A 115,343-nucleotide genomic window follows, 5' to 3' on the forward strand; every position below is an offset into this window, starting at 1 on the left:
TGAATGCGCAATATCCTGAATTCTAAGATCTAAGGTCGTGTAAACATCTTGCCCATCAACAGGTTCATTCACTTTCCAGAAATCAATCGGTTTCCATTGGGAAGAGTTGACTCTTTGTTCATATCTGCTTCCGTCGATTCCTGTTAAATATTTTGAGAAAGCACCTTCCAGACCTGCTTTTGCAACTCCATTATCAATTCCTATCGTACCAGAACCAATTTCTGTTGTCGCCAATTCTCTCTTGTAATTTCTATCGATAATAAAACCGCCTTTATTTTTACCTCTTCTAAAGATTGGGAACTGTCGTATTCTGTCGTATTGATCAAAATCTAAACCTCTTACTAAAGAATAATATTGGTTTTTTTTCTTCCGCTGCTCGTCAAATCTTTTTCTGAATTCTGCTCTTGGCTTTCCGAACATTTTACTTAAAGAATCTGTAAGAGCACCAATATTGTTGGTATATACCGTATCTTTTATCGTTTTAAAATCAAGAAATACGTCGTATCTCATTACGGTTGTTGCCAAAATAGATCCGTCTGAAGCATACAAATTTCCTCTGGCCGCTTTTAAGGTTGCATTTCTATAATTATTATTAATATAATCATCTTTTATCTCCTGAACATTGGTGTTCTGAAGAACAATTATCCTTCCTATGAAAAGCACAAAAACGCACAAAGCACCTACTGCGAAGAGATAACCCCATCGCAATGTCTTTTTTCGTTTGTTGTCATATTCACTTGGCTTTTGCATCTGTACTATCTAGTTTTATTAAGAGTTTATGAGGGTGACTTTCTAAGGTCATCAACGAGTCTGCTGCGACTTGTTTCCCCAGTTCAGATTCCATTTTTACTTTAATGAGTTTACTTTGTGCGTACGCATTTCTGGATTTATATTCTTCCGTTTCTTCTTTTAAAGCGTTTACAATTTTTATTTTTTTGTTCACCAAATGGTTAGAATATATCATTCCCATCATCAGAACAAAAATCAGTAAGAAAAACTTATAATGATCTTTCAACTCGTCACGATTCAAGAAATTCCCTTTTATAATATCTATAAAAGTGAGTCTTTTTTGGGGACGATATGTTGGTTTTTTTGCCACAGACTTTGTCTGATTTTATTTTGATTTATAATTTTATTCCTGTTCTCATTTTAGCACTTCTGGCTCTTGAGTTTTCCTCAATTTCTTTGTCATCCGGAATAATTGCTTTGCTTTTAACCAATTCAAAGGCTTTTGCATAATTTCCGTAAATATCGCGCTGCGGTTCTCCTTCGAACATTCCGTTTTTCAGGAACCTTTTCACCAATCGGTCTTCCAAAGAATGATAAGAAATCACAACCAATCTTCCACCGGGTTTCAAAACATTGTAAGCCTGAACCAACATTTCTTTTAAAACTTCCAATTCCTGATTCACTTCAATTCTTATTGCCTGAAAAAGCTGCGCGTAAAATTTATTTACTTTATGCGGTGGAAGAAAGCTGAATAGTTTTTTCAAATCTTCCGTTGTATTGATAGCTTTTATTTTTCTGTGATGTACGATATCTCTTGCCAGCTTTCTCGCTTCTCTTAATTCGCCATAGTAGTAGAAAATATCAGCTAAAGCATCTTCTTCATAATCATTGATCACTTTCTTAGCATCAAGACTTTGCATTACATTCATTCTCATGTCAAGCGGAGCATTGTTTCTGGTCGAAAAACCTCTTTCTGCTTCATCAAACTGATGAGAAGACACTCCGAGATCAGCCAAAACACCGTCAACTTTTGCAACTCCGTACATCAAAAGAGAATTCTCTAAAAACCTGAAATTCTGATTAATTAATGTAAACTTCGGGTCATCCAAAGTGTTTTTAAGTGCATCTAAATCCTGATCAAACGCGTACAGCTTTCCGTTTTCAGAAAGTCTTTCTAAAATTTCCTGCGAATGACCTCCACCTCCAAATGTGCAGTCCACATATATTCCGTCCGGATTCGTCACCAGATCATCCACACTTTGCTTCAATAAAACGGGGTTATGATATATGCTCATTTGTGTACTTTATTTATTCTTCACCAAAAGCGCCCATTACATCTTCTGCCAGACTTGCAAAATCTTCCTCATTGGTTGCAATTACCTTTTCATAGGCATCTTTATCCCAAATTTCGAAGAGTTCACCTGCGCTTGTGATTACGATATCTTTCGTAAAATCAGCAAAATGCGTAAGATCTTTTGAAATCTGCAATCTTCCGACACTGTCTAGTTCTACGGTTTTCACACCTGCAGTAAACATTCTGATGAAATCAGCATTCTTTTTAATGAATCTGTTTAGTTTATTAATCTTTTCCATAAGCTTATCCCATGCTTTCATAGGATAAACTTCGAGACAAGGTTGAAACACAGAACGCTTTACCACAAAGGTTTTATCCTCAAAATCCTCCATCTGCCTAATCAGCGATGAAGGTACTTTCAGGCGACCCTTGTCGTCTATTTTGCACTCATATGTTCCAATGAAATTTCTCATTTGGGACAAAATTATACAAATTTTTCCAAAAGCTCCCACTTTTTCCCACTTTTTGACTCAATGTTAATAAGTTTTACAACAACCGTAGGATTTAATATTTAATTATTTGATATAAAAACAGTTACAGCACTTGTTATTTGGTGAATAATAAAAAGAATTTTAAAAAAATTGGGCGGTTATCAGTTATTATATTATTTTTATTTTAAATTAGAGATATCAAAAATTTTTTGGTGTATAATTTGTATTTTTGCAATGCTTTATTAAAGCGACTTTATGATATTTAGTACAAAAAAAGATAAGAAATATACCTTCATTGAAGCTGGAGAAGGACATCCATTGGTGCTTTTGCACGGTTTGATGGGTGGGTTGAGCAATTTTGATAAGATGGTGAATTTTTTTTCAGAGAAACGATTTAAGGTTTACGTACCTCAACTTCCGATCTATGATTTGCCGGTACTTAATACCAATCTTACCACAATCGCCAAATATGTCATTAAATTTATTGAGAGCGAAATCGGTAAGCCAGTAACTATTGTAGGTAATTCTATGGGTGGTCATGTGGGACTTATCTTAACATTAGCCAGACCAGACCTTGTGCAAAACCTTGTTCTTACCGGAAGTTCAGGATTGTATGAAAGAGCTTTTGGTGACAGTTTTCCCAGAAAAAACGACCGTTCTTATATCAGAAAGAAGGCGGAAGAAGTTTTCTACGATCCTGCTGTAGCTACAGAAGATCTGGTGAACGAAGTTTTCAGCGTGGTGAATGACAGAATGAAAGGTATTAAAACCGTAATGCTCGCCAGAAGTGCCATCAAACACAATATGCTGAATGATCTTCCAAAAATTTTGCGCCCGACGTGCCTGATTTGGGGGAAACAGGACAATGTTACACCTCCGGAAGTTGCTATTGATATGCATAAATTTATACCGAATTCAGATCTTTTCTGGATCGATAAATGTGGACATGCTGCAATGATGGAAAAACCCGATGAATTCAACGAGATTCTTTACAATTGGGTAAAAGACAAAATATAAAAATTAAGACTAAACCATTAAGACTTTCTTAATGGTTTATTTTTCTAAATAAAATCAAGACAAAATGGTTATAAAAACAGCAGAGTTTGTAAAAAGCAGCGGAAAATGGCAGGAATGCCCTGAAGGAACAATGCCCGAATATGCTTTTATCGGACGCTCAAACGTAGGAAAATCATCTTTGATTAACGGGATGCTGAACAGGAAAGATTTGGCAAAAACTTCAGGAACTCCGGGGAAAACTCAGTTGATCAATCATTTTATTATTAATGAAAACTGGTATCTCACTGATTTACCGGGATATGGATATGCAAAGGTTTCGAAAGTGATGAGAAGAGATTTTGAGAAACTCATCAATAATTATATTTTAAACAGAAATAATCTGGTGAATCTTTTTGTTTTAATTGATTCTCGTCATACACCTCAGAAAATTGATCTGGAATTTATTCAATGGTGTGGCGAAAGCGGCGTTCCGTTCTCTATTGTTTTTACAAAAGCCGATAAACTGAAACCCAATATTGTCATTAAAAATGTTGAGGATTATAAAGCTGAACTTCACAAAACGTGGGAAGATCTGCCGGAAATCTACGTGACCTCTGCTGAAAAGAAAACAGGAACAGATGAAATTTTAAGTTTCATTCAAAAAACAAATGAGTTTTTAGCAAACAATAGTGTGACTTTTAATGAGTAATTTGATTTGGAAAATAAAAAGTTTCGAAGAAATCACTACTTCTGAACTTTACGAAATTATAAAAGCGAGAGTAGATGTTTTTGTTGTAGAACAAGACTGCCCATATCCTGATTTGGATGGATACGATCAACAAGCAATTCATCTTTGGGCAGAGCAAGACAAAAGCGTTCTAGCTTATTGCAGACTTTTCAACAAAGGAATAAAATACCCTGAAACTTCCATCGGAAGAGTTTTAACAACTGAAAAAGCAAGGGGAAAAAGTTTAGGCAAACAACTAATACAATACGCTGTTGAAACAATTGAAAATCGTTTTCATACCACTGAAGTGAGAATTTCTGCTCAGGATTATTTGTTGAGATTTTACTCTGGATTTGGTTTTGAAGATACCGGAAAGAAATATTTGGAAGACAACATTCCACATACGGAAATGTTTAGAAAATAATTTATTTAAATACCGAACAGCACTTTTTTTAAAGTGCTGTTTTTTTTAATTATAATCAAAAAAGTTGCTGTAATAAAAACTTTGTATTTCGAAAATAAGTGAAACGCCTTTGTTTACCATAGTATAAACATCCTTTTTGTGAAAAAATCTTTGTTTTTCTTTGCATTAAAATAAACGCAAGGGTAAACAAAAATATTAGAAAACTGTTTTAGATTAAAGATAAACGATGCCACTTCGTTTATCAAAGAAATACAATTATTCAAATTCAATTTATTTAAAGACTTTCATAAGTGGATAACAGACTATAAAAACAAAAAAGAGCCTGGCTTCAAAAACCAGACTCTCCATTTATAAAACAAAAATGTTTAAGGATATTCATTTCTTGCTCGTGTTACCAGACCAACCAAATCTGATCCTCCGCTGGCAAAATTAATACTCGGATTGTGCGCACTTTGAGTCGCAACTGCATAAGGAGAACCATTCCAGTATCCCCAAAACGGACCGCCACTTTGTCCGGGCCAAATATCTGCTTGGTGATTGATGCTTTCGTTATCATCCGGGCTCCAGAAATCTCCATCAAGAGCAATTCCTGTTTGAAAGGTAGGTCTTTGAGTTCCCGTAAGATCTGCAGGATAACCAGCATGAGTAAACGACGCCTGTCCGTCCCAAGAATCTGAATATGATTTTGAACCCAGCCAGCCTGTACTACTGCCGATTGGCCGGTCTAAAACTACTACGACATAATCAAACTGCACTTCAGTTCCGTCAATAGTAGGACCTGCAACTTTATGCTTGTAATACGTTTGAATTCCCCACGCAGTTCCGTAAGGAGCGCTTCCGTTGTAATACATTGGGGTAAATTTCAACCAACCTGTTTGGTTATTGGGTTTCCAATCTATAATATGTGAGCAAGTCAAAAGATGTCGTGGCCCGATCATTACGCCACTTGCGATTCCTAAAGGACTTTCAACTCTTCCTACACAACGCCACGGATAAGCCGTTGAATTGAATACTTTTCTCTGATCCGGTCCGAAAATAGTTCTTGCTCCATTTACTGTAAGAAAATTTTCTCGTTCAATAAATTTCGGTTTTCTATCTTTTTTAGGTTCTAATTTTGGCTGATATTCAAAATCTGCATGAGTTGGGTAGAAATGATCGGTTTCTGTAACCTTATCATCCACAGATTTTTCATTCATTGTTATGGCGACAGATTTCATTCCTTTCGGATAAGCTCTACCATCGATGATTTCCATTTCAGGTTCTTTGTCGGATAATTTTAAATTTGCTGATTTTTCGGCCGATTTTGCTTTGATTGTTTTAAGTCTTAAAACTTCTTCAGCCGTCATTGGGTTGTTGTTTTCGATATTAGACATGATTATATGGTGTTTTAATCAGTTTTTTCCTACTCTTTGGATGGCTTTTCGGATTCCGCCAATGGTTTATAAAAATATTTTTTGTGAGAATTCTGCGGTCACGCTTTCTGTCTGGTTGATTTGTGCTGCATTCATTGCTGCTAAGGCTATAGCAATCTGTTTATCAAGTGTTTTTCTGACAATATTTCCATTCGTAGCACGAAGTATTTTACAGAAATGATAGGTGAAATAACCTCGGATCTGTCCGCTCATGTTTCCTTCCATAGAAACTTGATTATCTTTGGAAGCCGCCCACAATGTATGGTTAAGACCTTCTACCGCAACCAGAGCTTTGGTAGTGAATGTCTGTTTTTTAGAATTTTTAGATAACAGAATTTCGCTTGCATAGGTTGTATAGAATTCATCTTCTAGCATCGGCGGAATGAAACGGGCAGCTTCGTAGGAAAAATCTATATCCAGAGCTAAATTCATCTTTCTTGTTCCGCTTCCGGAATGACAACAATCAAAAATAACTTCCAGATTTACACCAGATTTCAATTTGCTTAAAATTGCTTTAAAATCATCATCACGAATAACTCCTGCACTTGAATAATCGTGCGGACAAATAGCCTCATCTAAACCGTCAATTTCAAGATCTGCGCCTATGTTGGCAACTCTTGTTCCGTGACCGGAATAATAAAACACAAGAGAATCTCCTTTTATACTGTTGGAAACCAAAGACTTTAAATATTTTAAAATATTGGCTCTCGTAGCATTTTGATTGGTCAAAATTTTAATCTGTGCAGGAGCAAACCCGCAAATTACCAGCGTATTGGCCATATCCCGCGCATCGTTGATACATCCGTTCAGATCCGGGCCGCCCGAACCAACTGGCGCATAATCATTGATCCCTACAATTAATGCTTTTTTCATTTTATTAGTTTTTAAATTTCCCTTACTCTGTTTTGGCTTTTCAGGTTCTGCCTTTAACTTTAATTACATGACAAAATTCTGATTTTCAAACACATGAGAATAGAGGAGAAAACCTAATTTATTACAGGAAAATCACCTTTAATGAAAATTGAGAAAAATTTAGACACAAAAAAACCTCATCTTTTTTTGACGAGGATTATTGTTTTTAAAGAACTGACGAGTAATTAGAATGAAAATTACATTGGTAGATTTATCTTTTAATTAATAAAAAAGTTTTAATTATTAAAGATTCGGATTCTCAGAATAATAATTAAGATAAATTATGTTTTAAAGCGAAAAGTACAAGACCCACTCTGTTTTTTATTTCTAATTTCACAAAAACAGAATCTCTGTAACCGTCGATGGTTTTTGGGCTCAGACACATTTTATCAGCAATTTCTTTGTAGGTCAATTCGCTACACGCCAATTTGATGAACTCCTTTTCTCTTTCCTTTAAATCTGATAAAAGTGAGGCATTTTTTGCGTCTTCAGTCTGCACTTTCAGGAGTTTCTGCGCTACAAAATCTGTGTAGAAACTTCCTTTCTCGAAAACCGTATCAATCGCCTGAAAAAGTATCGAAGGCTGCATATCTTTCAGCAAATATCCTTTGGCTCCGGCTTTCAACATTCTGATTAGCACTTTCTCGTCATCTTCCATCGTGAGGGCGATTACTTTGATGTCGGGATGATGCTCTGTAAGCCATTCTGTGGTTTCAATTCCGTTTTTGTATGGCATATTAATATCCATCAAAACAACGGCAGGTAGTTGAGAGACTTTTTCTAAAGCCGTAATAAAATCTTCACCATTTGGCTGATTCATCACCACTTCGTATTTTGGGTTTTCCGCAATCATATTTTCTAATGCTTTCGACATTAAAGTATGATCGTCTACAATAGCAATCGGAATTGTTTTCATGATAAATTTTTATGGTATATGATGGATGTTTTTGTTCCTTCTTCCAGTATTGAACGAATTGAAAATTCTGCGTGAATCAGCTTTGCTCTCAGTTCCATATTTTTCAGTCCGGAACCGTCATTCATTTCTTTTGTATTGAATCCTTTTCCATTATCCGCGATGGTAATTTCCAATATTTCATGATCGTCCTTCAATTGAATGGATACATTTTTGGCTCGCGAATGTTTTAAAATATTATTAATGCTTTCCTGAATAATTCTGAAAAGAATCAAACCATGTTTTGGGGTAATATCAACGTCATGCTTTTCCGTAATGAACTCAATTTTTAGGAGTTTTAATTTTTTTATTCGCTGAATTTCTCTTTCGATAGATTCTACCAATCCAAAATGAATGATCTGCTCGGTAATCAAAGTTTTAGATAAATTTCTGACATCCTGAATGCATTCTCCCAACAACTCGTTTAACTCATTTAATTCTTCTTTTTCACCATTGTTAAGCTTAGTAAGTAGCTGATTTTGTCTCAAACGAACAACGGAAAGTTTTTGTCCCAAATCGTCGTGAAGTTCCTGCCCGATATAATTCAGCGTTTGTTCTTTCATCTCGACTTGAGAAGTTGCCAATTCTTTTTCAAAATGTAAGTCTTTTTCTTTTTGCTCGATTAGTAGCGTTGTTTTTTTTCTAATGAAAATTACATAAACGAAAATCATCGTTAAGACAATGATCAACAGTGTGACCGTAAAAATTATTACCAGTTTGTTTTCTTCCATGTTTAACTGTCAGGTTTGTTTTTCCTTATCTGGTTTATTCCATAATAAGCCGAGAACAATGACTCCGTTGTTGATCAGGTTTAATGAAAATAAAAAAAAGAAATAAATATCGTAAGAAATCGTCGCCCTGAAATATAGGATGGGAATAATCCCGATATAAAAAAGCAATGAACCTGCCGAAATCCAAAATGGCAAATAATTTTTAATCTCAAATATTCTATCTGAATTGAAGGTTTGATAGAGAAATAAAATAATCGAAAATGTCAGCAGAAGTATATTAACATAAAAACTGTTGAATGAAAACTTTTGCAAAAAATCACTTTCTACACAGAACATTATCAACACGTTAACAATAAAAAGCGCTAAAATAATTAACTGAATCTTTTTTAGTAATGAAATGTAGAGTAATTTGTAATAGTAGACTAAGTAGAGAAAAAACATCACAAATATTCCTAGCACATAAAATTGATCTGTCGGTATTTTGGTTATTTCAAAGTAGAAATAGCAAAAAAAGTCAATCGTTGATATCATGATGAATCCTGCGAAAAAAATCATATTAACTTTTTCGATTTTTTTGTATTGAAAACACATCAGGAGCAACACCGCCAACAAAATAGCCATCGATATTTGTTTGCTCAATTCCACATCCCAAACCATCATTCCTATTTTAATTAATTCTCTCGACAATGGCTTTAGGCGGAGGTGCAAGATTCGTCATATTCATTGGTTGAATTGACTCAATTTTTTCGTTATCATCAGTTGATTCTGTTCCCCGACTTTTCATATTTGCATTCGAAGATCTTTCTTTTTTTGCGGTCGGCATGAGGAAGATCGTTTGATATCCCGCATATTCCGGTTTTGCCATTTTATTTACCGGATGGTCAACAGGATATTTTCCCATGTAAATTTTTATTCCAACGTTTTTAAGATTTTGCTTTATGGCACTTTCTTTTACATATTTGATGTATCCTTCCATCTCTTCAATTGTAAAAGAATACCATCTTGAATCTGGCTGTCCGTTTCTGGATGCTGCAAGGATTCTATTATTAGTTTTTGTGTATTCATCAAAAAGAACCTGCGCTTCTTTGTGCGTAATCAGTTTTTTTCTATAGCTGTTATCAACAGGAGTTTCCGGCGTCGGCGGCGTACAACGTACAAATGTGATTGCAATTAAACTTAAAATAAGTACGCAATAAAACGAACTTACATTCTTAAATAAAAAAGGAGTTTTCATGTATAAAAATTTATAAGGTTATGTAACAAAAGTAGTTAACTCTTGATAGATACAAAAGGGGAAAAACACTGTTTTTGGAATTTGCGGTGAAAATAGATTTGTGAATGACAGAAAAGTTAGAAAAGAAGGATTCTACAAGATCCAAAAGAAATGAATGGTTGGAAACTTTTTGTATAATGTAAAACCTAATATTATTAAAAAATTTGAATTTTCTTTATATTTAAAAATTAAAAGAAGCGTTTCTATACAAAAAGGCTCAGATTATAAAATCCAAGCCTTATGTTTTACTTTACACACTTCGTGGGATATTGGCTTATCTCTCTTTTTCTATGCAATTTTCCATTTTCTTATCGAAAATATCAATAGTATCTTGATGTTGATTTACTTTTAATTGACAAATTTCATCTACACCAATATGTTGATATCCAATTCTAAATGATTGATCTACTATCGGAAAATCTGCACTTGCAACATTTTTAAAAATTAGAGAATCATTACAAATAGTATTAAATTGTTGAATTATATTATATTTAGATATTCATTTGTAATCTTCCCAAAAAACAGTATCATTTAAAAATATAGTTTTTAAATTTGGAAGACAATGAAAAACAGTAAATTTTCAGAAGTTCAGATTATTAAGATTTTAGCTGAACAAAATCAAGGTAAAACAGTGAATGAGATCTGCCGAGAGCACGGCATCAGCCAGCCGACATTTTACAAATGGAAGAGTAAATATGGAGGTTTGGATGTGCAGCAACTCTCCAAAATGAAGGAACTTGAAAAGGAACTTTCGCAGTACAAAAAAATCGTAGCGGAACTTACGCTGGAAAATGTGGTGATGAAAGATGTGATCGCAAAAAAGCTTTAACACCTTCCGAGAAGCGGGAACTGGTTGTTTATTCCGGATCAGAATACGGAATAAGCACTCGGAATGCGTGTAGACTTTTTATCATAAACAGTTCGGTATTTTATTACAAGAAGAAGAAGAAGAAGAAGAAGAAAAACAATGAAGACGACAAGATTCGGGAGGAACTATTCTTGCTTGCAAACCAGCACCAGAGCTGGGGATTTTGGACAATGCACCACCGCTTGAGGAATTTGGGTTTTGGATGGAATCACAAGCGGGTTTACAGGATCTACAAATCGATGAAACTGAATCTGAGAAGCAAGCGGAAAAAACGACTTCCGGCAAGGATAAAAGAGCCTTTGCTTCGTCCTATTTATCCCAATGTGACGTGGAGTATGGATTTTATGCACGACACTTTGGAGAATGGTAAAAGCGTGAGAAGCCTTAATATCATTGATGATTTTAACAGAGAAATTTTGAATATTACCATCGATACCAGTTTGCCGTCAGCAAGAGTAGTTTCACAACTGCAACAACTGATCGACTGGCGTGGGAAACCGGAAAAAATAAGAGTTGACAACGGTCCGGAGTTTATTGCTGAAAAACTAAAAGATTGGTGCAGTAAAAATAATATTGTCCTTCATTATATTCAGCCTGGAAAACCAACGCAAAACTCTTTGGTGGAGAGATTCAACAGGACTTTTCGGACAGAATTTTTAGATGTTTATCTTTTTGAAAATATCAAGCAGATGAGAAACTATTCAGAAATCTGGATGTGGATGTACAATAATGAACGTCCTCACAAATCATTGCAATACCTCACGCCAAGGGATTTTTTGTTGAAATATGGAAAACTCAATCAGGGTAATGTAGAAGAGTTTCCCACATTCCAACAAAATTTCAACAACGACAATAATAAATTATTAACAAAAAACTCTACTTTTGAGTGTACCTAAATTGGGTGAGATTACAGTTTTATCATTCCCCAAATACCTGTCCCAATTCTTGAAAAAGGCGATATAGTATTCTCATCTCCTAACGATTTAAAATCGTCATCATCAAACGAGATCTGATTTATTGAGCCTACAGTAATAGCAAAACTACTTTGAGCAGGATTCGCAATTCTACAATATGCTTCATTCAAATAATCAGGATAATTTTTCCCATTTTCTATAAAATGATTAATCCCAAAACCTCTTTCATCACTAATTGAAATATTTCCAGCAGATATTAAAAATAATATATTTTTTTCATTAATAAGTGTATCAATCGTAGCAGCCCAAGATGACATATGCTTAATTCTTGATGGTAAACAAGAATTAACAGAAAGGTTGAATACTCTACAATCTTCATTGTCAGCAATTATTTCCTGCATTAGTTGAGCAGGAAGTTTATCTGTAAGCCTATTGTCTTTATTTAAAATTCTTAGATTTCTAACATAGCAAGGGAGTTGATAAGGATTGGAAACATTACTAATACCGTTTGGGTACAAAATTGCGCCTGCTACACGAGTTCCGTGTCCCCCACCTTTTACATAATCTGCTGTAGAAGTGTCACCAATAATATAAGACTTTGAATTTTCAGAAATTATTGCTGAAGAAATATATTTATTTCCTTCCATAATACCGCTATCGATCACTCCTATTTCAGGAGCGTCTTCCTCTGGCTTAATAATTTCAATTTCGAATATTTCGGATTCTTCGGATTCTGAGTTTACACCCACAATTTCATCAACCTCTGAAACTTCAAAAACAAAAGGGTAATTTAACACTAAGTCCTTTAAGCCCTTTCCATTAATTTCAACTTCACAACAAAAACTATCTTCTAAATCGATAAGATTGCTGGTAACAGTACCGTAGTAATTTATAAACTCTTCAAATTCATCTTGTCTCTCAAGGAATCTATTATCCCGTTCGATTAGTTCTAGCCTATGTTTTTCTAATCTACCTGCATAATGTTGCTTATTTGGATCCGGGGCTTTTGCCATCGGCTTATCGAATGCAACTCCAACCTCTAATTTATAATTAGCATTTTCATCAACACTTTGCCATATAGATTTCAAATAATCAGAAAGTATATGGGCTGGCTTCCATTGATTTCCATCTATAATTTCCCAAAATTCTGCAATTTGACCACCTCCGTGCTCACCATTAAAAAATTTATTTATTTTCTCATCTAAAGATGCAAAACCATCTAAAGATGCTCCGATAATATATCCATCATCTTCTTCAGAAATTATTTCAATTCCAAACTGTTTTAAATCAAAATCATAAAGTATCTTATCGGGATTTATTTTTAGGAAAATTGGTATAATATCTGCATCGATAGGGGCTAAACCGTTGTTTTCTCTGTTGCCAAATTCAGTATACCATCTGTCTTTTAATTGAGAAGTTTTACTGCTCAAATATCTTGAATGTCCAGATTTATTCTGTTTATTTTGCTCTGAATGAGGATTGGGTGTTCCTCCTCCGTGCAAACGAGGCTTCCCGGAAACCTTTTGTAGGAATTGTAGATGGGGAAATTTTTCCATTAAATTATTTGTTAAAAGCTAAGTTTTCTTCCAGTGCTTTGTCCAAATCATTTACAGAAATTTCTTTGCTAGAATTTATAATAGATTTTTTTGCTGCATCATTTGCTATTTTAACAACAAGAGCATATGATAATCCTTGCATCTTAGATGCACATTTACTGAGATCAATCTCTTTATTAAGTCTTAATGCTGAAAATGTTATTTTAAGTAGATCTATGATTTCATTTTCGTTTGGTCTAGGCAATTCAATGATTTCATCAAATCTTCTAAACAAAGCTTTATCTAAACTAGCTTCTAAATTTGTTGTAGCAATTAAAATCCCTTGACCCTTGTACTCTTCTAAAAGTCCTAAAACTATATTAACAATACGATGAATTTCACCAATATCATTAGATTTGGAATCTCTTTGTTGTCCTATAATATCAAACTCATCTAATAATAAAACGCAAGGGTAGTTTTCAATACTTTCAAACAGTTTATTTAGATTTGATGCTGATTCCCCAAGGTATGAAGATATTATTGTATCGAAACGAACTTTATAGAAAGGTAATCCCAAATCCCAAGCAATCCTTTCAGCTGTCATACTTTTTCCACATCCTGAACTACCGTACAAAAGTATTTTTTGACGGGGTCTAAGACCGTGGTGAGCTAATCTTTCTCTTGCTATATATTCCTTTTCAATTCTCAACACTTTTTCTTCCACCGATGGAGCAAGAACCATATCGTGTCTTAAAAAATCATTTTCTATATGAGTCGCTAAAGGTAATTTATACCTTCTATCGGCAGGAATCGAAAAAATATCATCTTTACTTTTTGTGAGTTTTAGTACTGGCGATCTCTGAGGTTCAATAACTTTTGCAAGATTTCCTTCAAGAATCATATCAAGCCTCTCTGCCAATTTCGTATGCCCCTTTTTTCTCTCATCCTCAATAATGGAATAAGCTATCCTTACCAAAGGCTCTTCTTTATTGCCTTCGATAGATTTGAACAATCTTGTAAGTAGTGTTTGGTTCATCTAGATGATATAACTTTCAGATGCAAATTTAAACATTCAAATTTACACTCTAAATATATAAATAATTTTAAGTTTATATTAGAATAAGTTCAGTTATCTATATAAGTAAAGCTTTTAGTGATGTAAGTTCAAAATTAAAACATACATAATATTGAATAAGTAGTAAAAGAATAGATAACATAGTCCCCCTTTTATTCCCCCTTGAAAACAAAAAAGACTGTTAATCAATGATTAACAGTCTTTTTGTGTACCCCAGACGGGACTTGAACCCGTACATCCGAAGATACAGGATTTTAAGTCCTGCGTGTCTACCAATTCCACCACCAGGGCATGGAGTGGAGCGAAAAACGGGACTCGAACCCGCGACCCCAACCTTGGCAAGGTTGTGCTCTACCAGCTGAGCTATTTTCGCATAATTTGTGCGGATGAAGGGACTCGAACCCCCACGCCTCACGGCACCAGATCCTAAGTCTGGCGTGGCTACCAATTACACCACATCCGCATTATTATTGAGTTATTTTAAAGAACTTCTTTCGTTTTTGTGAGTGCAAATATAGGGCAATAATTTGTATTTGCAAGAGTTTTCACAAAAAAAATTATTTTTTTTCAAAATTTATTGGGGAGGCGTTTTTATTACATTTCAATTTACTACTTTTACAAAGTTAATATTTACGATATGGAATTACAAGGAACGGTAAAGAAAATCACTGATGTTCAAACATTTGCGAGTGGTTTTCAAAAAAGAGAAATGGTTATTCTTACGCAGGAGCAATACCCACAGCCAATAAACATTGAATTTTTACAGGATAAAATAAATTTATTGGACGCTCTGAAAGAAGGAGAAAATGTGAAAGTAGGAATCAACATCAGAGGTAGAGAATGGGTTTCGCCGCAAGGAGAAACTAAGTATTTCAATTCTATCACAGGATGGAGAGTAGAAAAAGTGATGGATGGCGGTACGGGTTCTGAACCAACGCAAGCATCTTCTCAACAATCTGCATCACCGGTTTCTAACGAAAATCCTTTTGCTGGAGACGACGATGACGATTTACCTTTTTAACTAAAGCATAAAAACAAATACAATCCCGCTTTTTTAAGTGGGATTTTTTTCACCTCATGATCAGACTAGACCCTAACGAAATATCTTTTCCAAACCCGCTGCATTACGACGGTCACGAAGGTATGATCGCTTTTGGCGGAGATTTATCTGTGGAAAGAATCTGGTTTGCTTATCAAAACGGGATTTTCCCGTGGTTTAATCCTGATGAAGAAATTTTGTGGTGGTGTCCCGACCCGCGGTTTGTTCTTTTTCCTGACGAACTGAAAATTTCAAAATCGATGAAGAAAATTTTGAAGAACAATATTTTTACATTCACCGAGAATAAAAACTTTAAAGAGGTTATCAAAAACTGTCAGGAAATCAACCGAAAAGGTCAAGACGGAACCTGGCTTTCTGATGAACTGATGGAATCTTTTACAAAACTCCACGATTTTGGTTTCGCAAAAAGCATTGAAGTCTGGCAAAATAACGAACTGGTTGGTGGTTTTTACGGATTGCAAATAGGAAAAGTTTTCTGCGGAGAAAGTATGTTTGCGAAAGTGAGCAACGCTTCGAAAGCCGGATTTATTCATTTCGTTGAAACTCATAAAAATAAATTTGTTTTAATAGATTGTCAGTCTCACACCGAACATCTCGAAAGTTTGGGTGCGAGAATGATTCCCAAAAAAGAATTTTTAAAAACATTACACAAAAACAATGAACGCAGATAAAGAAAAATGGATTCTTCTAATTGTCCTCAGTCTCATTTGGGGATCATCTTTTATCTTAATTAAAAAATCATTAGATCATTTCTCTCCTTATCAGGTCGGCGCATTGAGAGTTTTAATTGCAGGAATTATTTTGATGCCTATTGCAATATCAAAGTATAAACTCTTCCCGAAGAAACATTTAAAATGGCTGATTTTAGCTGCATTTACAGGAAACTTCTTCCCAATGTTCCTGTTTCCTATGGCTGAGATGGAAATCAGCAGCAGCATTGCGGGAATCGTGAATTCCATGATGCCTATTTTTGTGATTATCGTCGGAACATTATTCTGGAAATTTGAAACAACAAAAAGACAAATGACCGGAATTTTCATCAGTTTCACCGGAGTTTGTATGCTTGCTTTCGGTGGCGGCGATGATGCAAAGTTTAAAATTTTCCCGATTCTTCTATTGCTTTTGGCTACTTTATGTTACGCAATCAGTACGACGACGGTAAAATCTAAATTGATGGAAGTATCTTCCACGGTTTTATCGGCTTTTGTATTTTCATTTGTGTTGTTTTTGCCTTCACTTGTCACTTTGGTTTCTACAGGTTTTGTCTCAACATTTAGTTTTTCAAAAGAAAACATGATCGGATTGATGTTTGTGAGTTTATTATCAGTTTTCGGAACCGGACTGGCGATGATGATGAATTATCGTTTGCTGAAAGTTTCCACTCCGCTTTTTGCATCAACGGTGACTTTGCTAATGCCTATTGTTGCGATCATCTGGGGAATTTTAGATGGTGAAAAACTGACGGTCTTACAATTTGCGGGAGCAAGTATTATTATTGCCGGTTTGATCTTTTTAAGGGCAAAAGCTGTTGTTCTAAAATAAATGCAGGCTTATTTTATATAGATTAAATGCTTTTTTTAAACGCAAAGATTTCTATGTTAATATGCAAGAAGAATTTGAATTTTTTAATGATAAAAATTCTTCTCTTTGTAAAAATGGTTGCTTTCGCTTGATGACAGCCATTATTCTGTGTACTAATTTATTTCTGACCGCATTCAAAACACTCATCTTATTTTTGCCCTGCTCTACTTTTCTTTTGAAATATGCTTTAATTTCCTGATCACTTCTGATACTTGCCATTGCAGACATGTGAAGTAGTTTTTTTAGCTTTTGATGAGCCATCTTCGAGATTCTTTCCTTTTTGACAATCGTTCCTGATTGATTTTTAAATGGCACAACACCCGCATAACAAGCTAAATGTTTTGCATTTTCAAAGGATTTAAAATTATTGGTAACGATGATGAAATTTATCGCACATTGAGTTCCTATTCCGGGAATCGAGGTTAACAAATCCTTGTTTTTCTTAACTTCTTCATGGGTTTCTATGAGTGTGGAAAGCTGATCTTCTATTTTCTTTATCGATGTTTTTAATGTTTCTATAACTTTCGAATAGGCCTTATTCAATATCTTGAATTCAAGACAATCATGGCTTTTCGCTTCCCGAAGCTGGTTTTCTAAAGCCGTTTTTTGAAGCAACAAACTGTCTCTGGATTTTGTTAATATATTCATTTGTCTGATAACTGCTGAAGGTTCTTCGTAAGCAATTAATTTATCTCGATACCGAACTGCATATTGTGCTATTCTCAAAGCATCTCTTTTGTCATCTTTTCCCCGCAAATCTGTCGTTGCCTTCTTAATTTTTACAGGATGTTCCACCCAGAGTAAAACTTTTGACTGTGAAGCAGTTTTTTCCAAAGGTCTGTTATAAATCCCCGTATTTTCACAGCAAACAAGCAATTCGTCTCCTTTTATACTGAGTAATTTCAACATAGATTTAAAAAATGATTCAATACTTTTCTGTGTATTTTCGATAATCATTTCACAATGAATCTTATACTCAAAATCAATCACGGCACAATCTAGTTTTGATTTGGAAATATCGATTCCAATAACGTACTTTTGTTTCATAAATTTTAAGTTTATCATTCACAATGAGAGTTTTGTCTAAGCCCTTGATAATAGGTCGTAATCCTAAATTTCTATTATGATCTTACTCTCAAAGAAACAGGGTTCATAATCTTTGCATAGGTCTTAATACCTTGGTCGCAAACCGGTTCACCCTGTTTCTTGTGAATGTGTTGATGAGATAAAAATAATCTTGTTTTTTTTATCCTACAAACTAAAGGTTCGCTAAGATTTTTTTTAAAATACTCACTGCTTTTAAGTTCGCAAGGGCGTTCCACTTAGCAGAGAACACAAAAATCCTGCATTGCTGCAGGATTATTTTTATTTAAATTGATTCAAAACTTGTTATTGATAGCTGTCTCCGCAGCCCGACTTGAGTGGAAATCCTTTTTGTTTTTTCCAAAAAAATAAAAAGATTGGGAACGGAAGGCGGAAAAGCTGCCCCAATAAAACTATTATATTAGGCACTCATTTTCTTTCTATTCACTTTTTTTCTTCACTTTTGCCTTCGCCTTTTTCACCTCGTCTTTGATATACGGATACTTTTTTTGCATATCAGTAACCAAAGAAGCATCAAGCTGCAATGCTTTTTCAAGCATTTCTGCGCCTTTTTTGTTATCCTTTAAATTCAAATAACAGTTGCTTAGCTGATAATAAAGTTCTGCGCGGTTGTGATGTTCTAAAGCAGCAATTAAAACCGTTACCGCTTCTTCATATTCGCCGACGAGCATTAAAACTTCAGTATACGCGTACCAGTTGTAAAATCTGGACGGTTCTGCATCTACCAATTTTTTCAGGCAAGAAAGGCTTTCTTCAAATTTTCCTGAGTCAATAAATAAAAACGCAAGTCTTTTCTGATATTCAAGATTTCCATCATTCAGCAAAGTTGCTTCTCTCGCAAAGTGAAGAGCTTCCGGCATTCCGCCCATTTCTTCGTATAAGTAAGATTGCTCCATCATCGCCATATAAAACTGAGGATCTTCTCTCAATGATTTCTGGAAATAGTTCAGAGCTACCGTTGGCTGTTTTAATGCCTTATAACACAGTCCGATTTTATAAAACGTAAACGCTTTTGTATATTCCAACTCAAGCATTTCTTCATAAACCTCGACTGCTTTTTTGTATTGATTTAAAGCTTCATAACAAGCTGCTTTACTTGCATAAACTCCAACAGCGCTGGAATTGATTGCCAACATATAATCGAAACCTTTAATAGCTTCTTCATAATTTTTTCTGTTGAAATAATACTGTCCGTACTCGCTCCACGCTACTTCTGAGTAGGCAAAATTATCAAGATAGTCATTCAGGAAAGCGATTGCTTCCTCACTCTTATTCAGATCACTGAAGCAGATCATTGCATTCTCCAAAGAATATTCGTCTGTAGGATCATCTTTCAATGCCTGCTGATAATGTTTAAGAGCGTTAAAAGGGTCTCCTAAATTCACATATTCATCTGCAATAAAATTATTAAGGAAGTTTTCTTCTTCATTTAATTCTAAAGCTTTTTTGCAAATTTCAATAGATTTTCTAGGATTTCCTAAATTCGAATAATACTTTGCGTAACATACCAAAAAGTCTGTATTCTCCATAGAAGAACCTTTTAACTCATTGATCATTTCCTTCGCCGTATTATAATCTTCCCATTCTAAGAGCACTTCAAGTTTTTTGATCTTGATATCCAAAGAATTGGGATGAAGTTTGAGACCGTAAGTTACTGCCATATCAGCGTAATTAAAATCTCCCAACTCCAGATAATAAACAATAATGTCATCTAATTCTTCTGTATCGAAGTAGAATTCATCATTATTTTCCATCATTTCCTCGAACTTTTTCACAAGTTCATTTCCAAAATATTCTTCCAATATAGTATCTCAGCGTTATTTTCAAAGTTCAAAATTATTTTATAAACTTCGAAAAAACTTTTTTTAATTAAATTTTCCTATTGCTAGGATTTTGTCGATTTGAAAAAAATGAAATAATTTCAATCTTTTCATTTTCTATTTTATAGTATAAAGTATTAAACTTTGCTGTAACCACTTTACGAATATCTAATTTTTCAGTTCTTGAAAAAACTAGCGGATTTTCTGAAATTATATCTAAATTTCTTTCAATTTCAACCGACAACCTTCTCAATTCCTTATTTGTAAAATTCCGCTCTAAATATTCAATTGTTTCTTCTAACTCTTTTAGTGATTGATCAGACCAAACGATTTCATAGCCACTTTTCATAAAGCTTTTTTACTTCAGAATGAGCAACCACTCTACCTTCTTCAATATCTTTTAGTCCTAATTCTATCGATTTTTTTTCAGCCTCTGAAAGTTCATCATACCAATCTTCCTCTGGAATTTCTTCTACAAAATCAATTTCAACCGCCTTCAAAATCGCTTTTATCTTAGCGAGTTCTTTTTTATTTTTAGGATTAATGGTAATTGTCATCGTACTATTTTCTATACTAAATATACAAAAATTCTGAATTAAATCAAACTTCTGATTTTAGCAATCATATCATCGCCTAATTTGTCGGCTTCTTCCTGTGAGAAAGCTTCTGTATAAATTCTGATAATCGGTTCTGTATTCGATTTTCTAAGGTGAACCCAATTGTTTTCAAAATCTATTTTTACTCCGTCAATGGTAGAAACCTCTTCATTTTGATACTCTTTTTCCATTTTAGTTAAAAGATCATCAACATTTATTTCGGGAGTAAGTTCGATTTTCTTTTTCCCCATAAAATAACTTGGATAACCAGCTCTTAATTCGGAAACCGTTTTATTTTCTTTTGCTAAATGGGTCAAAAACAAAGCAACGCCAACCAAAGAATCTCTTCCGTAATGAAGTTCAGGATAGATAATTCCACCGTTTCCTTCACCGCCGATCACAGCATTTTTTTCTTTCATTAAATTGACCACATTCACTTCTCCAACAGCACTTGCAAAATATTCTGAGTTATGAGTTTTTGCCACATCTCTCAATGCGCGACTTGAAGAAAGATTTGAAATGGCAACTCCGTTTATGTTTTTCAACAAATAATCGGCAACAGCAACTAAGGTATATTCTTCCCCGAACATTTCTCCGTTTTCGTCTACCAAAGCCAATCTGTCAACATCCGGATCTACTACAACGCCAAAATCTGCTTTTTCTTTGATTACTAATTCACAGATGTCTCCCAAATGTTCTTTCAGAGGTTCAGGATTGTGCGGAAACTGTCCGTTTGGTTCGCAGTATAATTTTACCGTTTCGCAACCCAATTTATCCAAAAGCATTGGAATTGCAATTCCGCCAGTAGAATTTACGGCATCTAAAACGATTTTATATTTTTTAGCTTTAATCGCTTCAACATCCACCATCGGCAAATCAAGAATCTGCCGAATGTGAATATCAAAAGCATCATCTCTTGTTTCGTATTTACCTAAATCATCAACTTCCGCATAATCGAAATCTTCATTTTCCGCCAATGCCAAAACCTCAGCACCATTTTCTCCGTTAATAAATTCACCTTTCTCATTTAACAATTTCAATGCATTCCATTGTTTTGGATTGTGAGAAGCGGTCAAAATAATTCCTCCGTCAGCATTTAATTCAGGAACCATAATTTCTACAGTTGGTGTTGTCGAAAGTCCTAAATCTACAACGTGAATTCCCAAACCTTGCAAAGTTGCACAAACCAGAGAATTGACCATTGAACCGGAGATTCTTGCATCACGACCGATAATTAAGGTTAAATCTTTTTTATTTTTATTATTCTGAAGCCAGGTTCCGAAGGCTGATGCAAATTTCACGACATCAAGTGGTGTCAAATTATCATTTACTTTTCCACCGATCGTTCCTCTGATTCCGGAGATACTTTTTATTAATGACATATTATTAAAAATGTTTTTGCAAAAATACGAATAAAAGAAACAAAGAATTATGAAATCTGCTTAACGTTAGTAAGTCAGTTTTTCTCCGTAAAAGCCTTATTTTAAATACATTGATATTACTAAGAACATCCACAATCCTTATCGCAGCCAGATCTTTTAGAATCAAACTTTTTTGGCGCGAAACTTTTCCTCACAATTCTAAATAAAGAATAACAGGCAAAAAGCACCACAAGAGCGATAATTACATATTGAAAAATTAAGGAAGAATCCATTTATTTTAAGATTTGATAAGCAATTAATGACACAAAATATGCCAAACCTGTCATCATTACCACCTGAAAGCCAGTCCATTTCCAGCTTTTGGTTTCTCTGTAAACTACTGCAACGGTAGAAACACATTGCATTGCAAACGCGTAAAACAATAAAACCGAAATTCCGGTTGCAAAACTGAAGACTTTATCGCCATTTGGCTTTACATCCATTCGCATTTTATCGATTACTTTTCCTTCCGGAGCGTCATCATCTAAACTATATAAAGTTGACATTGTTCCTACGAAAACCTCTCTTGCTACAAAGCTCGTCAGAATTCCTACTCCCATTTTCCAATCATATCCCAAAGGAGCAATTGCCGGCTCGATTGCTTTTCCCATCTTCGCCAAATACGAATGATCAAGTTCCACGTTGGTAGCAACAATCTGCTCTTCGCTTTGTTTCGGTCCGAAATAACTGAGACACCAAATAATGATACTTACAATAAATATGATTTTCCCCGCTCCTGTAATAAAATCCCAAACTTTACCTAAAACCATTTTCAGATCATATCCGAAAAGTGGTTTTTTGTACGTCGGCAAATCCATAACCAAGTATGTTTTTCCTTTATTTTTAATGAAACCTTTCAAAATCGCTGCAGAAAGTAGCGCTACGAAAAATCCCAAAAGATACATTCCCAAAAGTACCAACGCTTTATATTGAATTCCGAAAAAAGTTTTATCTGAAATTATCAATCCGATAATAATACTGTAAACCGGAAGTCTCGCTGAACAAGTCATAAAAGGCGTCACCAAAATGGTGAGTAATCTTTCTCGGAAGTTTTCAATATTTCTTGTTGAAATTACTGCCGGAATTGCACAAGCCGTTCCTGAAACCAGCGGAACTATACTTTTTCCATTTAAACCAAATGGCCTCAAAAACCTGTCCATCAGAAAGATAACTCTCGCCATATACCCAGAATCTTCCAAGAGATAAAGGAAGTATAATAAAATCCCGATTTGTGGTGCAAAGATGATAATTCCTCCTAATCCAGGAACAATTCCGTCGGAAATGAGTGAATTAATAGGACCTTCCGGCAAATTTTGTTTACTAAATGCTGAAAGCCATGCAAAAAACTCATCGATCCAGTTCATGGGATATTCTGCAAGGAAGAAGACACTGTTGAAAATTACCAATAAAATTCCTACAAAAACGACATATCCGAAAATGGGATGAACAAGAACTTTATCTAGTTTTTCAGTTAAAAGTTCTTTAAACTGAGGTTTTTTTGAAATTACATTCGCTAGTATCTTATCAATATTCTGATATCGCCTCACTACTTCCTGAACCTGTAATCTTTTCGGAACCAAACTTTTAGCTTCAGAGTCATTAATTAATTCAGTCGCAGAATTTAATTTATTTAAATCGGCACCGATTGAGAGACTCATCCATGCCTTGTAATCGTTTTCAAATTGATTATGAGCGGAAACTTTATTTAAAAAATCCTTATGCTCAACAGGAATATCAAATGAAGGCTTTTCTATTCTAGCAAAATCATTATCTAAAATCGCTTTTTGAATCGCTTCAATTCCTAACTGTTCCTTGGCATTCGTCTGAATAATTCTGATATTCAAAGCTTCGGAAAATTTCTCGATATCGATGTTGATTCCTCTTCTTTCCGCTTGATCTATTTGGTTAACAACCAGAATCATCGGAACGCCCAAATCCTGAATCTGCTGAAATAAAAGCAATCCTCTTTTTAAACTCAGAGCTTCGAGAATATAAATAACTCCGGCAAAATCTTTCTGACTTTCCAATAGAAATTTAGAAAAAATGGCCTCATCTTCGGAGCTCGGATAAATGCTGTATGATCCCGGAAGGTCTACTACCTCAACTTCTTCGTCTTTGTAGATATATGATCCTGAATGGCTGGAAACAGTAACTCCCGCGTAGTTTCCAGTTTTCTGTTTTTTATTGCAAAGTGCATTAAAAAGGGTTGATTTTCCAACGTTGGGATTTCCTACTAAAAGTACCTGCTTTTTATTTTGTTGCTGCATTAATTCCAATCTTCTACAATGATAAACTCCCCTTCTTCTTTTCGCAACGCGATCCTACTTTTTTCATCCCCAAATTCCACATAAAGAGGGCCGTTGAAAGGAGCTCTATAAAGTATTCTGAAGACAGTTTCAGGCAACAGCCCCATTTCTATGATTTTGTTGGGCATCTGTAAATGATCATTATCGTAGCCCAAAATTTTCCCAAGTCTGTTCTTAGGAAATCTATTTAATGTCTGTGAATAGTTATCTTTCAATACCTATATTTTTTCTGCTTGCAAATATACGCTATTTAAATTTAATCTAAATAAGACTAATTTTAAAGATTTACAGAAACTATAATGAAAAATAAACCCAAACTCAGAAATGAGTCTGGGTTTATTAATCTTGACTATTCTAAGTTCTAGTTAGTCGATTGTGAAGCTTTGGCGCAGTGATATGGAGGACCAGCAATAACTGGACCTAATGCCAATTCAATTATGCAAAGATCTGCATCTGATAATTCCTTCTGTTTCCTAGCTGTGTTCAAAACTTGAATTGTTACTTTTTTTTGATTTTCATCAATCGTTTTTTTAACAACTAAAACCTTTTGTTCCGTGTTTTTTTCATTCTTTTCCTTTTGCGTTTCTGCTTTTGCGAAAACGAATGTTGACAACGTAACAAATGACGCGATAATAATTTTCTTCATTGTATAGAATTTAAATTTGTATTTCAAAGTTAACAAAATAATATCAATATAGAATTAACGGTTGAAATTATTCACTTAAAATTAAATGTTAATTATTTAAACTTTTATTGCTTTTGATTTTACAGTAACTTGTAAATAAACCCAAACTCATTTCTGAGTCTGGGTCTACTTCAATATAATTTAGTTAAAATCTGAATGTTATTTTTTATCTTTCTCTTTACCTACTTTTTCTAGATTACCCACCTTCACAGTTGCTGTTTTTTCAATTGGATTATCGTTTGAATTGAAAAAATCCTTCGCTATTTTTTCCTGTTTTTTCATCATCTCACCAATCGTCATATCTGATCCAGGCATTTTCATACTAGACATTTCCGGAGTTACTCTCTGACGAAACTCCCCCATCGGATCTTTTTTAAAAGTAGCGTAAGCTTTTTCAAACTTCTCTTTACTTGTTGGCGTTATGTTATTTGACATTCCATACTTCGCATTTACTTTTTCTGAATAAGAGAGTTCTTCATAATTTTCAATTTTCTTGTTACCACTCAGTTTCCATGAATAATGTTTTTCAGAATCTTCAATCTTAACAATCAATCCTGGCAAACCATAAAATTTATAAGGTCCATCCGGGAATGGAATATCTGTAGTGAACCAAGCTATCCATTTTCTTCCTCCGAAATCGGTCGTTGCTTTTTGCGTATTATACTCTCCCACTTTTTCTTTTTCGGGAAGAATATTCCATTTAAATTTTATATCATCCTCATAAGCAAATAAGTTCATACTTATTCTGTCTACATACTGTTCTTTCATCTCCGGATATGTTTTCACAATTTTATATGAAAATTTAGGCATTTTGATCAGTTTAGACATATCTTTAAATGATTTAGTCTTTTCCATCTCCTCGACAGCCATTTTAATAATTGAATCCTGAGCAGGAACTGTATAGTCCTGATAAATCGATTTTTTACCAGTAACATCAAGTATTGCTATCACCTTATCAATTTTTGTTGAATCTTGTTTCGGCTTAAAAGTCAATTCGTAAAAGAATCTGTTTGCTGTTTCCTGTGCATTGATAATTGCAAAAGCTGCAATCAATACTATTGAAAATAATTTTTTCATTTTAATAACTTTAAATAATTAGTTAGCAGTTCGTTATTTTTGTTACAGTTTTTATTTAAAAAAATCAGAAAAAAAACCAACCTCAGCGAGATTGGTTTTTTTACTTTTATTTAAAGTTGAATTTTACTGTAAACATTACTTGGCTTGGTCGAAGTAATATTCTTGTGTAGCTGATATTTGTTGTATTGATATCATATGTTTCGAAAACTTTTTTGTTAGCGATATTCATCCATTTCAATTCAAAATCAATTTTCTTTTGCGACCATGAGAATTGGTATGACAAATCGTAAAATCCGTTGTTATATTTCTGGCCGGCTGCATTTGTATTTACCTGATCCCAATTAAAACCGACTGTGTGGTTTTCGACAGGATACACAAAAAGACCAAGATTATGGGTAAAGCCCGTTCTTGCAGCATTAGAATTTACGCTTCCTGTACTTGTTTGGTCGGTTCTTGTAAGATTTGCATTATAATCTATGCTCATCCAGCTGAAGTAAGTATTGTTGAATTTGATTCCAAACGACTGACTGTTGTTTTTGTTGGTGAAAGAATCGTTATTTAAGAAAGCATCTGATGTTGATGTATTGTTGCTGTAGCTCAAAGAAGCATTGGTTTTAAATTTCGGAAAATATTTCCCGATTTCTGCATTGTAACCACTGCTTACAACATTATTTTCCTGCTCTATATATTGCATTACAGAATATCCTCCAACAATTGTAGGATTAGATATTAAATTTCTCTTAGCATCGGAAAGTCTGTAGCTTACATTAAAAAATAAATTATTCAATGGGTTTCTGTATTCCAATCTTGCGCCTGCCGATTTATTATTGTTTTCAGGAATCGGATTGTTTGCATCCATTGCATTTAAGGATGTTGGCGAAATCATTAGAAATCCTGAGTACGCTGTATTAACTTCACCAAAATTATTGCTGATATTACCATTTAACGAAGCTTTAAAGAATGAAGCAAAGTTGAATTGTGCAAATAAATTAGGCTCAAAAGTAAGTTTATTTACAGATTTTGAAACCGTTCTTAAAGGATCTTCCGCTGTAATATTATTTGAATTTACCGGAACGTTGGCGTATAGCATCCACGAATCATCTTTATAATTGATTCCTACGCTTCCGTAAGGTGTCGCAGTGGTGTATTTAAGGTCGTTTTCAAAACCAGATCCGTAGCCGTAAGCTTCTCCGCTAATATTTTTATTAAGTGCCGATCTCAAATCGGTAGATTTATAATTTAATCCAATTTCGGGAGTAAAAGTCCAGCCTTTTGCCGAGAAACCAATATTTGCAGAATGGTTGGCTTCAAAAGTTTTCAGCTGTAAATTTTGTCTTACCGATTGTGTACCAACTCCCGGATAAAACCCCGGAATACTAAGGTAAGAAGCAGGCGAAATGTCTAATTTTTGGCTGTCGTTCTGATAACTGATAAATGACTGCACATTTACCATTTTCTCTTTCCACGGAATAATCGTGCTTAAAGAGTTTTGAAATGACGATGTTGGAGATTGCAATGCTTCCTGACCATTTCTACCAATTGCACCATCTGTTCTGTCAACAACTGCTCTGTCGGCGTTCCAAAACTGTGAGAAACTTGTAGTGTTTTTGAAGAACCCTTTTTTCGCATTTTTTGTGAAAATCAATTCTCCTTTTACTTTATCTGTAAAAAAGTTATTCAATATGTTTTGTGTGGTACTGAAAGCAGGACTTTTAGTAGTTGCAAAATAATCTGTCTGACTGTACGATTCTCTTTCAACAGCATTATTGGTATAGTTTGCATTTGCCTTCAGTTCCCATTCTTTTTTGTTATCGATATTCGTCAGATAATTTGCAGACAGATAATGAACATTATTGAATAAATATCTTTTTACCGGAAGATTCGGCGTGCTCGCGTTTTCTACATTAAGCCAATCATTTTGGGAAGCATTAATTCTTCTTCCTTCAAATCTATTTCCAAAAGCTAAAATGTTCCCTTCATTTTCCACCTGCTCGCCCATATTATTGGTCTTGTAGTTTGCTACCCATTGGCTTTTTTTGCTGAAAAACATTGGGGTCAGTTTCACATTCCAAAGCCACGGATCGGTAAAACCTGCTCCAACTTCTCCTCTACCTGTCATTGTAACAGATTTCTTAAGCTTGATATTGATTGCTGCTGCGTCTGAAGGTATTTTCCCCTGAAGCATCTTTACAGGTTGATGATTTTCAAGAACTTCTAATTTCTGAATAGCATCTTTCGGAAGTGAGTTTGTAATCGTACCATAACCACCTTCCATTAAATCTTTTCCTTCTACATAAAATTTGTTGATTGCATTACCCTGATACAATATGGTACCGTCTGCATTCACCTCAATACCCGGAATTTTCTTCATCACGTCAGCCAAAGTACGGTCGTTTTTACTGTCGAATGCCTTCAGATCGTAAGCAATCGTATCGCCTCTTGCGGTGATCATTTTGGTTTTCAGCTGAACTTCTTTTATTTCCGTAGCTTCAGATTGCATTTTGAATGTCAAAGACTGATCACTGTTGCTGATTTGTTTTGTTAAAGGCTTTTGGTTAAAAGCTTTTACCTTCAGGTCTACATTAGATTCCGCTGAAGTGAACGTTACCTTATATTCCCCTTTAGAATTTGTGATTCCGTAAGCAAGAATTGCATCTTTGCCCGGTTCTTCCACCGTTACACTTGCGCTTGGGATCGCAATACCGTCTTCATCTGTAATTTTACCTGAAATCGTTTTCTGAGAGAAAGCCAAAACAGAGAAAAATACCATGAGAAATAAGGAGACTTTTCTTTTCATAGGTATTAATTTATTTTTTTAAAGTTTCGCAGGATTCAAAATGTTGAAAGTAATTTGACCGTTCCCGCGATATGGTTGTTTATTATTTGAATAATTAGTTACTTAGATTGCTGTTTTGTTACACTTTATAGAGATGTAATTTTACAGAGAAAGTTAAACCGTTCTTTTTACAACTACAAACGTAGTGATAATTTCTTTTAATTTTTCTATTTCTAAAGATGATCTTCTTGTTTTGATTACATTTAATTAGAATTAATGATTTATATTTTACCTAAAAGTATAAATTTGTACAAAGAATATACAGTTATGGAATAGGAACGAATCTCAAAAGATTGAGAAGTAAAACAAAATATTCTAGTCAGGATATTGCAGATCTATTAGAAGTCGACAGAAACACATATTCTAATTGGGAAAACGAAGCAACAGACATAAAGTCACAATACATTCCAAAGTTAGCAGATATCTTTAATGTGAAAATTCAGGATCTATTTGATACTGAGCAAAAATTTCAAATAAATAACTTTTAAAACCATGATAATGCAACTGGTCAGCAAGGAATTATCATTAACATAACAGATTCTGAAACTGCCAAGCTTATAAGTTCACAGCTTGAAGAATTGATTAACAGTCTAAAGAAATAAAAAAAATCTACCCGTAATTATTCATTTTGCAGGAAGGTAAATCACTCTTTTGAAGATCGTTTGTCATTCAGAAGCAACCTACATTATTTTCTTTCGTTTAGATTACTTCAGAACAACAAAGATTGTTTAGCAATTACTCAAAAGGTTTTAATTCTAAAGGATTGTTATTCATTTCCTTTAGCTTTTCAAGTTTCTTCTCAAATTCCCGAGTTTGCTGTATCGGCATACCAGGAAAACTTGCGATTGAAAATTCTGAGTTATTTCTTGCCTTGAGATAATCTGATTTTGTAAGTTTTTTATAATTTTCTAAATTTATTTTTAAACTTATGTCCTGTTTTTTTAAATCTTCCAAGACAAATTTATATTCTCCAGTAGAATCCGAGATTTCAAATATAAGTCCAGGCAAACCTCCAAATTTCGCAGGGCCAAGCTGAAAAGGATATTCTTTCGCAAAATATGCATTCCATTTCCTCCCATATTTCACTGTCGTGGCTAACTGGCAATAAACACCATTCACAAATTTTTTCTGACCTTCGATTTTCCATTTATAGACTACTCGCTCCTCATACGAAATACTTGTTTCTACATACTTTCCACTGACATGATATTTTTCATCAGAAAAAATAAATCGTTCTGGAAAGTAACTTCCGAAACCAAATTCTCCAGAATTTTCAGATTGGTAATTTATATCAGATGCAAAATAAGAAGAGGAGTTTCCAAAAATAAAAGTGAAATTTTCATTTTTTAAGTTATTTTTACCCAAAACCATTGTGGCTCGGTAGTGAGCTATATATTGACCAGATATTTTTATTTGGGCAAAACTTTTACTAAAAAGCGTAAATAGAATAAGAATTATAGTGATATTCCTCATGGTACATAAATAAAAGTTTCTCAAAGACACTAAGGTAATCTTTGAGAAACTAAGTTAAATTAACCGTTTAAATCAATTAAGATTATATTGGATTTTGGTACATAAACTCCGCAATTATAATAATTGTTATACTGCATATATGTCTTTACTTGGTCGGCTGAGTAATTATCGGGAAAGCTTGCACTTTGAGAAGTCCCGCACGTTGTTGTCCATGTTACGTTAAATAACGCAAAAGACAAAAGAGATAAGCTTGTACAGCCTAATACTAAAAGTTTTTTCATGTTAAAATTTTTTAAAATTAATAATTAAATTTTCCCAGATCCGAAATTCTTTCTAGAATAAATTTCAAATCCGGATGATGCATCATTTATGACTTTTAAAAAGAAATACATTGTCAGCAAAGCGTCGCCAATGTTGCGCGATTTTCTAATCTGATGTCATACTACAAACCTAACGAAAATTTTAAATAAAATATATACAATAAATTAAGCAATTATTGCTCGTTTTTATAACATTTCCTATTTTTAATAACATTTTATTCGCATACTAATTTAATTTTACTTAATAAACTTCATAATAACAATATGAGTTGTTTGGTGACATAAGCCAAATCCTGAATTTATATTGAGACTAAATAAAAAAATGATGAAGGTCATAGATTAAAAAGAACGTAATATCATTTATTGTATTTATATATTTAATAATTTTGTAACATAAAATATATAAGAATGGGGGTTATCTTAAAGCCTATAGATATTGTTGATGATATTACTCAGGAAGAGTTTCGTGAGAAATATCTAAAACCGAGAAAACCGGTGGTGATCAAAAATATGGCCAGAAAATGGCCGGCTTACCAAAAATGGACGATGGATTATGTGAAGGAAGTGGTGGGTGACGTTACAGTTCCTCTATATGACAGCGCAAAAGCTGATCCGGCGGCTCCTATTAACACTCCGACTACAGAAATGAAGTTTGCAGATTACATAGATCTGATTCAGAAAGAACCTACCGATCTTAGGATTTTCTTTTTTGATCCCATCAAACGTGCCAACAAATTACTGGAAGATTATATCTCTCCTTCAGACTTAATGGGAGGATTTTTAGATAAATTTCCCTCTATGTTTTTCGGAGGAAAAGGTTCAGTGACGTTTTTACATTACGATATTGATTTAGCGCATATCTTCCACACCCATTTCAACGGAAGAAAACACGTACTTCTTTTCGAACAGAAATGGAGAGACAGATTATACAAACTTCCTTACGCCACGTATTCTCTGGAAGATTTTGATATTTCGAATCCAGATTTTGAAAAATTCCCCGCTCTTGACGGAGTTGAAGGAATTGAGTGTTTCCTGGAACATGGTGATACTTTATTCATGCCTACAGGTTGGTGGCACTGGATGAAATATCTGGACGGAAGTTTCTCACTTTCTCTTCGTGCATGGGACAAATCTTGGGCGGTAAAAGCAAACTCGCTTTGGAATCTTGCAGTTCAGAGAAATTTTGACAATGTCATGAAGGGACGTTTCAAAAACAGATACATGGACTGGAAAGAGAAAAAAGCAGTCGAAAGAGCCAACTATGCTTTAAAAAAAGGTTTACCTAAAAGATAAAAAATACGCTTCATATTCTGGAGCGTATTTTTATTTTGAAAATTTAATTAATTATTCAAAGGCAATTTTTTTCAACATTTCTAGTTAATAACAGGTTTGTCGACATTAAGAAAAGCATGAGCCTGAAATAATACCACATTTATTTCAATTTAACATTATAATTATTTCTTCCTTTTTCGTTTGGATATAAAGAAGGAAGCGGATCGCTCTGCCAGAATTGTTTTGTATCAATATTCATTATTGATAAAGCTCCTGTGAAAGCTGCGCCTGTATCAAGATTCCAGATATTGGCTTTATTGACAGGAGTTTGTATTCCTAAATGTAAAGTTGGAGTATGACCGATAAAAATTTCTTTATATAAAAGCAGCCTTTTCGGATATAAATTTGAATTCTTTTCTAATTTCTTATCCATTGCTACCGCTGTTTCCCAAAGTGTTCTGTCCCATCGGTAATTACTTGTATAGACTTCCTTTTCAGGACCATGCATTGAGGAATAACCCGCGTGAATAAACAAACGATTTTCTTGGTCAACATAATAATTTTTCATTTTTTGAAAAAACTTCAGATGAATTTCCAAAACTTCTAATGAATAATCAGAATAGCTGTTTACAGTACTTTGTCCACCATTTAAAAGCCAAACATCAGGATCAGTGCCGAGTGAAAGCCAATCTTCTGCCCATGCATCGTGATTTCCTTTTATGAAAACACATTCCTGCTTTTTGGAAAGTTCTATTAAAAACTGGCTGATTTGGGAAGATTCGCTCCAACCGTCCACATAATCTCCCAAGAAAATCAATTTATCATTTTCGGTGACATCGGCTCTTTCCAAAACCTGTTTCAAAGCTTTGAATCCTCCGTGAATGTCACCGACTACTAATGTTCTTTTCATTTAAATCTTTTGTGATAATTCGGACAAGATTCAACAATTTCCATTGCTTCTATTAATCTGCAGTTTTTATGCTCGATAATGAAATATAAAACATGTACAGTTCCTGCTCCTTTGCCAAACAATTCATTAACTTTTTTCTTTAAATCATCTTTCTCGGGAGAAAAGTCTTTTACTTCTTCGTCAAATTCTTTAGTTGTCATCTCGAAATGTATTTTGCATCAACAAAATCTGTCAGCCAAACATTATTTTCGGAAAGATAAAATTCTATTCCGTCTTTGAACATTACTTTTGTTTTAATAGTAAGAATAATTGGTTTTCCGTGGCGCATTCCTACGCTGGTAGCAGTTTCTTTATCTTGACTTAAATGAACGTGTTGGCGGCTTCTTTTCTCAATACCTTTTTCTAAAATAGATTCGATATTACTTTGAGCTGTTCCGTGATACAAAAATTCAGGTGGTTGTTGTGGAATTAAAGCCAGATTAATCTCAACTGAATGTCCCTGACTGGCTCTGATTCTTGTTTTATCTTCATTAAAAGCAAAACGCTTTTTTTCGTTAGTTTGTACGATTTCATCTAATTCTTCAAAGGTAAAGCCTTCATAAGAATCTCTTTTTGATTTTGTGATTAATTCATCAACATCTGCCCATCCATTTTCATCCAAATTCAAATTGATGAGTTCGGGATGATGCCTGAGAACATAGCTCAGGAATTTGCTTAATTTTTTCTTATGTTGTTCGTTCATGGTTTGAGCTTTATCTCATTATTTTTTTCTCTAATTTATTACATAAGTTTTCAATATCCTCCTTCCTCACTAATTCAGCAATCCATTCTTCAGGAATATCTTCAAAACCATAATAAATTCCTGCAATTCCACCTGTGATCGCTCCGGTTGTGTCGGTGTCTTCTCCTAAATTGACTGCTTTCAAAACTGCTTCTGAATAACTTTCCGAGTTTAGGAAACACCATAAAGAGGCTTCTAGGCTGTGAAGAACGTAGCCTGAAGAACTTATTTCTTCCTCTTGCAAAATATGTAACGGAGCAACATCGTATTCACCAACTTTTAATTCTAAAATTCGGTGGAATTTATCCATTTCATTTTGAGAACAAATCGGATTCTGAACCAAAAAGTTTCGCACTTTTTCCTGCATTGTTTTATATGCGTCCCATTTATCTTTTCCTGTCAGAATTTCTAAAGCCAATTCCAAATAAATAAAACAAGCCAAGGCAGACCGAATATGTCCATGTGTAATACTAGAAACATCTTTCGTTATTTCAAAGCGCTTTTCAATTGGAAAATCTTTAATATAAAATAATAGTGGCAAAACTCTCATCAAAGAACCATTGCCATTATTAAACTCCGAGGTTCCGCCGCATAATGTTGGAGAAGTTCCTTTGCTAATTCTGTGAATCGCTTGTAAAGTAGCAATTCCAATATCGAAAACTCTTCCGTGTGGAGTCCAGATTTCGGCATTATACCATTGTAAGAATTTTGTAGATATATCTTCCAAATCATAACCTTTGCAAAGGCTATCCGCAAGACATAACGTTAAAGAACCATCATCACTCCACGTTCCAGCAGGTTGATGATGAGTTCCTAAAGCTCTCATTTTTGTAACAGGTGAACGTTTCAATTGTTCACGGCTTCTAAATTCCACAGGAACACCCAAAGCATCACCAATACAAACCCCGAATATTCCGGCTTTTACAATATTTTCCATTAGGCTAGATTTACAAGCTTATCAAATAACAATTTCATTCCCTTTGTTGCGGTCTCTTTCATTAAAACAGCTCTTTGTCCGTACCCAAAACCTGTTTCGTTAGGATTGATCACAATCAACAAGCAGTCATCTTTGATTTCGTGGATTAATCCAGCCGCCGGATACACCTGCAGAGAAGTTCCGATTACCAAAAAAACATCTGCTTCTTTTGCTTTTTCTGTTGCTTCTTTCATCAAAGGAACATCTTCCCCGAACCAAACGATAAAAGGACGCAATTGCGCTCCGTCTTCTGCTTTGTCGCCAATTTTAATGTCATCTTTTTGTTCATAAATCAAGCTTTTATTATTGCACGAACAAGATTTAAACAATTCTCCGTGAAGATGAATGATATTTTTTGAACCAGCTCTTTCGTGTAAATCATCGATGTTTTGAGTGATAATTTGAACCTCAAAATGTTTTTCTAATTCTGCTATTAATTTGTGTGCATCATTGGGTTCTACTTCATGAAGCTGGCGTCGTCTTTGGTTGTAAAATTCCAGAACCAATTCTCGGTCTTTTCTCCAGCCTTCCGGACTTGCCACATCCGTTAAACTGTGATTTTCCCAAAGACCATCTCCGTCTCTGAATGTTTTTATTCCGCTTTCGGCGCTAATTCCTGCACCGCTTAATATGGTTAGTTTTTTCATTTGTTCTTAATTATTTCATCATATTTAAAATCTTTGTAAGGATAAAAAACAATATTTTCACTATCATTATCAACATAGGTAATTAAAGATTCAGCAAGTGTAACATGTTGCTCATCATTTTTTGGATAAACATCTAAAATATCTTTAACAATTTTATTGTTGTACAGATATAGTGTGTAATTTTCTTTATTACAAAATTTTTCTTCAAAGCTTAAAATAAATTCTTTCAAAACACTTTCATTTTCAGAGCCTTTATAAAAGATATAATATGATTCGTGAGATACATTCATTCTATGTTGTAAAATCTCAAATTCGAACTTATCTATGTTATGTAATAGTTTTCTTTTAGTTTCATTTATTAATTTAAAATCCAATTCAAAATTTGAAGGAAATACTTCATAAAATTTAACATCCATATCTTTAAAAAGTCTATAAAAAGACTCTTTGATTATATCTGGAGTTTTTATTCCAAAATAAATTCCTGTGATTGATGATTGATGAAACTTTTTCATTCCATATTTATCAAAAATCAATCTAACTTCCTTTTCATGTTGCCATGTAGATTTTTTTGTGGCAAACATTTTTTTGATAAAATTATTCTGTAAGTTGCTCATATCTTCCACACCTAATGTTGGAATATTATCTTTATAATCAACCTTAAACTGATATTGAAAATCAAAGTTTTGACCTTTATCAACTAATTTCTCTAAATCATATTCTATACAATATCCTGAATATGAACTTGCATAGTAAGCCCATAATTGTTCATTTAAAAAATCTGTACTCAAACAATAAACACCTATTTCTTCTTTAAAATTTAAAACTTCTTTAAACTGAGTTTCAAAATTATCTAACTCTTTAAATGGGAACAAAATCTTTAATATTTTTATTAATTGAGATATTTCTTCATTAAAATAAATATCAAAAGGGTCATTCAACATTGTATAATTTGATGAATAGAAAGAATTATTCTTAATAGTTTCAAAATCTCTTTCAAAAACATCCTTTTCTATTGATCTATATTTATAAACTTTCATACTAATTCTCTTAAATTTTATTATACAATAATTTCTTCAAACGGTTTTATCATTTCTTCTTTCTTCGTCAGAACTGCAAAAACCACTCTTTCAAATTTATTTTTATACTTTCCGTGAAGATGCTTTTTAAATAATTCTGCAATTTCTCTCGGATCATTTTTAAAAACACCACATCCCCAAGCTCCTAAAATCAATGTTTCGTTTCCTTGATGTAAAGCTAAAGACAGCATTTTATCCATTCTCACATCCATTGCTCCGAAAATCTCACTCACTCTTTCCGGTTCCTGTTGCTTTACAACACCTGCATTTACGGCAGGAGAAGTAATGAAATTGCACAGAACAGGTTTAACCAGCAATTCTCCTTTTTCTTTTCTAAAAACCGGAACCTTTGGACTGTAAATCATCATATCAGTATAAAAACAGGACTTCATTGCACGATGAGTTTTATAATAATCATCTGCCTGAAGCTGTGTTTCATACAGCGCAGAAGTTCTTGCCAAACTTTCTTCCTGTGCTTCCGCTCCGTTGATAAAACCACCGCCCGGATTTTTTGATGATGCGAAATTCAGACACATTAATTTTTCCTGATTTTCTTCTTCGGATAATTTTAAAATTGCTTTTAATGAACTGCAGTTCCTAGTTTCAAATGTTGTTTCAAAATCGGCTTTCGGAAGTTCATTTTTCGTCATTTCCGAAAGTTCTTCAGATGAAAACAATACGGTTTCTTTTTTAGAGATTTCCAGTTCGTTTTCTATATTTATTTTTTCGTTGTTTTCGTTTATATAATATTTCTTGGCTAAGATGTCTAATGTATCTTTTGCCATTTCTTTATTTGTCATTTCAATTAGTTTTTAGTTTTATTCAAAATCGTAAACATATACTTCCACATTATTTTTCAACATTGTTCTTTCAATAATCGGTTCAATTTCTTCCCAATTTCCTCCTGCTAAACCGCAACCGATTCTTGGCATATGTACAATTGTATTTAATTTTAAAGCTTCATCAGTTAATTTCTCTAAACATTTTTCTACAGCTTCATATCTAATTGGAGCTATTCCTTTGGAATTTGAGATCGTTTTATGTTGACCGATCATATTACAAACCCAAACATCTTGTTCAACTTGAACTATTTGAATTTCTCCAAGATGGAAATTTTGTTTATTTTTAAACCATTCTCTATATTCAGTTTCTGGTTGCTTCCATCTTTTAGAAATTGCCATTACAAAACCTTTTCCCCAGCCTCCGATATCGTTGCAGATATGAATGATGATTTTATTTCCTTTTATATGAGGATTTGTTGCATCTCCTTTTAAATAATTTATAGTTTCCATGGTTAAATAATGTGTTTTTTATTTTAATAATCTTGTTCTTTAAGTTTTGGCTAAAGCCGTTGAAGTTTAGTCATTATTAAAATGGGCTAAAGCCCATTCCTATTGATTTGTGATTTTGCATTTAATTTATTTCTTTTAAAATTAATCAATATTCTTATCAAGTAATTCTTCTAAAATCCTTTGAATACGGAGAATAAGATCCATAAACCTCATCAAAATTTACATCAATATTTTCTATTTTAAATTCCTCATCCAATTGATCTAGACAAGTCACAACCAGATTTTTCTTGTTGGCAACAACATAAGCTTCATCCAATTTAAGAGCATAATTTAATAAGTCATAATCTAAATTTCCAAAGCGAAGATCCTTTTGATATTCATTAAAAATACAGGTTTCCTCTTCATTGTTTTTTAAAGCCAACTCCTTTTCATTACTCATCCATCCGCTTCCGTGACGGGTTGAATAAGATCTTGTGACGTAAAACATTTCTATATTTTCAATCTTCAACAATTTACAAACTTCGTACGCATTTTTTGAAGTGGTATTCGCAAAAGTCACGTTCGGGAAAACACCATGATCCATATCCAATAAAATGCCCTGACTTCCTTCAAAAATAAGATGGTTAAAGGAATTCAGATAAGAGTAACCTTCAATTTTCCAATCAATATTATCGATGGCTTCTAAAAAATCCTGTAAAGCATTTTGAATCTCCTCTCCTTCTTCAAAACCGTAATAATTTGCGATTCCTTTTAATTTTTCTATCAACATTGGTCTTGGAGCAATCAAATCAGTGGCAAATAACTTAAACGGACTTTCATTTCTTTTCATCGTTGCTCCGACTCCTTTTCCGCAGGTTCCGTGTTCTAAGTTTCTGACATTTTTTCTGTTGCTGAAAACATCAAAAGGAGTAGTTACTTTTGCCAATGGGTGAATATGAAGTTCAATACTTCCGTTTTTCTGTTTTAATTCTTCGCTTTCGTTAAATAAAAAAGTCGGGTGAATCGTACAGTGCTCCGTAAAATAAGAAGGCAAACCCCGCAGTGCTCCGCTTGCAAAACTTGAATGAATGTGCTTTCTGTCATCCATCATCACGGTATGCGCCGCCTGTTGACCGCCTGAAAAACGAATAACTACAGACTCAGGATTTTGCTGAGCCAGAAAATCTGTAGTGATACCTTTTCCTTCATCACCAAAACCTAAGCCTATAATTATTTGTGCTGTTTTCATTTTTTAAAACATTTGAATATTATTAAATCCACCTAAATCTTTAGTTTTGAAATGATCTTCACTAAATGTGCTGCAAACGACTTCTTTAATCACTTTCGGAACATCTCTGTAATCTTCGATGGATAAACAGTTCTGTCCTAACAAATCCTTCCAGCCTTTATCTGCATTCACCGCCTGTCCGGAATGCAAAACGCTGATGTGGAAAACTTCATATCTCTTTTTAGCTTCTTCCAACAATTCTGTATGCTTAAAGCTCTGTTGTCCGCTTCCCATTATTTCTCTGATGGCTGAAGCAGGAAGTGTTTTCAGGCATGGTTCATCTCCTACTGTGAACAACAATCCTTTTTGATTTCTCTTTTCAAAAGCATCCGTTCTGGTGTGAAAAGCGGCAAAATACCAAGCCAGTAAATAACTTTCTCCGGCATTTCCTCCACCTCCTGATTCAATATACGTTCTTGTCAGCCACATATCCAGTTCTTCATCTCCTGATTCAAACTGACCGACTTGCAAAGGATAACCGTCACATTCATGATCTCCAATTCCTAAGAACAAAAGTGCGGGATCGGGAACTCCACCCTGGATAATTCCGCCCATTAGTTTTGGCAGGCCTTCTTTTATTAATTCGTGAGGAATATGTCCCATACTTCCGGTGACATCCAGTCCTAAAATGATCGGAACAGAATTCGGATGAACCGCAGAATCTCTTGATTCTCTGAAAGAAATGCCTTTAGGATTCATTGATTCGTGTGCCATTCTTTTTGCATTCTGAGTGAAAATTTCACTTGCAGATTTTGATGCATAACCTTCTTTTCTTGCTCTGTCATAACGAGCGTCCATGTCATATCTTGTACTTCCCATAACTAAAATTTTTTACCAAATAAATACTCAAATCTTTTTGTGGAAACTTCTAGCTGAATATTTAAATTTCTGATTGTTAATGATAATTCTATGTCTTTTTGAACGAATGCTTCCGGCTGAAAATCGGCAAATGTCAAACTGTTTTTGTCTAACGGACTGATGTCTATAAGACCTTCCTGTTCGCGTTCCAGTCTTTTTATTTTCAGTTCAATGTCTTCAACTCGGCGTCTGTATATCAACTCTGAATCTTCCCCGATTGTTCGGGCCCGGTCTTCTCTTATCTTATCATTATTTCTTTGTAATGATTCGATAAATCTGGGTTTTAAGTCTTCTTCCATGTTTTTAAATTTTATTTGCGTTCGTTTTACACTAATTTAAAAGTGTATAAAAAACTAATAACTGATTTTAAACAAATCACAAATTGCGTTATTGTTACACAAATATAAGAAGGTTTGATTTTATTAACCAAATCTATTTGTGTTTATTTTACGCTAAATACGTTAAGTAATTGATTTTCAATAATAAAATTTACTTCCTAACACATGAATCACACAATGTTTTTCACGAATGCAACAAATGATTATTTTTTATTTAAGTTTTGGCTAAAGCCAATGGAGTGTTTGTTCATTAAAAAACGGGCTAAAGCCCGTTCCCATTGATGTCTGTAATTTGTATTTTTCTAAAATATTTGTGTTAGCTTACATTAAAATATTTGTGAAAATTATTGTAAAAATTTTGTGAGATTTGCGTTCAGACCTTATTTAATTTCGAAATAAAACCCTTCCTCTTCAAGCTCTTTATATTTCTCCTGATTGAAAGTAAATAATTTTCCTGGTCTGCCGCTGCCTTCTTTTTTAAATTGAGAAGTTTCGTTGAGAAGTCCGTAGCTCATGATTTTTTTTCTAAAATTTCGGCGGTCGATTTCTTTTCCGATAATCGTTTTATAGAGATTTTCCAATTCAGAAAATACAAACTCATCATTCAAAAGATTAAAACCAATCGGCTGATATTGAATTTTTGTACGAAGTCTTTTTAACGCAATGTCAATAATGATTTGATGATCAAAAGCTAATTTAGGAAGCTCATTGACACTGAACCATTGTGCATCTTCCGCATCAGAATCTGCAAACAATTCATGGTATGAAGGATTCACAAGCCCTAAATAAGCCACAGAAACCACTCTATTTCTTGGATCCCGCCCAACATTTCCGAAAGTATATAATTGTTCAAGAAAATCGGGCTTTATGCCGGCTTCTTCGTACAATTCTCTTTTTACGGCATCATCCAGATTTTCATCGTCCAAAACCAAACCACCAGGTAGCGCCCAACCGCCTTTGAAAGGTTCAATATTCCTTTTTATTAAAAGAATCTGAAGATCTTTTTTGTCAAAATACCCGAAAACAACTGCATCAACGGCAACTTTTATATCCTGTAACTTTTTTGGAGAATCCATAATTTAATTTGCGTTATGAGTACACAAAATTAGCAATTACAAACCTTAATTTAAAGATTAAAATAATAATTTTTTGAATCTTATTTTTTATTAAATCTTTGACGGACGATATCAAACCAGTGAACATAAAGGAGATTTTATGTGAATGCCTTTCGAAGGAATAAGCATCACAGGTTACGACAATTCTAAAAAAAAATTCGTCAGCACTTGGATCGACAATATGTGAACCGGATTGATGAACATGGAAGGCGATTGGAATGCTGCCAAAAAATCAGTCGAATTTAAAGGAAAAATGACCGACCCATCAAGACCCGGAAAAGACTGCAACGTGAGAGAAGTCTACACTTTTGTGGATGACACTCATCTAACCCTCGAAATGTACGGTCCTGATTCTAAAACAGGCAAAGAGTTTAAGACCATGGAAATAAAATATACCAAAAAATAAATAGCAAACCGTTTCAACTGAAACGGTTTTTTTGTACATTCAAAGTTATTAAAGATTTGAATGAAACAATTTCTTTTGATTTTAACGGTATTCTTAATTGGTTGCAAAGAGGAAAAAACTTTTGCGGATGATATTGTTTTGAGTTTCCCGAAAGGTGAGAAAATGAGTATCAAAGAATTTAATACTGGTAGTTTTGATTTCGGTAGTAATTTGGTTTACAAAGGATTCTCAAAAGATACTATTCAAATAAAATATTATCAAGAAATCAACTGGATACCAGCACCTCCCGCTGTCGGTGAAAAAGAACAGTCAAGTTTTATTCTTGATCAATCACTTCTACCTTATTTTTATGAACAACTGTTTCAAGGAATCTCTTCAGAAAATGTAAAAATAACTGATGACTTAAACTTAGAAAACATTGAAATTATTGTAAAAGAAAAAGATACTATTCCTCTTTATAAATTAAGAAATGAAAAAGTAGTTAATTTTAAATCATATCCAGTTTTCATAAAAAATATTTCTGCAAAACCACTGAAAATCAATACTGATTATTTGACATATTTTAGTCCTTTCGTGAAAAACAAGGCTGATAAATGGCAAAAGGTTTTAAATACAAGATATGTAGTTAATGGATGTATCCCACCCGCACTTCCCAATTTTTTCATTTTAGAACCTAAGGAATTATTTATCATGGCAATTCCATATTTCGAAGGAAAAGAGCAAAAAGATTTCAAAATTAAAATTGACCGAGCAACTTCAAAAAATTATAAATCTTCTATAAACGAATACATCATCAATAATCAAAGAAGGGAAATATTAGAATAAAAAAATCCGCGGAAAATTTCTGCGGATTTCACTTTTATCTTTTTGCCTTTTTACATGGCTCTTTCTTTAATCATTCAGCTTCAAAACAGCCATAAACGCCGATTGAGGCACTTCTACTCTACCGATCTGCTTCATTTTCTTCTTCCCTTCCTTCTGCTTTTCTAGCAATTTTCTCTTTCTCGAAATATCACCACCGTAACATTTTGCGGTAACGTCTTTTCTCAAAGCTTTGATCGTTTCTCTTGCGATAACTTTAGCTCCCAAAGCTGCCTGAACTGCGATATCAAACTGTTGTCTAGGGATCAGTTCACGAAGTTTCTCACACATCTTTTTACCTATGTAATAAGCATTAGAATCGTGAATTAATGACGATAAAGCATCCACCATATCTCCGTTGATCAGGATGTCCATTTTTACCAATTTCGAAGCACGCATCCCAATTGGCGAATAATCGAATGACGCATAACCTTTAGAAATAGATTTCAAACGGTCATAGAAGTCGAAAACAACCTCAGCCAATGGCATATTAAAGGTCAATTCTACCCGGTCTGCCGTTAGATAACTTTGGTTAACGATCTCTCCTCTTTTCTCGATACAAAGCGTCATTACGGATCCAACAAAGTCAGATTTTGTAATGATGGAAGCTTTGATATAAGGCTCTTCTACTCTGTCTAAAAGATTGGGGTCAATCATTTCAGAAGGGTTATTGATTAAAATCGAAACGTCCGGCTCTCTTTTAGAATATCCTAAATATGAAACGTTGGGAACGGTCGTGATCACATCCATATTAAATTCTCTATCCAATCTTTCCTGCACGATTTCCATGTGAAGCATTCCTAAGAATCCGCAACGGAAACCAAAACCAAGCGCTGCAGAACTTTCAGGTTCGAAAACCAAAGAAGCATCATTTAATCTCAATTTTTCAAGTGAGAATCTCAATTCTTCAAAATCTTCAGATTCGATTGGATAAATACCGGCAAAAACCATTGGCTTTACTTCTTCAAATCCGTCAATCGCAGCAGCTGCAGGATTTACGAAAGAAGTAATGGTATCTCCTACTTTTACTTCACGGGCATCTTTAATCCCGGAAATAATGTAACCTACATCCCCACATTCTACAGTTTTCTTCGGAACCTGCTTCAGTTTCAAAGTCCCTACTTCGTCTGCTCCATACTCTTTTCCAGTCGCGAAAAATTTAATCTTTTCGTTTTTAGAAATTCTACCGTTAACCACTTTAAAATACGCTTCAATTCCTCTGAAAGGATTATAAACAGAGTCAAAAATCAAAGCCTGAAGTGGCGCATCAGGGTCTCCAACTGGTGGCGGAACTCTTTTTACAATCTGCTCTAACAAATCGTGAACTCCTTCACCTGTTTTACCTGAAACACGAAGAACATCCTCGTATTTACAGCCGATCAGTCCCATAATTTCGTCGGTAACTTCTTCAGGATTGGCAGACGGAAGGTCAATTTTATTTAGAATTGGAATAATTTCCAGGTCATTTTCTAATGCTAAATATAAATTACTAATCGTTTGTGCCTGAATACTTTGAGCAGCATCTACAATAAGAAGTGCACCTTCACAAGCCGCGATCGAACGGGAAACTTCGTAAGAAAAATCTACGTGTCCCGGTGTATCAATAAGGTTTAAGATATATTTTTCGCCATTAAGCTCATAATCCATCTGGATGGCGTGAGATTTTATCGTGATCCCACGTTCTTTTTCCAAATCCATATCATCAAGCGTCTGAGATTGTAATTCTCTCTGAGTCACCGTGTTGGTATACTCCAAAAGACGATCTGCCAAAGTAGATTTACCGTGGTCAATATGGGCGATTATGCAAAAATTTCGTATGTTTTTCATTTAAGAACTATGTAATTTGCAAAGATAAGAAAATGCAGGATAATTCCTCATTCTTAATGAAGTACCAAGAAAAAATAAATTAACCTGATGGAAAACTTCTGTTTTGGAAAGCTTATTTAATTCAAAGTGCAGCTTAGATTTTTCATAAAAATTTTAGCTATCCAACACGTTTATTTATTATTCGTTTACAAAAAAAAGAGAGACCAAAACAGTCTCTCTTTTCAATATTATTTGTTTTTGCCAAAGTCTTCAGGTAAAATATAGTAACCCGATAACGGGTCGAGAACAACTTCCGATCCGGGAATTCCTCTCCTCTTTTTCGCAACAGCCGAATCAATAGCAACACTTACCAATGCACCCACCAGTCCGAAAGAAGCACCGATTACCGCTGTGCCTGAAGCATCTTCAGGAAAAAGCTCTTCTCTTTTGGCTTCTATAAAAAGTTTGTTGCTGTCTCTGAAAATTTCCACATAGCCAACAGGAATTACTTTAAACGGAACCCCGTTGTGAACAAATGCGTAAAAGTTTCTAATTGCTTTTTTCTCGTCGCCCTTTACTGCTTTTGTTGCAATACCTTTACTGTTCGTTTCAATGGTAAAACCTGGTTCGGGATTATGAGTGAAAAAACTGTAATAATCTTTATAAACACCTTCTTTTAGTTCGTCTGTCTTCAAAATTTCGAGTTTATCTCTTAGTAGCGTTTCATAATTTGAAAGTTCGCTTTCTGACAGTGGAAAATCCCATTGTCTAGCTTCAAATGATTTTTTCAGCAGATCTGAGAAAGTGAGTGTCAGCTTTTTTGAAAGACTTTGTGCCATATAAGGTGTCGTGCGCGAAGAAACGGTAGTTGCTGTATCTGTTCTATGTAGAAAATGATACCCATCTTCTTTTTTAATAAATGTACTGGCGCGAACTGCAAGTTTTCCGACCGAGAATTTTTCTTTTTTCTCTTCACTTATTACGACATTTTCAAGAAGAAGAACCAATTCTTCATTTCCTCTTACAGGATTATACTTGAAAAACCAATTCTTCAGATCTGTCTCAGCGTTATTCTCAAAAACAATATTGACCATATCTTTATGAAACTGAACAGAACCAATATCCTTCGACGATCTTTGATCTATTACAGTGAAATTTTTATAGGTTTTTTTATTATCTTTTATTGACTTAGACAGATCTATTGTTTCTGTTTTCTGAGCAACTATTGATATTGACGCTAAAAGAAAAAAAAGCACTTTTTTCATGATGAAATTTTTACAAAAGTATAGATTCAATTTCTATAATTTTAAAATTTTTTCTAAAAATTAAACGACCCTTACAATAAATTGCAAGGGTCGTCCAACATTAAAAAAATAAACTATTATGGGTTTTGTCTGGGTTTTGAGCCCTTATTGTTCCCGTCGCGAGGTTTTCTTTCATTCATCTTTTCCCTCATCATCCCTTCAGACTGAAACAACTTCAAAACTTTCTGGCACGGAATGACGGTTTGCATCTTATCCGCATATTTTTTCTTATTATCTAATAATTTTTGTCCTAAATCGAAACTCTGCTGAAGCTTTACTTTCGCCTCTTCTTCATTCAGTTTTTCGGGATCAAAATTTGAATCAAACTGATTCTGTATTTTTTTCTGATTATCAAGATACTCGTTATATACTTCAGTAAATTCTGTTTTATCCTCCGGCGCAACCTGAAGAATATCGATAACCATATTATTTCTAAATTCTTTAAGAAGTTCTTTTCTTTCTTCTGGTGAAAAACTGTTGATCACTTCTTTTCTTTTTTCCCGACTCATATTTTTCCAATCATAACTTTTGACTTGCGCTTGAAGCCCAAAACCAGAAATTATAAAAAGTATAAATAATATTTTCTTCATCATTCTTTAATTATATAAGTCTAAATAAACATCCTGACTTGAATTATTGGCCAATTCGGCAATCTCAGAACTTGTCAACGACTCAAGATATTCATTCATCTGCGCTTCGGTTTTCTTAGAAACAGGCTTTACAGTTTGAAGTTTTATATCTGTTTTTTCAGGTACAAAAGCTACCGTTTTTATTTGTTGGCTTGGCTGCTGATTGTCGATTGTTTGATTGTTTTTTTCAACAGAAGTTAAATCTGATTTTAAAGTCTCATACGCCAATTCACTTTCCTTTTTGGGAGCCACCTCATTTGAAACAAAACTCTGTGCAGAATCCTGATTTTCAGACGAATCTGAGTAAGAGTTATACAAAAAAGTCGATCCAAAAATCAATGCCAGTGAAGCAGCTGCTGCATATCCCCAGTTTAATTTAAAAACAGGAGTTTTTTCGCTAGCATTTACTTCTTTCATTACATTTTGCTGAACATTTTCAAACAATTGATCTGAAATTTTGTAAATGTTTTTACGATCTAATTTTTCAATATCAAAATCACTTATAGAACTTAGAACTTTCATTTGAACATTTAGAAACATATCTTCACGAACTTCGTAAATGTTTTTCCTTTCTACATTATCAAGATCAAAATCATTCACTTTTCCCAATACGCTATCCTGAATATTTTGAAACATATTCTCAGGAACGTCGTAAATGTTCTTGCGTTCTAATTTATCTAGATCAAAATTTTTCATGTCTTTACTTGTAAAAATTATCTTTCGTAATTTTCTTTTATATAATCTTCTATTTTCTGCTTGGCATAGTGATAGTTTGTTTTTAGAGTCCCTACCGACATATCCACAATTTTGGATATTTCTTCGTAAGGCAAATCATCATAATACCGCATCATAAATACCAGTTTCTGCTTTTCCGGCAGACTTTGTATGGCTTTCTGCAAAAAGACCTGTATCTCTTCAGCATCGCTGTGCGTGTTGTCGGCAACAAGATTCTGCATATAATATTCCGGATCTTCGTCGGTTTTCTGCATTCTCTTCAGTTTATTGATCTGCTGCAATGCTTCATTAGTTGCAATTCTATAAAGCCAGGTATAGAGCTGACTGTCATTTTTAAACTGATGAAAATTCTGATATGCTTTGATGAAAGTCTCCTGCAAAGTGTCCTGAGCGAGATCTCCATCTACAATAATCCTTCGGATGTGCCAATATAATCTACTCTGATAAGCGTCCATCAATGCACGAATACCTTTTTCAAGAGTTCGTGGGTTTTGCATCAGCGCAATAATCTCTGCGTCTTTAATCTTCATAAGATGCTTTCATTGGTTTGGATTACAAAAGTATTTAAAAGTTAAATTACTTATTCAATTTTTAGTCCAAATATCATAAAATCTTATCTTTGTTAGATGCAAATTGTAATTATCGGTTCCGGAAATGTAGCTTATCACCTTGCAAAAGCTTTCAAACAAAATAATATTCATCTAGCTCAGATTTTTGGGCGAAATGAGGAAGAACTTAAAAAGATTTCGGAAGAATTAAACGTTTCCTTTTCTACAGAAAATTTGGAAGAAGCAGATCTTTATATTATTTGTGTGAGTGATCAGTCTGTGGAAAATGTTTCTGAAATAATCACTAAAAAAAATTGTCTTGTAGCTCATACTTCGGGTTCTTTACCTAAAGAAATATTAAAAGGGGAGTACAGAAAATCAAGCTTTTATCCCTTACAGACATTTTCAAAATCCAAAGATTTAGAGTATTCGAAAATTCCTTTTTTCATTGAAACTGAAAATGAAAATGATCAAAAAACATTGACCGATTTAGCTTCAAAAATTTCAGCAAATGTGATGAAAAGTGACCATGAAAAAAGAAAATACATTCATCTGACTGCAGTTTTTGCCTGCAATTTTGTGAATCACCTTTTTACAAGGGCAAAAGAAATCTCGGATGCTCAGGAAATTCCTTTTGATTATTTTTTACCGTTAATTGATGAAACCGTCAAAAAAATTCACGAAATTGAACCAAAATCGGCTCAAACCGGACCCGCAGTAAGAAACGACACACGCGTTTTAGAATTACACGAGCAATTATTAAAAGACGAAAGTCTTGCGATTTATAAAACAATGAATCATTCTATCAAAAAAATGTATGAGCTATAAAGAGAAGTTAAAAGATATCAAAGCATTCGTATTTGATGTAGACGGAGTTTTCACAGACGGAAGCATTTATCTGATGCCCGGCGGAAACATGAGCAGAGTGATGAATGTTTTAGACGGTTACGCTGTCGTTAAAGCTCTCAAAAACAATTACTTAATCGGAGTCATCACAGGCGGAAATGACGAAATGGTGAGACATCGTATTAATTATCTTGGTATTGAAGATTACTATGCAAAGTCACACGATAAAATGATCGATTATGCCGATTTTAAGAAAAAGTATAAACTTAAAAATACTGAAATTCTTACCATGGGAGACGATCTTCCGGATCTTCATATGATGCAGAATTCAGCAATATCTACCTGCCCGGAAAATGCAGTTCCGGAAATAAAAAATATCGCAGACTACATTTCGTCAAAGCAGGGTGGAAGCGGGGCAGTGCGCGATGTGATCGAGCAGGTAATGAAAGTTCAGGGAAAATGGCATGACGATAATACACAATCTGTTTAAAATTTAATGATGAAAATACTTTTAGCATCGCAATCGCCTCGAAGGAAAGAATTGCTTTCCAGCTTAGGATTTGATTTTGAAGTCGTAAAAATTGATTGTGAAGAAATATTACCGAAAAATATCGAAATAGAAAATGCAGCAGCTTATTTATCTGAATTAAAGGCAGATGCTTTCAGAAAACTTGAATCAGATGAAGTTTTGATCACGGCAGATACCATTGTGGCAATTGACGAGCATATTCTTGGAAAGCCAAAGGATGAAACTGATGCAAAAAATATGTTGCAAAAACTTTCAGGGAAAACACATCAGGTTTTTACAGGTATTACAATTAAAACTTTAGACAAGACCTTTACAGAAACTGATGTTGCTGATGTTGAATTTGATGAAATTTTGGAAAACGAGATTGATTTCTATCTTAAAAATTATAAACCTTTTGACAAAGCGGGAAGTTACGGCATCCAGGAATGGCTCGGAATGGCAAAAATAAAAAAGATGAACGGCAGTTTTTATACGATCATGGGACTTCCTACCCATTTGGTTTACAAAATTTTAAACGAAATATAAATAAATTCCACGCAAAATTTTATTATTTTTACAGAATCATCAATCTGATCAGATAATAAAAAGCAGATTAGAGAGTTATACTAAATAATGAAAAAGAATATTATATTCCTTTTAGCAGCGATTATCGTTGTTTCATGCAGTACCAAGGTAAAAAAGCCTGAAGCAAGATCTAAATTTCTAAAAGGTTTTTCCACATATTACAATACACTTTTTAATGCAAAAGACGCATTGAACAGTGAATTTACAAGCAGAGACAAAGCTCATAAAGACAACTTTTATGCGCCACATATTCCTATTCTTACGTATGAAGAACAGCCGATAGGTAGTGATTTGGGACAATCTTCGGCTTTTGCCGAGAACTCAATGAGGATGGCAGAAGTGAATCGACCTACGCCAGGCGGCGGCAGAACTGCTCCGGGGATGCCTCCCAATCCTGGTGGTACAGTTCCGGGAATGCCTCAGGATCCCAATAATCCGGACGGAAACAAAGGAGCAACAACATTAGAAATTGCAGAAGCAAAAGCTCTTAAAGCAATAGGAAAGTATTCTGTTATCAAAAAAGGAGAGGAGCAGAACAAAACTATTTTTGACGCGTATATTATTCTTGCGCAATCTCGCATTTATCAGGGAAAATCCAGACAGGCTCTTGATGCTTTAAACTATGTTTTTACCCATATGAAGGAAGACAAAAGACTTCCTTTAGCGCGAGTTTATGAAGGTTTAGCCTATGCACAGCTAAAAGATTACTATAAATCTGACCAGATTTTTAATAAAATAAAAAGTGAAGGAATCAGCAAAGAGCATGAAAAGCTGATGAGCATCTATTATTCTGAATCGCTTTTGGATGCCGGTAAAAAAGAAGAAGCAGTAAAAGAACTTGACCGCGCTTTTGAACTCAACGGAAACCGACAACTGAAAAGCAGAATTGCATTTTTAAGAGGTCAGGTTTTATCTGAACTTGGGAGAAGCGAACCTGCTCGTGAGAGTTTCATGGCAGCTTACAAATATGCCAACGATTTTGAATTTGAAGTGAAATCGCAAATCGAAATCGCCAAAACTTTTAATGGAAAAGGTGATTATAACGGAGCCAAAAAATACCTTGAAGACATCAGTAAAAAAGGAACTTACGGATCCAGAAAAAATGAGTTTTATTATGCTTTAGGACTTATGGCTAACAAAGCCGGAAAACCTGAAGAAGGACAGGAATATTTCAGAAAATCTCTCACCGAAAAGGTTTCAGATCCGCAGGTACGTGGTCTGGCTTACTATGAGATCGGTAGAAGATATTTAGATAAAAACGATTACATCGGAGCGGGCGCTTACTACGATTCTGCATTGGCAACAATGACGTATGAACCTTCGAAAATACTTCTGAAAGATCAGTCAGAGAACATAAAGAAAGTTTCTAAAAACTATTATTTAATCAGAAAAAACGACAGTATTCTCACAATAGCAAAAATGCCTGAAGCTCAGAAGACAGAATACTTTGCCAGACATATTGAAAAGCTGAAGGCAAAAGAAGCAAAAGAGGAGCTGGAAAGATTACGTGCCGAAAGAAATAAAGGTTTTGACACCGGAGATTACAGTGCAAACTCGCTTTTTGCCAACAACTCTAGTTCGTTTGAAGATTTTGGAACTTCTTCAAAAGGCTTTTATTATGGAAATACAGGAACCGTAAGCAAAGGAACATCAACATTCAAGCAGGTTTGGGGAGACAGAGCTTTAGTAGATAACTGGCGTTATTCTAAAAAAATGGCTTCTATTGAAGATCTTAAGAATGAAGCATTAGGCGTTAATACCGCACCAAATCCCAGACGTTTTGAGCCTTCATTTTATATTGAGCAACTTCCTAGTGATGCTGGACAACTTTCTCAGCTTAAAAAAGACAGAGATACTGCCTCTTTAGGTTTGGGTATTATGTATCAGAATTACTTTACGAATACTCCTTTAGCAACGAAAACTTTGTATGATCTTGTAGATGTAAAACCTGAAGAAAAAGTAATGCTGCAGGCTTTGTATGAAATTTTTGCGATGAATCATGAGAAAAATCCTCAAGCTTCTGCAAGAGCCAAACAGATACTTATTACAGATTATCCTTACAGTTCTTATGCAGAATTTGCAAGAAATCCGAAAAATAATACATTTATAAAATCAGCTCCGGAAACCGAAAACGATTACAAAACAGCCTATGCTTTATTTGAATCTGAGAAATTTACCGAAAGTCAGACGATTATTGAGCAGGCGATCCTAAAAAATCCCAAAGATGCGTTGGTTCCCAAACTTTCTCTTCTTAATGCTTTCAATGCTGGAAAATCGAGTGGGAAAGAGGTAATGATTCTACAATTGGAACAGATCGTTTTAAATTATGCTAAAACTCCTGAAGGCGAGAAAGCAAAAGAAATGCTGAACTATCTTAAAAGCGACGTAGCGTTTCAGGCTACTGATAATAAGGGGAATACAGTTCCTAAAAACCTTGGTAATAATCAAAATATGCCGCCAAATCCCGGAGGATTTGGGCAATCGGGACAAAATATGCAACAGTCGCAAAATATAACGGCTCCCGGAAATCAGAACAATCCGTTACAAAATAGCGGGCAGCCGATGAACAACGCCATACAGAGCGGAGTTCCTAAAAAGCCATTATCGAATCCTAACACTCAACAGTTACAACCGGCAACTTCAGTTCCGAATCCTGTAAAATAAATAAAAAAGCGAAGATTAATCTTCGCTTTTTTTCTTTTTAACTCCATGAAATTCTTTTAGATAGAACGGTTCGAAATAGGCTATATCTTCAAAATCTTTTTTATCAATTTTCTCTAAAGTTTTCTTCACTAAATATTGTGCAGAAGGGTAGATGTCTTCATTAAATTCTGCATTCGGAAGCTGGAAAATTTCCTTCGCCTTTTTTGCACCATCACCTACAAAAATAACTTTTTTGTCTTTAAATTCCTGGAAAGAGGTTTCATCTAAAATTTTAGCCTCAATTGAAGTTATTTCATTTCCTGAATTACCATCATAGATCGCGGTATAAACCTCCATTCTTCGTGCGTCGACTAAAGGTATTACAAAATCGTAGTTTTGGTTTAAAAAAGGCTCTATCATGCTTTCCAAAGAATTAACAGCAATTAGCGGAATCTTCAATCCGTAACAGAAACCTTTCGCAGAAGCTGCTCCTATTCTCAATCCTGTATAAGAACCAGGACCTTTTCCTAAAGAAATCGCTTCGATATCTTTCATAGAAAGTTCGGCACCTTCCAAAGCCCATTCTACAAATGAGTGTAGACTTTCCGACTGTTTATAGTTTTCTGAAACTTCTTCGCAGACGCATAGTAATTTTTCGTCATCAGAAATGGCAACCGAGCAGTTTTTTGAGGAAGTTTCGAGATATAGAATTTTCATTGAATTGAATTTAAATAGTGCAAGTGCAAAAAAAGAAAAAATTCTTTTCTACTGCAAAAGTATCAAAAGAAATGATTGAATGAAAGCATTATGGAAGTTTACAAAATGTAAAAAAGTTAGTCACAAAAATATGTGGGTCTTTAAGACTAAATTTCTCTTCTCAATTTCTTGATGTTTTTATCAAAATCAGATACAATTTTCTGGGGTTTATTGAAGGTTTCATATTCATTAACTGCTTTTGATAAACTCTTATTTCACTCGCCCGAATTGAGCGGATTTTCTGGAGAAGTTCTTTAAAATAATCTTTAACAAATACATTCTGACCTTGCTTTAATCTTTCAGCATCAATCACAAATGCTCACTAATCGTAGACTTTGTTACATCAAATGAAGTTGCCATCGCTTTTTGTATAAGCCAAAGTGTTTCGTTCTGTAAGAAAACATCAACCCTAACTTTTTCATTAGGTGTGTTATAAATTAAAAAATTTTGAAATTCTTCATTCATTATTTGTTCCTTTATAACAAATTTATAACTTTATTTCTACACTTTGTCGGCTCCACAATTTCCAGACAGATCTGTTTTTGATCCAGATTTCCAGTAAAGCCAGTTTCATTTTAAAATCATTGCTTTTGTAAGATCCGGACACATTAATTGTCCTTCTGAGACTTATTGATCTTTTATTTTGCTTTAATTCCGAAATTTCAATCTGCTTGATTTCCTGATAAATGACTCTTTTCGATGAAAAATCTTTCTTAAAATCATCCAGATTCTGAATCCAACCGTTGGAATGACCGAAAGATACATCGGGAGATAAAAGATTTATAATTTTATCATCATTATTCTGCATCAGAGAATCCAGCTTTTTGGCTTTTGACAGAACAGCTTTTTCATGCTTTGAATAATTTTGTGAAAATCCGAAAATGTAAAAGAATAGAAAAATAAAAGCAAAATATTTCATTCGAATTATCCTTTTCTGTAAATCGTTCTCGGCTCGCTTTGAGCGCTAGGATAGATCGTCATATCGGAAACTGTAACGTGTTTTGGTGCATTCACACAATAAGCAATCGCATCGGCAATATCTTCAGCTTTCAAAGCTTCGTAACCTGCATAAACCGTGGCAGCTCGTTCCTGATCTCCTTTGAATCTCACTAAAGAAAAATCTGTCTCCACCGCTCCAGGCTGAATATTGGTCACCCTGATTCCAAATTCTGTAAGCTCAATTCGCATTCCTTCCGAAATCACATCGACTGCCTTTTTCGTTGCGCAATACACAACTCCGTTTGCATACGTCTGTCTTGCAGCAACCGAACTGATATTAATAATGTGACCCGAATTCCTTTCCTTCATCATCGAAATAAGTGTTTTAGAAACATATAAAAGCCCTTTTACATTTCCATCTATCATAGAATCCCAATCGGACGTGTTTCCGTCTGAAAGCGGTGCTAAACCATGCGCATTTCCTGCATTGTTGAGAAGAACATCAATGTCCTTCCATTCCTGCGGCAGAGAATTTATTGCATTTTCTACCTCTTCAAGATTTCTGACATCAAATTGTAAACTAAAAACTTCAGTGAAAGCTGATAATTCTGTTTTTACGGCTTCTAAAATCTCAGTTCGCCTTCCACAGATAATAATTCTATTTCCCTGTTTTGCAAAAAGTTCTGCGGTAGATTTTCCTATTCCGGAAGTTGCTCCGGTGATGAGTATTGTCTTCATAAAAATTTTTAATTTTAAAATGTAGCAATATGAAAATATTACAATATAACAATTATTGGTAAACTGTTACATTAATTTAATTAGCATCGAAAGCTTCGAATGCGTCTATAATATGTTCGATAACTAATTTTCCTTTCTCATCAGGAAGTACCGAAATAATATCAAATCTCACTTCCTGATTTTTATTAAATTCTTCCAGATAATGATTGGCTGCAGAAACAATTAATGATATTTTTCTTTTATTCACAGCTTCTTGCGGCAACATGAAAGCATCTGTAGAACGAGCTTTTACTTCTGTGATGATAATTAAATTGTCTTTTTCAGCAATAATATCAATTTCAGCTTTCTGATAACGGAAGTTTCTGGTCAGAATTTTATAGCCTTTTTTCTGAAGAAATTCGGCTGCTAAATCTTCTGCTTTTTTCCCTAAATCGTTGTGATCTGCCATTTATTTTCTAAATTGATAAGCCCACCAAATCAAAACAATCTGCAACGGAAGTCTCAAAACAGTAAGCCAAAAATATTTATGGTGAATCAAATAAAACTTTCTTGCCATCTCAATATTTGCCGGAAAAACTGCAATAAATAAAGCAATGCAAAGATAAGCTCCAAATTTCTGAGTTTCCGGAAATAAAAGTAAAATCCCGCACAAAATTTCCGCCAATCCGCTGATGTAAACCATTTTCAAATGAAACGGAATATAATCTGGCATTATTTTCATGAAAAAGTAAGGTTTCACAAAATGTGAAATCCCTGCTACGATCAGAAAAAAAGCGAGTACAAATTTTGAGTAAAACATTTTAGTTTTTAAAATTTAATGAAACTGATTTTCCAACTTTTAGAGAAACCTCTGAACCAATAATTAATGGTCTGTTGTCAAGAATATGCCCATTTGGAAAACCAAAAACTGCAGGAAAACTGTACTTTGAAATTCTGTCTGAAATCATTTGATAAGCAAACTCATCAAAGCTTTCTTCGTATTGTTTGTTTTCTTTTTCGTCACCCATATTGGTCATTCCGCCAACGACAAGTGCTTTTATTTTAGTAAAAACTCCGGCCAATTCCAGACTCATAATCATTCTGTCGAGCGCATAATAGTTCTCACCAATATCTTCGATAAATAAAATTTTATCTTTAAAATCAAAAGAATATTTCGTCCCTAAAAGTGCATAAATCAGAGCTAAATTCCCTCCAACTAATTCGCCTTCCACATTTCCTGCTTTGTTAAATTGATTTGAATTTATGCTGTACTTAAGAATTTTTCCTTTTAAAATATCAAATGTAAGATCATAACTTTCGTCAGTCACTCCAAAACTCGATGTCTTAATGGTTTGTCCGTGAATCGAAGCAAAACCTTTTTTCAGTAAATAACTTTGGATCACTGTATTATCTGAATAACCAATGTACCATTTCGGATTTTTCACGAAACCTTTTAAGTTTAAACTTTCAATTAAATGTTGGCAACCGTACCCACCTCTTGAAGCCCAAATTACAGTAATTTCCGGGTCGTTTAATGCCCAATTCATGTCACTGATCCTTTGCTCTTCGGTTCCAGCGTAGTTGTAACCATTGGAATATTTAGTGTAAAGATTATCGCCTAAAACTGGTTCAAAACCTTTGTTTTTAATCATTTCTAAACCTTTCTGAAGCTGAGCAGAATCTACAGCTCCAGCAGGAGAAATAATGGCAATTTTATCACCTTTTTTCAGCGATTTAGGAAATATTTTTTTCATTTGTGAATGGACGTTTTTTATAATTTAAAATCTAAATTTTTATTGAGTCTTTTATATTTTAATTCTTTCTTTTCTGCTTCTTCTAGCTTTTTATCAAACTGATTGAATTTTTTGAAACTCTGCAGGAAAATAAAAAAGCTAAACAAAATTAAAACTGCCCCGACACCTTTTCTGATATTGTTGGCCAACTTTTGCGTAAGCCTATCATGAAATTGTTTTGCCAGGAAAATTTTAAGGAAATCAATCATTAAATAGGTGGAAAGAACAAGGCCTAAATAAAAAATCATGTTTCCTGTATCAGGATACTGATTTCTGACGCCTATTACTGTTACCAGCCAAAAGAGTACAACCCCTACATTCAGAAGATTTAATAGAAAACCATTAAGAAATGTTCTAAAATAATTTTGGCTAATGATTTTTTCTTCGCCCGGCAAATGCATTTTGGTTTTGGTAACCAACATTACAATACCGTATGAAAGAATTAAAATAGATGTAATTCTGTAAAAACCAGGATGTTTGTCAATAAGACTCACAATGTCTGCACTTGCATAATAAGACGCTATAATACATAATAAATCTGCTGTGATAACACCGAAATCAAGTGCCAAAGCATGTTTTGGACCTCTTGTAAAACTGGTTTCTATCAGGAGAAAAAAAATAGGACCAATGAAAACCAGGCTCAACATAAAACCCAGACCAACGGCCGACAATACGAGTTCAAACATTTATAATTTGTTTCAAATTCAAATTTAAAGATTATATTTTTATTTGAGTTTAAAAACATTGTTGTTTTAAGTTAAAAAAGAAGCTATCTCAAATTGAGATAGCTTCGTAAATTTACTTTTTGATTCGTTTATTATATTCTTCCCAATCAAACTCAAAGCCTAAATTTTTGGTCACAGAGTCAAATATTTCATCAAAATTTGGTTCGTGCTTTTTGGCAAAATCATACCACTTTTTAGAAAACTCTGAATATTCATCTCCTAAAGCTTCACCCTGCGTTCGCATTCCTTTATGAGTTCCTGCAAGCCAATATTTTTTCTTTTCTTCTAAACTCATTTTTGGATATTCTTCATCCCAAAACTTATTCATAGAATTATCGAACTCTTGAATTTCTTTTAAATGCCTTGCTTTTTCAGCAGATGTTAAATTCGAAAGATATTCTTGATATTCTTTTTCTATTTTTTTACTTAGTTCTTCTAGACTCATTGTGTTATTTATTTTTCTATTAATTTTATTTCATAACCTTTTCCTTTAGGTCTTACATATTCAATTTCAAATTTTCTCCCTCTTAATAATAGTAAATCATCTTCAGCATAACCTCTTATTTTAATTGTATCAGCAAAATATAGAAAACAAAAAATCCTCGTTATAGAAACGAGGATATAATTTACTGTTTAATTCTTTTATTGAATTCTTCCCAGTCAAACTCAAAGCCCAAGTTTTTGGTCACATAGTCAAATATTTCATCAAAATCTGGTTCGTGCTTTTTGGCAAAATCATACCATTCTTTAGAAAATTCTGAATATTCATCTCCAAAAGCTTCGCCTTGTGTTCGCATTCCTTTATGCGTGCTTGCTAACCAATATTTTTTCTTTTCTTCTAAACTCATTTTAGGATATTTCTCATTCCAGAATTTTTGTCTAGAGTTTTCTACATTTTCTATAAATTTATCAAAATCTGATTTCATAATATTTATTTTTCTATTAATTCAAAATAATGTCTGCCACTTACTTCTTTGTATTCTTTGATTACAAATTTTCTTCCTCTTAATAGTAATAGCTCGTCTTTATCATAGCCTCTATTTTAATACCATCTGCAAAATCTGAAATTATCTGAGCATTTTTACCTTCATATTTGAATAAATTCTTTTTAACAATTTAAAAACTTGCTTGTTTAGAAGACCTGTCTTTAATACTTAATCATCCCATTTTTTATTCTTCATCCATTCTCCTGTGCCTTCATCTAATTGATAAAAGCCGTAACTCCAATCATAAGTAATTAAAATTTCTATCCCCTGTACAAAGTTCTCAGATATTCTAAAAATATAGTCTCCCAGCATATATATTTTTCCATCAGAATCACAAGCTATTCTATACCCATCAGGATCAAAACTAGCAAATGGAAATATTTTTTTACCAATTACATTTTCATAGTAGTCATAATCTTCATCGGGATATTTTTCATATTCAAAAAAAGCATATTCAGGACTTATTGTTAGTTTATTTGTTACATCTGATTCATAAGATTTTATATCTAAAACCACAATAGATCCACATTTTGCTAAGAAAGTTTTCAAAAAATTAGGAAACTCATCAAATCTATAAACCTCTTTATATTCTGTAAGTAGATCATTTGATTCTGAAAATCCAGCATTTTCAAATTGTTTTTGAACTTTTTTTGTAAATTTAATTGTATTCATGATTACTGTACTTCTTTAATATTAAAATATTAGAAGTGATTCTGCGAATTCTATACTTTACTGATAAATATCTTATCCTTAAAATCTTTTAATGAATAATTTTCATTTAATATCTCCACTAAAAGAGACTTAGTTTCGCTGTCAGGATTATTCTCTATTCCTACTCCTTTTAAAATAAATGCTAAGTCATTTTCAGAGTTTTGATATATATCACCAATCAAATATTTATCTCCTTCAATTTTTACGTTAAAAAATATTTTGTTTGATAAATTGAATACTTCAATTATTTTTATCTTAGTTGTCATAATCTAATCTTTTTAATTCATTTTTAAAATATCCTAATCTTTCTTCTATTAATTTTATCTCTTCTTTTGGTAATTTCCATTTAATTGAATTTTCTAAAAGCTCTTCTGCTGCTTCTTTTTCCATTAAGTTTTCAGCAATAATATTATTATATTTGTTTACCCAGGTATTATACTTACCACTTCTAAATTGCTCTGCATGAATCAATTCCTCATATACAGCTGAAGTTGTTACATTTTTATTTAAATAAATAAGTTCTTCATTAAAGGTCAGTGCCTCAATTTCTTCATTATAAATTTTTTCTCTTGACGCTATATACTCAAAAGAATTTTCATCATATACCAAATCTCCACCTGTTTTCTTAAAATCATCTTGCAATTCTTTGAGAAGTTTTTTACTAATTGGCTTGCCTTTAATTTTAGAAAATAATTCAGTTCTCTTCGAATTCCTTAATGCCTTTTTAACCTTATCAGCTCCTTTCCCATTTCTCGCCAAAACACTCTCAATCCACTTCACAAATTTAGGTAAAAGCTTAGTAAGTTTTACAATTGCTTTGATGATCGTAATAATGGTAATAACAATATTTATCGCCAAAATGGTATCTTCACCTTCATTATACTGTATTTGGTATTGATTCAGTTTTGGATCATCATAGCGGGAGTATTTGTAGTTCTTAACAGCTTCTATAATATCATTAAACACCTTTCCGGGATCTTGTATAATTTTACTGAGCATTTCTTCTACTCCTTCTCTGATCTCTAAAAATTCTAAGTTAGTTTCTCCGCCTAATAAATCACTTATGACAATGTTAATTGCTAATATTGCAATATCAATAAAGCCTGCAAAAAACTCAACCAGTCCGTTATAAATACCACAGAAATAAGCAATGTCTAATTTAATATTATCTCTACTCTCAACTAGCCATTTTTTAAAATTTTCAATACCCTTTATTTTCTCGTCTATTCCTTTTATGATGTCTTCTATAGTTTCTATTTTAAATTCTTTCCCTATTATTTTAAAAGACTTAATAAGTTCTAACTGATTTCTAAACTTGGTAAGCCCATGTTTTAAAGAATCACATTTTTTTACAAAATAATTAATCGCCAATTCCGGTTTCGAAAAAAGATATTGATCAGATTTTAATGTAGGATCCCATTGTTCACGAGAAAACTTTTCGTCTTTACGAAAATCATCCGAAATATTTTCAGTTATTTTTTTAAAATAATTCTGTAATTCTATTCCAGATATATTCATTAGCTTGGTTTGCAAATTTATAGAATCTAAAAAAGCATCCGAAATTTCTTCTTCTTTGAACTGAAAAGTCTTATTATTTTTATTTTCATCATAAATATATTTTGCCCAATATTTTGGTAAATAATTTGGATCCTTATATTCATGATAATATTTTATCATTGTATCGCTCATTTTTATCAATAACACCCTACCCAAACTAATAGTATGGTCATCTTTTTCTGCATATATGATACAATCTGTTTCGTCATCATCCATTCCTCTAGAGTTTTTAAGCTTTAAATTTTCTTCCCGAAATTCGTTGATGAGTTTTGTAGCATTGTAATCATGTATTATTTCATATTTCCAAGATCCCATAGCTTACAGTTTTGGTATTTGTCCGGTTATTATTTCTCTTAGTTCTCTATAAAATTCACTATTCTTACCAAAAGGTGTACTTAGTGCAATTTCATTAGATATTTCCTGAAAAGTTTTGTTTGTTCTTATTCCTTCAAAAGGGTCTTTACTTCCTACAAAACCTTGCTTTACATCATCGAAATTGAGGATTTTAAATTGGGAAAGATCTCCTAAATCGTCATTAAAATTTTCCATATTTCTTGTTTTTTTAATTAAATAATAATTTTTTGAAACGTTTCTTAGGCAAATCTAAACCGTAACAACGACAAAAGTTGACGTGTTATATATCAAAAAAAAAGACCACAAATTGTGGTCTTTTTATGTATTATGATTTCACTCTTTAAGAGTTTTTTTCTGATTATTTCATCATTTAATCTACAATCTTAAAATCCAATTGCTTTTGAATTAAATTAGCTTTTACCACTTTTATCTGAACTTCTTCACCCAACTGAAATTTTCTGCCAGTTCTTGATCCGTAAACAGCGTGTGTCGACTTATCATACGTGTAAGAATCATCCATCAAATCGCGTAATTTAATCAAACCTTCAGCTCCGTTTTCAGGAATTTGTACCCAGAAACCAAATTCGGCAACACCTGAAATAACTCCAGTGAAAGTTTCTCCCAAATGTTTTTCCATGAATTTTACCTGCATAAATTTGATAGAATCTCTTTCTGCATCGGCGGCCAAACGCTCTCTTGCGCTGCAATGTTTAGATTTTTCTTCCAATTCGTTTTTGTCAGGAGATTTTCCGCCATCCAGATAATGCTGAAGTAATCTGTGCGCCAACAAATCGGGATAACGACGAATAGGAGAGGTGAAATGCGAATAATAATCAAATCCAAGACCGTAGTGACCAATCGGTTCGGTAGAGTAGACCGCTTTACTCATGCTTCGCATCGCTAAAGTCTCGATCATATTTTCTTCACCTTTGCCTTTTACTTCCGACAGTAAATTATTCAAAGATTCGGCAACTTTTTTGGTGTTTGCCAAATCCATTTTATATCCGAATGTCGAAACAAAATCTCTTAAAGCTTCCAATTTCGCTGGATCAGGATCGTCGTGAACTCTGTAAATAAATGTATTTCCGTTTGGTCTTCCTTTTTTAAGCGAAACAAATTCAGAGACTTTTTTATTTGCTAAAAGCATGAATTCTTCAATCAAATGATTTGAATCTTTGCTGACTTTAAAGTAGACACCGATCGGTTCACTTTTTTCATTTAAATTAAATCGAACCTCGCTTCTGTCAAAAGTAATTGCACCGTTTTTAATTCTCTGGTCACGCATGACTTTTGCAAGTCTGTCGAGCGTTAGAATTTCTTCCGTTAAATCGCCTTGCTGAGTTTCAATTCTTTCCTGAGCTTCCTCATAAGTGAATCTTCGATCTGAGTGAATTACTGTTCTTCCGAACCATTCGTTCACCACTTCAGCTTTATCATTCATCTCAAAAACCGCTGAGAAAGTAAATTTATCTTCATTCGGACGAAGCGAACAAACGTCATTACTTAACACTTCGGGCAACATTGGTACAACTCTGTCGACCAAATAAACGGAAGTTGCTCTTTCGTAAGCTTCATCATCCAACATCGTTCCCGGAACCACATAATGAGAAACGTCTGCGATGTGTACACCGATTTCCCAGTTTCCATTATCTAGTTTTTGGATGGATAAAGCATCATCAAAATCTTTTGCATCTTTCGGGTCAATGGTGAATGTACAGATTTTTCGCATATCTCTACGTTTTGCCACTTCTTCATCCGTAACTCTTCTGTCGATTTTGTCAGCGTCTGCTTCCACTTCTTCAGGAAAATTATAAGGCAAACCATATTCTGCTAAAATAGAGTGAATTTCCGTTTCATGTTCTCCAGGAGCTCCAAGAACTTTTATAATTTCACCATCAGGATTTTTGTCACCTGCCTTCCATTCAAGCATTTTTACAACGACTTTGTCACCGTTTTCGGCACCGTTAATTTTACCTTTTGGTATAAAAATATCCGTGTTAATCGTCTTTTTATCGCAGACTACAAATCCAAATTCTTTGTGCTGAACGAGCTGGAAAGTTCCGACAAACTCAGTACGGCTTCTTTCTAAAACTTCAAGCACAGAGCCTTCCATTTTCTTACCTTTAAAATTGTAAGTAACAATAAGTACTTTATCGCCCTGCAATGCATCTTTTACATTTTTTGCATGAACGAAAACATCATCTTTTAAATTCTCAACTGTTACATAAGCATTTCCGCTTTGGTTGAAATCGATAATCCCTGTTAAAGTTCCTTCAATATTTAAATTGATACTGTACTTTCCTTTGTCTGTTTCTTTGATTCTCTGATTAGATAAAAGCTTATGCAAAGCCTGAATCACCAATTCTCGTTGTCGAGGATTTCTATAGTCGATCCCATCCGAGATTTGCTTATAATTGTATATTTTTGTCTGATTCTGATTCATAAAACGGAGAATCAGCCTTCCGATTTCCAGAAGTTTTGAGTCATTTTTCTGACTTATGTATTTATTTTTTTTTGGCATTTTATTCTTTTAAAATTTAATATTATCAAATTTCTCTGATAATTCTTTATTATTTTCTCGCACCATTGATACGAATATTTGTATTTGATTGATATTGAATTAAATTCTGTTCCACTTATTTAGTAATAATTGGAATTTTAGTTTTGTATAAATTTAATACAAAAAAGGAGAAGAAGAGAGAAAAACCTTCAAATTTATAGACTGGTTTTTTATGGAAATAAATAGACTGGTAATTTCTATTTATTAAAGCAAATATAAGAAATAACAAATAAATAAGGCTTGCAAACTGAATTACAAGCCTTTATGATTTAGCAGAATGCTATTTTATCAACTCTTGTCTGATGCCTTCCGCCTTCAAAATCGGTAGACAAAAATTTGTTGGCGATTTCGATGGCAACTTCTTTAGAAATAAATCTAGCAGGTATGGAAATCATATTGGCATCATTGTGCTGTCTTGCTAACACTGCAATTTCCGGCATCCAGCATAGTGCACAACGTATTTTCTGATGCTTGTTGGCTGTAATCTGTACTCCGTTTCCGCTTCCACAGAGAAGAATTCCCAGTTCGTTCTCTCCATTTTCTACAGAAGTTGCTGCAGGATGCACAAAATCCGGATAATCTACACTGTCAGTAGAAAATGTTCCAAAATCCTGGACTTCAAACTGCTCTTCAAGATGTTTTTTCAAGATTTCTTTATATTCAAAACCGGCGTGATCTGCGGCAATAGCGATTTTTCTTTTCATTTTATCTATTGTTATTAAATCTTATGACAAAGTTACGTTAAATTCAAATTTAATTATGCAAAATTGAAAGCTTTATCACAATCTACATCTTCTAAATGCCATCGAAAATTGAGAAATAATAAAAGAAAAATTCCTTCACATGAATTGTTTTAATGCTTATGATGAGTTAAAAGTATAGAGAAATTTTAAAAACAAATCAACACAGATTAAATTATAAAGAGACTAAAAAACTTAAGATATACTGTAACTACCTGATAAACAATATACAATAATCTAAAAAACTATTATAACTATTTTACTCACAAAATGTGATTTACACACTCATAAAATGTGAAATGTACTGTGAATAACTGTGGAAAACTTTTCTGAACTAAATCTTTCACAATTCAACAAAAGCATTACCGAAAGTTGCCTCCAAATATTATCACCAAAACTTTCAAAATCTTTCCTGTGAGAAATCTCAACTTTCTCCATAAGAAAGAAACTAATAATTTGTTTTGTGTAAAAGTTATCCGTATTTGTTAATAAGTCCTGAAAAATCCATCCTTTCAATAAATTACATTGTGAATTAAATATGAATTAAACTCAAACTGTATGTTATGAACTATTATCATAAAAGTTATCCCCGAAACTCACATCACTCAACAACAACTATCATTCTTTTTTTTTTATATAAAGAAATTAATGTTGAATAATGAATGATGGGTTTGTGGGAAGTTTTTTGAAAACTTTTGTCACTTTCGATCTTTTGCAAAAGTTTAAAATCTTACATTTGTGAAACAATATTTAGAAAATATTAACGAGTCCGAATGAATTTAGACTGAGTACTGATTCATCAAAACGATTTCTAAAAAAAATGAATTAATCAATATATGAAAACAATTAGTGATTTCAATTTTAAAGATAAAAAAGCTTTGGTACGAGTCGACTTTAATGTACCGCAGGACGACCAGCTGAAAATTACCGATAACACAAGAATTTCGGCAGTGAAACCGACAGTGGATAAAATCATAAATGATGGTGGTTCTGTAATTCTTATGACGCATCTTGGGAGACCAAAAGGTGAAGTAAAAGATGAATTCTCTCTAAAGCATATTGTGACTGAAGTTTCTGAAGTTCTTGGGTACGAAGTGAAATTTGTAGACGAGTCAATAGGAGAGAAGGCCGAGAAAGCTGCTTCTGATCTACAGCCTGGCCAAATCTTATTATTGGAAAATCTACGTTTTCATAATGAAGAAGAAAAAGGAGATGAGGCATTTGCTGAAAAGCTTTCAAAGTTAGGCGATGCATACGTAAACGACGCGTTCGGTACTGCACACAGAGCACACGCTTCTACAGCTGTTATTGCAAATTATTTTAAATCAACTAAATTTTTCGGTTTGTTGATGGCAGACGAACTAAAAGCTATAGATAAAGTGCTTAAAAGTGGCGAAAAGCCTGTTACAGCTATTTTAGGAGGCTCTAAAGTTTCAACTAAAATTACCATTATAGAAAATATTTTGCCTGCAGTCGACAATTTAATTATCGGTGGAGGTATGGCATTTACATTTATTAAAGCGCTTGGTGGGAAGATAGGAAATTCTCTTGTGGAAGAAGATAAATTACCGTTAGCTCTGGAAATATTAGGAAAAGCAAAAGAACATAATGTAAAAGTATATCTACCTTCTGACACTATTATTGCTGAAAGTTTCAGTAACGATGCAGATAGAAAAGAGTGTGATATCTATGCAATTCCTGAAGGATGGATGGGAATGGATGCTGGTCCGAGATCTCGCGAACAGTTCAATGATGTTTTGCTTGATTCTAGAACGATCTTGTGGAATGGACCGATAGGAGTTTTTGAAATGTCAAATTTCTCTGCCGGAACCGAAGCGTTAGGAGACAGCATTGCTGAAGCAACAAAGATGGGTGCATTTTCTTTAGTTGGTGGAGGAGACAGTGTAGCTTTTGTTAAGCAATTTGGTTATGCCGACAAAGTAAGTTATGTGTCAACCGGAGGAGGCGCAATGTTGGAAAGTCTAGAAGGTTTAGAACTTCCAGGTATTGCCGCTATTAATAAATAAGTTATATTAAATATAAAATTTAAGTCTGCTGAGTTCTTCGGCAGACTTTTTTATTTTACCTTTTTAGATCTGAATTTAGTTTTTCGAATTTTAAAAAGTCAATTTAAAAAAAATTCAGTAGAATATGTGTATATGTTACAATTTGAATTTTCATTTACAAAATTTCTAATTTTTAAAACAGCTTATATTCTAAAGAAACTGTAAGTTTAAAAGTATTTCCATTTTCTAAAGACCTTCCATTTAAGTTTGTTTATTTAAAAGTCAAAAATTTATTTGATCTAAGATTGAAATTAGTAATTTTATAAATTCAAATTATCAAGATTGTAATATATATAAAAAACAAAACTCATGAAAAAATCGTGAGTTTTCTTTAAATTTTGTCGAAATAGATGAAATTTGGCTTTCATAAATGGCTTAAAAATCGATTTTCTACTTTTTTTCGATAATATATATCATACTTGAAAATTCATTCGAAAAAAGGGCTTTTGCATTAGAAATCGTTCCGTGAAAGACTGCTTTTAGCCAAAATAGGGATGATTTTTTGTATTTTTCGCTCAACATCGAAATATAATACGAATCTAAAACTAAGGGTTTGATTTTTCTCATTTTCCAGTTTGGCTTTTTTGAAATAAGATTTTCCATACCAGATTTTGAAAAATGGTAGATGTGTCTCGGCACATCATAAGCCGCCCAGAATTCTTTATAATGTTTTGCGTCGTAAGAAGTAGGGTTGGGGACAGCAATAATTAGTAGTCCTTTTTCATTTAATTTCGAATTGAAGACTTCCAACATTTCGTCCTGATTTTCTATATGTTCGAAGACATGCCATAACGTAATTGCATCTAAAGATCCGTTTTCTATGGTATCTAAATCATCAATTATTTTTGCTTTAATAATTTTACTTTTCGCTGCTTTTCTGGCATCTGAATCTGGCTCGAAACCGAAAGTTTGAAAGTCATTTTCTATAAATTTTACAAATTCGCCTGCTCCACATCCATAATCCAATACTTTAGAATTCTTTTTTAATCTGTCAATAAGAATAGTTTTCTTGTATTGAAGATTAAAAGATTGTAGAAATTTATAGAGTTTTTCTTTTAAACTTCCGGAATCCTGGTGATGAGAAATATAGTCTTCGCTTTCATAATATTTAGAAATATTTGCCGGAATCGGAGAGGTTTTGAATACACCTTTTGTATCCGTTTCTATAATTTCAAATATTTCTTTTGATAGAAAATGATCTGTGATTTTCATAAATTATTTACTATTTAAAATGAAATTTGAAACCATTACAGTTTCAAATTTCGCTTATCTTTAATTTAAATTGGGAATATGTTTCACGTGAAACATACGACGTTTATCGGCCTAAATACACCATTAAAACGTTGATGTCTGCTGGTGAAACACCGCTTATTCTTCCGGCTTGTGCTAAAGTTTTTGGTCGAACTTTGTTCATCTTTTGTTTAGCTTCTGATGAAAGACTTGATATCTTGATATAATCAAAATCTTCAGGGATTTTTACATTCTCAAGTCTATTTAGTTTGGATACATTTTCCTTTTCCTTTTCTATATAGCCTTTATACTTGATGTTTACTTCAGCCTGTTCGCGAACTTCATCGCTATATTTTGAGGTAAAATCTCTAATCGTTTCAATTTCATCCAATTTATCTAATGTAATATTTGGTCTTGTGAGAAATTGCGAAGCTCTGTAAGCTTGATCTACAGGATTACTTTCAATACCTTCTAATATTGGATTAATCAAACCAGGTTTTAAAGAAGTTTCTCGAAGAAAGGACTCAAGTTCCTGACTTTTAGCTATTTTCTCTTCTACTTTTTGTAAACGATCATCTTTTGCCAATCCTAGTTTGTGTGCTTTTTCCGTAAGTCGAATATCTGCGTTATCCTGTCTTAAAAGGAGTCTGTATTCAGCTCTTGAAGTAAACATTCTGTATGGTTCTTCGGTACCTTTTGTGATTAAATCGTCAATTAATACCCCAATATATGCTTCATCTCTATTGAGTATAAATTCGTCATTTTCATGAACTTTATTGTGAGCATTAATACCCGCCATTAAGCCTTGTCCTGCTGCTTCTTCGTAACCTGTAGTACCGTTTATTTGCCCTGCAAAATATAAATTGTCAATTAATTTTGTTTCTAAAGTATGCTTTAGCTGAGTAGGAGGGAAGTAGTCATATTCAATAGCATAGCCTGGTCTGAAAACTTTTACGTTCTCAAATCCCGGAATGTGTTTCATTGCTTTAATTTGGATATCTTCCGGCAATGAAGAACTGAATCCGTTTACATAGATTTCTACAGTTTTCCAACCTTCGGGTTCTACAAAAAGTTGATGTCTTGTACGTTCAGCGAAACGGTTGATTTTATCTTCAATACTCGGGCAATATCGAGGACCTAAGCTTTGAATGGTACCATTAAACATTGGGCTTCTTTCAAAACCTTCTCTTAAAATATCATGTACGGTTTCGTTAGTATAAACGATATGACAACTTAGTTGTTTGGTTAGTTTTGGTGTGTCGGAGTAGCTAAATTTTTGGGGTTTTTCGTCACCTTTTTGTTCATCCATTTTAGAGTAATCAAGACTTCTACCATCCACTCTTGGAGGTGTTCCTGTCTTCATTCTTCCAGCTTCAAAACCTAAAGAAACCAATTGCTCAGTAATACCAAACGCTCTTGGTTCACCCATTCTTCCTCCACCCAATTGTTTATCTCCTACATGAATCAATCCGTTAAGGAAAGTACCGTTGGTAAGAACCACAGAGTTTGCTCTGATCTCAATTCCTAAGGAAGTCACAACGCCTACCGCTTTATTATCTTCTATAATTAAACTCTTAACCATATCTTGAAAAAAATCAAGATTAGGAGTATTTTCTAACGCATAACGCCATTCTTCTGCGAAGAGCATTCTATCATTTTGTGTTCTAGGAGACCACATTGCCGGACCTTTAGAAAGGTTCAGCATTTTAAACTGAATCGCAGATTTATCGGCAATAATTCCGGAGTATCCTCCCATAGCGTCAATCTCTCTAACGATCTGTCCTTTGGCAATTCCTCCCATTGCCGGGTTGCAACTCATCTGTCCGATTGTTTGCATATTCATTGTAACCAATAAAGTTTTTGAACCTAAATTGGCAGCAGCAGCAGCAGCTTCACAACCAGCGTGACCTGCACCAACTACAATTACGTCATATATTTCTGAAATCATTTTAATCGCTTATTTAAGCTTTAAATTTTAAAATTAGTATAAATGTTTCACGTGAAACATTGTGTCGAAATAAGGCTGTAAAGCTCTTTTAATTCGATGTTTGCAACCCTGTAATGCCTCAAATTAAACAGTTTTAAGGAAAAACCTCTAGCCCTGATTATATTTTGCAATATAAAAATCTTCTTTTCTTCGCATTTCCTGTTCCTCAGATTCTGTCTTATCTTTAAATCCACAAAGATGAAGTATACCGTGAGCCAAGACTCTTATTAATTCTTCTTCGTAAATTTTGGATAGAGTAGAAGCATTATCTGAAACGCGCTGCAAAGATACGAAAATCTCTCCGCTTATAGTTTTGCCTTTTACGCTGTCAAAAGTAATTATGTCTGTGTAGTAATCGTGCTGCAAATAATCCCGATTAATCTTTAATAAATAATCGTCATCACAGAAGACATAATTAATTTCTCCTATCTTTTTTCCTTCTGAAAGAATGATCTCTTCCAGCCATTTTGTGTATTTCCTATCTACCGTTTCTGGTAAGTTTTCGTAAAAGAACTGTATCATACTTTTTAAAACCAATGCCCTAAAATGACACTGAATATTCCTTTTTGATTATTTCTGAGTGAGTGGCTGAAATTAAATTTAATCTGTCCGAAAGGAGATTTATAACCCGCCATAATCCCGAGTGAACTGTAATTTACTTTTACTGCATCTTCGAAACTGATGTCATCCGAAATATTGGCAAAAGAGAAATTTCCACTCAGGAAAAAGTTTTTATAAAATTTAAACTGAATATCGTTTGATATCAATGCAACGTTATTGCTGTTTAATTGAGCGAAGTAAAAACCGTTAAAAGTTTTAAAATTTACGACATTCTGCTCAAAGATTCCACCTAATCTGTACTTGTAAAATTGAGGAAGATTATCGCCAAGTGTAATACCGCCGTAGAGATTAAGATGATAACTGAATTGTTTTGACAAAGGAATATTCACTCTGATATCTGCCTTTACCTGAACCACTCTTTTATCAACTTCAGACTTCAACAGATCTATTACTTTACCTTCTGCACTCAAGTAGAAACCTCTGCGGGGGAAATCTCTGTCGTTTTGCGTATCACTTTTTAAAAACACATACGGATTCAGAAATCTGTTATATCTTTTGTTGGTGCCATTCATCTCAGCTTCGAAATAATCATGGCTTAATCCTGCTCCTACCGCAAACTTATCTCGCCAGATAGATTGTATATATGCTTCGTTTCGTAGCCACTCCCAATTGTCTACAGTGATATTGTTATTTCCTTTAAGATCAAAACTCATTCCTGAAGAATAGATTCCGAAACCGGGAATATAGCCGTTATCAATAAAGTAGTTTAAATAAAATCTTGGTTTGTCACCTACAACAAAATCTAAAGCTAAATTTGAGTTCTTGAACAACAAACGTTTCGCAGAATAATTTAACAACAATCCTGTTTTGAAAATCTCATCATAATGCAAACCAAACTTTAGAAAATGTCTCGCGTCATCTTCCGTGACGTACAGTTTTAAATAGTTAATATTATTTTCTGTAACTATATCGTAGTTAATAAAACGGTAATTATTGGTTGCCACCAATTTATCGACACCTCGGTTGATACTTCCATACGTCTGCATGGATGGAAGTCTAAGTCCCATCTTTCCCAGAACGTAGTTTTTACCGTAGATTTTACTACCATTAAGATCAATGCTGTCAATTTTATAGACGTTAGAAAATATTGGATTTACGGGCTGTCTGAGGCGGTCAAACTGTCGTTTTGGCAATTCGTCAAGAATATCTGTATATTTTAAGCCTTCCACAAATCCGCTGTCAAGAATTTTCTTCTTATCATCGTAGCTTGTAGCCGTCATTCCTTTAAGATTGGGCTTTATGTTGATGTCTGTAAACTTATACTGTCGTCTTGTATCTTTCTGAATTCCGAAGTCGATAACCTGGTTTAGAATTGAAATAATATTACCAAGATCTTCTCTTTTCGAAAGATCCTGGTTAAGATCAACACCAATGACGATATCAATTCCTTGATCTTTTAGCGGTTTTGAAGGATAATTAACCGTCATAGCACCGTCAATATAAATACTGTCACCAATCTTTACAGGATCCATCAGCGACGGAAAAGCTGAGCTCGCCATGATTGACTGTACAAGATCGCCCTTCTCAAAAATCTGCATATTACCGCTTTCCAGATTGGTCGCAACGCACATAAATGGAATTGGCAATTTAGAAAAATCGTCAATCGTAGAAACATTTTTAAAAAGGTTCTTAAGAAGATAAACGTTTTTCTGACCGGAACTGATAGAAGAGGGGAGATTTACCTTTCCATTTTTTAAAGGAATTGTTAAAAGATATTTATCAACAGATTTATTAAAAAAGGTGCTTTCTGTACGCGATTTCGGATCTCTGATTAACGAATAAAAATCAGTATCCATCACGATCTTCTCAATATCTTTACCGGTATAACCCGATGCGTAAAGTCCACCAACAATGGCTCCCATACTTGTGCCGGAAATATAATCTACTTTCACGCCCAGTGAATCCAAAACTTTCAAAACTCCAACGTGCGCAAAACCTTTGGCACCACCTCCGGCTAGAGAAAGACCAATTTTAGGATTTTTTGGTATGACTAACCCTTCTTTTATCTGCGACTGGATAAAAATCAATTGAAATGCGAATAAAAAAGCAAGGAGTTTTTTCATAATTTAGTCTTTTACATAAATCCGTTTTACACGAGGCGAAATTGAAGTTAAAACTTCGTAAGTGATCGTTTTGCAATACTCTGCAAATTCCTTAAGAGTCGGTTTTGCGTTGAAAATCGTTACCTGATCTCCCTCTTTCACAGTTGGAATTCCATCTATATTGATCATCATCATATCCATACAGACGTTTCCGATAATTGGCGCTAAAGTTTTATTAACGCCTACATTTCCTGTTTCATTACCAATCAACCTGGGAATACCATCTGCGTAACCAACAGGAAGGGTCGCAATTTTGATTAAATTATCAGCCTTATACTTTCGGCTGTAACCTACAGATTCTCCTTTATTGATCATGGAAATTTGAGAAATTACCGTCTTAAAGCTTACGGTAGATTGAAGCTGTTTTTGAATATCAGCATTTGAAGATTCGCCCAACATTCCGATACCGATTCTTACCATATCATAATGATGACTGGTGTAATTTGTAATTCCCGACGAATTTAAAATATGTCTTAAAGGTTGATAACCCAGATTTTTAATTAAGTAGACTGAACTTCTTTCGAATATTTCTAATTGCATCATTGTATAGTCTTTCTCAGCAGGGATATCTGCTGATGACAAATGGCTAAAAATACTCTGAACTTTCAGATTTTTGTGTTGTAAGTTCTGGATGAGTTGGGATAGCTCATCTTCCTTAAAACCAAGACGATGCATGCCTGTTTCGAGTTTAATATGAATCGGATATTCTTTATCAAAACCAGATCTCTGAACCGTTTCATAAAACAATTCTAAAACTCTGAAACTGTAAATTTCCGGCTCCAGATTGTATTGAATGATTGCTTCGTAGCTATGCTGCTCAGGATTCATCACAATAATCGGAGTTGTAATTCCTTTTTTCCGAAGTTCTACTCCTTCGTCAGCGTAGGCAACACCCAAATAATCAATATGGTGATGTTGTAGAAACTCTGATATTTCGTAACTTCCTAATCCGTAAGCATTTGCTTTTACCATGGCCATCATTTTGGTAGATGGTTTCAGCAGAGATTTATGATAATTGATATTGTGAAGAATCGCATTGAGATTAATTTCTAAAACAGTATCGTGTTTTCTTAATTCTAAAAGATCTTTAAGTTTTTGAATTTCAAATTTTCTTGCACCTTTGAGAAGGATGATTTGATTTTCTATTTCTGTAAGATGTTTGCTATCAATTAATTCCTGAGTATTATTAAAAGTAAAAGTTGCAGACTTAAATAAATTTTTAAAGAGCGTGATTTCTTCTCCAATCAGAAAAACATTTGCAAAATTTTGCTCATTGACTACCTCAGAAACTTCTTCATACAACTCTTGTGAATTAGCATTTACACCAATAATATCTGTTAATACCAAAGATTTTTTAGATTTCTGATATTCGTTTAAGAATTGTAAAGCGGTTTTTAAAGAATCAAGGTCGAGATTAAAAGAATCATTGATGATGATGTTGTTTTTACTTCCTTCGATGGCTTCGAGCCTCATTTCTACAGCTTTGAGAGCGTTTATTTTTTCAATGATTTTGTCATTGCTGATATTTACTTCTTTTAAAACTGTAATTAAGGCTAAAACATTTGTTAAGGTAGCTTCGTCACGTTGATGAGCCGGAAAACTTATTTCTTCATCAAAATATTTTACAACAATATCTTCATCTTTATCATTGGTTTTGAGGTAAACATCATTTCTATCCTGAAATCCGTATGTAACTAATTTTTTACTTGAATATAGTTCTTTTATTTTGTTGTGAACCAACAGATTATCTGAACTATAAATAATAACTTCGGACTCCTTAAAAAGTTTAATTTTTTCGTCAATTAAATGTTCTTCAGAATCAAAATTTGCTGCATGAGCTGTTCCTATATGAGTTAATAAACCGATTTGTGGATGAAAAATATTTTCTAAAACCTGCATTTCTTCAGGCATTGAAATACCAACTTCAAATATCCCTAATTGGTGATCTTGATTGATTTGGAGTAGAGAAAGAGGAAGGCCAATTTGAGAATTAAAACTTTTCGGACTTTTAACCGTCGGAAATTCATTCCACAAACATTGGTAGAGCCATTCTTTAAGAATCGTTTTTCCATTGCTTCCTGTGATCCCGATTGATTTTAAATGTGATTGTTCAAAATGATATTTCGCCAGGTTTTGTAAGAATTGCATGGAGTTTTCCACAATAATCCACGTAACATCTTCATATTGTGGATAATGATGTTCAGAAATCACTACTTTTATTCCTCTGTCAATAACAGATTCTATGTACTTTTCGCCAGAATTTTTTTTGGTATTAATGGCGATAAATGCAGTATGTTTAATTGCATAGATTATCCTGCTGTCAAAAGCTATATTATTGATAATCATATTTTTATCTCCAATCACTTTCGCATTGGTAATGTTTGCAATTTCGTTTACTGTATATTTCATTGGTACCTTTCTCCGTAAATTTTTAAGTGTTTTTTTTAAAATGGATCAATTACAACTTTAAAAATTAATCCAAATTAATCATTATTTTTGTTTAGAAAGCACTTCATCTATAAAAACACGGCGGCTCACCGCTTCATAACTTTCAGTTTCACCAAGTTCTACAAGATTATTTCCCTCAGAAATTCTCATAGAATAGTTGGCAAGATTTCCTGTTCTTTTGCAAATTGCATGAACTTTAGTCACATATTCCGCAGTTGCCATCAAATTTGGCATTGACCCGAAAGGGCGACCGAGAAAATCCATATCCAGACCTGCGATAACAACTCTTATTCCGTTGTTTGCCAATTGATTAGCTACTTCAACGATACTTTCGTCAAAGAATTGTGCTTCATCAATTCCTATTACATCGCAATTTGACCCTAAAAGAAGAATTTCATCAGGATTTTCGATTGCGGTGCTTCGGATTTTATTTTTATTGTGAGAAACGACATCTTCATCAGAATATCTTGTATCTGTTTTTGGTTTGAATATTTCTACATTCTGACCCGCCATTTCTGCTCTTCTCAGTCTTCGGATCAACTCTTCGGTTTTTCCGGAAAACATTGAGCCACAAATAACTTCCATCCAACCGCTTTGTTTGGAATGATTAATTGTATTTTCTAAAAACATTTGTTATTTTAGCCGTAATATTTTAAGATCAAAAGTAAGCAATTTTAATAAGATTCTTCTATGCAGAACATCCAAGATTTACAGGAAAAGATTTTTTTTGAATCTAAATATATCATTGGTATTTTAGACAAAATAAACAACGTTGACGAGCTACTTTCTAAGCAAAATCTTATTGATGATCTTGCAGACAGAATTTCATTTTTAAAGCTTTTGAACTCAAAACTTGAGTATTATCAAAAAGATGACGTGCAGTTTTCTAAACTTTCAGTTACTTCTTCGGGCGAATCAAGCGACGAATCGGGAGATTTCTCAACTGCTGTCCTGCAAGAAGAAAATGATCAGAACGATATTTTTGAGAGCCAAAACAATACTCCGGATAATCAAACTGAGGAAGAAGCAATCTTCAATCATCAGCTTACAGAAATTGAGGAAAATGAGTTCCACGAAAATTTGGTGAGTCTTGCTGCGGAAGAAACAACTGCTGAAAATTCAGAGTTATCTTCAGAAAATGAGGTTGAGGATAATTTAAGTACAGAAATTGTGAATGATGATAGTTCTTTTGATGATCAACTGGATGAAATCGACGAAGAACAAATTTCTGAGAAAACAGATGGAGTCCTTAGTTTCGTAGATGAGGAAAGAATTTTAGAAAATTCTGTTCCCGAGGAAGATGATCTCGACGAAGAGATATTCGACCAAAAGGTAACTGAAGAAGAAACAATTTTTAGTAATCAGTTAAATGAAATTGAAGAATTTGAAAATGAGATTTCTGAGGAAAGTGCTTCGAACGATTTTGACGAAGAAGAGCAAATTCAGGATAATTTTGAATCTGAAAAAGTAAACGAAGGTTCTACAGAGAAAATTGAGAGTATGTTTGATTTAGAAAAATCTCATAACGAGGTTTTGATTGAAGATATTAAAGAAGAATCTGTTTCTGAAGAATTTAATTACGAGCAAGACGAAATTATTACTGAAAATTCTAACGTAGAAAATATTCTTACAGAACTAAAACGCGATACAGAAGATGTTGAAACTAAAGAAAATGCTTTGGAAACTGATGATTCTGACCGAAGAAAAATAGTTGATATCGACAGACCTTCGTCAGACATCGAAAAAGAAAATCCTGCATCCGATGAAAGTTTCGAAAATCTTGAGGCGTATCAACGGGAGAAAAAGATAAGACTGGCGAATATTAAAGGTTTAAAAACGATTCAGACTTTATTTGATGATGATCCGTTAGCTAAGGAAATTTCTCAGGAGAAACCTTCACAGATCGCAAAAGAGGATAGCGGAAGCATTCTGAAAACAAATATTCCTACTGAATATATGGAGGCAGAAAAACAAAAACCAGAATTCAGGCTAGATCTAAACGACAGAATGGCTTTTACAAAACTTCTTTTCGGAGGAAGTCAAACGGATCTTAATCATGCTGTTGCAGAGCTCAACAGATGTCGAAATCTGGAAGAAGCCAAAGAGTATTTGAGCGATCTCTATTACGATAGAAAATGGAATAAAGTTGATGAATATGCACAGAGACTTTGGATATTGGTAGAAAATAAATTCTTATAATTTTGAGTGGAATCCTATACTTCGTTCCCACACCCGTCGGGAACCTTGAAGACATGACTTTCAGAGCGATAAAAGTGCTGAAAGAAGTCGATTATATTTTGTGTGAAGACACAAGAACTTCCGGAGTGCTGCTGAAGCATTACGAAATTTCAAAACCCTTAAAGTCTTATCATTTACATAACGAGCACACGGCGACAGAAAAGGTGATTGCAGATCTTCAAGGCGGTCAGAATATCGCCATCATTACAGATGCCGGAACTCCCGGAATTTCAGATCCTGGCTACTTATTGGCAAAAGCAGGCTCTGATAATCATATTGAAATGATTTGCCTTCCGGGTGCAACCGCATTGATTCCGGCTTTGGTGGTCTCAGGTTTACCCAATAACGAATTTCTGTTTGCAGGTTTTCTCCCTCCAAAAAAAGGAAGACAAACAAAGCTGAAGCAATTGGCTGAAGAAAAAAAGACGATTGTTCTGTATGAGAGTCCGCACAAAATCAATACAACTTTAGAGCAGATCAAGGAGTTTTTTGGAGAAGATACAAGGGCGAGCCTGAGCCGTGAAATTTCAAAAAAATTCGAAGAAACAAAAAGAGGTACAATCGATGAATTAATTGAATTTTCTAAAAGCAAAACTCTAAAAGGAGAGATCGTTTTGATCGTGAATAATTCGGGAAAGTAATTCCTGATTGACTTATTTATCCTGAAATTATTTAAGATAAATAATATCTTTGCTCATTCAAACTGATTATAAGAGATAAATCATTATATATATGAAACTATTAGAAGGAAAAGTAGCGCTAATTACCGGAGCTACAAGAGGGATCGGAAAAGGAATTGCCGAAATTTTTGCTCAACACGGAGCTAAAGTGGCTTTCACATATGCCGGTTCTGTAGAAAAAGCAAAAGAATTAGAAACTGCTTTGAGTTCTGTAACGCAGATCAAAGGGTATCAGTCTGACGCGTCAGATTACGATGCAGCGCAAAAATTGGTAGAAGAAGTGATGGCCGAGTTTGGCAAAATTGATATTTTGATCAATAATGCAGGTATTACAAAAGATAACCTGCTGATGAGAATGTCTAAAGACGATTGGGATACGATCATTAAGGTTAATTTAGATTCTGTATTCAATCTTACTAAAGCCGTTATCAAGCCGATGATGAAAGCAAAATCCGGCTCTATTATCAACATGACTTCCGTGGTGGGTGTGAAAGGTAATGCAGGACAGGCAAATTATGCCGCTTCAAAAGCCGGAGTTATTGGTTTTACCAAATCTGTGGCGTTAGAATTAGGTTCAAGAAATATTCGTTGCAACGCAATTGCGCCAGGATTTATAGAAACTGAAATGACAGCCGCTCTGGATGAAAAAACAGTGCAAAACTGGAGAGACGGAATTCCGTTGAAAAGAGGCGGACAGCCGGAAGATGTTGCCAACGCGTGTGTTTTCTTCGCAAGCGAAATGTCTTCTTACATTTCCGGGCAGGTTCTGAATGTAGACGGAGGAATGCTTACTTAAGATTAAAAATCACCAAATACAATCCCTTTCATGAGTTAATGAAAGGGATTTTTTGTTATTCAGAATCAATATAATTTCTAAGCCAGATCTGAAGATCTTTTTCAGGTGATATCTCAAGTTTTTTGCGGAAATTATATCGGTTGTTTTCTATCGTTTTTACCGCTTTATAAGTGTAATCTGCAATTTCTTTTGTACTAAATCCTAAATATATATACGAAGCAAAAGTGAGTTCAGACACTTTAAATTTCGGATTGATCGCTAACATTTTTGCTGTAAAATGCGGATAAACTTCCTGAAATCTTGTAAAAAACACAGGGCTATTTTCTTTGGCAAGTTTTCGCACGTCATCAAAAGCTTCATTTACCTGAAGTTTTAGAAGTCCTTTTTCTTTTTCCTGTACTGCTTTTTCAGAACGCAACTGTTTTGTGATTTTCAGTGCTTTCTGGTTTTTAGATTTAGATTTTTTTAATAAATAAATAATGAAAAAAGTGACCAGAATAAAAAAAGCTACAATCAGAATTGTGAAGATCTGGGTTTCTCTCACCTCTGCATCGTGCTGATCTCTTTCTTCTTTCATCACCTCATTCAGAACATAGTCGCGCTCTTTTTTCTTACGGCCATCGAGCTCATTTTGCACTTTGAGGTATAGATCGTTGTATTTTTTTGCTTCTGCCGCGTTACCTTGCGAAATATAGAGTTCTGATATCTTCTTAAACAACTCACTCTGTATATCAGGAAAATTATTTTGTTCAAAGCTTTTCAGTGCAGTGTTGTAATATTGATGAGCTTTTTCATAATCTTTTTGATAGGTATAAAGATTTCCCAAACCTATAAGAGATTCAATTTTGCACGGATGTTTTTTTCCACTGAAAAATTCTAAAGATTTATTATAGTAATACAGTGCAGAATCGGTCTTGCTTTGATTGAGGTGGTAATTCCCAAAACCTAGGCAAGAGCACCCGTTTTCGATGTATGCATCTTTAAATTTTATCTTTTTGAGAATAGATTTTTCTTTTTTAAGATAATAATACATCGAATCCGGCATATTGATATTCTGAAAAAGATAACTTAAATTAGAAAAGGCAGCGCTTTCCGTCAGAGAATCTGTCGTGTTTTTTTTTGACTTACTATTCAGAATATCAATGCTTTCACGATAGTTTTTAGAGGACAACGTGTATAATTCAAGTAAAAGATAGTTTCCTCCCAATAGTGCTGAGATTCTCGCAGAATGGGTTTTGTCGCCAGTAAGATATTTTTTGTATTGCTTAGATTTTTTCGCATTTTGTACGCTCTCCCGAAACTTTGCATTGTCGTAAAAATAAGATGCCAAATAATAATATCCGTAGGAAAGGCCTTTTTCGTATTTTAATGACTCAGAAAGGGTAATAATTTGTCTTGATGAGGTTAAGACTTCATCAGTTTTTCCATCAAGATTAAGTCGGTTGGTCTGTGAGATTAACTGATCGATCTTTTTCTGCTCCAAAGAATTATTTTGTGCAAAAGTGAATGAGCCTGAAAATAAAATAATCAGTAAAAAAACCTTTTGAAATTGATTATAGACAGATCTCTTCATGCTACTTATTTGCACACAACAATTGATTAAAAAATATTCATTTTCATGAGTCATCAAATTAGATTTATTTGACATTTTTCGGCGGCAGCATCTATTTTTAAAGTCATCTGTGTGGTTTTTTAAAAATCTCTTAGAAGAGATAAATTTAGTTCTAAATTTTATATTATCGATAATATTTTTTCAAACTTAGAAAATCCTAAGTTTAGCAAATTCATCGGCAGGAATTTTATCGGAAGTAATCAGTTGTTAATCGTTGCAATCATCACATTTAATTAAATAAAATTAAAATATGGTTATGATTTTTTAAATATTCCGAAAATAAAAAGATACATGAAAAAGTGGTTTGAGAGTACAGAATAGAAAATCTCGATAGCTAAAAAACCGTTAATTTGAGTGATCTGCTGTAGAAAAACAGATAGTTAAAAAAAACTCCGAATACTTTTTTCCGGAAGGATTAAAATATTCGGAGGAGACTTCTTCCGTCATTTGTGTTTTTTGTGTTTCATTTGAAGTTGCAAATAGAAAGAAAATAAAAAAAATCAGCAAATTCTTTACCCCTCAATAAACCCTCTACTTGTAAAAGACCTTTATTACAGGGACTTTCAACAATTTGAAAATTTTATTGTTTATTTTTGAAGCATTGAAAATCAGTCATTAAAAACCTGATTTTCCTGTTCCTGAACTCTTATAAAAGTCGTTCTTTTTGATAATTCTTTCAAAGTGGGTGCGCCTACATAGGTGCAGGTCGACCTCACGCCGCCCAAAATATCCTTTACTGTTTCTGCTACCGAACCTTTATATTTTATTTTTACTGTTTTACCTTCTGATGCACGATATTCGGCAACACCTCCGGAATGTTTGTCCATTGCAGTTTTAGAACTCATACCGTAGAATAGTTTAAATTTCTTTCCGTTTTCTTCAATCATTTCGCCGCCACTTTCGTCATGCCCCGCAAACATTCCGCCGAGCATCACAAAATCTGCCCCGCCGCCAAAAGCTTTAGCAACATCTCCCGGAACTTTGCAACCGCCATCCGCGATGATGTGACCCTTCAATCCGTGAGCTGCATCAGAACATTCGATGATGGCAGAAAGTTGCGGATAACCAACGCCGGTTTTTACTCTCGTTGTGCAGACCGATCCCGGCCCGATCCCCACTTTTATAATATCTGCGCCCACAAGTAGAAGTTCTTCCACCATTTCACCAGTTACCACGTTGCCTGCAATAATGATTTTATCAGGAAAATCTTCTCTGGCTTTCTTCACAAATTGTACAAAATGTTCGGAATAACCATTTGCCACGTCAATACATAAAAACTGAATCTGAGGATGATTGCTCAAAATCGTTTTTATTTTTTCCTCATCTGCCTTTCCCGTTCCCGTACTTAGAGCGATGTACTGATGAATGCTTTCTTCCTGACTGTCAAGGAATTCTTTCCATTCTTCAACGGTGTAATGTTTATGAATTGCCGTGATGATTTTATCTTTTGCCAATTCTACGGCCATTTTAAAAGTTCCAACGGTATCCATGTTGGCAGCAATAATTGGCGTGCCTTTCCACTTTTTTTTGGTGTGAAGGAATGTAAATTCTCTGTTGAGATCTACTTCGGATCTTGATTTCAAAGTTGAACGTTTCGGTCTGAACATGACGTCTTTAAAACCCAGTTTTATATCATTTTCTATACGCATTTTGTGAATGATTTAAGTATTTACAAATTAAAATTAATAATTAATCTTAAATATACTACTTTTGAAATCATGGATTTTCCTGTTACATTTCAGATTTTCGGCAAAACTGTTCTCGCACATCCTGTTTTTGAAACCTTAGGAATATTTCTAGGGATGCGATATTATTTTTATTTGAAAAGAAAATCACCTGAGAAATTATCATTCAGAATTTCTGCTGCAGTTCTTATTGGTGCTACAGCTGGCGCATTATTGGGTTCAAAGCTGATCGGAAATCTAGAAAATCCCGCAGTATTATTTGGAGATTTTAGTTTTAAAAGATTCTGGACTAATAATACGATTGTTGGTGGTTTAGCTTTTGGATTAATTGGGGTTGAAATTGCAAAAAAGATTGTCGGTCATAAAGAAAGTACAGGCGATTTAATTGTATTTCCTTTAATTCTAGCCATCATCATTGGCAGAGTCGGTTGTTTTCTCACAGGAGTTCATGAGGAAACGTATGGGTTGCCAACAAATTCGGTCTTCGGAATGCATCTCGGTGATGAATATTTAAGACATCCTGTTGCACTGTACGAAATCGCTTTTTTAATCTTCATGTGGTTTGAATTAAAAATGATCGGCCGGAAAAACAAATACGTATCTGGATTTTTATTTAAACTGTTCATGCTGAGCTACTTTTCATTAAGATTTTTACTTGATTTTATTAAACCTAAAATTGACATCATCGGAAATCTCGGAACAATTCAAATAGTCTGTCTTTCAATGATTATTTATTATATTTATGTATTAAAAACCGAAAGAAATTTAATTCAACCTAAAAACACAATTACATTATGAAAATGCTTACACTTTTGGAAGTTGGCGGATTAGAAGGTCTCGTAGCTATGATTATTCTGATGATTATTGGTGTAGCTGCCGTTGTATCATTAGTGATAACCGTTTTTGTAAAGCTGATTTATGAGAGCAAAGATGGACGAAAGTTTTCCAGAGGTCAATTCTGGACGACGATGCTCATATCAATGTTAATCTGCGGATTGATAAGCGGAGCCGTTTGCGGGGGAATGTAAAAAATTGAAAATATGCCAGTAAGAAATTATACCTATTACGATTATACCATCAGCCTTTGTCCGGAATGTCTGAAAAGAGTAGGAGCGAAGATTATCATTGAAGACGAAGCGGTTTTTATGACCAAAAGATGTCCGGATCATGGTTTTTTTAAAACGATGATTGCTTCCGACGTTCAGTATTATAAAAACATCAGAAATTACAATAAAGCTTCAGAAATGCCCGTTCATTTTGGAACTGATGTCGAATATGGCTGTCCTTACGATTGCGGTCTATGCGTAGATCATGAGCAGCACAGTTGTCTGTCGATTGTTGAGGTTACAGACCGGTGTAATCTGACTTGCCCAACTTGCTATGCGATGTCTTCGCCACATTACGGAAGTCACAGAACGTTGGAGCAGATTGAAGCCATGTTTGATACGATTGTTAAAAATGAAGGTCAACCGGATGTTGTTCAAATCAGTGGTGGCGAACCGACCATTCATCCTGAATTTTTCAAAATTATGGATATTGCCAAGACAAAACCTATAAAACATTTGATGCTCAATACCAACGGAATCCGTATTGCGAATGATCCAGGTTTTGCAGAAAGATTGGCTACATATGCTCCGGAATTTGAAATTTATCTTCAGTTTGATTCTTTTAAACCTGAAGTTTTGGAAGATTTCAGAGGAAAAGATCTTACCAATGTCCGCATGAAAGCTTTGGAAAAATTAAATGAATTAAATCTTTCCACAACATTGGTCATCGTTCTTCAGAAAGGGAAAAACATTGATGAGATAGGTAAGCTGATTGATTTTGCTTTAAAACAGAAATGCGTCCGCGGAATTACTTTTCAGCCTGTAGAAGTTGCAGGAAGAAACAGAGAAGATTCTGCACATGAAAAAATTACGTTAACAGAAGTTCGACAGGAAATTTTAAACCAGTTTCCACTTTTGAATGGAGACGATATTATTCCGGTTCCGTGTAATCCTGATTCTTTGGCGATGGGTTACATTTTGAAGCTGGAAGGTGAAACAATTCCTTTAACACGATATATTAACCCTGCTGATTTGCTGAATAATGAGACGAAAAACACGATTGTTTACGAACAGGATGAAGGTTTGCAGATGCAGCTTTTAGATATTTTCAGCACCGGAATTTCTGTAGATCAGGTTCAGCCTAAAGTAAATCAGTTATTGTGTTGTCTGCCAGAAGTTTCCGCACCCAATTTAGATTATGATAACTTGTTCAGAATTATCATCATGAATTTTATGGATGCACACGATTTTGATGTTCGTGCTGTGAAAAAATCATGTGTTCATATTGTGAATAAAGATCTGAAAATGATCCCTTTCGAGACGATGAATTTATTTTACAGAGATGATAAAATAAAATATCTTGAGGAATTGAGGAAAGAAGATAAGGTTTTGTTTTAATGTTAATTAAATTGAAGAATAGCCTTTTTATAGCTTTGATTTTTTTGTGTGTGATTTCGTGTACAAGTCGTATTGCATTTAAAAATATTGAAAATTCTTGTGGAAGAGATTCGATTAAAATTTTTTATAACGGGAAGAAAAATAACATTAAACAGCAGAATTTTTCCTTTGTTTTTCGTTCAGGAATTAAAGATACAATTCAAATAAAATATGAAGATCAAATTGTGAACAAGTTTATAGACAATGAATTATATGATGATCGCAATATTCAGTTTTTTAATTTTAAAATAAATAAAGATTCTTTAGTCAAAGTTTCTATAGGATCTGAAAATTATTGCTTTAAAATTGATAATAAGTTTTATTACTATGACTTTATTAAAAGAAAAGGTGTTCTAGAAGTTTATGCAGATGAGTTGAGAAACAGGAAATTCGAATAAAGTAAATGCAAAATTCCCACAAATCTCGCAGATTTACACAGATTTTTCAAAAAAGAATTCATGATTTTTTTATTCAATTACGACATAGGAATTTGAAGCGTTAAGAAAATTTAAAAATAATCCGTTAAAAATTCTCACTGTTCGAAGCGCGAAACAAATTCTGAATTGAAAAACTAAACATCAATTCGCGCAAGTTTGGGAATTTTAGGATTATTTTTAAATTTTTAGCCTTCAAGTTCCAAGTCTTGAACTTTTGGTTCTTTTGTTTCAAGACAAAAGAACAGAAGCAATAAAAAAAGCGTGAGAATAATTTTCTACGCTTTTCTTCTAGTTTTAATCAAACTTCATCACTTCATTCAGCGTATTCATATACTCATATGCCGTCATATCAAATTTAACGGGAACAATAGAAATATATCCGTTTGCCAAAGCCGTTTCGTCAGCATCTTCAGACTCATCCATATTGTTGAAATAACCGGTTAACCAGTAATATTTTTTACCATGCGGATTAATTCTTTCGTCAAAACTTTCTTCCCATTTTGCATTGGCCTGCTTGCAAATCTTAACTCCTTTAATTTCTTCTTTTGAAAGTTTCGGAATATTTACATTGAGAACAACACCTTTAGGCATAGGGTTTTCCAGAGTTTTTCTTACAATATTCTGAATATATTCTTTTGCCTGTGTAAAATCTGCTTCCCAACTGAAATCTAAAAGTGAAAAACCAATGGAAGGAAGACCTTCTACACCGCCTTCCACAGCAGCTGACATTGTTCCTGAATAAATTACATTAATTGAAGAATTCGCACCATGATTAATCCCTGAAACCACAATATCTGGTCTTCTCGGAAGAATTTTATCTAAAGCCATTTTTACACAGTCAACAGGAGTTCCGCTGCATGAAAAATCTTTTTGAGGACCATCCAAGTGTACTTCTTCAAAGCTTAAAGTAGAGTTGATGGTGATGGCGTGACCTTTTCCGCTTTGGGGCGAGTTGGGAGCTACCACAATTACATCACCGATTTCGTTCATAAATTCTACAAGATTTCTGATACCGGGAGCAGTAATTCCATCATCATTGGTTACCAGAATAAGAGGCTTTTCCATAAAAAATTTAAATTTTAACAAAAATACTTAAAACTAATTGATAATTATAAATAAGGTATTAAATTTGATAGTTTGTAACAGTCATTTAAGAAATGCTACTTATTAAATGATTTTTTTAAACTTAATATTATATACAATACAGATTTATGTGGAAAAATTTTAAACTAAATAAATTTCTACTTCTTATTCCATTAACAAGTCTTATGTTTTGTTTCAACTCGCCAAAGAATGACGATGAGAAAATGCAGACGATAATGGTGAGCGTTAAAAACACTCTTTCATACTTACATTACAGCCCAAAACCTATCAATGATGCGTATTCAAAAGATGTTTACAAACATTATTTTGAGATGATCGATCCCGGAAAAAGATATTTCCTGCAGTCGGACATGACAGAATTTGGTAAGCACGAAACGAAGCTTGATGATTATTTGAACTTGGGCGATCTTTCTTTCTATAAACTTACGGTTGACAGATTGTACCAAAGAGTTGATGAGATTGATAAAATCACACAGGATATTTTCAGCAAACCAATCAATTTGGAAGAAGACGAGACTTTAACTTTAGAAGCCAAACTTAAAAATGTTCCTAAAGACAAGCAGGAACAGTATAACGAGTGGAAAAAATTCATCAAATACAATATTCTTCAGGAAATTGAATCGATGAACAGCAAAGAAGAAGCTCAGAAAGAAAAGAAAGATTCTGTTCAGAAATTTAAACTGAAAGATACGATCAAACTTGAAATGCTTTCTCCTCAGCAAAAAATGACGAAGGCAACGGATGAGGTGAAAGATTTGGTGAAAGAAACTTTTACCAGATTTAAAAAGAGAAAGAAAATGGATTGGTTTACAGTCTATATGAATGCTTACACAGAAGTTTTTGATCCGCACACGAATTATTATTCACCAAAAGATAAAGAAGATTTTGATACTCAGTTTAAAGGAAAAGTAATCGGAATCGGTGCAATTATTCAGGAGAAAAAAGGAAATCTATTCTTAGGAGCGTTGACAATTGGTGCACCGGCATGGAAATCGAAGAAACTTTCTGAAGGTGATAAAATTCTTAAAGTAAGATCTAAACCTAATGAAGATGCCGTAAATGTAGTTGGAATGCTTTCTGACGAAGCGGTAAGACTGATCAGAGGTGAAAAAGGAACTCCGGTTACTTTGACGGTTCAGAAAAAAGATAAAACGATTGTTGAGGTGACAATGCTTCGTGAAGAAGTGGCAATTGAAGATACTTTCGCAAGAAGTATTATTGTAAATTCTCCAAACGGAAAAAAATACGGATTCATTAATTTACCAAGTTTCAATGCAGATTTTGAGGATGAAAAAGGAAGAAATGCTTCTGATGACATCAAAAACGAAATCGTAAAACTGAAAGCTCAGGGAATTGAAGGAATTGTTTTAGACCTTAGGAATAATGGTGGTGGTTCATTGACAGAAGTTGGTGATATCATGGGATTGTTTATGAATGCAGGACCTTACGTTCAGGTAAAAGATGGTAACGGAAAAATACAGACTTTAAAAAACAAGCAGGAAACTCCGGTTTGGACGGGTCCTTTAGTAATTATGCAAAACGAACTTTCGGCTTCAGCTTCAGAGATCTTAGCCGGTGCAATGCAGGATTACGGAAGAGGAATCATTGTTGGTTCGCCGCAATCTTTCGGAAAAGGAACGGTACAGACTTTTGTGGACTTAAACAGATTTTTAAATACTGAAGATGATTTCGGATCTTTAAAACTGACGATTCAGAAGTTCTACAGAATAAGTGGTGAGTCAAACCAAAGAAAAGGGATTGTTTCAGATATCAGAATGGAAGATTTCTTTACTTATGCAGAAGTTGGTGAAAGATATGATGATTTTGCTTTAGCTTGGGACAAAATTCCTAGTTCTAATTATCAGAAATTGAGTTATTTTGATGTTAAAACTTTAGAGAAATCAAGCAACGACAGAATGGCAAATAATAAAAATTATCAACTATTACTGGAATCAGCAAAATGGAGAGAGCAATTGGATAAAGAAGAAACCATCACTTTGAATATCAATAAATTCAATGATTTGATGAAGCAGAGAAAAGCTCAAATTGAGAAATTCAAAGCTTTAACAAAATTTGAAAACGGATTGAAATTCTCAATGTATCCGGCAGAAATCGAAAGAGAGAAAAAAGATGAAGCATTCAAGAAAAAATCTGAAATGTGGATCAAAAATTTAAAGAAAGATACTTACCTTCAGGAAGCGATGAATATCATTGCTGAAATGAAATCTAAAGGATAAAATTCACTATCAAAAAGCGGCGCTAATCGAAATTAGCGTCGATTTTTTGATTAAGTGAAAATAAATTATTTAATTTCTATACACCCGACTCTTCCTCCGGCATTCCCCGTTGGCTGGGTCATAAAGTCATCTTTTCCTGCGTGGATCACGATTCCTTTGCCTATAATATTTTTCGACTCTTCTACGCATTCCAGGCACCATTTGTCAGTTTTAAAAGTCAGTTTGGCTTTTCCGTTTTGATCGGCTTCAAGATTACCGATATCTCCCATATGAAAACTTCCGGTTCCCCATTTTCCATGATCATGCTTTCCCGGATTCCAGTGTCCTCCCGCGGAAGTTGCGTCAGGAGCAGAGCAATCGCCTTTTTCATGAATGTGAACGGCATGAGTTCCCGGTGTAAGATTCGTAACCTCAAGATCCATTACAACATCATTTCCTTTTTGCGTAAACTTTGCAGTTCCGCCGGTCTGCGTTCCGCTTTTTGCTAAAATGTTGTACGTTTTACTTGTACTGCAAGACGCAGCAAATAGGGCGCAACCAGCCAATAATGTTAGTGTTTGGAATTTCATAGAATTAAATTTAGTGATTATCCTCCATTCAGAGCAAAAATATGACCATTCGGTACAATAAATTAAGAGATATGATGCATCCTGTCTAATTTTGCTTGAAACTTATAGAAATGAACTCGATTTTTCAAAAAATAATATTTGCTCTATTCCTTTTTTTGTCTGTTTTGAATTTTGCCCAAGTGAAAATCTCAGGAAAAGTAACTTTTAAAAATAAAGGAATTGCTGAGGTAAATGTAACATTAAAAGACACTTACGACGGCGCAACAACCGGTGCAAATGGAAGTTTCTCTTTCGAAACTTCTGAAAAAGGTGCACAAAAGTTAACATTTAGTCATGTAAAATATTATGAAATTGAAAAGGAAATTAATATTGATGACAAGGATCAAACGATCAACGCAGAAGTAAAGGAACAGATCAACGAAATCGACGCAGTCGTAGTTTCCGCAGGATCAATCGAAGCTAGTGACAAAAAAAGAGCAACGGCTTTGCTGACGCCGATCGACATTTACACTACTGCAGGAGCAAATGGACAGATTTCTTCGGCTTTAAATTTTCTTCCCGGCGTTCAGAAGGTGGGCGAAACCGAAGGATTATTTGTACGTGGTGGAACCGGAACAGAATCTAAAATTTTTATGGATGGTAGCTTGATCAACAATTATTTCTCCAGCTCTGTTCCGGGAATTGCGGGACGAGATCGTTTCAATACATCACTTTTTAAAGGAAACATTTTCTCAAGTGGCGGCTATTCTGCCTTGTACGGACAGGCTTTGTCTGGAGCTTTGATGCTCGAAAGTGTAGATCTTCCGGATCAGAGTTCTTACGATTTTGGTGTTTCTCCTATTTTTTTTAATGGAAGTTTTCAGAAATTAAGCAATAACAAAAATTCTTCTTACGGAGCTTCTGTAGGATATTCTAATCTAAATCTGATGAAAGAAATTTTAAACTTCAATACAGATTTTATCAATGCTCCGCAAGGTTTCAACGGAGATATGAATTTTAGATTAAAGACGAACTCCGGCGGTTTTATCAAATATTACGGAATGTTTGACACCAATACAATGGGCGTAAAAAACGAAAGTTTAGAGCCAAATTATAATTTTGCTTTGGTAAAACTGAAAGGAAAAACTACCTATCATAACCTTTCTTTCAAACAGAAATTCGGGAAATATCTTCTGAATGCGGGAACTTCTTACTCTTACAATCAATCAGATTTAAAATTTTCGACAGAAACAAATAATGCAGAAAGTGGTGAATCACAAATACTGAATACCGGAAATTATATCAATCTTAAAGCAGTTGTCGATAGAAAGATCAATAAAATAAGTGCTTTGCGTGGTGGTTTTGAAGTAAATCACGCCAATGAAAAGCTCAACTTCGGTGAAATCAATAAAAATTATCGTGATCTTATTTCTGCTGCTTTTGTGGAAACAGATTTGGGTTTCAGCAATCATTTGTCAGCAAAAATTGGAGTGAGAGCAGAAAATTCATCTTATTTAAATAAAACCAACATCGCGCCGCGTTTTGCATTGGCTTATCGTTTGGCAAAAGACTGGACAACTTCTTTCGCCTACGGTTTGTTCTTTCAAAGCCCTGAAAGTAAATACATTAACTCTTCTGCAAAACTAGATTTTCAACAATCGCAGCACTTTATTTTTCAGGTTCAGCGATCAACAGAAGGTAGAAGTTTGAGGTTTGAAGCATTTTACAAGAAATATGACGAACTGATAAAAACACAGAATATTGTTCCCAATGCAGATCAGAATCAGCAGGTTCAGGCTGCCTTCAACAATAATGGATATGGTTTTGCAAAAGGTCTGGAAGTGTTTTGGAGAGACAAAAAAACATTTGAAAATATTGATTATTGGATCAGCTATTCTTTTCTGGATTCCAAACGAGATTTCCTGAATTATCCTTTCAGTTTAAAACCGAATTTTGCTTCCGAACACACCATTTCTGCAGTCGCAAAAAGATTCATCCCGAAATGGAAAACAGGGATCAACCTTTCATACACTTACGCTAAAGGACGACCTTATTATGATATTATTACGAAAGAAATAAATGATGAAAACGTAAATTATCCGCGAACGCAAGGAAAATTAAAAGATTACAATGCGTTAAACCTAAGCTTCAATTATCTTCCGAATCTTGGTAAAAAAGACGCGAAAGCATTTACCATATTTGTGATAAGTATTTCGAATGTTTTAGGAAATAAAAATGTGTATGGCTATAATTTTTCGCAAAACGGAACCCGAAGTTCTGCTGTTGTTCCGCCGGTCAATACTTTTGTTTTTGTCGGAATGTTCATCAGTTTCGGGGTCGATAGAACGCAGGATGCTATCAATAATAATCTTTAAATTCAATTCAAATATAATTTAACCCTTTAATATTAAAACAATGAGAAAACAAATTTTAAGTTTTACTTTAGTTCTGTTCAGTCTACTGTCTTTCGCTCAGAACACTTACGAAAAAGTAATGAAAGAAAAAATTGCCAAAATCGAAATCTGCAAAACGCCTGAAGATTTTCAGATTTTAGCCAACGATTTTCAGAGAGTTGCCGACAAAGAAAAAGGAAAATGGCAGCCGAATTATTATGCCGCATTTTCCTATATTCAAAAAGGAAGAATTCTGATGAGAGAAAACAAAGTACAGGGATTAGATGAGGTTGCAGATCAGGCTCAGAAATATGTAGATGAAGCCAAAACGGTTGATAATAATGCAGAAGTGCAGCTGTTGCAGAAAATGATTTACTCTCTGAAAATGATGGTCAATCCTATGGAAAGATACATGACTTATGGAATGAAAGCGACAGAGCAACTTGCCGCGGCAGAAAAACTTGATCCGAATAATCCTAGAATTGCCTTAATCAAAGCTGAAGATGTATACTTCACTCCTGAACAATATGGCGGAAGTCAGAAAAAAGGAATTGAACTTTTTAAATTAGCTCGGGAAAAATTTAATTCTTACAAAGTAAAAACAGAGATAGATCCGAATTGGGGAAAATCTGAAGCCGAATACTTTTTGAATCAGACTTCAAAATAAAGCAATCTGACAAACCTTCTCCGGAAGGTTTGTTTTTTCACGGTTGAGTTATGAAAAATGACCATTCGTAAACAAATACTTTCCGCTGAAAATAATTTCGTCTACTTTTGAATCATTAAATTTAATCATCCTATCGCTAAGATTTTAAGGTATTAATTTCAATAAAGTTCAGCGATTGCAACACTTTTCCCGAATATTGGGATGAATCAAAAATATTTATCTACAGATGAAACGCAAAGAACTTATCGTATTATTCTGGATCTCGATGGGAACATCGCTTTTCTTCTTTTTCGCTTTTACTGATGAAAAAACGGTTGAGAACTTTATGCTCAACATGCTTATATCGTTCATGTATTCTTTCGTTCTGGGAGTAGGAAACGGGTTGATCAACAATTTTCTGAACAAACGGTTTCCATGGTCTGAAGCAACGTCAAAGAGAGCTGTAATCAGTATTGTGTCGATACTTATTGCCAATACTATTCTGGTTTATTTCTGTAATTACATGAATTTTGTGGTTTTTCAAAAGGCCGTTTCTACACCAGAATATTTTTCTGGCAGATATAATTTTATCAATTGGTTTACGATTAATATCGCATTGCTGATTTCTGCTTTTCTTCACGCCAAAGGTTTCATGGATGAGCTTAAAAAAACTTCCAGAAAAGAGGTCGTGGAGCAGAAACTGATCGCAAAATCTGCCAACGCTCAGTTTGAAAGTCTTAAAAATCAACTTGATCCGCATTTTCTTTTTAATTCTTTAAATGTATTAAGCTCATTGATCGATGAAAACCCGAATCAGGCTCAGAAGTTTACAGCCTCAATGTCAAAGATTTACCGATATGTTTTGGAGCAGAAGGATAAAGAACTGGTAACGGTGGAAGATGAGATTGAGTTTGCAAAAACTTATTGCCAATTATTAAAAACACGTTTCGAAGACAGTGTAGATTTTGAATTTAATGTGAAAAATGAAGATATGCGAAGATTTGTAGTTCCGCTTTCCCTTCAGCTACTTTTGGAAAACTGCATCAAGCATAATTTTGCAACATCTTCAAAACCTTTATTAATTAAAGTTTTTTCTGAAAATGATACGCTATGTATTGAAAACAATCTGCAAATTCGTGAACAGATGAAAGAAAGTGCAGGAATTGGCTTGGCAAATATCGTTCAACGGTATTCTTTACTAACGAAGAAAAATGTTTTCATTGAAAAATCTGAAGATTATTTTAAAGTGAAATTACCCATACTTTCTGAAAAACCAAATATTGTAAGCCACACTATTGACACAGAAGATAAAGCATACGAAAGGGCTCAAAAACGGGTAAAAGAGATCAAAGGTTTCTATGGAAATTTGATTTCTTACTGTATTGTTATTCCGTCTTTGGTGATTTTAAATTTAATTACAAATCCGCATAGCTATTGGTTTTACTGGCCGATGTTGGGTTGGGGAATGGGCGTTGTAGCGCATGGAGTAAGTGTTTTTACGATCGGAAAAGGTTGGGAAGAAAAGAAAATCAGAGAAATTTTAGAAAAAGATCACTATGGAAAATAAGAGAGAACAGGAAATCCGTTACAGAGAAGCGGAAAAAAGGATGAAGAAAATCAAAGGATTTTACATTCACGCCATTGTATATTTTTGTGTAAACGTCTTTATCGTTGCATCAAAAGCAATAGATCGTGAGCAAGGAGAAAATTTTTGGGATTGGGATTTAATCAGCCTTCCTTTCTTTTGGGGAATTGGTTTGGCAGCACACGGACTCAGCGTTTTTCTGCCAACTTTTATTCTTGGCAAAGATTGGGAAGAGAAGAAAATTAAAGAACTTATGAATAAAAATAAGTAAAATGAATGCACTGTATCTGTTGTTTATATCTCTATTGCTGTATGGTTTCTGAGTGAGATTTATTACAAACAAAAATTGAAATCCGGAGAAAAAGACCAGAAAAAAGATCAGTCGACACTTAATATTTTATGGATCGTGATCCTTCCGTCTGTATTTTTTGCGGTATTAATTTCGAGATTTACGGCTTTTCAGATCAAAAACCAGTATTGGATTTTATATTTAGGTGAAGCCTTAATTGTTGCCGGAATATTCTTCCGTTGGATAATTATAAAATCTCTGGGCAAATTTTTCACGGTAGACGTTGCTATTAAAGAAGATCATCAGATCAAAAAAGAAGGTTTTTACAAATATGTTAGACATCCTTCTTACTCATTTGCGCTTCTCACTTTTTTAGGATTAGGATTGTTTCTAAATAATTGGCTTTCTCTATTTGTAGCATTTGTGCCGACATTTTTAGGGTTTTTGTACCGTATCAAAGTTGAGGAACAGGCTTTACTACAGAAATTCGGAAATGAATATCTGGAATATCAGAAGAAAACAAAAAAGCTGATTCCTTATATATTTTAATTGAAAATAAACTTCTATAAAGATCCCGATTCGCTTGAATTGGGATTTTTGCTGTTCAGTCGGCAAAACTGACGGTTCGGTTATATAAAGTTGAAATGAGGTTGTTTTCCGCCATACATTTGACTCAAGAAAAATGAATAAAATCAAATTTAAAATTGAATATTATGGAAAATTTATCATTCAACAAAGAAAATTTCGCGTACGAGAAAGCAGCAAAAAGAGTAAAAGAATTAAAAGGATTTTATGGAAATCTTACTTCATACTGTCTTGTAATTCCTTTTTTACTGGTGATTAATCTGTTGACATCTCCAAGCGAATTGTGGTTTTACTGGCCGATGTTAGGTTGGGGAATCGGGATCGCAGCGCATGCAGCCAACGTTTTCGGAATAGGAAAAGACTGGGAAGAGAAAAAAATACAGCAGTTGATGGAAGAGGAGAGAAGAAACAAAAAATCATTTAATTAATATTTAAAAACTTACCACATGAAATATAATCAGGCTTACGACAGAGCACAACAACTAAAAAAATTCTACAAAAACCTTCTATGGTTCGGAATTGTTGCTGTAATTATTACGATTAGAAATTTTTACCGAACAGGAGATTTTGAAAGATCAGTTTTTAGCGGCTCAATCATCCTTACCATTTGGGGAATTATTTTAGCGGTAAAAGCCGTAAAACTATTTGTTTTAAATGATGAATGGGAAAACAAAATCCTGGAAGACGAACTTAAGAAGACTAAAAAACCAATTAATTTTTAAAAGCCAAAAGATTTGATTATTTTTATTTCAGATTAAACCAATAAGAACCTCATGATCAGAACGCTCATTATAGAAGACGAAAAACCTGCCGCAAGAAAAATTGAAAGAATGCTGAGTTTATTTCCTGAAATTGAGCTTGTTGCAAAGATAGAATCTGTGGAAGAAGGCGTAGAATGGTTTACACATAATGAACATCCACAACTGATATTTTCAGACATTGTTTTGGGAGACGGTCTATCGTTTGATATTTTTGAAAAGATTCGTACAAAGGCTTTTATAATTTATACAACTGCTTTTGATCAATATACTTTGAAAGCTTTTAAACTCAACAGTATTGATTATTTATTAAAACCGATTCTGGATGAAGATCTTAGCAGCGCGATTGAGAAATACAAATCGTTCCTACCGGATGATAACTCCGGAAATGTGCAGGAAATTAAGCAGTTAATTAAAAAAGAGAAAACTACGCTTTCTAGAATTCTGGTGAAAATTGGTTACAATTTAAAGATTGTTCAGACGCATGAGGTCAGTTGTTTTTTTAGTGAAAACAAAATCGTTTATTTACAAACCAGCGAGCGAACATATCCGTCAGATTTTACGCTCGATGAGCTTGAAGAAGTTTTAGAAGAAAAGAAATTTTTCCGTGTCAACAGGCAATTTATCATCAATTCTGAGTACATCAAAAATATTCATACTTCACCAAATTATAAGGTAGAATTGAATTTTCAGCCTTCCGAAGAAATTACCGTAAGCCGAGATCGGGTAAAAGATTTTAAAGACTGGCTAGTAGGTTAATTTTAGTAAAAAAATGAGTTAATTATCTGTAATCTATTCTGTTAGAGTCAGTATCTTCAAGTTGCTGTACAATAGATTTCGGGATCTCTTGGCTATCGATCGGATAGCTGAATGAGTCTGAAATAAATGTTTTCCGGTCTGCTTTCTGAAAGATTTCAAACAAAGCGATCGGCTCTTGGTTGAAACTGATACAGGTACTTATAAAATGCAGTTCATGCAGCTTATATTCCGGATTTTTAAGCTTTTCTTTGATATCTTTTATTCTTGAAATAAAATGTCTTTGACGGATAAACGTATTGCTGTTCATAATAATAAACACATAATCTGAATAAGCTGTTACTTTCCCAAAATATTTGTGACGGTCTCCGCCGCTGCGTTCAATAAAATATTCCCCTGACGTTTCAGATTTGTAAATTTCTGTTGCCGAACGCCAAATTCGGTCTTCTTTCGCCTGTGATGGGCTTTCCGGAAGGTTTCGGTTGTAAGAATACCAACATCCGACAAGTTTATTGAGCAATTCTGTATTTTGCTTTACATTATCCATATCAATTCTCAAATCATTAAAATTGAACGCTTCTGTATTCGAATTGATAAACTCAATATAACTGGAATATCCTAAAACTTTGACAATCAGACTTAATTTTGCCAAATTGGGTTTAGTGATTACAGCATTTTCATTCTGATCATATTTTTTCAGTTTATTGATAATAAGATGCTCGTATAAATAATTTGAACCTAACAATTCAGGTTCTTTTTTTATTCCTTTTTCTGAATTACTGTTGGCAATTAAATCATTAATTTCGGCAACAATGTAAGACCATTCCGTTTTAGAAACATCTTTCCAATGGTTTTTCTTTAAGTAATGCATGCTTAAAAAATTCATTAATTTCTCAAGATGCAGGATGTCTTCTTTTTTCATAAGACGAATATAATGTTATTTTAAATCCTAAAAAGATTTTTATAAGACTTTTGTATTTCACTTTAAATCCATATTTGAGTAAAGATAAAATTTAAATATGAAAGCAAAAATGATTTTACAAGACGAAAACCTTTGGAACCGAATTCAAAGTTTCTCATTAGATCAACCGAATATTACGTTCCCTTTTTCAAAAAAACTTGCAAAAGAAGAAAACTGGACCGAAGAATTTACAACAAAAGCCATACAGGAATATAAAAAATTTATATATCTATGCTGTATACTTCCTAATGGAGCTTCACCAAGTAAATTTGTTGATAAAGTGTGGCATTTGCATCTTGTATATACTGAGAATTACTGGGAAGAATTCTGCCCGAATATTTTAAAGCAAAAGCTTCATCATCATCCTTCAGGTGGAGGTATCTGCGAAAGTGAAAAACATGAAATCTGGTTTCAGGAAACTATAAAAAATTATGAAGAAATTTTTAAAGAAAAGGTTCCAAAGGAGGTTTGGTTTCCAGGAAAAGATTTGCAGAAAAAGAGAAAATCATGGCTTGAAAGGTTTAAATTTTTCTCAGGATTTTCCGGTATTTTTCTCCTGAACTCGTGTGCAGAAAACGGAAATTCAATCTCACTTCTGCTTTACATTCCTATATTATTTTTTATAGTTACATTCTTAGCAAAAATTTTTGGAAACGATGATTCAGACAACAACAGAAAAGGGGGAGATGGCGGTTCTGGAGGAAGTTGCAGCGGTAATTCATCTGTATGCAGCAGCTCGTGCGGAAGCAGTTGTGGCAGTGGATGCGGAGGTTGTGGCGGAGGTGGAGATTAAAAAGAAATCTAGAAGTTATGAAAAAAACGACTTTTTATGTAGTTCCGATGGTATTTAGTTTTTTATGGCTTTTTAAAAAACATAACACTTTTGATCCTATTAGCTTGAAAGGACCATATTTCCTTCAGTTTTATCTTATTCTTCTGACAGGAATTTATGCATCGATTTTGGTGAGTAAATTTTTTAATAAAGATTGTGCAAATGTTGAATTTTACTTTCTCATCAGTATTCTATTTTTAGGAATATTAAAATTCATACGAGGAATATATTTAGGGAAACCAGTTGGCTATTTAGTAATGATCTTAATTGTGGAAATAGTAGTTCTGATGTTTTTTAAGCCATATTGCATCAAAAATAACAAAAACGACCTTTAAAAAGGCCGTTTTTATAATATTACGAAATTACTCCGCTTCCTAAAAGTTCGTCATCAATATACCAGGCTGCAAATTGTCCTTCGGCAATCGCTGATTGTGGATCATTAAATTCTACAAAAAAAGAATTTTCAAACTGATAGATTGTTGCTTTCTGGAGTTCCTGTCTGTAGCGGAATCTCGCCAAAACTTCCATTGATTCACCATTTTTTAGCCTTAAATCTTCACGCACCCAATGCAATTCCGAATTTTCAATTTTTAAAGCTTTTTTATGCAAACCCGGAAAACTATGGCTTTCACCAACAAAAATGATATTGTTTTCCATATCTCGGGAGACAATAAAACAGCTTTCTTTGTGACCGCCAATTCCTAAGCCTTTGCTTTGTCCGATGGTGAAAAACTGAGCGCCTTGGTGTTTTCCTATTACTTTTCCGTCAGATTTTTTATAATTAATTTTTCTGCTTAAATATTCCAATTCTCCTTCTTTTGAAGAAAAAGCTGGAGTTTCTACAGAAAATAGTGGCGAATCCTTGAAAATTTCTACAATTTCGCCCTCTTTTGGAACTAACTGCTGTTGTAAAAACTGTGGTAAACTTACTTTTCCGATAAAACACAAACCTTGTGAATCTTTTTTATCAGCAGTTACCAAACCAATCTCTTTTGCGATTTCTCTTACTTGAGGTTTTGTCAGTTCCCCAATCGGAAATAATGCTTTAGAAAGCTGATCCTGATTTAGTTGACAAAGAAAATAAGACTGGTCTTTATTGTTGTCTTTTCCGGCTAAAAGATGAAAAATCTCTTTTCCGTTTTCATCAATTGTAGAATCTACTCTAGCGTAATGTCCGGTTGCCACTTTATCTGCGCCCAAAGACATTGCGGTCTTCATAAACACGTCAAATTTCACCTCTCTGTTGCATAAAACATCAGGATTCGGAGTTCTTCCCTTTTGATATTCATCGAACATATAATCAACGATACGTTCTTTATAAAGATCGCTCATATCAATCACCTGAAAAGGAATTCCTAACTTCTGGGCAACCATTAATGCGTCGTTGCTATCCTCAATCCATGGACATTCGTCTTCCAATGTTACGGAAGCATCGTTCCAGTTTCTCATAAATAAAGCCACGACTTCGTGACCTTGTTGTTGCAGCAAATACGCTGTCACACTCGAATCTACACCTCCGGAAAGGCCTACTACTACTTTCATTATTTCAATTTTACGAAACTCTTAACGGGAGTTCTTAGTTGAGCGGCAAAATTACAATAATCCTATTCACAAAAAAAGTGATAATTTTAGGCATTGATAAAAACGATAAAATCACGATTTGTTTTAAATTTCACAAAAAAAATAATTGATATGAAAAAACTATTTATTTCTTTATTAATCCTCACGACGGGATTGTTGTTTTCTCAAGTATCGGTTGAAACGCCAACTGCTGAAACTAACAGATGGACTTTCGGCGGAGGTTTGGGAGTTGGCTTCGGAAGCAATTCTTACTTCAATCTTCAGGTTGCACCAAGAGTGGGATATCGACTTACAGATAACGTGGAGGCAGGTTTAATGGGCAGTGTCTCGTGGCAAAGTTCAGATTTTTATAAATCGACGATGTTTGGTTTTGGGCCATTTGTCAATTATTATTTCGCAAGATCTTTCTTTGTAAGTGGAAACCTGCAGCACTATTTCGTCAATTATGAAGATAAATTTTATGATTTCAAAGATAAACAGCAGGAAACTGCATTGTATCTGGGAGGTGGTTACATGCAGCAAATCGGAAATAATTCTTTTTTACAGATTGGTTTGATGTACAATGTTTTATATAAAGAAAATAGCAGTTTTTTTTCCGGTGGATTGATTCCGAGTGTGGGTTTTGTGGTCGGATTATAGTTTGAAAATTTTCACATAATATTATTAAAACAAAAAAGCATCGGAAAATTTCCGATGCTTTCATTATTTATTTATTTATTTATTTGATTTTAAGAAGATTTCTCAGCAGACTTTTTCGTCTTCTGAGTTTTTCCTTCTAATCCGTCTTTAGCTTCATTTAAATCTAAAGTTACTGTCTCTCCTTCAGTTAATTGCTTGTTCACCAACATTTCTGCTAATAGATCTTCAATATACTTCTGAATAGCTCTCTTCAATGGTCTTGCACCAAAATCTTTGTCCCAACCTTTTTCTGAGATGAAATCTTTAGCTTCTGTAGTTAAATCTACTTTATACCCTAATTTTTCAAGTCTTGAATATAGTTTACCTAATTCGATATCGATAATTTTAGAAATATCTGTTCTTTCAAGTGAGTTGAAGATAACGATGTCATCAATTCTATTTAAGAATTCCGGAGCAAATGCTTTTTTAAGTGCATTTTCAATCGTACTTCTTGTTCTTGAATCTGAATTAGATTTTTTCGCGTTAGTTCCAAATCCTACACCGTCTCCGAAGTCTTTAATATCTCTGGTTCCGATGTTTGAAGTTAGAATGATAATTGTATTTCTAAAATCAATTTTTCTACCTAAACTGTCTGTTACGTGACCTTCGTCTAAGATTTGCAACAAAATATTGAATACATCAGGATGCGCTTTTTCAATCTCATCCAAAAGAACGACCGCATAAGGTTTTCTTCTTACCGCTTCAGTTAATTGACCACCTTCTTCGTATCCAACGTATCCCGGAGGCGCACCAACCAATCTGGAAACAGCAAATTTCTCCATGTATTCACTCATGTCAATTCTGATCAATGCTTCATCAGAATCGAAAAGCTCTCTAGCCATTACCTTTGCCAGTTCGGTTTTACCAACACCCGTTGTTCCCAAGAAAATGAATGTTCCAATCGGTCTGTTCGGATCTTTCAATCCTGCTCTGTTTCTTTGGATCGCTTTTACGACCTTTTTCACAGCATCTTCCTGACCGATTACTTTTCCGTTTAGATTGGTATCCATTCCTGCAAGTTTATCCAGTTCATTCTTTCCAACTTTCGTTACAGGAACGCCGCTCATCATCGATACTACTTCAGCAACACTTTCTTCAGATACAGTTTCCTTCTTCTCTTTTACATCCTTATCCCATTGATCCTGAGCAGAATTTAATTCCATCTGCAAACGCTCTTCCTCATCCTTCAATTTTCTTGCTTCCAGATAATCCTGAGCTTTTACAGCTTTTTGTTTCAAGTCTTTGATGTCTTCAATTTTCTTTTCAAAATCAATGATTTCGGTAGGAACTTTCATGTTTTTAATATAAACACGAGATCCTGCTTCATCCATTGCATCAATTGCTTTGTCTGGTAAAAAACGGTCTGTAATATATCTTGAAGTTAAATTAACGCAAGCTAAAATTGCTTCGTCAGTATAAACAACATTGTGGTGTTCTTCATATTTGTCTTTTATTTGATTCAAAATCTGAATCGTTTCGTCAATAGAAGTCGGCTCCACCATTACTTTCTGGAAACGTCTTTCTAAAGCACCGTCTTTTTCGATGTATTGACGATATTCGTCTAAAGTTGTAGCACCAATACATTGAATTTCCCCTCTTGCCAAAGCTGGTTTGAACATATTGGAAGCATCTAAACTTCCTGTAGAACTACCGGCGCCAACAATTGTGTGAAGCTCATCGATGAATAAAATTACGTCACGGTTTTTTTCAAGTTCCGTCATAATCGCCTTCATTCTTTCCTCAAACTGACCACGGTATTTTGTTCCGGCAACCAAACTTGCTAAATCTAAAGTAATTACTCTTTTACCAAATAGAACTCTAGAAACTTTCTTCTGTTGAATTCTTAAAGCAAGACCTTCGGCGATGGCAGATTTACCAACTCCAGGCTCACCGATCAGCAAAGGATTGTTTTTCTTTCTTCTTGATAAGATCTGAGAAACTCTTTCAATCTCTTTCTCACGACCGATCACAGGATCTAATTTCCCGTCTCTTGCCAAAGAAGTTAAATCTCTACCAAAGTTATCCAAAGTTGGAGTTTTACTTTTTGCAGAACCCAAATTTCCTGTAGGCTTTCTCATCTGCTCAAATTCTTCTCTGTCGTCGTCATCGTCGTAAGCCGAATTTTGTGGTGCCTGACCCGAGTTTTTAAGCATTGTCTGATATTCTCTTGAAACTCCTTCATAATCAATGTCATAAGCTCCTAAAATATTTGAAGTAGGATCCTCATATTTGTATAAAATGCCCAAAAGCAAGTGAACAGTATTGATCTCGTTGCTCTTATATTGTCTGCATTCTAATTCCGCACGTTTAATGGAATGATCTGCCATCTTAGTGAAAGAAATATTGGTAACCTCCTCAGAAATAGGATTAAGACTTGCTGTATTTAAAGTTTCAATTTTTCTTCTGATTTGTGTTAAATCGGCATTCAGCCCCTGAAGGATTTCTTTTGCAGAGTTTTCTGTTTTTATAATACCTAAAAGTAGATGTTCTGTATTAAGAAATTCACTTTTCAGCCGCTTAGCTTCATTTTTGCTTTGTTTGAACACTTGGCTCAAACCTTGTGAAAACTTATAATCCATAATATTGTATCTCAAATTGGAATAACGACAACATTTATCGTTTATTCTATATCTAAATTACAAATATTTTACCAAAAACCAATTAATGACTTTATGGCAGAAAAAAGTTTTTTATCTTATTGAAAATGACTAAGTTTGTGATCCTCAAATTATTCTCATGAGTCCCGAGATTGCATCTTATATCGGTTATGCCGCTTCATTATTCATTGTTTTAAGTTTTGTTCTTAAAGATTTAAGAAAAATAAGAATTGTCAACATGGTAGGTTGTATTTGCTTTGTTGTATATGGCTTTTTCAGCGGAATGTTGTGGCCGGTTATTATTCCGAACGCGATCATCTGTTTTGTGCAGATCTATCATTTACTGACTGAAAAGAAAAAGTAATGAGACGCAAGAAAGTTCTTACCTCTGCATTCAGCAACCTCTACACCGATCAGAGAATTGAGAAAGTCTGCAAAACTCTACATGAGAATGGGTACGAAATAGAGTTGATCGGCAATAATTGGGGTGGCGAAGAACAGATGACCCGTCCTTATCGGTTTTCAAGGATAAAACTTGCTTCCAAAACTTTAAAGACAGCTTATTTTGAGTTCAACTGGAAATTATATCGCGAGTTGAGAAAAAAAGCTGACGAAAATACCATTCTTCACGCAAATGATCTCGATGCATTACTGCCAAATTATCTTGTTTCTAAAAAATTGAATATTCCTCTTGTATTCGACAGCCATGAAATTTTTTCTGAAATGCCTGCTGTTCAAGGGAAAATGTCACAGAATTTGTGGCGATATCTCCAAAATAAAATCATTCCCAATCTGAAATTTATGATCACCGCAAGTGGAAGTTACGCAAAATGGTTTCAGAATAAATATGGAATTGATGCTGTTGTAATTCAGAATGCTCCGAGAAAAATTCGTTTTTTAAATGAAATTCCAGTTAATGATCCGAAAATACTTTTGTATCAGGGAGCGCTTAATCCATATCGCGGGATTGAAAAAGCCATTTTGGCTATGCATCATCTTGAAAATGTTGTTTTTAAAATCGCAGGAGACGGGCCGAGGAAAAAAGAATTTCAAAATTTAGTTTTGAATGAAAATCTTCAGAATAAAGTTGAGTTTTTAGGCAAATTGCTCCCGGAAGATTTAAGAAAAATCACTTTAACAGCCGATGTCGGCATGAGTATCGAAGAAAATGCCGGTGAAAGCTATGAATTTTCGCTTCCTAATAAAGTTTTGGACTGTATTCAGGCAAGAGTTCCTTTAATTTTATCTCCTCTTCCTGAAATGATGAGTATTAAAAATCAATTTGATATTGGGGAAATTATTGAAAATCATCAACCTGAAAATATTGCTAATTCAATTAATTTAGTTTTAAATAATGGCAGAAAAAATTATCAATCTGAATTAGAAAGAGCTTCAAGTTTTCTCTGCTGGGAAAATGAAGAAGTAAAATTACTGAAGGTTTTTGAAAAAGCATCAACTTGATTTTAACCATTAAGAGATTTAAAAGGTTAAGTATTATTAAGGATAGCTTTGCTTTAAGTTTTTGCAGCTAAATCCAAAAAAAGCTTGGAAACTTGTATTTCTAAAGTAAGCGAAGCGGCTTTGTTTAACTTGAAATATTTTCAAAACTTTCAAAAATCTTTGTCTTTCCTTGTGTAAAAACACTTAAATAACGAATAATGGTTTTTCTGATTTAATCTGTTTAAATTATCTTTTTAAATTTGGTTATCTTTGCATAAAGAAAGTATAGAAATGACGATTAAAGAAAATCAGCAGGAAATAATTGACGAATTTGCCTTTCTTGAAGACTGGGAACAAAAATATGAGTATATCATAGATTTGGGCAAAGAACTTAAAGGTCTTCCGGATGACAAAAAAACGGATGACAATCTGATAAAAGGTTGCCAGAGTAAAGTGTGGATTGATGCTGAGTTTAAAGATGGAAAACTTTTTTTCAACGCCGATTCTGACGGAATTCTTCCGAAAGGGATTGTTTCTTTGCTTGTTAGTATTTACAGCGGCCATTCTACTCAGGAAATTCTGGATTCCGATTTTGAATTTATTTCAGAAATCGGGTTGCAGGAATTTTTATCACCATCCAGAGCCAACGGTCTGATGGCGATGACGAAGCAAATCAAGTTCTATGCGGTTGCTTATCAGCTGAAATCATAAAAGTGATCAGAGTTTTAGCATATCGTTTTTCCGCCTTTGGAGATGTCGCAATGACAGTGCCTGTATTTCGTGAGATTCTGGAGCAAAATCCGGAGCTTGAAATTGTAATGGTAACAAGGAAAAATTTTAAAGATCTGTTTGCTGATCTTCCTAGGATGATTTTCAAAGGAATTGACCTTGATGACTATAAAGGTTTTTTGGGTCTTAGAAAATTGGCAAAAGAACTTATTGATGAATTTCAGCCAACTTATATTGCTGATCTTCACGATGTTATCCGTACAAAAATTTTAGATAAGATTTACGTAAGAAAAGGTCTCAAGGTTTTCAAAATTGACAAGGGCAAAGAAGAAAAAGAAGATCTTACGGATGTCTGGAATTTAGATAAAATGCAGCTCAAAAAAACTGTAGAAAGATATGCTGATGTTTTTCGTGAAATGGGTTTTACAGTTGAGCTTTCGCATAAACTTAGGTCAATCTGTCATGAAAAATCCGGAATTGGGTTTGCTCCGTTTGCACAGCATAAAGGGAAAATGCTTCCTCTGGAAAAATCATATGAACTTGTAAAAATCTTAGCAAAAAACCACACTATTTACTTTTTCGGCGGAGGCAAGAACGAAACGGAAACTCTGGTAAACTGGGAAAAACAAATCCCAAACACCAAAAGTTTAGCCGGAAAACTAAACCTTTCAGAGGAGCTTCAGAAGATTTCTCAGCTTGAAGTAATGATTTCGATGGATTCAGCTAATATGCATCTTGCCAGTATCGTAGGGACAAGATGTGTTTCAATTTGGGGCTCTACTCATCCGTTCGCAGGCTTTTTAGGCTTCGGGCAAAGTGAAGATGATGTAGTTCAGATCAATGACCTTACGTGTAGACCTTGCTCGGTATTTGGCGATAAAGAATGCTACCGAGGAGATTGGGCTTGCCTTGAGGAAATCAATGTTCAGAAAATCATCTACAAAATTTAATTGTATGAGGCTTTCTGTCTGTATTCCGGTTTTTAATTTTGATGTTCGGGAGCTCGTCTACGATCTCAAAAAAGAAATCGAAAGCAAGGATATAGATGCTGAGATCATTTTGATTGACGACGCTTCTGAAGATCAATTTAAGACCATTAACACAGAACTTATAAACAACGTCAGCGATTTCATTTTTCTCAAAAAAAACATCGGAAGATCTAAAATAAGGAACATGTTTTTGCAATTTGCAAGAGGCGATTATTTCCTTTTTCTGGATTGTGATGTAAAGATTGATGAGCATAATTTTCTTAGTATTTATTTAAATGAAATTGAAGAAAATAGTAGAGTAGAGGTAATCTATGGAAACTTTAAAATATCTCCTCTATTTTCGGATACACTGCGGAACAGATACTCTGTGGAACGGGAAATTTTTGCAGGAAACAGAACTGCAGATTTTTCAGTATTCAAAACAGTCAATTTTGTAATTAAAGCGGATGTTTTCGGGAGATTTTTATTCGAAGAAGAACTGGTCGATTACGGTTATGAAGATTATGTTTTTGCCAAAAAAATGGAGCTTAGTAAAGTGAACTTTTGTGCTATAAACAATCCTGTCATTCATATTGATGATACCTCAAATATTGTTTTTCTAAGAAAAACAGATACAGCGATCAATTCTTTACTTCATCTGTACCGAAGACGTGAAAACTATCAGTACATAAAAGATATTAAAGTTTTTATGGTTGCGAAAAGACTGAAAAAATTAGGATTAAGTAAGGCCTTTGTTTTCCTGTATAATTTATTTGAAAGAAGAATTGTTGAAAATCTTCTTTCAGAACACCCAAATCTTAGAAACTTAGATTTGTACAAGCTAGGTTTACTACTTAAAAGAATGCATTAAATTGTTTAAAAGTGCATTTTTAATCTTTAATATCTTATAAATTTTAAGACTAAGAATATATAAAATAAAAAACTCTCAGAATAATCTGAGAGTTTTTGTGGGCCCTGAGGGATTCGAACCCCCGACCCTCTGGGTGTAAACCAGATGCTCTGAACCAACTGAGCTAAGAGCCCTGAATTTTTTTGAAAGGTTTCAGTAAACCTTTGTGGGCCCTGAGGGATTCGAACCCCCGACCCTCTGGGTGTAAACCAGATGCTCTGAACCAACTGAGCTAAGAGCCCTAGACGATTTCTCGTTTTGAGTGGTGCAAATATACATACTTATTCTTTATCAGTCAAGTTTTTTTCTAAAAATTCTCCGACAACAAAATTACTTCCGCCAATAAAAACCATTTCTTCTTGCGTAGCTTCTTGTTTTGCAGAAAGATAGGCTTCTTGTACAGAATCAAAAATTTTATAAATTATTTTTGCATTAAGTAATAGATCTTCGTATTCTTCTGGGTGGCGGCCTCTGTTTATAGACGGTTTTGCAAAATAAAACTCAGAATTTTCCGGAAGAAGAGCCATTACGTCATCAATTTTCTTGTCATTAACAAAACCTAAAACAACGTGTTTGTGTTTAGCAATTAAATTTAATTGTGAAAAAACCTGCTCCAAGCCAGCCTGATTGTGGGCCGTATCACATATCGTCAACGGATTTTGTGAAAACTCGAACCATCGGCCAATAAAGCCTGTGTTTTTGTGAACACTAGACAAACCTCTTTCTAAATCAGCATCAGAAATTTTTAGATCTAATTGTTTTAGCTCTTCAATTATCGCCAGAACAACACGAATATTCTTTTTTTGATAATTACCTTTCAGATCAGAATTTAAATCTGATATTATTGGTGTGGCGTCAACAAATTTGGTATTTTCTTTTTCCGCTTTACGTTTAATAATATTTTTGATCGCTTCATTTTCTTCGCCAGAAATAATCGGAACCTTGTTTTTAATGATTCCTGCTTTTTCGAAAGCTATTTCTTCAATAGAATTTCCTAAAATATTCTGATGATCAAGCTGCACATTTGTAATTGCAGAAACTAATGGTTTAATGATATTCGTAGAGTCTAATCTTCCACCCAAACCTACTTCAATAATTGCGAAATCGACATTTTTCTGATGGAAATATTCAAATGCCATAATTGTTGTAAATTCAAAAAAAGAAGGTAAAATATCTTCAGGAAGAGTCTTAAGCTTTTGAATAAATTGAAAAACAAATTCTTTATCACAATTTTCACCATTAATTTTTATTCTTTCAGTAAAATCAATTAAATGTGGTGAGTTAAACAAGCCAATTTTATAACCTGATTCCTGAAGAACAGAAGCCAACATATTACTCGTAGAACCTTTCCCGTTCGTTCCGCCGATATGGATGCATTTTATCTTTTCTTGAGGGTTTCCAAAAAAATCACAAAGTCTGGTAATATTTTCAAGACCGGGTTTGTAGGCTTTTTCGCCATCAATCTGATAATTCGGAGCCTGAACGAAAAGCCAGTCGACAGCTTCCTGATATTTTTGGTTTGTCATAATGCAAAATTCTCAAAACTTTTAATAAAATGAAACAATATTTTTTTGAAATTGTAACTTTTTTGAAATTACTTCGTCTAATGGAGAAAAAGATACAATGAAAAAAGTTTTGATGATAATTTTAGGATTGTCTGGTCTTGGTCTAAGTGCACAGAAAAAATGGTCTTTGCGTGAATGCGTAGACTATGCAGTTGAGCACAATCTTCAGGTAATTCAAAATCAGTATTCAAAACAAATTCAGGATGTTAATCTTAAAATTGCACAAAATAACTACTTGCCGTCTGTCTCTGCCAATTTGGGAAACAGTGTAAGTTTTGGGCAGGCTTCGTTGGGAACAGGAAGTATCAGAAACGACAGATTCAGCAATAATGCAAATGTTTCTGCAGATATCCTGATCTACAATAACGGAAGGTTAGAAAAAACGGTCAGAAAAACTCAATTTGACGTTGAGGCAAGTCAGTATGATATCGAAACAATTAAAAACGATATTTCGCTTCAGATTGCTCAGCAATATTTAACCACTTTATTGAATAAAGAAATTGTAAAAATTTCTCAAAGTGCTACAGAAAATGCCAAAAAACAGTTTGATAGAGCAAAGATTACTACAGAAGTCGGAACCACAGCTCAGACCATTGTTGCAGAAGCTGAAGCGGCGTGGGCAAGAGAAAAACAAAATCTGAAAACTGCCGAAATTAATGTCGGGAGAAGTCTTTTTGCATTGGCGCAGCTTTTACAATTGGAAGATTATAAAGATTTTGATGTTGAAAATGTAGAAATCGGTGAGCAGCTGAGTCCACAATTAATCTCTGTTGATGACGTTTTAAATACCGCTTACGAAAGTCAGCCGCAGATAAAAGCAGCCGAAAGCAGAATTAAATCTGCTGTTGCACAGACAGAGGTTACAAGAACTGCATTTTGGCCTACGGTTACTGCAAGTGTTGGAGTAGGAAGCTTTTATAATAATTTGTTAAATACAAGCTTTTCAGGATCCGATCAGTTTGGAAATGCTACAAACGAACCCAATTTTTTCCGTCAGTACAAAGATAATTTTGGTCAACAAGGCGGTGTATCGGTTAATATTCCGATTTTCAATAAAGGAATTACAAAATTACAGGTAGAGCAGTCAAAAATCAATGAAAGTATTGCCAAGAATTCTTTGGATCAGCAGAAACAGGCTGTAAGACAGAACGTTCAGAAAGCTCAGTTTGATGTGGATGCAAATTATGAAATTTATCTTGCTGCAGCACAGGCCGAAAAAAGTACTAAACTAGCTATGGAATTTGCAGATAAAAGCTATGCAGCAGGAAGAGGAACAATTTATGATCTCAATATTGCCAGAAACAACTATGCAAATGCACAAGGTTCTGTAGAGCAGGCAAAATATAATTATCTCTTCAGTCTAAAATTATTAAATTTCTACGCAGGAATTCCACTAAGTTTGTAAAATGTCTATTCAGTCTTTAGAAAAATATTTGCCTCAAAACACGCTAAGTCACTTAAGGAATTGGTTTTCTGATTATTCTATTCATATAAAAATCACAAGAAACAGAAATTCTAAACTTGGAGATTACCGAAAACTGCGTGATCTTTCGCACGAGATTACCATCAACTCGACGTTACAGCCGCAACTTTTTTTCTTCGTACTCACCCACGAATTGGCGCATCTGATTGCTTTCGAGAAATATGGTCGCAGAATTTCACCTCACGGAAGCGAATGGAAGGAAACTTTCAGAATAATGCTTTTAGAAAGTATTGAAGTTTATGAAGATGATTTAAAACCAATTATCGTTAAATTTTCAAAGTCTCCAAAAGCAAACTTTATGTCATCTCCGGATCTGGTGAAATATTTTCACATTGAGAATCATGATGATGGAGAAATTTATATTGAAAGTCTCACAAAAGGAGATCACTTCTTATACCGCAACGAGAAGTATTTGTTGGAAGGTCTTATTAAAAAAAACTATCTTTGTCTTAATCTGGCTACAGGAAGAAAGTATTCTTTCAAACCTTTGGCAAGAGTGAAAAAATGCAGTTAAATATGTCAAAATCAGATAAATACTGTGTGATTATGGCGGGAGGAATCGGCAGTAGATTCTGGCCTCTCAGCACACAGAAATTCCCAAAACAGTTTCAGGATATATTAGGAACAGGCAGAACGATGATTCAGCAGACTTATGACAGAATAAGTAAAATGATTCCTGATGCCAATATATTTGTTATCACCAATACAGAATACGTAAGTCTTTCTCACCAGCAACTGCCGGAAATTCCAAAAGAAAATATTGTTGGGGAGCCTTTAATGAAAAATACCGCTGCCTGTAATCTTTATATGGCAAACAAAATAGCACAGATAAATCCTAACGCTACATTGGTTGTTTTGCCGGCTGATCATTTAATTCTGAAAGAAGATATTTTTTTAGAAAAGTTAGAACTCGCCTTTCAGCAGGCTTCAACTCATGACTATTTAGTGACTTTAGGAATTACGCCAACTCGTCCGGACACGGGTTACGGATATATTCAGTTTGTTGATAAAACGGGTTCAGACTATTTTAAAGTTAAAACATTTACAGAGAAACCTATTTTAGAATTGGCGAAAAGTTTCCTGGAGAGCGGCGACTTTCTCTGGAATGCCGGAATTTTTATCTGGAGTGTAAAATCTATTCAGAAAGCATTTGAAATGCATCTTCCTGAGATGACCCAGCAATTTACGGTATGCGAGTACAATGCAGATCACGAAAAAAGCTGCATTGAACTTATTTATCCAAAGCTTCAGAAAATTTCTATTGATAATGGAATTTTAGAAAAAGCAAAAAATGTATACGTTATTCCCGCAGATTTGGGATGGAGCGATCTTGGAACCTGGACTTCTGTTTTTGAGAACAGCGAAAAAGACGAAAATGAAAATTCCATCAATATAAAAACCGCATTGACTTACGATGCTGAAAGAAATATTATTCATGTGAAGAATAACAGCAGCAAAGCAATCGTCATCGACGGTTTAAAAGATTTCATCGTTGTAGACACCGAAAAAGTTCTTCTGATCTGCCCTAGAGAACATGATCAGTTGATTAAAGAATACGTTTTAGACCTGAAAAGTTTGAAAAAGGGAGATCAGTTCATGTAAAATCATGGCATAATTTCTGCCGCATTTTGGGTTATGGTAAAAAGTAAAGAAAAGATCAGCATTATTTTATTCCTGTTTATAGGAACTTTTCTTTTTTCTCAGGAAAAAAAGAAGTTCTTTAATACGCAAAATGTTCTGGCAAAAATTATTCCTAATGATAAGATTGATTTCTGGGCATTGATTCAGAATAATTACGGTAAAAATGAAGAACTCAAAACTTCAGGAACCAAGAAAGATTACACGCCTCAGTTTTCAGGTTTTAATATAACTCCCACTGAAGACAGTTTTTATTACATCGTCTATTCTAAAGGTGGAAACACCAGTTATATTACCGAAATTTCCGGACTTAGAGATTTTATTGGGAAAGTTGATAATGCTGAAGAGGCTGCACTTTCTGCTGTTTTGGATGGTTATATCATCGACGAGCAGTTTGTTGACGTGGCAGGAAATTATTATGAGGATAAAACCAATTACTACTTAGACCTGGGAAAAGTAACCTCAAAAGAATGTCCCTATGAAAAAAAACACTTTACGCTTACCGTAAATAAAGCAACAGCGCAGATTTCTCAGGTTAAAGAAAACGGAACCTATATTGAACTGTACACCAAAAAGTGTCCCAATAATCCTCGACTTTTAAAAATCGAAAAGAAAGAAGAAGAACCGAAAGATGAGCCAAAGAAAAAGCCTGTTAAAAAACGACGATAATACTTACGAAACTGAGAGACTGATCATTCGTCCGATGTCTCTGGATGATGCAGATCTTATTCTTGAGCTTTACAACATGCCAAAATTCATCAGATTTATTGGCGATAGAAATATCAGATCACTTTCTGATGCAGAAAATTATATTAAAGCTAAATTTCTTCCACAGTTTGAAAAAGTGGGTTTCGGAAACTATCTCATTGTTTTAAAAGAAGGAAATCTAAAAATCGGTGGTGTAGGAATTTTTGAGAAAGAAGGTCTGGATATTGTCGACATCGGTTTTTCTGTTTTGGAAAGATTTGAAGGCAAAGGATTGATGTTTGAAGCCGCAAAGAAAGTAAAATCAATCGGCATGGATGATTTTGGTTTAAAAAAGATTTCAGCAATTACAGTAAAAGACAATTTTTCTTCTCAGAAATTGATCGAAAGACTAGATTTAAAATTTAAAAAGTACGTCACGCTTCCCAATGAAACGGAGGAGCTGATGTATTATAAAACAGAATAACTAACCACTAATAACACAAATATTTTCACGAATAGACATTAAAAATTTGTGTCATCTGTGAAATATTAGTGTAATTTGTGTTTAAAACTAACCTTCCAAAATCTGGTCAGCCGCAGTTTTCGAAGTTACTTTTTCAATTACACGGGTACAGATTCCTTTTTCATCAAAAATAAAAGTAGTTCTTACAATTCCCATATAAGTTTTCCCAAACGTTTTTTTCTCTTGCCAAACCCCAAATTTCTCAATAATATCACGGTTTTCATCCGCAATGAGATCATAGGGAAATGCAAATTTATAATGAAAATTCTTTTGTTTTTTCACAGAGTCTCCGCTGATTCCCAAAAGCTGAAATCCATTTTTTTCCAACTGAGAATAATTATCGCTTAGGTTACAAGCTTCTACTGTGCAAGTTGGTGTATTCGCTTGGGGATAAAAGAAAATAACCAGTTTCTTTCCGATTAATTTTTTCGAACTTACAGTTTCTCCATTTTGATTGATTCCCTCAAAATCAGGTAATTTGTCTCCTGCTTTCAGCATAATGATTTATTTTTGTTCAAATTTAATGGTTTAAATGACAAAAAAGCAAAGAGCTGAGCTTATTCAGATAGAATTAGAAAAATTATATCCTACTGTACCGATTCCGTTGGAGCATACAGATCCTTTTACATTAATGGTTGCAGTGGCACTTTCGGCACAAACAACAGACAAAAAGGTGAATCAGGTGACGCCGGAACTTTTTGCCGTGGCAGGAACACCCCAAAGAATGGCCAAACTAGAGGAATTTCAGATTAAAGAACTCATCAAAGAAATAGGACTATCCAATATCAAGGCAAAAAACCTGAAAAGAATGGCAGAACTTCTTTTGGAAAGACACGATGGAATTGTCCCGCAAACCTACGAAGAACTGGAAGCTTTGCCGGGCGTTGGTCACAAAACCGCTTCTGTGGTAATGAGTCAAGGGTTCGGATTTCCCGCTTTTCCGGTTGATACACACATTCATAGGCTAATGACGCTCTGGAAACTTACTTCCGGTAAAAATGTTGTGGAGACGGAAAGAGATGCCAAAAATCTGTGGAAAGAAGAAGTCTGGAATAAGCTGCATCTTCAGATTATATTCTACGGACGAGAATATTCTCCCGCGAGAGGGAAAGGTGAGAAAGATTTTTTAACGAAAATGTTATTCGAAAAATAATAAAATTTTTAGCAGTCACAAAATTCCCCTCATTTGGAGGGGTGGCGAAAATTCAAAGAATTTTTGACGGGGTGGTTTGAGAATTAATAATTTAAAAACTACTCCACATCCAACAACCTTCTATGGTAATTAATCTGCCCCAAATGATAACTCAAATGCCCAAACAAATGAATCAGAAAATATTCTGTCGTCATTTTGTAACCTAGTGGCTCAATAGGATATTCTTTTGCTAAATCTTCTTCAGAAAGTTGATCAAGTGTTGAAATAACAACATTTAAAGTTTCTTCAACTTGTTTTATAAGTTCAGTTCTAGAGATATTTTTTAATGAAAATTCTTCTTCACGATTTCTTATATATCCCGATTTTCCAAGGATTGCTCCGAAGAAATGCTTAAGATTTCCCACTAAATGAAGGCAAAGATTTCCTCCGGAATTTAAAATGTTTTTATCAATTTTCCAAATTGCTTCTTCGTTTTGGTAGGATTCAATTTCTGTTTTTAACTTGTTTAAATCTCGTGTGTAGAGTGATTTTAGACTTTGTGTCATGATTTTTTAAAATTTTAATTTCGATGTTTTTATTTAACAATTGCTTTAAAATATCCTCTGAAATCTTTTGTAAAACCTTCAACTTTTGTATTGTAATTTATAAGACCATAAACGGTGTCTTTTTTCTGAAAATTATATTTATTTAAAATTAATTTTTGATAAACTGGTTTAGTTTTCATAAATTTTATTTCGCCATGTAAAGTTTTGGGATCAATATCTTTAATTAAAAAACGACCTCCAAATACCTTAACTAAAATTCCATTTCCGAAAAAGCCATTGTTGTTATTAAGTGAAATTTCTAATGTATCATTCTTTAAAGCAGACGAACACTTGTAATTATCCATAGGTAGAAACCCTGCAATTTGAACAATATAAGCAGTTCTTGTTTTACTTTCTAATTTTTCTTTTTTATAAAGTTTCAGTTCAGGATATTTTGAAAGCAACTTAATGGTATCATTTTGTGGAAGGTGTTGGTCGATGGAGAATTTTTCAAAAACCTGTTCGCCTTTCTTGTCTTTCTTACAACTTACAACAAATAAGCAGAAAATAAAAATGAATGAAAAATATAAAGTTTGTTTCATGGTTGAGTCTAAACAAATATAAAACAGATAAGTCACGAAAAATTATTTCGTGACTTATTTTTAAAAACTACTTCTGCTTCTTCGCCCAAAGTTCCATCTTCCTGTTCAGAACATCCAGAGGAAGACAACCCTGGCTTAAAAGTTCATCGTGAAATTTAGCCAGACTGAATTTATTTCCAAGCTGTTTCTGATACTGCTCTCTTAGTTCACGAATTCTCAACGAACCGATTTTATATCCTAAAGCTTGTCCGGGAATTGCCATATATCTTTCAACTTCCGCTGTTGCGCCGGCTTCATCATAAGCAATATTGCTTAGAAAATATTTAATAGCTTCTTCTCTGGTCATTTGACCGGTGTGAATTCCTGTGTCCACAACCAAACGGACAGCTCTCAACATCTGATCACTCAGATATCCCATTTTCTGGTAAGGATCGGTGTATAAACCGAATTCCGGACCTAAAGTTTCACAATAATGAGCCCAACCTTCACCGTAAGCTCCAAACCAGCCGAATCTCATAAACTTTGGAAGTTTTGTATTTTCCTGCTGAAGCGAGACCTGATAATGATGCCCAGGAATGGCTTCATGTAAAAAAAGAGATTCCATTCCTGAAGTAACGTTGAATTTTGATGGATCAGGAAGTGGCATATAGAAAATTCCCGGTCTTTTTCCGTCCGGCGTTCCCTGGATATATTCTGCACTTGCACTTGCTTCTCTGAATTTTTCAGTTTGTCTGATTTCAAATTTAGTTTTCGGTGTTACACTGAACATCGTTTTTAGTTTTGGAGTTATTTTAGCTAAAATTCCATTAAAACCGTCTAAAACTTCCTTCGATGTTTTGTAAGGCATCGCTTTTTTATCCGTCGTAACAGAAGTGATGAATTGTTCAAGGGTTGCTGTAAAACCGACTTCCTGTTTTACTTTCTCCATTTCAGCGCGAAGCATAGCAACCTGCTGTTGTCCGATTTTGTTAATTTCTTCAGGTGTTTTGTTGGTGGTTGTCCAGCTTTTTACATAAAATTTGTAAATGTTGTCTCCCTTTGGTAGACTATTGTAACCGTCTGTTTCTCTGGATTTAGGCAAATATTCTTTCTCTAAAAATTCTCCCATTTTTGTATAAGCAGGAATGATGTTTTTAGCAACTGCATCTTTATAAAGTTGAGTGAATTTCTCTTTTTGTTCAGCAGTAAAGTCTTTAGGAAAATTCTTCACAGGTCCGGAGAAGATATTTTTCTCAAAATCTGAAGTGATAATTTCTTCCGCTTTCATCTGTGGAATCATTTTCAGAACTAGTTTTCTCGGAAGAACAATTTTATTAGTCATTCCCTCACGGAA

The 115,343-nt window shown here is 34.1% G+C and carries 117 protein-coding genes, 5 tRNA genes and 2 pseudogenes (2 of these 124 running past the window's edge); 46 read left to right on the top strand and 78 right to left on the bottom strand.

Annotation, left to right across the window (positions count from 1 at the left end):
- The 4 genes in view from PGH12_RS12245 to mraZ are tightly spaced (at most 25 nt apart) and all read right to left on the bottom strand, a layout consistent with a single transcriptional unit that may run on beyond the window.
- On the bottom strand, positions 1–750 hold the start of the coding sequence (locus tag PGH12_RS12245; RefSeq protein ID WP_267596635.1) for a penicillin-binding transpeptidase domain-containing protein. 1,242 nt of this gene lie to the left of the window's left edge; 750 of the gene's 1,992 nt are visible here — the first part of the coding sequence; the start codon lies at positions 748–750; its stop codon lies beyond the left edge, outside the window.
- Positions 734–1,099, bottom strand: coding sequence for an FtsL-like putative cell division protein (locus PGH12_RS12250; protein ID WP_263002915.1), 366 nt, complete (start codon positions 1,097–1,099; stop codon positions 734–736). The genes PGH12_RS12245 and PGH12_RS12250 overlap by 17 nt, the downstream gene beginning before the upstream one ends.
- 25 nt (positions 1,100–1,124) lie before the next feature.
- Positions 1,125–2,018, bottom strand: coding sequence for a 16S rRNA (cytosine(1402)-N(4))-methyltransferase RsmH (rsmH, locus tag PGH12_RS12255; RefSeq protein ID WP_267596934.1), 894 nt, complete (start codon positions 2,016–2,018; stop codon positions 1,125–1,127).
- Positions 2,019–2,037: 19 nt separating this feature from the next.
- Complete coding sequence (mraZ, locus tag PGH12_RS12260; RefSeq protein WP_267596634.1) at positions 2,038–2,496, bottom strand: division/cell wall cluster transcriptional repressor MraZ; 459 nt, start codon at positions 2,494–2,496, stop codon at positions 2,038–2,040.
- Between the two features lie 273 nt (positions 2,497–2,769).
- On the opposite strand from mraZ, the gene PGH12_RS12265 reads away from it, so the two are divergent.
- From PGH12_RS12265 to PGH12_RS12275, 3 genes are all read left to right on the top strand, one after another.
- Positions 2,770–3,531, top strand: a complete 762-nt coding sequence (locus PGH12_RS12265) for an alpha/beta fold hydrolase (protein ID WP_267596632.1) — start codon at positions 2,770–2,772, stop codon at positions 3,529–3,531.
- Between the two features lie 64 nt (positions 3,532–3,595).
- A complete protein-coding gene (gene yihA, locus PGH12_RS12270; protein WP_267596631.1) occupies positions 3,596–4,219 on the top strand; it encodes a ribosome biogenesis GTP-binding protein YihA/YsxC in 624 nt (207 codons plus the stop codon).
- On the top strand, positions 4,212–4,661 hold the full coding sequence (locus PGH12_RS12275; protein ID WP_267596630.1) for a GNAT family N-acetyltransferase: 450 nt from the start codon (positions 4,212–4,214) through the stop codon (positions 4,659–4,661). The genes yihA and PGH12_RS12275 overlap by 8 nt, the downstream gene beginning before the upstream one ends.
- A 365-nt stretch (positions 4,662–5,026) precedes the next feature.
- Here the strand turns inward: PGH12_RS12275 and PGH12_RS12280 are convergent, their stop codons facing one another.
- The 5 genes from PGH12_RS12280 to PGH12_RS12300 all read right to left on the bottom strand — a co-directional run bounded on the left by PGH12_RS12280 (position 5,027) and on the right by PGH12_RS12300 (position 9,902).
- Entirely contained in the window at positions 5,027–6,034 is a 1,008-nt protein-coding gene (locus PGH12_RS12280; protein ID WP_267596629.1) for a trypsin-like serine peptidase, read from the bottom strand.
- A 66-nt stretch (positions 6,035–6,100) separates the two neighbouring features.
- Positions 6,101–6,946 (bottom strand): caspase family protein, encoded by an 846-nt coding sequence (locus PGH12_RS12285; protein WP_267596628.1) that lies wholly within the window; start codon positions 6,944–6,946, stop codon positions 6,101–6,103.
- 310 nt (positions 6,947–7,256) lie between these two features.
- Entirely contained in the window at positions 7,257–7,901 is a 645-nt protein-coding gene (locus tag PGH12_RS12290; RefSeq protein ID WP_267596627.1) for a response regulator transcription factor, read from the bottom strand.
- The gene (locus PGH12_RS12295; protein WP_267596625.1) at positions 7,898–8,668 is read right to left on the bottom strand and encodes a sensor histidine kinase; all 771 of its coding nucleotides are present in this window, start codon (positions 8,666–8,668) and stop codon (positions 7,898–7,900) included. Before PGH12_RS12295 ends, PGH12_RS12290 begins: the two co-directional genes overlap by 4 nt.
- A 667-nt stretch (positions 8,669–9,335) precedes the next feature.
- A complete protein-coding gene (locus PGH12_RS12300) occupies positions 9,336–9,902 on the bottom strand; it encodes a hypothetical protein (RefSeq protein WP_267596623.1) in 567 nt (188 codons plus the stop codon).
- A 601-nt stretch (positions 9,903–10,503) separates the two neighbouring features.
- Here PGH12_RS12300 and PGH12_RS12305 point away from each other — a divergent pair.
- Positions 10,504–11,594, top strand: a pseudogene (locus PGH12_RS12305) (IS3 family transposase); the annotation flags it as partial.
- Positions 11,595–11,716: 122 nt separating this feature from the next.
- On the opposite strand, the gene PGH12_RS12310 reads toward PGH12_RS12305, so the two are convergent.
- The 5 genes from PGH12_RS12310 to PGH12_RS12330 form a co-directional block, all read right to left on the bottom strand.
- Positions 11,717–13,279 (bottom strand): S8 family peptidase, encoded by a 1,563-nt coding sequence (locus PGH12_RS12310; protein WP_267596622.1) that lies wholly within the window; start codon positions 13,277–13,279, stop codon positions 11,717–11,719.
- 4 nt (positions 13,280–13,283) lie between these two features.
- Positions 13,284–14,294: an AAA family ATPase gene (locus PGH12_RS12315; RefSeq protein WP_267596620.1), complete on the bottom strand. Its 1,011-nt coding sequence runs from the start codon at positions 14,292–14,294 to the stop codon at positions 13,284–13,286.
- Between the two features lie 248 nt (positions 14,295–14,542).
- Positions 14,543–14,624, bottom strand: a tRNA-Leu gene (locus PGH12_RS12320).
- Between the two features lie 6 nt (positions 14,625–14,630).
- Positions 14,631–14,706, bottom strand: a tRNA-Gly gene (locus tag PGH12_RS12325).
- Between the two features lie 8 nt (positions 14,707–14,714).
- A tRNA-Leu gene (locus tag PGH12_RS12330) sits at positions 14,715–14,796 on the bottom strand.
- A 174-nt stretch (positions 14,797–14,970) separates the two neighbouring features.
- Between PGH12_RS12330 and PGH12_RS12335 the strand changes: the two genes are divergently transcribed.
- Genes PGH12_RS12335 through PGH12_RS12345 form a run of 3 tightly spaced genes read left to right on the top strand, consistent with a single transcriptional unit; the run spans position 14,971 to position 16,935 of the window.
- Positions 14,971–15,354, top strand: a complete 384-nt coding sequence (locus PGH12_RS12335; RefSeq protein ID WP_229983009.1) for a DUF3127 domain-containing protein — start codon at positions 14,971–14,973, stop codon at positions 15,352–15,354.
- Positions 15,355–15,410: 56 nt separating this feature from the next.
- Positions 15,411–16,064, top strand: a complete 654-nt coding sequence (gene aat / locus PGH12_RS12340; protein ID WP_267596617.1) for a leucyl/phenylalanyl-tRNA--protein transferase — start codon at positions 15,411–15,413, stop codon at positions 16,062–16,064.
- Positions 16,051–16,935: a DMT family transporter gene (locus PGH12_RS12345; protein WP_267596616.1), complete on the top strand. Its 885-nt coding sequence runs from the start codon at positions 16,051–16,053 to the stop codon at positions 16,933–16,935. The genes aat and PGH12_RS12345 overlap by 14 nt, the downstream gene beginning before the upstream one ends.
- A 51-nt stretch (positions 16,936–16,986) precedes the next feature.
- Here PGH12_RS12345 and PGH12_RS12350 read toward each other — a convergent pair whose 3' ends face one another.
- The 10 genes from PGH12_RS12350 to PGH12_RS12395 form a co-directional block, all read right to left on the bottom strand.
- Positions 16,987–18,021, bottom strand: coding sequence for an IS110 family RNA-guided transposase (locus PGH12_RS12350; protein ID WP_267596614.1), 1,035 nt, complete (start codon positions 18,019–18,021; stop codon positions 16,987–16,989).
- A 476-nt stretch (positions 18,022–18,497) separates the two neighbouring features.
- On the bottom strand, positions 18,498–19,880 hold the full coding sequence (locus PGH12_RS12355) for a tetratricopeptide repeat protein (protein ID WP_267596612.1): 1,383 nt from the start codon (positions 19,878–19,880) through the stop codon (positions 18,498–18,500).
- 67 nt (positions 19,881–19,947) lie between these two features.
- A complete protein-coding gene (locus PGH12_RS12360) occupies positions 19,948–20,247 on the bottom strand; it encodes a type II toxin-antitoxin system RelE/ParE family toxin (RefSeq protein ID WP_267596610.1) in 300 nt (99 codons plus the stop codon).
- On the bottom strand, positions 20,231–20,455 hold the full coding sequence (locus PGH12_RS12365) for a DUF2683 family protein (RefSeq protein WP_267596608.1): 225 nt from the start codon (positions 20,453–20,455) through the stop codon (positions 20,231–20,233). Before PGH12_RS12365 ends, PGH12_RS12360 begins: the two co-directional genes overlap by 17 nt.
- 38 nt (positions 20,456–20,493) lie before the next feature.
- Positions 20,494–21,876 (bottom strand): phosphoglucosamine mutase, encoded by a 1,383-nt coding sequence (gene glmM / locus PGH12_RS12370; RefSeq protein ID WP_267596607.1) that lies wholly within the window; start codon positions 21,874–21,876, stop codon positions 20,494–20,496.
- Between the two features lie 272 nt (positions 21,877–22,148).
- Positions 22,149–24,182, bottom strand: coding sequence for a ferrous iron transport protein B (gene feoB / locus PGH12_RS12375; RefSeq protein WP_267596606.1), 2,034 nt, complete (start codon positions 24,180–24,182; stop codon positions 22,149–22,151).
- Positions 24,182–24,436 carry a FeoA family protein gene (locus PGH12_RS12380; RefSeq protein WP_267596604.1) on the bottom strand — a complete coding sequence of 85 codons (255 nt, stop codon included), beginning with the start codon at positions 24,434–24,436 and terminating at the stop codon, positions 24,182–24,184. Before PGH12_RS12380 ends, feoB begins: the two co-directional genes overlap by 1 nt.
- 146 nt (positions 24,437–24,582) lie before the next feature.
- Positions 24,583–24,867 carry a hypothetical protein gene (locus PGH12_RS12385; RefSeq protein WP_267596602.1) on the bottom strand — a complete coding sequence of 95 codons (285 nt, stop codon included), beginning with the start codon at positions 24,865–24,867 and terminating at the stop codon, positions 24,583–24,585.
- A gap of 198 nt (positions 24,868–25,065) precedes the next feature.
- Positions 25,066–25,983, bottom strand: a complete 918-nt coding sequence (locus PGH12_RS12390; protein ID WP_267596600.1) for a GLPGLI family protein — start codon at positions 25,981–25,983, stop codon at positions 25,066–25,068.
- Positions 25,984–26,089: 106 nt separating this feature from the next.
- Positions 26,090–28,780, bottom strand: coding sequence for a TonB-dependent receptor (locus tag PGH12_RS12395; RefSeq protein ID WP_267596598.1), 2,691 nt, complete (start codon positions 28,778–28,780; stop codon positions 26,090–26,092).
- 311 nt (positions 28,781–29,091) lie between these two features.
- Here PGH12_RS12395 and PGH12_RS12400 point away from each other — a divergent pair, with 311 nt between their 5' ends.
- Entirely contained in the window at positions 29,092–29,307 is a 216-nt protein-coding gene (locus tag PGH12_RS12400) for a helix-turn-helix transcriptional regulator (RefSeq protein ID WP_267596933.1), read from the top strand.
- Positions 29,308–29,554: 247 nt separating this feature from the next.
- Here PGH12_RS12400 and PGH12_RS12405 read toward each other — a convergent pair whose 3' ends face one another.
- Positions 29,555–30,292 carry a GLPGLI family protein gene (locus PGH12_RS12405; protein WP_267596597.1) on the bottom strand — a complete coding sequence of 246 codons (738 nt, stop codon included), beginning with the start codon at positions 30,290–30,292 and terminating at the stop codon, positions 29,555–29,557.
- Between the two features lie 728 nt (positions 30,293–31,020).
- On the opposite strand from PGH12_RS12405, the gene PGH12_RS12410 reads away from it, so the two are divergent.
- The gene (locus PGH12_RS12410; protein WP_267596596.1) at positions 31,021–31,905 is read left to right on the top strand and encodes a cupin-like domain-containing protein; all 885 of its coding nucleotides are present in this window, start codon (positions 31,021–31,023) and stop codon (positions 31,903–31,905) included.
- Positions 31,906–32,044: 139 nt separating this feature from the next.
- Here the strand turns inward: PGH12_RS12410 and PGH12_RS12415 are convergent, their stop codons facing one another.
- The 12 genes from PGH12_RS12415 to PGH12_RS12470 form a co-directional block, all read right to left on the bottom strand.
- Positions 32,045–32,794 carry a metallophosphoesterase family protein gene (locus PGH12_RS12415; protein ID WP_267596595.1) on the bottom strand — a complete coding sequence of 250 codons (750 nt, stop codon included), beginning with the start codon at positions 32,792–32,794 and terminating at the stop codon, positions 32,045–32,047.
- Positions 32,791–32,994 (bottom strand): hypothetical protein, encoded by a 204-nt coding sequence (locus PGH12_RS12420; protein WP_267596594.1) that lies wholly within the window; start codon positions 32,992–32,994, stop codon positions 32,791–32,793. Before PGH12_RS12420 ends, PGH12_RS12415 begins: the two co-directional genes overlap by 4 nt.
- Positions 32,991–33,536, bottom strand: a complete 546-nt coding sequence (locus tag PGH12_RS12425) for an RNA 2'-phosphotransferase (RefSeq protein WP_267596593.1) — start codon at positions 33,534–33,536, stop codon at positions 32,991–32,993. Before PGH12_RS12425 ends, PGH12_RS12420 begins: the two co-directional genes overlap by 4 nt.
- Positions 33,537–33,546: 10 nt before the next feature.
- Positions 33,547–34,512 (bottom strand): ADP-ribosylglycohydrolase family protein, encoded by a 966-nt coding sequence (locus PGH12_RS12430; protein ID WP_267596592.1) that lies wholly within the window; start codon positions 34,510–34,512, stop codon positions 33,547–33,549.
- Positions 34,512–35,198 carry an SIR2 family NAD-dependent protein deacylase gene (locus PGH12_RS12435; protein WP_267596590.1) on the bottom strand — a complete coding sequence of 229 codons (687 nt, stop codon included), beginning with the start codon at positions 35,196–35,198 and terminating at the stop codon, positions 34,512–34,514. Before PGH12_RS12435 ends, PGH12_RS12430 begins: the two co-directional genes overlap by 1 nt.
- On the bottom strand, positions 35,195–36,235 hold the full coding sequence (locus PGH12_RS12440) for a DUF2971 domain-containing protein (RefSeq protein ID WP_267596589.1): 1,041 nt from the start codon (positions 36,233–36,235) through the stop codon (positions 35,195–35,197). The genes PGH12_RS12435 and PGH12_RS12440 overlap by 4 nt, the downstream gene beginning before the upstream one ends.
- Before the next feature lie 20 nt (positions 36,236–36,255).
- Positions 36,256–37,074 carry a TIGR02452 family protein gene (locus tag PGH12_RS12445; protein ID WP_267596588.1) on the bottom strand — a complete coding sequence of 273 codons (819 nt, stop codon included), beginning with the start codon at positions 37,072–37,074 and terminating at the stop codon, positions 36,256–36,258.
- Between the two features lie 18 nt (positions 37,075–37,092).
- A complete protein-coding gene (locus tag PGH12_RS12450) occupies positions 37,093–37,566 on the bottom strand; it encodes a macro domain-containing protein (protein WP_267596587.1) in 474 nt (157 codons plus the stop codon).
- Between the two features lie 157 nt (positions 37,567–37,723).
- A complete protein-coding gene (locus tag PGH12_RS12455; protein WP_267596586.1) occupies positions 37,724–38,794 on the bottom strand; it encodes an adenylosuccinate synthetase in 1,071 nt (356 codons plus the stop codon).
- A gap of 3 nt (positions 38,795–38,797) precedes the next feature.
- Positions 38,798–39,652: a hypothetical protein gene (locus PGH12_RS12460; protein WP_267596585.1), complete on the bottom strand. Its 855-nt coding sequence runs from the start codon at positions 39,650–39,652 to the stop codon at positions 38,798–38,800.
- 2 nt (positions 39,653–39,654) lie between these two features.
- Positions 39,655–39,990 carry a hypothetical protein gene (locus tag PGH12_RS12465; protein ID WP_267596584.1) on the bottom strand — a complete coding sequence of 112 codons (336 nt, stop codon included), beginning with the start codon at positions 39,988–39,990 and terminating at the stop codon, positions 39,655–39,657.
- A 419-nt stretch (positions 39,991–40,409) separates the two neighbouring features.
- Positions 40,410–41,105 carry an NUDIX hydrolase gene (locus PGH12_RS12470; RefSeq protein ID WP_267596582.1) on the bottom strand — a complete coding sequence of 232 codons (696 nt, stop codon included), beginning with the start codon at positions 41,103–41,105 and terminating at the stop codon, positions 40,410–40,412.
- Positions 41,106–41,250: 145 nt separating this feature from the next.
- On the opposite strand from PGH12_RS12470, the pseudogene PGH12_RS12475 reads away from it, so the two are divergent.
- Both PGH12_RS12475 and PGH12_RS12480 read left to right on the top strand, forming a co-directional pair.
- Positions 41,251–41,550: pseudogene (locus tag PGH12_RS12475) on the top strand (DUF1579 family protein).
- Between the two features lie 60 nt (positions 41,551–41,610).
- Positions 41,611–42,375, top strand: coding sequence for a hypothetical protein (locus tag PGH12_RS12480; RefSeq protein ID WP_267596581.1), 765 nt, complete (start codon positions 41,611–41,613; stop codon positions 42,373–42,375).
- 66 nt (positions 42,376–42,441) lie between these two features.
- On the opposite strand, the gene lepA is transcribed toward PGH12_RS12480, so the two are convergent.
- From lepA to PGH12_RS12505, 5 genes are all read right to left on the bottom strand, one after another.
- Positions 42,442–44,238, bottom strand: a complete 1,797-nt coding sequence (lepA, locus tag PGH12_RS12485) for a translation elongation factor 4 (protein WP_267596580.1) — start codon at positions 44,236–44,238, stop codon at positions 42,442–42,444.
- A 227-nt stretch (positions 44,239–44,465) separates the two neighbouring features.
- Positions 44,466–45,482, bottom strand: coding sequence for a hypothetical protein (locus tag PGH12_RS12490; RefSeq protein WP_267596579.1), 1,017 nt, complete (start codon positions 45,480–45,482; stop codon positions 44,466–44,468).
- Positions 45,483–45,598: 116 nt separating this feature from the next.
- Positions 45,599–46,111: a hypothetical protein gene (locus PGH12_RS12495; RefSeq protein ID WP_267596577.1), complete on the bottom strand. Its 513-nt coding sequence runs from the start codon at positions 46,109–46,111 to the stop codon at positions 45,599–45,601.
- A gap of 6 nt (positions 46,112–46,117) precedes the next feature.
- Positions 46,118–46,846 carry a hypothetical protein gene (locus PGH12_RS12500; RefSeq protein ID WP_267596576.1) on the bottom strand — a complete coding sequence of 243 codons (729 nt, stop codon included), beginning with the start codon at positions 46,844–46,846 and terminating at the stop codon, positions 46,118–46,120.
- A gap of 17 nt (positions 46,847–46,863) precedes the next feature.
- Positions 46,864–47,415: an RNA polymerase sigma factor gene (locus PGH12_RS12505; protein ID WP_267596574.1), complete on the bottom strand. Its 552-nt coding sequence runs from the start codon at positions 47,413–47,415 to the stop codon at positions 46,864–46,866.
- Positions 47,416–47,511: 96 nt separating this feature from the next.
- On the opposite strand from PGH12_RS12505, the gene PGH12_RS12510 reads away from it, so the two are divergent.
- The 4 genes from PGH12_RS12510 (at position 47,512) to porW (ending at position 52,036) form a co-directional block, all read left to right on the top strand.
- The gene (locus PGH12_RS12510) at positions 47,512–48,261 is read left to right on the top strand and encodes a Rossmann-like and DUF2520 domain-containing protein (RefSeq protein ID WP_267596573.1); all 750 of its coding nucleotides are present in this window, start codon (positions 47,512–47,514) and stop codon (positions 48,259–48,261) included.
- Positions 48,251–48,769: a KdsC family phosphatase gene (locus PGH12_RS12515; RefSeq protein ID WP_267596571.1), complete on the top strand. Its 519-nt coding sequence runs from the start codon at positions 48,251–48,253 to the stop codon at positions 48,767–48,769. Before PGH12_RS12510 ends, PGH12_RS12515 begins: the two co-directional genes overlap by 11 nt.
- A gap of 9 nt (positions 48,770–48,778) precedes the next feature.
- A complete protein-coding gene (locus PGH12_RS12520; protein ID WP_267596569.1) occupies positions 48,779–49,333 on the top strand; it encodes a Maf family protein in 555 nt (184 codons plus the stop codon).
- 87 nt (positions 49,334–49,420) lie between these two features.
- Positions 49,421–52,036, top strand: coding sequence for a type IX secretion system periplasmic lipoprotein PorW/SprE (gene porW, locus PGH12_RS12525; protein ID WP_267596568.1), 2,616 nt, complete (start codon positions 49,421–49,423; stop codon positions 52,034–52,036).
- Between the two features lie 15 nt (positions 52,037–52,051).
- Here the strand turns inward: porW and tsaB are convergent, their stop codons facing one another.
- The 16 genes from tsaB to rpiB all read right to left on the bottom strand — a co-directional run bounded on the left by tsaB (position 52,052) and on the right by rpiB (position 63,817).
- Positions 52,052–52,732, bottom strand: coding sequence for a tRNA (adenosine(37)-N6)-threonylcarbamoyltransferase complex dimerization subunit type 1 TsaB (gene tsaB / locus PGH12_RS12530; RefSeq protein WP_267596567.1), 681 nt, complete (start codon positions 52,730–52,732; stop codon positions 52,052–52,054).
- Between the two features lie 160 nt (positions 52,733–52,892).
- Positions 52,893–53,084 carry a RhuM family protein gene (rhuM, locus tag PGH12_RS12535; RefSeq protein ID WP_267596565.1) on the bottom strand — a complete coding sequence of 64 codons (192 nt, stop codon included), beginning with the start codon at positions 53,082–53,084 and terminating at the stop codon, positions 52,893–52,895.
- A gap of 174 nt (positions 53,085–53,258) precedes the next feature.
- Complete coding sequence (locus PGH12_RS12540) at positions 53,259–53,690, bottom strand: nuclear transport factor 2 family protein (protein WP_267596564.1); 432 nt, start codon at positions 53,688–53,690, stop codon at positions 53,259–53,261.
- Between the two features lie 5 nt (positions 53,691–53,695).
- Positions 53,696–54,448 (bottom strand): SDR family NAD(P)-dependent oxidoreductase, encoded by a 753-nt coding sequence (locus PGH12_RS12545; protein WP_267596562.1) that lies wholly within the window; start codon positions 54,446–54,448, stop codon positions 53,696–53,698.
- A 76-nt stretch (positions 54,449–54,524) separates the two neighbouring features.
- Positions 54,525–54,896: a YraN family protein gene (locus PGH12_RS12550; RefSeq protein WP_267596561.1), complete on the bottom strand. Its 372-nt coding sequence runs from the start codon at positions 54,894–54,896 to the stop codon at positions 54,525–54,527.
- Entirely contained in the window at positions 54,897–55,247 is a 351-nt protein-coding gene (locus tag PGH12_RS12555) for a DoxX family protein (protein WP_267596560.1), read from the bottom strand. It lies immediately after the preceding gene.
- A gap of 1 nt (position 55,248) precedes the next feature.
- Positions 55,249–56,181, bottom strand: a complete 933-nt coding sequence (locus PGH12_RS12560; protein ID WP_267596559.1) for a S66 peptidase family protein — start codon at positions 56,179–56,181, stop codon at positions 55,249–55,251.
- Between the two features lie 17 nt (positions 56,182–56,198).
- Positions 56,199–56,906, bottom strand: a complete 708-nt coding sequence (locus PGH12_RS12565; protein ID WP_267596558.1) for a LysE family transporter — start codon at positions 56,904–56,906, stop codon at positions 56,199–56,201.
- 112 nt (positions 56,907–57,018) lie between these two features.
- Entirely contained in the window at positions 57,019–57,390 is a 372-nt protein-coding gene (locus PGH12_RS12570; protein ID WP_267596557.1) for a hypothetical protein, read from the bottom strand.
- Positions 57,391–57,571: 181 nt separating this feature from the next.
- Entirely contained in the window at positions 57,572–57,871 is a 300-nt protein-coding gene (locus PGH12_RS12575; RefSeq protein WP_267596555.1) for a hypothetical protein, read from the bottom strand.
- Positions 57,872–58,099: 228 nt separating this feature from the next.
- Positions 58,100–58,603 (bottom strand): SUKH-3 domain-containing protein, encoded by a 504-nt coding sequence (locus PGH12_RS12580; RefSeq protein ID WP_267596553.1) that lies wholly within the window; start codon positions 58,601–58,603, stop codon positions 58,100–58,102.
- A gap of 50 nt (positions 58,604–58,653) precedes the next feature.
- Positions 58,654–58,908 (bottom strand): hypothetical protein, encoded by a 255-nt coding sequence (locus PGH12_RS12585; protein WP_267596551.1) that lies wholly within the window; start codon positions 58,906–58,908, stop codon positions 58,654–58,656.
- A complete protein-coding gene (locus tag PGH12_RS12590) occupies positions 58,898–60,514 on the bottom strand; it encodes a hypothetical protein (protein ID WP_267596550.1) in 1,617 nt (538 codons plus the stop codon). Before PGH12_RS12590 ends, PGH12_RS12585 begins: the two co-directional genes overlap by 11 nt.
- Before the next feature lie 3 nt (positions 60,515–60,517).
- Positions 60,518–60,748 carry a hypothetical protein gene (locus PGH12_RS12595; protein WP_267596549.1) on the bottom strand — a complete coding sequence of 77 codons (231 nt, stop codon included), beginning with the start codon at positions 60,746–60,748 and terminating at the stop codon, positions 60,518–60,520.
- A 175-nt stretch (positions 60,749–60,923) separates the two neighbouring features.
- On the bottom strand, positions 60,924–63,074 hold the full coding sequence (rnr, locus tag PGH12_RS12600) for a ribonuclease R (protein WP_267596548.1): 2,151 nt from the start codon (positions 63,072–63,074) through the stop codon (positions 60,924–60,926).
- Between the two features lie 308 nt (positions 63,075–63,382).
- Entirely contained in the window at positions 63,383–63,817 is a 435-nt protein-coding gene (gene rpiB / locus PGH12_RS12605; protein WP_267596547.1) for a ribose 5-phosphate isomerase B, read from the bottom strand.
- An 872-nt stretch (positions 63,818–64,689) separates the two neighbouring features.
- On the opposite strand from rpiB, the gene PGH12_RS12610 reads away from it, so the two are divergent.
- Positions 64,690–65,880: a phosphoglycerate kinase gene (locus tag PGH12_RS12610; RefSeq protein WP_267596546.1), complete on the top strand. Its 1,191-nt coding sequence runs from the start codon at positions 64,690–64,692 to the stop codon at positions 65,878–65,880.
- A gap of 429 nt (positions 65,881–66,309) precedes the next feature.
- Here the strand turns inward: PGH12_RS12610 and PGH12_RS12615 are convergent, their stop codons facing one another.
- The 6 genes from PGH12_RS12615 to PGH12_RS12640 form a co-directional block, all read right to left on the bottom strand.
- Positions 66,310–67,131: a class I SAM-dependent methyltransferase gene (locus PGH12_RS12615; protein ID WP_267596545.1), complete on the bottom strand. Its 822-nt coding sequence runs from the start codon at positions 67,129–67,131 to the stop codon at positions 66,310–66,312.
- A gap of 103 nt (positions 67,132–67,234) precedes the next feature.
- The gene (gene mnmG / locus PGH12_RS12620) at positions 67,235–69,097 is read right to left on the bottom strand and encodes a tRNA uridine-5-carboxymethylaminomethyl(34) synthesis enzyme MnmG (protein ID WP_267596544.1); all 1,863 of its coding nucleotides are present in this window, start codon (positions 69,095–69,097) and stop codon (positions 67,235–67,237) included.
- 147 nt (positions 69,098–69,244) lie between these two features.
- Positions 69,245–69,658 carry an rRNA maturation RNase YbeY gene (gene ybeY, locus PGH12_RS12625; protein ID WP_267596543.1) on the bottom strand — a complete coding sequence of 138 codons (414 nt, stop codon included), beginning with the start codon at positions 69,656–69,658 and terminating at the stop codon, positions 69,245–69,247.
- Between the two features lie 5 nt (positions 69,659–69,663).
- A complete protein-coding gene (locus PGH12_RS12630) occupies positions 69,664–71,820 on the bottom strand; it encodes a patatin-like phospholipase family protein (protein WP_267596542.1) in 2,157 nt (718 codons plus the stop codon).
- A 3-nt stretch (positions 71,821–71,823) separates the two neighbouring features.
- On the bottom strand, positions 71,824–74,268 hold the full coding sequence (locus PGH12_RS12635) for a bifunctional UDP-N-acetylmuramoyl-tripeptide:D-alanyl-D-alanine ligase/alanine racemase (RefSeq protein ID WP_267596541.1): 2,445 nt from the start codon (positions 74,266–74,268) through the stop codon (positions 71,824–71,826).
- A gap of 81 nt (positions 74,269–74,349) precedes the next feature.
- Entirely contained in the window at positions 74,350–74,937 is a 588-nt protein-coding gene (locus tag PGH12_RS12640; protein WP_267596540.1) for a thymidine kinase, read from the bottom strand.
- Between the two features lie 60 nt (positions 74,938–74,997).
- Between PGH12_RS12640 and PGH12_RS12645 the strand changes: the two genes are divergently transcribed.
- From PGH12_RS12645 to fabG, 3 genes are all read left to right on the top strand, one after another.
- The gene (locus PGH12_RS12645) at positions 74,998–76,506 is read left to right on the top strand and encodes a DUF8457 domain-containing protein (RefSeq protein ID WP_267596538.1); all 1,509 of its coding nucleotides are present in this window, start codon (positions 74,998–75,000) and stop codon (positions 76,504–76,506) included.
- Positions 76,507–76,508: 2 nt separating this feature from the next.
- Positions 76,509–77,186 (top strand): 16S rRNA (cytidine(1402)-2'-O)-methyltransferase, encoded by a 678-nt coding sequence (gene rsmI, locus PGH12_RS12650; protein ID WP_267596537.1) that lies wholly within the window; start codon positions 76,509–76,511, stop codon positions 77,184–77,186.
- 91 nt (positions 77,187–77,277) lie between these two features.
- The gene (gene fabG, locus PGH12_RS12655) at positions 77,278–78,021 is read left to right on the top strand and encodes a 3-oxoacyl-[acyl-carrier-protein] reductase (RefSeq protein WP_267596536.1); all 744 of its coding nucleotides are present in this window, start codon (positions 77,278–77,280) and stop codon (positions 78,019–78,021) included.
- A 55-nt stretch (positions 78,022–78,076) separates the two neighbouring features.
- On the opposite strand, the gene PGH12_RS12660 is transcribed toward fabG, so the two are convergent.
- Both PGH12_RS12660 and PGH12_RS12665 read right to left on the bottom strand, forming a co-directional pair.
- Positions 78,077–79,594, bottom strand: coding sequence for a tetratricopeptide repeat protein (locus tag PGH12_RS12660; protein ID WP_267596535.1), 1,518 nt, complete (start codon positions 79,592–79,594; stop codon positions 78,077–78,079).
- 647 nt (positions 79,595–80,241) lie between these two features.
- Complete coding sequence (locus PGH12_RS12665; RefSeq protein WP_267596533.1) at positions 80,242–81,282, bottom strand: GMP reductase; 1,041 nt, start codon at positions 81,280–81,282, stop codon at positions 80,242–80,244.
- A 69-nt stretch (positions 81,283–81,351) separates the two neighbouring features.
- On the opposite strand from PGH12_RS12665, the gene PGH12_RS12670 reads away from it, so the two are divergent.
- The 4 genes from PGH12_RS12670 to PGH12_RS12685 all read left to right on the top strand — a co-directional run bounded on the left by PGH12_RS12670 (position 81,352) and on the right by PGH12_RS12685 (position 84,199).
- Entirely contained in the window at positions 81,352–82,116 is a 765-nt protein-coding gene (locus tag PGH12_RS12670) for a prolipoprotein diacylglyceryl transferase (protein ID WP_267596532.1), read from the top strand.
- Positions 82,113–82,346: a hypothetical protein gene (locus PGH12_RS12675; RefSeq protein WP_267596530.1), complete on the top strand. Its 234-nt coding sequence runs from the start codon at positions 82,113–82,115 to the stop codon at positions 82,344–82,346. Before PGH12_RS12670 ends, PGH12_RS12675 begins: the two co-directional genes overlap by 4 nt.
- A 12-nt stretch (positions 82,347–82,358) precedes the next feature.
- Positions 82,359–83,762, top strand: a complete 1,404-nt coding sequence (locus tag PGH12_RS12680; RefSeq protein ID WP_267596529.1) for a radical SAM protein — start codon at positions 82,359–82,361, stop codon at positions 83,760–83,762.
- Positions 83,763–83,986: 224 nt separating this feature from the next.
- Complete coding sequence (locus tag PGH12_RS12685) at positions 83,987–84,199, top strand: hypothetical protein (protein ID WP_267596528.1); 213 nt, start codon at positions 83,987–83,989, stop codon at positions 84,197–84,199.
- 333 nt (positions 84,200–84,532) lie between these two features.
- Here the strand turns inward: PGH12_RS12685 and surE are convergent, their stop codons facing one another.
- Positions 84,533–85,303, bottom strand: a complete 771-nt coding sequence (surE, locus tag PGH12_RS12690; protein WP_267596527.1) for a 5'/3'-nucleotidase SurE — start codon at positions 85,301–85,303, stop codon at positions 84,533–84,535.
- Between the two features lie 146 nt (positions 85,304–85,449).
- Here surE and PGH12_RS12695 point away from each other — a divergent pair, with 146 nt between their 5' ends.
- A complete protein-coding gene (locus PGH12_RS12695) occupies positions 85,450–87,579 on the top strand; it encodes a carboxy terminal-processing peptidase (protein ID WP_267596526.1) in 2,130 nt (709 codons plus the stop codon).
- A 65-nt stretch (positions 87,580–87,644) separates the two neighbouring features.
- Here PGH12_RS12695 and PGH12_RS12700 read toward each other — a convergent pair whose 3' ends face one another.
- A complete protein-coding gene (locus PGH12_RS12700; RefSeq protein WP_267596524.1) occupies positions 87,645–88,148 on the bottom strand; it encodes a superoxide dismutase family protein in 504 nt (167 codons plus the stop codon).
- A 179-nt stretch (positions 88,149–88,327) separates the two neighbouring features.
- On the opposite strand from PGH12_RS12700, the gene PGH12_RS12705 reads away from it, so the two are divergent.
- The 8 genes from PGH12_RS12705 (at position 88,328) to PGH12_RS12740 (ending at position 95,142) form a co-directional block, all read left to right on the top strand.
- Complete coding sequence (locus PGH12_RS12705; protein WP_324290977.1) at positions 88,328–90,502, top strand: TonB-dependent receptor; 2,175 nt, start codon at positions 88,328–88,330, stop codon at positions 90,500–90,502.
- 40 nt (positions 90,503–90,542) lie between these two features.
- A complete protein-coding gene (locus tag PGH12_RS12710; RefSeq protein ID WP_267596521.1) occupies positions 90,543–91,187 on the top strand; it encodes a hypothetical protein in 645 nt (214 codons plus the stop codon).
- A gap of 226 nt (positions 91,188–91,413) precedes the next feature.
- Complete coding sequence (locus PGH12_RS12715) at positions 91,414–92,733, top strand: 2TM domain-containing protein (RefSeq protein ID WP_267596519.1); 1,320 nt, start codon at positions 91,414–91,416, stop codon at positions 92,731–92,733.
- Positions 92,723–93,022: a 2TM domain-containing protein gene (locus tag PGH12_RS12720; RefSeq protein ID WP_267596517.1), complete on the top strand. Its 300-nt coding sequence runs from the start codon at positions 92,723–92,725 to the stop codon at positions 93,020–93,022. The genes PGH12_RS12715 and PGH12_RS12720 overlap by 11 nt, the downstream gene beginning before the upstream one ends.
- Before the next feature lie 75 nt (positions 93,023–93,097).
- On the top strand, positions 93,098–93,589 hold the full coding sequence (locus PGH12_RS12725; RefSeq protein ID WP_267596516.1) for a methyltransferase family protein: 492 nt from the start codon (positions 93,098–93,100) through the stop codon (positions 93,587–93,589).
- A gap of 164 nt (positions 93,590–93,753) precedes the next feature.
- On the top strand, positions 93,754–94,053 hold the full coding sequence (locus PGH12_RS12730) for a 2TM domain-containing protein (RefSeq protein WP_267596515.1): 300 nt from the start codon (positions 93,754–93,756) through the stop codon (positions 94,051–94,053).
- Between the two features lie 18 nt (positions 94,054–94,071).
- Positions 94,072–94,347: a 2TM domain-containing protein gene (locus PGH12_RS12735; protein ID WP_267596514.1), complete on the top strand. Its 276-nt coding sequence runs from the start codon at positions 94,072–94,074 to the stop codon at positions 94,345–94,347.
- Positions 94,348–94,398: 51 nt separating this feature from the next.
- A complete protein-coding gene (locus PGH12_RS12740) occupies positions 94,399–95,142 on the top strand; it encodes a LytR/AlgR family response regulator transcription factor (RefSeq protein ID WP_267596512.1) in 744 nt (247 codons plus the stop codon).
- 22 nt (positions 95,143–95,164) lie between these two features.
- On the opposite strand, the gene PGH12_RS12745 is transcribed toward PGH12_RS12740, so the two are convergent.
- Positions 95,165–96,061, bottom strand: a complete 897-nt coding sequence (locus PGH12_RS12745) for a hypothetical protein (protein WP_267596510.1) — start codon at positions 96,059–96,061, stop codon at positions 95,165–95,167.
- A 109-nt stretch (positions 96,062–96,170) separates the two neighbouring features.
- On the opposite strand from PGH12_RS12745, the gene PGH12_RS12750 reads away from it, so the two are divergent.
- Entirely contained in the window at positions 96,171–96,893 is a 723-nt protein-coding gene (locus PGH12_RS12750) for a glycine-rich domain-containing protein (protein ID WP_271286770.1), read from the top strand.
- A gap of 17 nt (positions 96,894–96,910) precedes the next feature.
- A complete protein-coding gene (locus PGH12_RS12755; protein ID WP_267596507.1) occupies positions 96,911–97,267 on the top strand; it encodes a hypothetical protein in 357 nt (118 codons plus the stop codon).
- A 19-nt stretch (positions 97,268–97,286) separates the two neighbouring features.
- On the opposite strand, the gene mnmA is transcribed toward PGH12_RS12755, so the two are convergent.
- The gene (gene mnmA, locus PGH12_RS12760; protein WP_267596932.1) at positions 97,287–98,477 is read right to left on the bottom strand and encodes a tRNA 2-thiouridine(34) synthase MnmA; all 1,191 of its coding nucleotides are present in this window, start codon (positions 98,475–98,477) and stop codon (positions 97,287–97,289) included.
- A gap of 147 nt (positions 98,478–98,624) precedes the next feature.
- Between mnmA and PGH12_RS12765 the strand changes: the two genes are divergently transcribed.
- Positions 98,625–99,152 (top strand): hypothetical protein, encoded by a 528-nt coding sequence (locus PGH12_RS12765; protein WP_267596505.1) that lies wholly within the window; start codon positions 98,625–98,627, stop codon positions 99,150–99,152.
- 89 nt (positions 99,153–99,241) lie between these two features.
- Here the strand turns inward: PGH12_RS12765 and PGH12_RS12770 are convergent, their stop codons facing one another.
- On the bottom strand, positions 99,242–101,770 hold the full coding sequence (locus PGH12_RS12770; protein WP_267596504.1) for an ATP-dependent Clp protease ATP-binding subunit: 2,529 nt from the start codon (positions 101,768–101,770) through the stop codon (positions 99,242–99,244).
- A 157-nt stretch (positions 101,771–101,927) separates the two neighbouring features.
- On the opposite strand from PGH12_RS12770, the gene PGH12_RS12775 reads away from it, so the two are divergent.
- The 5 genes from PGH12_RS12775 to PGH12_RS12795 all read left to right on the top strand — a co-directional run bounded on the left by PGH12_RS12775 (position 101,928) and on the right by PGH12_RS12795 (position 105,796).
- Positions 101,928–102,152, top strand: coding sequence for a uroporphyrinogen decarboxylase (locus tag PGH12_RS12775; RefSeq protein ID WP_267596503.1), 225 nt, complete (start codon positions 101,928–101,930; stop codon positions 102,150–102,152).
- A complete protein-coding gene (locus PGH12_RS12780) occupies positions 102,152–103,249 on the top strand; it encodes a glycosyltransferase family 4 protein (protein WP_267596501.1) in 1,098 nt (365 codons plus the stop codon). The genes PGH12_RS12775 and PGH12_RS12780 overlap by 1 nt, the downstream gene beginning before the upstream one ends.
- Before the next feature lie 270 nt (positions 103,250–103,519).
- Entirely contained in the window at positions 103,520–103,939 is a 420-nt protein-coding gene (locus PGH12_RS12785) for a SufE family protein (protein WP_047443313.1), read from the top strand.
- Positions 103,940–103,944: 5 nt separating this feature from the next.
- On the top strand, positions 103,945–104,907 hold the full coding sequence (locus tag PGH12_RS12790; protein WP_267596931.1) for a glycosyltransferase family 9 protein: 963 nt from the start codon (positions 103,945–103,947) through the stop codon (positions 104,905–104,907).
- 4 nt (positions 104,908–104,911) lie between these two features.
- Positions 104,912–105,796 (top strand): glycosyltransferase family 2 protein, encoded by an 885-nt coding sequence (locus PGH12_RS12795; protein ID WP_267596499.1) that lies wholly within the window; start codon positions 104,912–104,914, stop codon positions 105,794–105,796.
- 98 nt (positions 105,797–105,894) lie between these two features.
- Here the strand turns inward: PGH12_RS12795 and PGH12_RS12800 are convergent.
- From PGH12_RS12800 to PGH12_RS12810, 3 genes are all read right to left on the bottom strand, one after another.
- Positions 105,895–105,969: transfer RNA gene (locus PGH12_RS12800), tRNA-Val, on the bottom strand.
- A 33-nt stretch (positions 105,970–106,002) separates the two neighbouring features.
- A tRNA-Val gene (locus PGH12_RS12805) sits at positions 106,003–106,077 on the bottom strand.
- A 39-nt stretch (positions 106,078–106,116) separates the two neighbouring features.
- Positions 106,117–107,361: a bifunctional folylpolyglutamate synthase/dihydrofolate synthase gene (locus PGH12_RS12810; RefSeq protein WP_267596498.1), complete on the bottom strand. Its 1,245-nt coding sequence runs from the start codon at positions 107,359–107,361 to the stop codon at positions 106,117–106,119.
- A 97-nt stretch (positions 107,362–107,458) separates the two neighbouring features.
- Here PGH12_RS12810 and PGH12_RS12815 point away from each other — a divergent pair, with 97 nt between their 5' ends.
- The 5 genes from PGH12_RS12815 to PGH12_RS12835 are packed head-to-tail and all read left to right on the top strand — an operon-like array spanning position 107,459 to position 111,692.
- Positions 107,459–108,805: a TolC family protein gene (locus tag PGH12_RS12815; protein ID WP_267596497.1), complete on the top strand. Its 1,347-nt coding sequence runs from the start codon at positions 107,459–107,461 to the stop codon at positions 108,803–108,805.
- 1 nt (position 108,806) lies between these two features.
- On the top strand, positions 108,807–109,397 hold the full coding sequence (locus tag PGH12_RS12820; protein WP_267596495.1) for a SprT-like domain-containing protein: 591 nt from the start codon (positions 108,807–108,809) through the stop codon (positions 109,395–109,397).
- 2 nt (positions 109,398–109,399) lie between these two features.
- A complete protein-coding gene (locus PGH12_RS12825; RefSeq protein WP_267596494.1) occupies positions 109,400–110,485 on the top strand; it encodes a mannose-1-phosphate guanylyltransferase in 1,086 nt (361 codons plus the stop codon).
- A gap of 33 nt (positions 110,486–110,518) precedes the next feature.
- Complete coding sequence (locus PGH12_RS12830) at positions 110,519–111,190, top strand: hypothetical protein (protein WP_267596492.1); 672 nt, start codon at positions 110,519–110,521, stop codon at positions 111,188–111,190.
- Complete coding sequence (locus PGH12_RS12835; protein ID WP_267596491.1) at positions 111,153–111,692, top strand: GNAT family N-acetyltransferase; 540 nt, start codon at positions 111,153–111,155, stop codon at positions 111,690–111,692. Before PGH12_RS12830 ends, PGH12_RS12835 begins: the two co-directional genes overlap by 38 nt.
- An 87-nt stretch (positions 111,693–111,779) precedes the next feature.
- On the opposite strand, the gene bcp is transcribed toward PGH12_RS12835, so the two are convergent.
- On the bottom strand, positions 111,780–112,229 hold the full coding sequence (gene bcp / locus PGH12_RS12840) for a thioredoxin-dependent thiol peroxidase (protein ID WP_267596490.1): 450 nt from the start codon (positions 112,227–112,229) through the stop codon (positions 111,780–111,782).
- Positions 112,230–112,263: 34 nt separating this feature from the next.
- On the opposite strand from bcp, the gene PGH12_RS12845 reads away from it, so the two are divergent.
- Positions 112,264–112,884, top strand: coding sequence for an endonuclease III domain-containing protein (locus PGH12_RS12845; RefSeq protein ID WP_267596488.1), 621 nt, complete (start codon positions 112,264–112,266; stop codon positions 112,882–112,884).
- Positions 112,885–112,982: 98 nt separating this feature from the next.
- On the opposite strand, the gene PGH12_RS12850 is transcribed toward PGH12_RS12845, so the two are convergent.
- The 3 genes from PGH12_RS12850 to PGH12_RS12860 all read right to left on the bottom strand — a co-directional run.
- A complete protein-coding gene (locus PGH12_RS12850; RefSeq protein ID WP_267596487.1) occupies positions 112,983–113,429 on the bottom strand; it encodes a DinB family protein in 447 nt (148 codons plus the stop codon).
- A 29-nt stretch (positions 113,430–113,458) separates the two neighbouring features.
- A complete protein-coding gene (locus PGH12_RS12855) occupies positions 113,459–114,010 on the bottom strand; it encodes a hypothetical protein (RefSeq protein ID WP_267596486.1) in 552 nt (183 codons plus the stop codon).
- A gap of 67 nt (positions 114,011–114,077) precedes the next feature.
- A protein-coding gene (locus PGH12_RS12860; protein ID WP_267596485.1) for a DUF885 domain-containing protein crosses the window boundary here: on the bottom strand, positions 114,078–115,343 show its 3' portion. It continues 531 nt past the right edge of the window; the window shows 1,266 of its 1,797 coding nt (coding positions 532–1,797); the start codon falls outside the window, past its right edge; it ends in the stop codon at positions 114,078–114,080.

The sequence above is a fragment of the Chryseobacterium sp. CY350 genome, from assembly GCF_027945075.1.
Taxonomy (GTDB): domain Bacteria; phylum Bacteroidota; class Bacteroidia; order Flavobacteriales; family Weeksellaceae; genus Chryseobacterium.

What these genes read in the sequence shown, in the direction of transcription:
- mraZ (WP_267596634.1), bottom strand. Translation starts at nt 2,496, where the DNA reads ATGAGAAATTTCATTGGAACATATGAGTGCAAAATAGACGACAAGGGT.
- PGH12_RS12265 (WP_267596632.1), top strand. Translation starts at nt 2,770, where the DNA reads ATGATATTTAGTACAAAAAAAGATAAGAAATATACCTTCATTGAAGCT.
- yihA (WP_267596631.1), top strand. Translation starts at nt 3,596, where the DNA reads ATGGTTATAAAAACAGCAGAGTTTGTAAAAAGCAGCGGAAAATGGCAG.
- PGH12_RS12275 (WP_267596630.1), top strand. Translation starts at nt 4,212, where the DNA reads ATGAGTAATTTGATTTGGAAAATAAAAAGTTTCGAAGAAATCACTACT.
- PGH12_RS12280 (WP_267596629.1), bottom strand. Translation starts at nt 6,034, where the DNA reads ATGTCTAATATCGAAAACAACAACCCAATGACGGCTGAAGAAGTTTTA.
- PGH12_RS12285 (WP_267596628.1), bottom strand. Translation starts at nt 6,946, where the DNA reads ATGAAAAAAGCATTAATTGTAGGGATCAATGATTATGCGCCAGTTGGT.
- PGH12_RS12290 (WP_267596627.1), bottom strand. Translation starts at nt 7,901, where the DNA reads ATGAAAACAATTCCGATTGCTATTGTAGACGATCATACTTTAATGTCG.
- PGH12_RS12295 (WP_267596625.1), bottom strand. Translation starts at nt 8,668, where the DNA reads ATGGAAGAAAACAAACTGGTAATAATTTTTACGGTCACACTGTTGATC.
- PGH12_RS12300 (WP_267596623.1), bottom strand. Translation starts at nt 9,902, where the DNA reads ATGAAAACTCCTTTTTTATTTAAGAATGTAAGTTCGTTTTATTGCGTA.
- PGH12_RS12310 (WP_267596622.1), bottom strand. Translation starts at nt 13,279, where the DNA reads ATGGAAAAATTTCCCCATCTACAATTCCTACAAAAGGTTTCCGGGAAG.
- PGH12_RS12315 (WP_267596620.1), bottom strand. Translation starts at nt 14,294, where the DNA reads ATGAACCAAACACTACTTACAAGATTGTTCAAATCTATCGAAGGCAAT.
- PGH12_RS12335 (WP_229983009.1), top strand. Translation starts at nt 14,971, where the DNA reads ATGGAATTACAAGGAACGGTAAAGAAAATCACTGATGTTCAAACATTT.
- aat (WP_267596617.1), top strand. Translation starts at nt 15,411, where the DNA reads ATGATCAGACTAGACCCTAACGAAATATCTTTTCCAAACCCGCTGCAT.
- PGH12_RS12345 (WP_267596616.1), top strand. Translation starts at nt 16,051, where the DNA reads ATGAACGCAGATAAAGAAAAATGGATTCTTCTAATTGTCCTCAGTCTC.
- PGH12_RS12350 (WP_267596614.1), bottom strand. Translation starts at nt 18,021, where the DNA reads ATGAAACAAAAGTACGTTATTGGAATCGATATTTCCAAATCAAAACTA.
- PGH12_RS12360 (WP_267596610.1), bottom strand. Translation starts at nt 20,247, where the DNA reads ATGAAAAGTGGCTATGAAATCGTTTGGTCTGATCAATCACTAAAAGAG.
- PGH12_RS12365 (WP_267596608.1), bottom strand. Translation starts at nt 20,455, where the DNA reads ATGACAATTACCATTAATCCTAAAAATAAAAAAGAACTCGCTAAGATA.
- glmM (WP_267596607.1), bottom strand. Translation starts at nt 21,876, where the DNA reads ATGTCATTAATAAAAAGTATCTCCGGAATCAGAGGAACGATCGGTGGA.
- feoB (WP_267596606.1), bottom strand. Translation starts at nt 24,182, where the DNA reads ATGCAGCAACAAAATAAAAAGCAGGTACTTTTAGTAGGAAATCCCAAC.
- PGH12_RS12385 (WP_267596602.1), bottom strand. Translation starts at nt 24,867, where the DNA reads ATGAAGAAAATTATTATCGCGTCATTTGTTACGTTGTCAACATTCGTT.
- PGH12_RS12390 (WP_267596600.1), bottom strand. Translation starts at nt 25,983, where the DNA reads ATGAAAAAATTATTTTCAATAGTATTGATTGCAGCTTTTGCAATTATC.
- PGH12_RS12395 (WP_267596598.1), bottom strand. Translation starts at nt 28,780, where the DNA reads ATGAAAAGAAAAGTCTCCTTATTTCTCATGGTATTTTTCTCTGTTTTG.
- PGH12_RS12405 (WP_267596597.1), bottom strand. Translation starts at nt 30,292, where the DNA reads ATGAGGAATATCACTATAATTCTTATTCTATTTACGCTTTTTAGTAAA.
- PGH12_RS12410 (WP_267596596.1), top strand. Translation starts at nt 31,021, where the DNA reads ATGGGGGTTATCTTAAAGCCTATAGATATTGTTGATGATATTACTCAG.
- PGH12_RS12415 (WP_267596595.1), bottom strand. Translation starts at nt 32,794, where the DNA reads ATGAAAAGAACATTAGTAGTCGGTGACATTCACGGAGGATTCAAAGCT.
- PGH12_RS12420 (WP_267596594.1), bottom strand. Translation starts at nt 32,994, where the DNA reads ATGACAACTAAAGAATTTGACGAAGAAGTAAAAGACTTTTCTCCCGAG.
- PGH12_RS12425 (WP_267596593.1), bottom strand. Translation starts at nt 33,536, where the DNA reads ATGAACGAACAACATAAGAAAAAATTAAGCAAATTCCTGAGCTATGTT.
- PGH12_RS12430 (WP_267596592.1), bottom strand. Translation starts at nt 34,512, where the DNA reads ATGGAAAATATTGTAAAAGCCGGAATATTCGGGGTTTGTATTGGTGAT.
- PGH12_RS12435 (WP_267596590.1), bottom strand. Translation starts at nt 35,198, where the DNA reads ATGAAAAAACTAACCATATTAAGCGGTGCAGGAATTAGCGCCGAAAGC.
- PGH12_RS12440 (WP_267596589.1), bottom strand. Translation starts at nt 36,235, where the DNA reads ATGAAAGTTTATAAATATAGATCAATAGAAAAGGATGTTTTTGAAAGA.
- PGH12_RS12445 (WP_267596588.1), bottom strand. Translation starts at nt 37,074, where the DNA reads ATGACAAATAAAGAAATGGCAAAAGATACATTAGACATCTTAGCCAAG.
- PGH12_RS12450 (WP_267596587.1), bottom strand. Translation starts at nt 37,566, where the DNA reads ATGGAAACTATAAATTATTTAAAAGGAGATGCAACAAATCCTCATATA.
- PGH12_RS12455 (WP_267596586.1), bottom strand. Translation starts at nt 38,794, where the DNA reads ATGAAAACAGCACAAATAATTATAGGCTTAGGTTTTGGTGATGAAGGA.
- PGH12_RS12460 (WP_267596585.1), bottom strand. Translation starts at nt 39,652, where the DNA reads ATGGGAAGTACAAGATATGACATGGACGCTCGTTATGACAGAGCAAGA.
- PGH12_RS12465 (WP_267596584.1), bottom strand. Translation starts at nt 39,990, where the DNA reads ATGGAAGAAGACTTAAAACCCAGATTTATCGAATCATTACAAAGAAAT.
- PGH12_RS12470 (WP_267596582.1), bottom strand. Translation starts at nt 41,105, where the DNA reads ATGGATTCTCCAAAAAAGTTACAGGATATAAAAGTTGCCGTTGATGCA.
- PGH12_RS12480 (WP_267596581.1), top strand. Translation starts at nt 41,611, where the DNA reads ATGAAACAATTTCTTTTGATTTTAACGGTATTCTTAATTGGTTGCAAA.
- lepA (WP_267596580.1), bottom strand. Translation starts at nt 44,238, where the DNA reads ATGAAAAACATACGAAATTTTTGCATAATCGCCCATATTGACCACGGT.
- PGH12_RS12490 (WP_267596579.1), bottom strand. Translation starts at nt 45,482, where the DNA reads ATGAAAAAAGTGCTTTTTTTTCTTTTAGCGTCAATATCAATAGTTGCT.
- PGH12_RS12495 (WP_267596577.1), bottom strand. Translation starts at nt 46,111, where the DNA reads ATGAAGAAAATATTATTTATACTTTTTATAATTTCTGGTTTTGGGCTT.
- PGH12_RS12500 (WP_267596576.1), bottom strand. Translation starts at nt 46,846, where the DNA reads ATGAAAAATTTTGATCTAGATAAATTAGAACGCAAGAACATTTACGAC.
- PGH12_RS12505 (WP_267596574.1), bottom strand. Translation starts at nt 47,415, where the DNA reads ATGAAGATTAAAGACGCAGAGATTATTGCGCTGATGCAAAACCCACGA.
- PGH12_RS12510 (WP_267596573.1), top strand. Translation starts at nt 47,512, where the DNA reads ATGCAAATTGTAATTATCGGTTCCGGAAATGTAGCTTATCACCTTGCA.
- PGH12_RS12515 (WP_267596571.1), top strand. Translation starts at nt 48,251, where the DNA reads ATGAGCTATAAAGAGAAGTTAAAAGATATCAAAGCATTCGTATTTGAT.
- PGH12_RS12520 (WP_267596569.1), top strand. Translation starts at nt 48,779, where the DNA reads ATGAAAATACTTTTAGCATCGCAATCGCCTCGAAGGAAAGAATTGCTT.
- porW (WP_267596568.1), top strand. Translation starts at nt 49,421, where the DNA reads ATGAAAAAGAATATTATATTCCTTTTAGCAGCGATTATCGTTGTTTCA.
- tsaB (WP_267596567.1), bottom strand. Translation starts at nt 52,732, where the DNA reads ATGAAAATTCTATATCTCGAAACTTCCTCAAAAAACTGCTCGGTTGCC.
- PGH12_RS12540 (WP_267596564.1), bottom strand. Translation starts at nt 53,690, where the DNA reads ATGAAATATTTTGCTTTTATTTTTCTATTCTTTTACATTTTCGGATTT.
- PGH12_RS12545 (WP_267596562.1), bottom strand. Translation starts at nt 54,448, where the DNA reads ATGAAGACAATACTCATCACCGGAGCAACTTCCGGAATAGGAAAATCT.
- PGH12_RS12550 (WP_267596561.1), bottom strand. Translation starts at nt 54,896, where the DNA reads ATGGCAGATCACAACGATTTAGGGAAAAAAGCAGAAGATTTAGCAGCC.
- PGH12_RS12555 (WP_267596560.1), bottom strand. Translation starts at nt 55,247, where the DNA reads ATGTTTTACTCAAAATTTGTACTCGCTTTTTTTCTGATCGTAGCAGGG.
- PGH12_RS12560 (WP_267596559.1), bottom strand. Translation starts at nt 56,181, where the DNA reads ATGAAAAAAATATTTCCTAAATCGCTGAAAAAAGGTGATAAAATTGCC.
- PGH12_RS12565 (WP_267596558.1), bottom strand. Translation starts at nt 56,906, where the DNA reads ATGTTTGAACTCGTATTGTCGGCCGTTGGTCTGGGTTTTATGTTGAGC.
- PGH12_RS12570 (WP_267596557.1), bottom strand. Translation starts at nt 57,390, where the DNA reads ATGAGTCTAGAAGAACTAAGTAAAAAAATAGAAAAAGAATATCAAGAA.
- PGH12_RS12575 (WP_267596555.1), bottom strand. Translation starts at nt 57,871, where the DNA reads ATGAAATCAGATTTTGATAAATTTATAGAAAATGTAGAAAACTCTAGA.
- PGH12_RS12580 (WP_267596553.1), bottom strand. Translation starts at nt 58,603, where the DNA reads ATGAATACAATTAAATTTACAAAAAAAGTTCAAAAACAATTTGAAAAT.
- PGH12_RS12585 (WP_267596551.1), bottom strand. Translation starts at nt 58,908, where the DNA reads ATGACAACTAAGATAAAAATAATTGAAGTATTCAATTTATCAAACAAA.
- PGH12_RS12590 (WP_267596550.1), bottom strand. Translation starts at nt 60,514, where the DNA reads ATGGGATCTTGGAAATATGAAATAATACATGATTACAATGCTACAAAA.
- PGH12_RS12595 (WP_267596549.1), bottom strand. Translation starts at nt 60,748, where the DNA reads ATGGAAAATTTTAATGACGATTTAGGAGATCTTTCCCAATTTAAAATC.
- rnr (WP_267596548.1), bottom strand. Translation starts at nt 63,074, where the DNA reads ATGCCAAAAAAAAATAAATACATAAGTCAGAAAAATGACTCAAAACTT.
- rpiB (WP_267596547.1), bottom strand. Translation starts at nt 63,817, where the DNA reads ATGAAAAGAAAAATCGCTATTGCCGCAGATCACGCCGGTTTTGAATAT.
- PGH12_RS12610 (WP_267596546.1), top strand. Translation starts at nt 64,690, where the DNA reads ATGAAAACAATTAGTGATTTCAATTTTAAAGATAAAAAAGCTTTGGTA.
- PGH12_RS12615 (WP_267596545.1), bottom strand. Translation starts at nt 67,131, where the DNA reads ATGAAAATCACAGATCATTTTCTATCAAAAGAAATATTTGAAATTATA.
- mnmG (WP_267596544.1), bottom strand. Translation starts at nt 69,097, where the DNA reads ATGATTTCAGAAATATATGACGTAATTGTAGTTGGTGCAGGTCACGCT.
- ybeY (WP_267596543.1), bottom strand. Translation starts at nt 69,658, where the DNA reads ATGATACAGTTCTTTTACGAAAACTTACCAGAAACGGTAGATAGGAAA.
- PGH12_RS12630 (WP_267596542.1), bottom strand. Translation starts at nt 71,820, where the DNA reads ATGAAAAAACTCCTTGCTTTTTTATTCGCATTTCAATTGATTTTTATC.
- PGH12_RS12635 (WP_267596541.1), bottom strand. Translation starts at nt 74,268, where the DNA reads ATGAAATATACAGTAAACGAAATTGCAAACATTACCAATGCGAAAGTG.
- PGH12_RS12640 (WP_267596540.1), bottom strand. Translation starts at nt 74,937, where the DNA reads ATGTTTTTAGAAAATACAATTAATCATTCCAAACAAAGCGGTTGGATG.
- PGH12_RS12645 (WP_267596538.1), top strand. Translation starts at nt 74,998, where the DNA reads ATGCAGAACATCCAAGATTTACAGGAAAAGATTTTTTTTGAATCTAAA.
- fabG (WP_267596536.1), top strand. Translation starts at nt 77,278, where the DNA reads ATGAAACTATTAGAAGGAAAAGTAGCGCTAATTACCGGAGCTACAAGA.
- PGH12_RS12660 (WP_267596535.1), bottom strand. Translation starts at nt 79,594, where the DNA reads ATGAAGAGATCTGTCTATAATCAATTTCAAAAGGTTTTTTTACTGATT.
- PGH12_RS12665 (WP_267596533.1), bottom strand. Translation starts at nt 81,282, where the DNA reads ATGCGTATAGAAAATGATATAAAACTGGGTTTTAAAGACGTCATGTTC.
- PGH12_RS12670 (WP_267596532.1), top strand. Translation starts at nt 81,352, where the DNA reads ATGGATTTTCCTGTTACATTTCAGATTTTCGGCAAAACTGTTCTCGCA.
- PGH12_RS12675 (WP_267596530.1), top strand. Translation starts at nt 82,113, where the DNA reads ATGAAAATGCTTACACTTTTGGAAGTTGGCGGATTAGAAGGTCTCGTA.
- PGH12_RS12680 (WP_267596529.1), top strand. Translation starts at nt 82,359, where the DNA reads ATGCCAGTAAGAAATTATACCTATTACGATTATACCATCAGCCTTTGT.
- surE (WP_267596527.1), bottom strand. Translation starts at nt 85,303, where the DNA reads ATGGAAAAGCCTCTTATTCTGGTAACCAATGATGATGGAATTACTGCT.
- PGH12_RS12695 (WP_267596526.1), top strand. Translation starts at nt 85,450, where the DNA reads ATGTGGAAAAATTTTAAACTAAATAAATTTCTACTTCTTATTCCATTA.
- PGH12_RS12700 (WP_267596524.1), bottom strand. Translation starts at nt 88,148, where the DNA reads ATGAAATTCCAAACACTAACATTATTGGCTGGTTGCGCCCTATTTGCT.
- PGH12_RS12710 (WP_267596521.1), top strand. Translation starts at nt 90,543, where the DNA reads ATGAGAAAACAAATTTTAAGTTTTACTTTAGTTCTGTTCAGTCTACTG.
- PGH12_RS12715 (WP_267596519.1), top strand. Translation starts at nt 91,414, where the DNA reads ATGAAACGCAAAGAACTTATCGTATTATTCTGGATCTCGATGGGAACA.
- PGH12_RS12720 (WP_267596517.1), top strand. Translation starts at nt 92,723, where the DNA reads ATGGAAAATAAGAGAGAACAGGAAATCCGTTACAGAGAAGCGGAAAAA.
- PGH12_RS12730 (WP_267596515.1), top strand. Translation starts at nt 93,754, where the DNA reads ATGGAAAATTTATCATTCAACAAAGAAAATTTCGCGTACGAGAAAGCA.
- PGH12_RS12735 (WP_267596514.1), top strand. Translation starts at nt 94,072, where the DNA reads ATGAAATATAATCAGGCTTACGACAGAGCACAACAACTAAAAAAATTC.
- PGH12_RS12740 (WP_267596512.1), top strand. Translation starts at nt 94,399, where the DNA reads ATGATCAGAACGCTCATTATAGAAGACGAAAAACCTGCCGCAAGAAAA.
- PGH12_RS12745 (WP_267596510.1), bottom strand. Translation starts at nt 96,061, where the DNA reads ATGAAAAAAGAAGACATCCTGCATCTTGAGAAATTAATGAATTTTTTA.
- PGH12_RS12750 (WP_271286770.1), top strand. Translation starts at nt 96,171, where the DNA reads ATGATTTTACAAGACGAAAACCTTTGGAACCGAATTCAAAGTTTCTCA.
- PGH12_RS12755 (WP_267596507.1), top strand. Translation starts at nt 96,911, where the DNA reads ATGAAAAAAACGACTTTTTATGTAGTTCCGATGGTATTTAGTTTTTTA.
- PGH12_RS12765 (WP_267596505.1), top strand. Translation starts at nt 98,625, where the DNA reads ATGAAAAAACTATTTATTTCTTTATTAATCCTCACGACGGGATTGTTG.
- PGH12_RS12770 (WP_267596504.1), bottom strand. Translation starts at nt 101,770, where the DNA reads ATGGATTATAAGTTTTCACAAGGTTTGAGCCAAGTGTTCAAACAAAGC.
- PGH12_RS12775 (WP_267596503.1), top strand. Translation starts at nt 101,928, where the DNA reads ATGAGTCCCGAGATTGCATCTTATATCGGTTATGCCGCTTCATTATTC.
- PGH12_RS12780 (WP_267596501.1), top strand. Translation starts at nt 102,152, where the DNA reads ATGAGACGCAAGAAAGTTCTTACCTCTGCATTCAGCAACCTCTACACC.
- PGH12_RS12785 (WP_047443313.1), top strand. Translation starts at nt 103,520, where the DNA reads ATGACGATTAAAGAAAATCAGCAGGAAATAATTGACGAATTTGCCTTT.
- PGH12_RS12795 (WP_267596499.1), top strand. Translation starts at nt 104,912, where the DNA reads ATGAGGCTTTCTGTCTGTATTCCGGTTTTTAATTTTGATGTTCGGGAG.
- PGH12_RS12810 (WP_267596498.1), bottom strand. Translation starts at nt 107,361, where the DNA reads ATGACAAACCAAAAATATCAGGAAGCTGTCGACTGGCTTTTCGTTCAG.
- PGH12_RS12815 (WP_267596497.1), top strand. Translation starts at nt 107,459, where the DNA reads ATGAAAAAAGTTTTGATGATAATTTTAGGATTGTCTGGTCTTGGTCTA.
- PGH12_RS12820 (WP_267596495.1), top strand. Translation starts at nt 108,807, where the DNA reads ATGTCTATTCAGTCTTTAGAAAAATATTTGCCTCAAAACACGCTAAGT.
- PGH12_RS12825 (WP_267596494.1), top strand. Translation starts at nt 109,400, where the DNA reads ATGTCAAAATCAGATAAATACTGTGTGATTATGGCGGGAGGAATCGGC.
- PGH12_RS12830 (WP_267596492.1), top strand. Translation starts at nt 110,519, where the DNA reads ATGGTAAAAAGTAAAGAAAAGATCAGCATTATTTTATTCCTGTTTATA.
- PGH12_RS12835 (WP_267596491.1), top strand. Translation starts at nt 111,153, where the DNA reads ATGAGCCAAAGAAAAAGCCTGTTAAAAAACGACGATAATACTTACGAA.
- bcp (WP_267596490.1), bottom strand. Translation starts at nt 112,229, where the DNA reads ATGCTGAAAGCAGGAGACAAATTACCTGATTTTGAGGGAATCAATCAA.
- PGH12_RS12845 (WP_267596488.1), top strand. Translation starts at nt 112,264, where the DNA reads ATGACAAAAAAGCAAAGAGCTGAGCTTATTCAGATAGAATTAGAAAAA.
- PGH12_RS12850 (WP_267596487.1), bottom strand. Translation starts at nt 113,429, where the DNA reads ATGACACAAAGTCTAAAATCACTCTACACACGAGATTTAAACAAGTTA.
- PGH12_RS12855 (WP_267596486.1), bottom strand. Translation starts at nt 114,010, where the DNA reads ATGAAACAAACTTTATATTTTTCATTCATTTTTATTTTCTGCTTATTT.